Here is a 115,343-nt window from a genome sequence, read left to right as displayed (position 1 = left end):
GACCATGAACGGTGCCGTACTTCCTGTTATGGCGTTCTACATCAACGCAGGTCTGGAACAAGGTGCCAAACTGGAAGAAATGGCAGGAACTATCCAGAACGATATTCTGAAAGAGTTCATGGTACGTAATACCTATATTTATCCACCTGCATTTTCTATGAAGATTATTTCGGACATTTTCGAATATACATCACAGAAAATGCCGAAATTCAACTCTATCTCCATTTCCGGATACCACATGCAGGAAGCGGGAGCAACAGCCGACATCGAATTGGCTTATACTCTTGCCGACGGTTTGGAATATCTTCGTGCCGGAGTAGCGGCAGGTATCGACATCGACGCATTTGCTCCTCGTTTATCGTTCTTCTGGGCTATCGGTATGAACCACTTTATGGAAATTGCCAAGATGCGTGCTGCACGTATGTTGTGGGCAAAGATTGTAAAACAGTTCAACCCGAAGAATCCGAAATCACTTGCCTTGCGTACTCACTCTCAGACTTCAGGATGGTCACTGACCGAACAGGATCCGTTCAACAACGTAGGACGAACTTGTATTGAAGCAATGGCTGCCGCATTGGGGCATACTCAGTCTCTTCACACCAACGCTCTTGATGAAGCAATTGCCCTGCCAACCGACTTCTCTGCACGTATTGCACGTAATACTCAGATTTACATTCAGGAAGAAACACAAATCTGTAAGAATGTCGACCCGTGGGGAGGTTCTTATTATGTAGAATCTCTGACCAACGAACTGGCTCATCGTGCCTGGGAACATATTCAGGAAATCGAAAAGTTGGGCGGTATGGCCAAAGCAATCGAAACCGGTATTCCTAAGATGCGTATCGAAGAAGCAGCGGCACGTACACAGGCACGTATCGACTCGGGTGAACAGACTATCGTAGGTACCAATAAATACAGACTGGAAAAAGAAGACCCGATTGATATTCTTGAAGTCGACAACACAGCCGTACGTCAGGAACAGATTGAGAACTTACGCCGTCTGAAAGAAGGACGTAATCAGGAAGAAGTAGACAAAGCTCTGGCTGCTATCACCGAATGTGTCAAGACCGGAAAGGGTAATCTGCTGGAACTGGCAGTAGAAGCAGCAAGAGTACGTGCTACATTGGGAGAAATATCCGATGCCTGCGAAGTGGTAGTAGGACGTTATAAAGCAGTAATCAGAACTATATCAGGCGTGTATTCATCAGAAAGTAAAAAAGATGCAGATTTCGCACGAGCATGCGAACTGACCGAAGAATTTGCAAAGAAAGAAGGTCGACGCCCACGTGTCATGATTGCCAAAATGGGACAAGACGGACACGACCGAGGTGCCAAAGTAGTAGCAACAGGATTTGCAGACTGCGGATTCGACGTAGACATGGGACCGTTGTTCCAGACTCCGGAAGAAGCAGCACGCGAAGCAGTGGAAAACGATGTCAACGCAGTAGGAGTTTCTTCTCTTGCAGCAGGACACAAGACACTGATTCCGCAAATCATTGCCGAACTGAAAAAATTGGGACGCGAAGATATCCTCGTCTTTGCCGGAGGAGTTATTCCAGCACAGGATTATGACTTCCTGTACAAAGCCGGAGTCATGGCAATCTTTGGTCCGGGTACATCTGTAGCCAAATCAGCTTGTCAGGTAATGGAGCTGTTACTCGATACTGAAGAATAATTTTACCCTCTTTAATAAGGAATCTCCTGAGTATCTTATGGATATTCAGGAGATTTTTATTTTATAAAATGTAACAGACGCATAAGTTCCCCAAGAAATACATCCGTTTTTTAATAATAAACTTTCCAAATATCATTTACAATCCATAAAAAACGTATCTTTACCAATAAAACATACATTTAATCGCTATGAAACTCTATTTTTCTTATTTGAAAATGATGCTTTGCATTGCAGTAACCGCTCTTTTTTCCGTTGGTTGCAACGAAAATACAAATGACTTTCCACCACTCGAAGGAAATATCATGATTACCCAAGCTACCGAGCAAATACAGACCGTTCCTCAAACAGCTTCCGAGTGTACCATACATTTTACAACCTTGCAGGACTGGAATACCACGCTTTACATGGAAAAAGAAGAAGTAACCGATGAAGACTGGATAAGCATTACCCCTACATCGGGTAAGAAAGGAGAACATGTTATTAAAGCGGTCTTACTCGCCAACGACAAGGATTACGACAGACTAGCTACCATAACCATTCATTGCGGAGGGGAGTCGATAGAATGCCGCATTACCCAAACAAAATCCGATTCTCCTTCTGAGGATAAAGAGGATGAATAAGATATATCAAGATATCTATAAGATAACCTCCCAGACTTCTCCATTATGTACAGCAGTCTGTGGAGGTTTTCTGATTTCTGTTATTGCCTTTTTATCCCCATTCGATACTTACCTTTAGGGTATATCCCCAATTATTTGTATCTTCAAATTCCATTTAAACAAATTATGATTAACACAAAAAATAGGATTATGCAAAAAGTCATTATCTTTTCATTGTTTTTATTTCTATCCTTTTCAACACTCCTCGCACAAAATGAAGAAAAGACTCCACAGTCTAGAACCATTTCTCTGACAGATTACGGAATTAAGCCAGGCAACAGCAAGTCTTTGGGATACAAGTTGTTTAAGGCCATTGAGAAAATAAATGGGAATAGAGACAAAAACGAGAATATTACCATTGAATTTGCTCCGGGAGTTTACCATTTTTATCCCTCCCCAAAGATACAAAGGGAATATTACATCTCAAACCACGACCAAGACAATCCTAAGTTTGTGGGAATAGCTTTAGAGAACACTCAAAATATTACAATAGACGGTAAAGGTTCCCAATTCGTATTTCACGGTGTAATGCTTCCATTATCTATATTGAATACTCAAAACTGCACAATAAAGAATTTAAGTATAGATTTCAAAAATCCTCATATATTCCAGATTGAGATTGTAGAAAACAATGGTACTGCAGGAATGGCTTTTCGTCCGGCCGAATGGGTAAGATATCGTATTACCCAGGATTCTATCTTCGAGGCTTACGGTGAAGGATGGACCGCACGCCCCAATTCTGGAATTGCTTTCGAAAAAGATACCAGACATATTGTGTATAATTCCAGCGACCTGTCCTATTCCACAAAAGGGATATATAAACTCAAGAAAGATAAATATGCAGATAAAGGAGAAATCCTTTATGCACCCAACTGGAGAGACGAAAAGAAAACTCTTTTGCCGGGCACTATAGTAGCAATGAGAACATGGGAACGGCCTACTCCAGGCGTGTTTGTCTCAAATTCAAAAGACATTATCCTCAACAATATAAAAGTACATTATGCCCGCGGAATGGGACTTTTGGCTCAGCTTACGGAGAATATCACTCTTGACGGATTCTCGGTATGTCTGAAAGGAGATGACGACAAGCGATTTTTTACTACACAAGCCGATGCAACACACTTCTCGGGTTGCAAAGGTAAGATTGTATCTGTAAACGGATTATACGAAGGCATGATGGACGATGCTATAAATGTACATGGCACTTATCTTAAAGTGGTGAAACGTATTGATGACCATACTCTGGTAGGCAGATATATGCATCATCAGACATGGGGATTCGACTGGGGATTTGCAGGGGATGAGATTCAGTTCATTGCCTCACAGACTATGGAAGTGCTTGATGGAAGCAATAGAATCAAATCCATCACTCCCTACGATAAAGAATCAGTCAGCGGAGCCAAAGAATTCAAGATAATCTTTGAGAAGCCGGTTCATAAATCCATTTCCGAAAAAGGAGACTTCGGAATAGAAAATCTTACATGGACTCCCGAAGTTTACTTTGCAGGTAATACGATACGCAACAACCGTGCAAGAGGCAGCTTGTTCAGCACTCCGAAAAAGACTATTGTGGAGAATAATATTTTTGACCATACTTCAGGTACTGCCATTTTATTATGCGGAGATTGCAATGGATGGTTTGAAACAGGAGCATGCCGCGAGGTGATTATCAGAAACAACAAATTCATCAACTCTCTTACAAGTATGTTTCAGTTTACCAATGCAGTGATATCAATTTACCCTGAAATCCCCGACCTTAAAAAACAAATAAAATATTTCCATGGTGGAAAAAAAGGTGCCATCCAGATAACTGATAATGAATTTGATGTATTCGATGCTCCAATTCTCTATGCCAAGTCGGTAGACGGGCTTATGTTCAAGAATAATATTATCAGAACAAATACCGAATATCAGCCTTTCCATTGGAACAAAAGCAAATTCCTGCTTGAAAGAGTCAACAACGCAGAATTGGAATAAGTAATAAAAGGCGCCGGTAAACGTCGGAGACTTCAACCGACGTCGCCGGTTGTAAAGTCGCCGTTGTTGGCCGTACAGCCGGCGATGCCGAATGTGCAGCCGACGACGTCGGCTAAAGCAAGCAAATAAAAACATGAATCTATGTTCATGGCAAAGAAGGCTTTCTTAATCTGAAACAAAAAAGAATGAGACCGTTTCAAAATGATTTTGAAACGGTCTCATTCGCATATAATGATATCGACAAACACTACATAAAAAACTTAAAGACAAATATCACAGCCAAAATATACATAGCCGGTGACAGTTTCTTAAAGTTTCCGCAGCATAAGTTCAGTAATACATAGCTTATCATACCTAATACAATACCATCTGAGATACTATATGCCAGCGGCATAAAGATGATACAGATAAATGCAGGTATGGCTTCTGAATAATCCAGCAAATCGATTTTCTTGATAGAAGACATCATCATCAGTCCTACCAGAATCAAGACCGGAGCAGTAGCAGCTCCCGGAACAGCCAGAAAGAATGGGGCAAGAAACAGAGCCAGCAGGAAACATACGGCTGTCACAAAAGCGGTCAGTCCGCTACGTCCTCCTTCGCCTACTCCCGAAGCACTTTCCACAAATGTAGTAATGGTACTTGTTCCCAATATTGCACCGGCAGTTGTTCCAATGGCATCTACCAGAAAAGCCTGTTTCAGATGAGGTATTTTTCCATTCTTATCGATCATACCTGCTTTTGTAGTTACTCCTACCAGAGTACCGATGGTATCAAACATATCCACAAACAGAAAAGTAAAGACTACCACAACCATTTCCTTGGTAAAAATATGGTCCCACTGGAACTGACAGAAGATAGGACTGATAGAAGGAGGAGCACTGATTACCCCATCCAAATGAGTAAGTCCCATCGGGATACCAATTACAGTAGTAAGCAAAATACCAAAAAGCAAAGCTCCGCGTACACGTTTAATCAGCAGAATAGAAGTAATGGCCAATCCAATCATTCCCAGCAAAGGAGAGCCGGAAGTAATATTTCCCAAGCTGATTAAAGTAGCATCGTTATTCACAATGATACCGGCATTTTGCAGACCGATGAATGCAATAAACAAACCGATACCCGCTCCAATGGCATTTTTCAATGTAGCCGGAAGCGCATCTACTATTTTCTCACGCAGGTTGGTAACGGTCAACAAAATAAAAATAATACCTTCTATCAATACAGCTGTCAGGGCAAACTGCCAGGAATATCCCATAGTAAGACAAACCGTATATGCAAAAAAGGCATTCAATCCCATACCGGGAGCCAATCCAAAAGGAAGCTTTGCATAAAAAGCCATCAACAAAGTAGCAAGAGCCGATGCCAAAACTGTAGTAGTAAACAAGGCTCCTTTGTCCATACCCGCAGCACTAAGTATATTCGGGTTCACTGCCAGAATATAGGCCATGGTCAGAAAAGTGGTAATACCAGCCAGAATTTCTGTACGTACACGGGTGACTTTAGAATCAAAACCAAATAATTTTTCAAGCATGATAATTATTCCTTACCGAAAAACAAATTAGAAACTCCATTTCATTGCCAAAGTAGGGATGTAGTAAAAACCGTTGCGTGTAGCAAAGTTTGTACTCAACTCCCATTCTGTACCTACACTCAAGTTCAAGTCATCATTTACATGCTTAAACTTGTTCAAGTTCACCCAGAACTGTGGCTCACTTATAAAGATAAAATCATGATTGTTTCCGTGTACATCGGTATGTTTCTCACGCCAGAAATCTACGAAACCACTGAATGTATACTTTTGGTCGCAGAAATGCATTGTCCATGTACCTGTAAGCTGGAAGTTATGAGGTTTTGCATTTTTCTGAATATACTTATACAATACCTGAACTCCAAACACACGCGAGAAGTCGGCATTGTTCCAGTTGTATGCCGGACCAGCCAGAAAAGCATTATTAATATAGTTCAGTCCTCCATTGTATTCTACATGTGCAGAAACCGGTGCTTTCCAAAACTTCAACTCACGGCTGATTTCCCAATACGCTGAAGATACCCCCTTATCGGTATAGTCCATATCCACAAAGAAAAAAGTACTACCCCATTTATCTGCTTTAAACATTTCTACAGTGGTAGTAACCCATGGGCGACCTTCCAAAGAATTGTACATGGCACGTCCCAGATCATAGTGCAACTGAATGTTCTGTGCTTTTACCACTCCGGCAAAGCAAATCATCACGACTAATAAGAATAACTTTTTCATTAAACAACTGATTTTATTTTAAAATTGAGCTGCAAAGGTACGATTTTTCTGTTATATAACATAATATATCCTATCTATTACCTCAAAACCCGGAATTCAATAAGCAGACAATTATTCTTTCGTTGTTACAAAAAAATTACAATATGTAGTATATCTGGCGAAACAATTGACTTGAATCAATAAAACAGGATATAATGCAAACTTTATAAAAGAAAGTGTACCAAGCCTGCTAAAAAGAAGTATCTTTGTAGTGTCAAAATTAAAGATAATAAAAAGGTAAAAATTATTGTTTTAGGGTATTAGAATAAAAAGGTTAGACCAAAGGTAAACCGTGAGGCACACCTGAGGTGTTTTTAAGATTTTCAGGTATTTGTTTTATTAAAAAAGAAAGGATAACATTATGAAAAAGGTAAAAAGTATTTTTCAGAAAATAGCCAATGCAGATCCTATGATTTGGGGCTATGTAATGCTGAACGAAAGTTCACGCAAGTAATTAAAAACAGCTGACTCTGTCAGCTTTATGAAAGGAAATCCCAAGCCGAAAGGCTTACTATAAATCAAAGTGGTTGTACACATACAACCACTTTTTTTATTTCCTTTTTGTACTTATCTTTGCACGAAAAGGATGAATCCGGTTATGGCACACCAAACTATAGATACCAATAATGCAGAGTTTCAGGATGCACTGAAACTGATACAATATACCCACCAGTCTGTTTTTCTTACCGGAAAGGCGGGTACAGGAAAATCTACTTTCTTGAAATATGTGTGCCAGCATACCAAAAAGAAACACATCGTACTGGCTCCTACCGGTATTGCCGCTATCAATGCAGGAGGTAGTACCCTGCACAGTTTCTTCAAACTTCCGTTTTATCCATTGTTGCCAGACGACCCGAACTTCAGTCTGAAAGGAGGAAAACTGCATAGTTTCCTGAAATATCCGGCGGAACACCGCAAACTGATTAAAAACATCGAACTGGTTATTATCGACGAGATTTCCATGGTCCGTGCCGATATCATCGATTTTATTGATAAAGTACTACGGGTGTATTCGCAGAACATGCGCGAACCTTTTGGAGGGAAACAGCTTCTGCTGGTAGGCGACGTATATCAGCTGGAGCCTGTCGTAAAAAATGATGAAAGGGAAATCATCAACCGCTTCTATCCCAATCCTTATTTCTTTTCGGCTCGTATCTTCCAGGAAATGGAACTGGTGTCTATCGAACTGACAAAAGTATACCGGCAGACGGACAAAATATTTGTCAACGTACTCGACCACATCCGTACCAATACAGCCGGAGCTGCCGACCTGCAACTTCTGAACACGCGCTATAATGTGCCTTTGAAGCAGAAAGAAAACGACTTGTACATCACTCTGGCTACACGGCGCGACACGGTAGACTATATCAACGAACAGAAACTTGCCGGACTTCCGGGTGAATCTACAGTTCTGAAAGGAGAAATTCATGGAGAGTTTCCCGAAAACAGTCTTCCTACTCTGATGGAACTGGAAGTAAAGCCTGGTGCACAGATTATCTTCATCAAAAACGACCAGGAAAAACGATGGGTCAACGGAACAATCGGAACGATATCCGGCATTTCGGACGACGGTATTCTCTATGTCATTACAGAAGAGGGCAAGGAATTTGATGTAAGAAGAGAAAGCTGGAGTAACATCCGCTACCGTTACAACGAGGAAGAGAAAAAGATTGAAGAAGAAGAGTTGGGTACATTTACCCAGTATCCTGTCCGACTGGCATGGGCCATTACCGTACACAAGAGTCAGGGACTTACATTCAGTAACATAATCATAGACTTTAGCGGAGGAGTGTTTGCCGGAGGACAAACGTATGTGGCTCTGAGCCGCTGTACTTCACTGGAAGGAATCTGTCTGAAAAGAGAGATTACACGGGGAGACATCTTCGTACGTCCCGAAATCGTATCCTTTGCCAAACAGTTCAACAACAAACAGGCCATAGACCGTGCCATGAAGCAGGCACAGGCCGATATACAATATACTTCAGCCGTAAAATCTTTCGACAAGGGAGATTTCCCCGAGTTTCTGAATCAGTTTTTCAAGGCTATCCATTCGCGTTACGACATAGAAAAGCCACTTATCCAACGGTTCATCCGCAAGAAACTGAATATTATCAACAAGCTGAAAGAGGAAAACAGACTTCTGAAGGAACAGATGAACCAACAGAAGAAAAATCTGGAAAAATATGCCCACGAATATTACCTGATGGGAAACGAATGCATTACCAAAGCACATGATGTACGGGCTGCCCTTGCCAATTACGACAAAGCCATCGAACTTTATCCCGAGTATACAGATGCATGGGTACGGAAAGGTGTAACTTATTTCGACGACAACCGGATGGCTGAAGCGGAAGAATGTTTGAATCAGGCAGTCAAACTACGCCCCATGGACTTTAAGGCTGTATACAACAGAGGAAAGCTTCGCCTGCATACCGGCGATACGGAAGGAGCACTGACCGACCTCGACAAAGCAACAACACTCAAGCCTCAGCATGCAGGAGCACACGACTGCTTTGCCGATGCACTCGACAAAGCGGGAAAAGAGAGTGAAGCAGCCTTACACTACCGAATTGCAGAGGAATTGAGAAAGCGCAAGGCTTCCCGTTCCGACAATCCTGCATAAAAACAGTTCTTTGATATACATACAAAAAGAAATGCCATCCGGAAGCTAAAAGTTCCCAATGGCATTTCTTTGTTTATCATATACTCGTTAATTGTTAAGGTCTGGGTTGGCAGCAATGGCTTCTTCCGGAATACGAAGAGTATAGCGTGAATCATCCTGTTCGAGTACATAACTTTTTTCCTGTAATACTTTTTCTATCCGTGGACGAGTAGTACGGCGCAAGTCAAACCAGCGCTGACCTTCAAAAGCCAGTTCACGTGCACGCTCGTTCAAGATTTCTTTCACCAAATCGGCTTTTCCCATCGCCTCTACCGCAGCCTTTTTCTTTGCATACGCTTCGGCTGTATATCGCTTTTCCATCAGTTCCAATACACGCTTGCGGGCTTCCGGCAATTTGTCGGATTGAGCAGCGGCTTCTGCACTGTTCAGATACAACTCTGCTACACGGATGGTATTTCTGAAGTTATGGTCGCCTCCTTTCAGACATTTGCGGTTTCCCTTATCATCGGGCTGAGCAAAATAAGCTGCAGGACGCAAGTCACCCTCACCATACAAGGAAAGGAAAGAAGGCAATACCGATACCGCATTCTTATAGTTGGCATTCATGGTAAATTCAAGTGGGTTGATGGCCTCTACCGACTGGAAATGATTCGGCAGTTTGAAACCTTCTGCCCGAAAATCTTCCAAAGTCGGCTTTTTAGCCAATGCTTCTTCTGCATACTTATAAGCATTGGCCCAATCGCCCATATAGAGATACACACGCGAACGTAATGCCGGCACACACAGTGTGGTAAAACGGTAAGACAAAGTTATATCATCCCATTTTTCTACATTGAGCAAACTTTCTGCCGTCTGTATATCACTCAGTACCGAAGTATAAATTTCTCCTACCGTATTACGCTGAGCCCGTTCTTCCAAATCGGTAGAAAACTTCAATGGGACAGCTTTAGTATCGGTTGCTCCTGGCTTAGTATACGGTTGCCCAAAAAGATTGGCCAATACAAAGTGTATATATCCACGCATCAGATATGCCTCTCCCACCAACTGCTTTATCTCAGCCTCATGGCCATCAATGATATTTCCCTGATTTTCAATAATAAAATTGGCATAAAACAATACCTGATAATATCCGGCCCAGTTGAAAGCAACAGTAGAAGAAGAAGTCGAAGTTCCGACTTCCCAACGTTCGATGGCAGAATACTTTCCCATGTCCGGTTCGTTCGAAACAAACATCTCGTCTGCCCCCATATTGGCCAGTCCTCTATCCGATGGTACCGTATTGTAAGCCGTAGCCCACAATGCACGATACTCTGCCAGCGTAGTAGGAATTACACTTCCCGTAGGCTTAATATCCAAATAGTTGTCGCACCCCGTGGCAAGCACCATCAGGCAGATGCAGATTACATTTATATAGAATTTCTTCATAACAGTTCAAGAATTAAAAGTTAAGATTCAAACTGAAGGTAAACGATTTTGGAATAGGCTGTGCATACGGATTTCCCATTGTTTCCGGATCGAGGAAATTATCATAGTTCGAACCAAAAACAAACAGGTTACGTGCTTCCAGCGCTACGCTCGCTTGAGTAATACCTACTTTCTTAATCAAGTCGAAAGGCAGTTCATACCCTAAACGGATACTTTGTACGCGCATGTAGTTCTGTTTCTTCACCCACATGTCCAGATTCTGATATACACCCAGTCCACCCAGCACGATATAAGAATCCGGATCCATGTTTCCGTCAATCAGTGCCGGCATGGTTCCATGAGGATTGTCGGAAGTCCAGCGATTCAAAATATCGCGGTTCGTATTCTGTCCTCTGTCGTATCCCATAATATCATAAGTAGGCTGCGTACGTACATAACCTCCTGCATTGAAAATACAGTTCACACTCAGTTCGAATGCCTTATAGGTGAATGTATTTCCGAAACCTCCGGTATAAGGTGATTCACTTGTACCGATATACTCATAACGGTTACGCACTTCCTGCGGTGTCAGATCGTATTGTCCGAATGTCCATTCCTTTATTTTGAAAAACTCTTTAGCGGTTTCTACCTTGCCGTTTTCCTTATTATAGAATGTCATTTGTCCGTTTTCATCGACTCCGGCATAAGGGAAAGCAAAGATAGCTCCTACCGGATAACCTTCACGGCTTGGATAAATCGCATCCTCACGAATCGCTTCTTTTAAAACCTTATTCTGGTTGTAAGCAAAGTTGAAGGTAGTAGTCCACATAAACGACTTGGTATGAATATTACGGGTAGACAGACTCACTTCCACACCCTTGTTCTCCATACTTGCCCAGTTGATGGTAGTCGATGCGAAGCCTGTTTCAAGAGGCAACATTTGCATACCAATCAAGTCAACTCCTTTACGATAGTAATAATCCACACTCAGATTGATACCCTGATTCAATACTGCAAAGTCCATACCGGCATTCACCGAATAAGTTTTCTCCCAACGCAATTTATCATTAGGAGCAGAATTTACTGTAATCATATCTTCTGTACCTCCGGGAAGAATAGGAGTCGCATTATTCTGATATTTTCCCAACAAGAAAGGTGAAGTATTCTTATCGATATTACCCTGCAAACCATACGATGCACGGAATACCCAGTTGTCTACCCAGCGCACAGACTGCATAAACGGTTCTTGCGACACACGCCACAACCCACTCACCGAATACAACGGTAAGTAACGGTATTTCTTGTCTACCCCAAACAGGTCGGAGCCATCGAATCGGATACTTCCACCCAATGTATAACGGTTCAGCAACGAATAAGAAGCAGTAGAGAAGCCTGATACATAAGCATTTTCGACATTCGTCTTCGAATGTAACGGGAAAGCAAGGTCTTCACTCGGGAAAATCACCGGACGGTTGGTCATGGTACGACGGTCGTAACCATAGCCCACCGAGTAAAGAGTAGTAGCCCATGTACGGCGCAGCTCCGAGCCCAGCATAATTTCAAATTCATGAATGTCTGCATAAGTATCGCGATATGTGCCCATAGTCTTCCAGGTTACCTGAGAGTTTGAATTCTCATAAGCCTTATGGAAACCTCCTTTTTGAGGAAGGAACGAGGTCTGGTTACTCTGATGACTCTGATGTTCATGGCGCATGGCAAACGACTGCTCGTCTGCAATTTGCTCACGTGATGTTTTATCGAGCTGCAAACCCACCTGAGACGTAATCTTAAACCGGTCGTCAAAGCGCAACTCTACATCGAAAATCGAAGAAAAAGAGTTCGTTACCGATTCGTTGGACGTATTGTTTCTCTCTTCAAAAGTATTGAAGCCCAGTTCCGAATATCCGGTCTGCATATCCATATCATAGATATAATTGCCGTCTTTATCGAATGGCTGAAGATAAGGATTGGCAATACGGGCATAAAACATCGGATTGGTAAATCCGTCTGTAGCCAAATACGAACTGCTGTTACGACGATTCACAAAAACCGAAGCTCCTACCTTCAATATCTTATTCAATTTATAATTGGCTTTGGTCACCAGATTCAGTCGGTCGGCAGATACACTGGGAATATTTCCATTCTCTTTCGAATAGCCCAAAGAGGTATAAAAAGTTGTACGTTCGTTACCTCCCGAAATACTCAAGTTATACTCCTGACTGAATGCATTTCTCAACAGAATGTCATTCCAGTCGGTATTAATCAGACGCAAAGCATCGATTTCCTTCTGAGCATCGGCAGGCAAAGCACTCCATCCGTCTTTCTGGAACGCATCTACCGCACCATGACGCTTGATAATACGATAAACTTCTCCCTTATCCGAATTCAAACTATATCCACTTTTCAACAACTGAAGTTCCAAATCCACCTTCTCTGTCGCATTCATCAGATTCAGACGATCAATATCCTGCTTAGGAGAATAAGTCAGACGAGTATTAAAGTTTACTCTTGTTTTTCCGGCTTTTCCGTTTTTAGTCGTAATCACAATGACTCCATTTGCTGCACGGGCACCATAGATAGCAGTAGCTGCCGCATCCTTCAAGACAGTAATGTCAGCAATATCAGAAGGATTCAATCCAGCAATGGACGACTGTTGCACATCATCTACACTTTTCAAAGATTCCAAACTGGGCACATCTGTACCTTCCAAAGGAATACCATCGAGTACCCACAAAGGATCTTGTGTACCATTCAAAGAAGAAGTACCACGAATACGGATTTTTACCGGCGCACCCGGTGCACCGGAAGTAGATATCGCAGACAATCCGGCAATCTGTCCCGACAACGCCTGATCAATACTTTTCACTGTTCCGATAGTAGATTCCGAAATATCAATCTTCGATACGGCAGCCGTCAACTTGCGGCGTTCAATAGTCTGATAACCAGTCACAACCACATCTCCGAGCATTGTAGCAGAAGTTTCCATCACAACATTATAATTGTTTTTTCCCGACTTCAACACTATCGTAAAGGTAGTATATCCAATATAGCTACATTGCAGTTTTTTCACACCCTCCGGAATAGAGATAGAGAAGTTACCGTCGATATCGGTAATGACCCCCAGCGAAGTCTTGTTGCTTCCGGCTTTCTTCAAGTCGTCTGCAGAAACAAACACAGAAACCCCAATTAGTGGTTGCTTATCTTCGGCAGCAATTACATGACCTGTAATTACTCTGTCGGCTGCCATTGTCCAGGCAGCTTGTACAATAAGTAAGACTAAGAATAAGAGTTTTTTCATTCTAACTATATTAATGATAATTGATTATTTACAAACCCAAAGCTGTATTGATACGTAAAATCATATCGTCGTAATGATAACGTGTAGCAGTATCGGCTCCGTTACGTCTGGCTTCCAACAACTGTTTGATACGCAACAACTCACCACGTTTTACAGAGATTGCATCCGATATACGGTTTACCTGCCCTCCGTAGAAACTCAATTCACGTTTTGCTCCCATACGTTCTGCGTGTTCGAAAGTAAATTCGTCACAACTGCAACGAGGATGATCGTGCAACAGATAAGGGTTACCACTGGTCACCAGATGCTTATTGATTTTCACACCTTCACTCTCTGCCGCAGCAGTAATCAGTGCATCCAGAAATCCTTTCTGAAGATTTCTTTCCATTACATCCGGAGTACCACCCTTTATTGTAGTAGCAAAAATAGATTTATGCATCTTATCCATCAGTTCCACTACAGTGAATGCCTTCTTTCCGTTCTTCAATTCATTTTCCAACATTCGCATCAAACGGTCGTTCGATAATAAATCCCAGAAGATATATCCTTGTGTATTCTTCAATATCTGATTCGGAGCATACTCTATCACCCCATTAGGATTCTTGCGCAACAGGAAAGTATAGTCTGATATTTCCGTATCGAACAGCCAGCGTGGATAGCAAAGCACCTCGTCCAGCAGAAAATCGAGAGCAGCTTCCTGCTTTTCTTTCTCTACAAAAGTATAAGTCTTCACTCCATCCCCCACTGTAGTATTCTCTATATAAATACCTCCGATATTTGCCATCACATGATAGAGGTAATTATTCCATTGCATAATTACGGCATAATACAAACGCGAAGCCTCTTCGTAAGTCTGTCCCTTTTCTCCGGTAGTAGTCCACTGGATAATCTGTGGAACAATACGTTTCAGGTTGGCAATTCCCAACTGAGAAGAACGTACCGGGTCGTCTCCCAAATCTTCGTTCTGAGCACGCGGATCGACAGCAGCACGAGGGTCTTGTGCTTCACTGTATTTGTATAAACGGTCTGTATGGCGACTCAGGAAATCATAAAGTACATCTTTTTCCGCTTCAGGAGTAGGCAATCCATACCAACGGTATCCGTATTCGATAGCAAACATATCGTAAGGGCCGATATGTGGAGAAACTGCAGTAACTCCATCTCCCGGCTGAGCCACATAATTGTATCGGGCATAATCCATGATAGAAGATGCTGTAGAGTTCATCTTGTCCGTAAATGTCTTCGAACGCAACGAATCGGTAGGGAATGTCCACGATCCCATCATGTTATGACGCAACCCCAACGAGTGTCCCACTTCATGGCAAGCCACAAAACGAATGGCATCTCCCATCATATCATCCGGTAATTTGATTCCTCTTGCTTCGGGATTAATAGCCCCGGTCTGTACAGTAATCCATTCCTGCACCATCGAAATCACATTATGCCACCACATGATATCCGCCTCGAGTATTTCCCCCGAACGTGGGTCAAGAATGGAAGGACCCATGGCATTGGCTTTCGACGAAGCAGCATAAGTCAGCACCGAGTAATTGATATCATCCGTATCTGCCGCAATACTATCCGGCAAATCTTTTGCAATAATGGCATTTTTGAATCCGGCACGTTCGAAAGCTACCTGCCAGTCTTCGATACCTTGCTTGATGTATTTACGCCAACGGTAAGGAGTAGCATCCTCAATGTAAAAGACAATAGGCTTGGCCGGTTCTACCAGTTCACCTCTCAGGTATGCCTCACGGTCTTCCGGTTTCGGCTCCAGTCTCCAGCGGGTGATGTATTTCTTTTCTTCCGTTTTCTGCTGTGCATCACTGAAATAAAGCAAGTCTTTTGTAAAATATCCCACTTTAGGATTATCCAAACGCCCCATCATAGGTTGCTCCGGAAGCAATACTAACGACGAGCTGACCTCTACCGTCACATTCACCGAACTCATTCCTTCATGCACTTTTGTAGTCAGCTCCGATGTAGCAACCACATTATTTTGGAAAGCCTTGACAGAACGTATTCTCGACAAACCTTTCACAGCAGAAGTACCAAGGTTTATATTATCGAATACGTTGTTAATACTGGTTTCCGAACCGTCATAAATATCATTGACCTGTATCAAAACCGAAGTAGAATCGGGATGACAAGCTTCTATCTTAAAATCGGCTATTAATGGAGAGATGAAATTATTCTGCACCGACCGGGTAATTGCATCCTGCTTGGGTGATTCCGGCATCGGACGCATCTGACGCACCAAAATCTTCTTGGCTGCCTTATCCCATTCGAAACGCACCATCTGCGTTTCATAATTGGTTCCCCGGTTCACCCCTGCGTCATTCAATTCCAACGGAACTCTCTGTAGCTTATTGACAACCAGCATATCCCGTTCCAACAATGCAACAGGAATTTCAAAAAAATACTTTGAGTCTTGTTTATACACATTAAACATCCCCCTTCCCAGCAAATGAGATTCAGAAGCGATCTTTTCATAATCGCTTTTTACAGATGCCGTGTCTTTCTCGACCTTTTTTTTCTTAAACAGTCCCGGAGTTTCCAACACATGATATTCCTCATTATAATTTAAGGATGCATTTAATGGCATTGCCAACGTGGCTCCTACTAACACTGTAGTCCACAGAATTCGGTTTAGAGTCATATTGTTTAGTCTTTAAAATGGGGTGCAAAAATATAAAAAATAATGCATTAATTTTGCATTTATATAGAGAGTATCTCTTTAAAGAACAAAATAACACCCATTTAGTTCAAAGAATAAAATTTAATTTAATAACTTTGTGAAGTATAATTATAAATTTATCAACCACCTTAATCTGCAGTCATGAAGATTAGCTTATATTCAAAAGTAGGAAGTTTTTTGGTTGCAAGCCTGTTTGCAACATCGTGTGCCCAACAAGAAAATATGGTACAAACCCTTACTCCTGTTCCTGTATCCTATCAAACAGAACAAGGAAAATTCCAATGGGATGCACAGACACAATTGTTTGCCGAAGGAGAAAAAATCGATACTTCTATCATAGAAACGGCATTCCAGCATGCTCCTCAACCAATAAAATGGACAGAAGCACTCCCAAAATCGAATTTTATCCGTCTGACTCTTGTCCCCGAACTGAAAGGCATTACATCACCGGAAGGATATACATTGCAAATTACTTCAAACGGTATACAGATTGAAGCCACTACACATGCCGGTCTGTTCTATGGAGTACAAAGTATTTTGCAGCTGGCCGAACAGGGAAAAGGAGCCATACAGGCAGCTACCATTACAGACGAGCCACGTTTCGAGTATCGTGGAATCATGCTGGATGTATCCAGACATTTCCGTAGCAAAGAATTTGTAAAGAAACAGATTGATTTACTTGCATCATACAAAATAAACCGTCTTCACCTGCATCTTACCGACGCAGCCGGATGGCGTATAGAAATTGACAAATATCCCCGTCTGACAGAATTTGCCGCATGGCGTAAAGGAGAGACATGGAAAGAATGGGGCAAAGGAGGTAACCAATACTGTGAAGCAACCGATCCGGAAGCCAAAGGAGGATATTATACCAAAGAAGATATTAAAGAGATATTGGAATATGCACGCCAACATTGCGTCACAGTCATTCCGGAAATCGAGATGCCTTCTCACTCGGAAGAAGTGCTGACTGCCTATCCGGAGTTATCCTGCACACACAAACCCTACAAGCAGTCTGATTTTTGCGTAGGAAACGAAAAAACATTCGAATTCCTTGAAAACGTACTGACTGAAGTTATGGAACTGTTCCCTTCCCAATACATCCATATCGGAGGTGACGAAGCCGGTAAAGGAGCATGGAAAACTTGCCCACTCTGTCAGGCACGCATGAAAAAAGAAGGACTGAAGAATGTAGACGAATTGCAGAGCTATCTGATTCACCGCATCGAACGTTTCCTGAATGCAAACGGAAGAGATTTGCTGGGCTGGGACGAAATTCTGGAAGGAGGTCTGGCTCCTAATGCCACTGTAATGTCATGGAGAGGCGAAGCTGGTGGTATCAAGGCTGTTCGTGCAGGTCATCATGCCATTATGACTCCTGGAGAGTTCTGTTACTTTGACGGCTATCAGGATGCTCCGTATTCACAACCGGAAGCTATCGGTGGATACCTTCCATTGAGCAAAGTATACGGATACAATCCGGTACCCGACTCACTGACAACCGAAGAAGCTAAATTGATTCAAGGAGTACAAGGTAACGTATGGACAGAATACATTCCTACCGAAGAGCATCTGGAATACATGCTGTATCCGCGTGCCATCGCATTGGCCGAAGTAGCATGGACAAAACCGGAAAACAAATCGTGGGATTCTTTCCACGAACGTATCCTGAAAATCATCCCGCAATTGCAGGCTAAAGGATACAATCCGTTCGATGTAAGTAAAGAAATTGGAAACCGTAAGGAAGCAGCCCAGCCGATAGAACACCTGGCTGTAGGCAAGAAGGTAACCTTCAATATTCCTTATTGGCCTAACTATCCGGCTAACGGAGAAAAAACGCTGACAGACGGTTTGCGCGGTGGATGGAACTACAACGACAAGCGCTGGTTGGGATTTGCCGACAATCACCGTATGGATGTAGTAATCGACCTGGAGAAGGAAACCGACATTCACTCTGTTGCGGCCGACTTCATGCAAATCTGTGGTCCGGATGTATATATGCCTGCCAAAGTTATCATCTCGGCCTCTACAGACGGAAAGAATTATACTACCCTTGCCGAAATAAATCATGAAGTAGTAAAAGATGATGCTGTATCATTCAAGAACTTCGGATGGCAGGGAGAAGCCAAAGCACGATATATCCGTTACCAGGCTATTGCCAATGCCGATCACGGTGGCATTCAGTTTGTCGACGAAATCGTTGTAAAATAAAAGCCGTACACAGTCTTAATATTTCATTCTCTTCCTCCGATTTTTCCTATAAAAAAGGAAAACGGAGGAAGAGTTTTTATTTCTTAATAGAAATGACAAAATGTAAGGTTTGACATTTTGATATTTTCGACCTCTAAAAACAGGGCTTTTTGAGGCCTCATCCGAGTCCGGTGATTTTTTCCTTGATTTTAAGGGATTTGCATAATAAAAAAAGAAAGGAAATACGCTCCATTTTATACATAAAATCTCATTTATACATATATTCTTATCACTCCTCGCATAATATCCTCTATTTTCTCACATAAAGTCACTTTACATCACATTCAATATCCGAAGGAGTTTCATGTAAAAAGACGGTGAAATAATCAATCCACTCCCTTTTCAGCAACAAAAAAACATACTTTTATAGATGCAAGCCTACGCGACTAGTCACGAAAGCGTACGTGATTAGTCGCATCAGCCCTCGTTACTTGTATCGTTGCCCCTCGATTCAAGTCCTTTTTCCTTATTTTTCAATCTGTAAAACATGCTCTACGACACTTATTTTACCCTTCTACAAGTCATTTTAAGCTCAATAAACCCAAATAAAGAGTGATTTTGATTAAAATAGCTGTTATCAAAAAATAGTATATTTAGATTTTTAGAAAGAATATCGAGTTTTTCCATAACAAACTGTAAATGTTTACTTATCGTTTTTTCATAGGAAAAATTAGCCTAATTATTGAAAATTTAGCCCAATTTGTAAAGAATACCAAAAATTTAAATACTTTTGTCTACAATTAATCTACAGTAAAAACACATTTTTACGATTATGAATAACAAGATTCTATTATTATTGGCGGGAATACTCCTTTGCCTACCTTTGTATGCACAGCACAATTTTTCATTTCACAAAGACGGGAAATTTAAAATTGCTCAATTTACCGACATCCATTGGACTCCCGGTTCTGACAAATGCAGCATCACAGCCTCTACAATAGAATCTGTATTACAAGCCGAACAGCCGGATATAGCCATTCTGACAGGAGATGTGGTAACAGATTCTCCCGCATTGGAAGGATGGAAATCTATCATACAAATCTTTGAAAAAGCCCAAATGCCATTTGCCGTACTGATGGGTAATCATGATGCAGAAAATATGTCAAAAGACAGCATCTATCTCCTTTTATCTGCATCTCCTTATTTTGTAGGAGACAGAGGACCTGTTGATATTAAAGGATATGGAAATTCCATCATCCCTATCTATGACTCCCAAAAACAAAGCACCATTTCATCGCTGTTGTATTGTTTCGACTCAAACGATTACCCGGAAAATAAGAATTACGGTCACTACGACTGGATACATTTTAACCAAATTGACTGGTATCGCAGAAAAAGTCAAGCCTATACAGCACAAAACAACGGCAAACCCTTGCCGGCTTTAGCATTCTTCCACATTGCCACTCCAGAATTCAATCACCTGATTGGCCGCAAAACCACTTGGGGAAGATGCAACGAAGGAGGAACCGGTGCACCTAAAATAAATAGTGGCATGTTTGCTTCTTTCATCGAATGTCAGGACATAATGGGAGTTTTTGTAGGACACGACCACGACAATGACTTTATCGGTCAGGAATACGGCATTGCCCTCGCATACGGACGAGTAACCGGAGACGACGCCTATGGAGATTTTAAACGGGGCGGGCGTATCATAGAATTACACGAAGGTAGCCATAGCTTCGATACATGGATTACAACTCCCGAAGGAAGAGAATTTACCTATTATTATCCATCAGGTATTACATCCATAGAGGAAGAAGAAGGAGACTATTTACCGGCACGTAAGGTTCAGTCTCCTAAACAAGGAGTAGCTTATACTTATTACGAGGGAGAATTTGAAAAAACAGCCGAAGTATTGAAAGGGAAAAAAGTAAAGACCGGTGTTATGAAAAACTTCGATATTACCCAAGCTCCCGCAGAAGACTATTTCGGTTATGAATTCCGCACACTGATACGTATTCCGGAAAAAGGAATCTACAACTTCTACACCTATTCGGACGATGGCACTAAACTGTATATCGACGGAAAAGAAATCGTAGATAATGACGGCTCTCACAATGCTCAAAGAGCAGAAGGTAAAGTCGCATTGGAAGAAGGCTTCCATGAATTGCGTTTAGTTTATCTGGAAAGCTACATGGGACAGGAACTTGAAGTCGGCATTTCGGGAAGAAATATACTTGAAACACCTATACCTGATGATATGCTGTATTTGGGGAAATAATCAGTTAGACCAATCGTGTCTTCTATGAAAAAAACGATTTTAATAAAGACACTAATTTAAATAAGAAATATAATACTAAGCAAGACAAGAGTATGAACAAAAAATTTCTATGTTTACTCGGAGCAGCATCAATAGGGATGTCTTTGTCTGCTTCATCAATGAGTAAACCCACACCTCCAAAAGAAGGATATGCTCCCCTAAGCACACTTCCTTCCGCAAATCAGAATGCTCAAACCATTAAGGGTACAGTAGTCGATGCAAATGGAGAAGCCATAATCGGCGCAAGTATACAAGTAAAGGGTACAACAATCGGTACAATTACAGATTTCGACGGAAACTTTACGCTGGATGTTCCGGAAAATGCTGTATTACGCATTTCATACATCGGTTTTATTACTCAGGACATTAGCGTAAAAAACAAGAGAGATTTCAAAATTACTCTGAAAGAAGACAACAAAACACTGGAAGAAGTAGTAGTAGTAGGTTATACTACTCAGCGTAAAGCCGATTTAAGTGGAGCCGTTTCTTCTGTAAAAGTAGATGAAATCAGCGATATGTCTGTTACAGGTATCAACCATGCTTTGCAAGGAAAGATGTCTGGTGTAACAGTATATGCCAACAGTGGTGCACCGGGTGCTTCTGCTTCCGTTCGTGTGCGCGGTTTGGGAACAATCGGTAACAACGACCCCCTCTACGTAATCGATGGAGTTCCGGCAGATAATATGAACGATATTAACCCGAGTGATATCGAGCGAATCGACGTATTGAAAGATGCGGCTTCTGCAGCTATCTACGGTTCACGTGCTGCCAATGGTGTGGTTATCATCCAAACTAAAAAAGGTGGAAAGTCGGAAAAGGTAAATGTAACTTTCAACATGCACCACGGCTTCAACTCCATCCCGAAAAAACTCGGATTGCTTAACGCAGAACAAAGAAATCTTATCCATACAGAAGCTTACGAAAATGACAACAAGCCTGTTCCGGAATATTATAGCTCTCCATATGCACAGGTTACACGTACAGACTGGCAAGATGAAGTCTTCACCAACGGATATACCGGTAACTACGATTTAGGCTTGTCCGGCGGTTCCGAAAAAGCACGTTACAACGTAGCAATGGGATATCTCAGCCAAAACGGAGTTATCAAAAATTCCGGTTACGACCGTGTAAACTTCCGTGTCAATACAGAATTGAATATCACCAAGAACTTGAAGTTTGGAGAAAACCTGATGGTTACTCACTCTGTACAAGACATGATGGATACACAAGGTTCTAACGGTGTTATTTCTTCGGCTTTGGTATTCGACCCATCTATTCCGGTATATACAGAAGACGGAGGATACAGTGGTAGTGGAGAATTGGGTACCGATATGCGTAACCCGGTTTCTATTATCGACCGTACTGATAAGAAACGTACACGCGACCGTATCTTTGGTAATGTATATGCAGAATGGGAAATCATTAAAGGATTGACAGCCAAAACAGACTTTGGTTACGACTGGTCTCAATGGCAGGAAAAAGAATATACTCCTGTTATCCCTGAAGCAGGTCGTCCGAATTCGGTGGCAGAACTCACCCAGCAAGACTGGCAAAGCACACGCTGGATTAATACTACAACTTTGAAATACGATGGCAAATGGGGACGTCATAAATTGATGGCTTTAGGAGGATGGTCTTTTGAAAACTACAGCATGAATTTCACCAACATGCGTGGTTCTAACTTTGCCTCTGACGATGAATCTCAGCGTTTCATGGACTGTGCAGGAACAATCAACTGGATTCTGACCGGACGCAAGGAATGGGCTTTGATGTCTGCCTTCACACGTTTCGACTATTCTTACGCAGACAGATACCTGTTCTCTGTAAACTTCCGTGCGGATGGTTCTTCTAAATTCTCGAAGAACAATCGTTGGGGATACTTCCCTTCAGTTTCTGGAGCATGGCGTATTTCAGAAGAAGCATTCTTTGAAGACATTAAAAATACAGTACAGAATTTCAAGTTCCGCGCAAGTTGGGGACAGCTTGGTAACCAGAATATATTCGACTATTATCCAACCTATACCAGTGTTGTCAACACACAGGATGACGACGGTTATTATGCAGTATTCGGAAAAGATGAAACTGCTGTAGGCGGACGTTACGAAGCTTCTATCGCAAACAAGGATATCAAGTGGGAAGTAACTACACAGACCAACGTCGGTATCGACTTAAGTTTATTTGACCATTTGGATATTACCGCCGATTACTTTGTCAAGACTACTTCCGATGTATTGCTGCAAGTTCCGGTCACTTCATTGGCTGGTGTAGACAGCGAACCGTGGATTAATGCCGGAAAAGTACGCAACAAGGGATTTGAATTCAGCGCAGCATGGAATGGAGAAAAGAACGGATTCACTTACAATGTATATGGTAACTTCAGTACAATCAAAAACGAAGTTCTTTCTTTAGGAAACGGTAGTGAAGCAATTTACGGAAGTACTTACCGTGGAAGTAACATTACCAGAACTGTGGTAGGAGAACCAATGGCACACTTCTATGGTTACAAGACAGACGGAATCTTTACTTCACAGGCTGACGTAGATGCATATAATCAGAAATACAATAAGAACGCTGTTTTGGGAGATGTTAAATTCGTAGACAATGATAATAATGGTATTATTGACGGAAACGACAAGACCAACATTGGAGACGGATTCCCAGACTTTACTTATGGATTCGGATTTGACGGTTCATACAAAAACTTCGATTTGTCTTTGTTCTTCCAGGGAGTAGCTGGCTACGATATCTTTAAAGCAGTGGATTATGAAGGAATGTATGTAAACAAACTGTATAATCAGTTCAGTGACATCATGGATCGTTATCATCCGGTTAATAATCCAAACGGAACATTACCACGTGCTACACTGGAAGACCCCAACAACAACAGAGAGTTCTCTGATTTGTATGTAGAAAATGGTAACTACCTGAAGTTGAAAAATATCACATTGGGCTATACACTTCCTAAAAAACTGACAACCAAATGGGGTATGCAGAAACTGAGAGTATATGTTACTGCTCAGAATGTATTTACTATTACCAAATACTCAGGATATGATCCGGAATTGGGAGAAACTTATGCAGATAACAACGACAACTACGGAGTTACAGAGTTGGCTGTAGACCGTGGACAGTTCCCGCAAACAAGATCATTCCTTATGGGTGTTAATATTAATTTCTAAAATAAACAGTATGAAACTGAATAAACTTATATATATATCTTTATTTTTACCGTTGTTCAGCTCTTGTTCACTTGACCGGGAACCTTATGGACTGAACAATCTGTGGAGTTCTGAAGAGAATGCCCAAAAAGCATTAGACGCAGCCTATGTTCCACTCTACGAAGAAGAAGGCTTTGGAGAAGGACACTGGTGGGCTGGCTTACTTAGCGATGACATGGTCATAAACCGCGAAGATGCAGCCATGGGACAGTTAAGCAACTTTACTGCTGTAACAAATACCTATTGGGCGATGTACGATAACTGGAAAGTAATGTACAAAGTCATCCGTCGTGCCAATGATGTATTGGCAAATGTCCCCAATATTGAAATGGCCGAAAGCAAGAAAAGAATTATGCTGGGAGAAGCCAATTATTTATGTGCATTCTCTTATTTCTTCCTTGCAAAACGTTATGGTGGTTTGCCTTTCTATGACTACAACAATCCTACCGAGTTCAACAAACCTCGTGAAACAAAAGAGCAGACTTACCAAAACATTGAAACCTATCTGCTGAATGCCATCGATTACTTTAAAGATATTGACGGACAGCCTCTGTGGGAACGTACCAGCGATGATTGGGGACGTCCTAATTTGGGAGCAGCATACGGTTTGCTGGCAAAAGTATATGCACACTGGGGAAAGATGGACAAGTGTAAGGAAATGGCATGGGAAGTTATCAACTCCGGCAAATATTCACTGGAAAAAGCAAACGGTAATGGATTTGATTATCTGTTCTCACCTGCAGGAGAAAAGAGCAATGAAGTATTGTTCAATCTGACTCAGCTTCCGGAACGCCACAAATGCTCTATCATTTCTGTAGTACCAATGTCTTCTTCACTGACTGGAGGAACTGGATGGTTCTATTTTGCTCCAACACAGAGCTTGAGAGATGCGTTCAAAGAAGGAGACTTAAGACGTAAAACTACAGTAGCTCAAGACGGTGATGAATATTCCTGGATTGGCAAAGACTTCATCTTAAAAACACACCCTACAGAACAAGACAAACAAGAAGCTGAAGCTGAAGGAAAGACTGTAGGAGATATTAGCGACATGACAACCGGATACATGTGTGTAAAATATGCAAATGCTTATTCTACTATGAGCGGTTGGGTATGGGAACCAGGAGCTGATGTGCCTTTGCTGCGTTACTCTGATGTATTGCTTTTGTATGTAGAAGCACTGATGAATGAAAAAGGATTGAACAGCAGCAACCGGGATGCGATGACTTCGGATGCAACAATTCTGAAATATTTCAACGAAGTACATGAACGTGCTTTCGCGGGTACACCGGGATATGACCACAAAGACCAGATTAACTTTATGGATTTGGTGAACGAACGTCGCTGTGAGTTAGCTTATGAAGACGAACGTCATTACGACTTGGTTCGCTGGGAAATGGCAAAAGAAGTATATGCTCAAAATGATAAAGATAAAGGTGCTCGTACTTTTGATCCAGCCAAACACAGACACATGCCTTTACCTCAGAGCGAAATAGAAAACAGCAACGGAGTATTGATTAACAATCCGGCACCTGGATATTCAGACTTCGGTAGCGCACAATAATCTCAAGACTTATTTAATGCCTTTATAAAGACTCACATTAAATATTTCTATTAACTTTGTCATTCTGACGGATACAGGCAATTCATTGCTATAACGTCAGAATGACATTGTTTATTATTAGGCACATTTAATTAATACACATGAAAAAAACATTATTCTTTTTAATGGGGGCATGTCTTTTAGGAGCATGTACAACCAATACAGAAGAAAATAAGACAGCTACAGAGTATGTAAATCCATTTATCGGCACAGGTTTTCACGGACACACTTACCCAGGAGCTACTGTTCCTTTCGGAGCAGTCCAACTCAGTCCGGATACACGTAGAGGAGACTGGGATGCCTGTTCCGGCTATCACTACTCAGATTCTACATTATTGGGATTTTCACACACCCATTTAAGTGGTACCGGATGTATTGACTTGGGCGATATTCTATTCCGTCCTACAGTAAACGATGTCACACTCCAAACACAAGGAGACATTTATCGTCCGGCTTCGTTCTCTCACCACACAGAAAAAGCTGTACCCGGATATTATAGCGTCACATTAGACAATGAACAAATCAAAGCAGAGCTGACTGCCACAACTTATGCCGGCATGCATCGGTATACATATCCAGAAGGAAAAGAAGCCCGTATTATTATAGATTTAGCTCATCTGCTGACAGAGGAATTTATCTACGAAGCAGAGCTGAAACAGACTGCCGACAATGAACTGGTGGGTATGCGAAATACAAGAGGATGGGTAGACAATCAGCATATCTATTTCGTAGCACAGTTCTCCAAGCCACTGAAATCGGTTCAATTCATCAGCGATGGAAAAGAAACAACTGATGCGAAAGAAGTGAAAGGAAATCGTATACAAGCTGTAGCCGGATTCGGTCAGGAAAAAGAAATCGTAGCAAAAGTAGGACTTTCTGTAGTAAGCATCGACAATGCACGGGAAAACCTTAGCCATGATATACCTCATTTTGAGTTCGACTCGATATGCAATCAGGCTACTATTTGCTGGAACCAAGCTATGGATAAAGTACAGGTTAAAGGAGGTACAGAAGCTCAACGTACCAATTTCTATACCGCATGGTATCACTCATTGGTAGTACCCAATACTGTAAGTGATGTAAATGGAGAGTATCGCCGGCATGACATGAGCATTGGCAAAGTAGCTCCAGGAAGAAAGATGTATTCTACTTTCTCTACATGGGATACCTTCCGTGCATGGAATCCACTTATGACACTGACCGATACAACACTGGTAAACGATATGGTCAACTCCATGCTTGCTATGTACGATGCATCCGGAGAACTGCCTCTGTGGCCTCTGTCTGCAGGAGAAACCGGTACCATGATTGGTTATCACTCTACTTCGATTATTGCAGATGCTTACCTGAAAGGAATCCGGGGATTCGATGCAGAGAAAGCATTACAAGCCATGATTGCATCTTCTGAAAAGAATAAGAAAGGCGCTGATTATTATATCAAATATGGCTTTATCCCTGCAAATATTAAGAAAGAATCAGTATCGTGTCTGCTTGAGTTTGCTTACGATGACTGGACGATTGCACAAATGGCAAAAGCCATGAACAAGCAGGATGTATACGATACTTACATTGCACGCTCTCAAAATTACATCAACGTATTCGATGGAAAGACAAAATTCTTCCGTGGCAAGAGAATGGATGGAAACTGGGTGAACGGATTCAATCCTTTCGAACCGGGACGTGACTATACTGAGGCAACTGCATGGCAGTATCGCTTCTTCGTGCCTCACGATGTAAACGGTTTGATACAACAGTTTGGTGGAATTGAAGCCTTTACAGCTTGTCTGGATTCATTGTTCTCTGTCAGTTCAGAATTGCATGGAGAATTGGTAGATATCACCGGATTGATTGGTCAGTATGCACACGGAAACGAACCGAGCCATCATATGGCATATCTGTACAACTACGTAGGCCAGCCTTGGAAGACTCAGGAAATGACTCGCCGTCTGCTGGATGAAATGTATGCTCCTACTCCGGAAGGTATCATCGGTAATGAAGACTGCGGGCAGATGTCGGCATGGTATATCCTGTCGTCTATGGGATTGTATCCGGTATGTCCGGGAAGCAATGAATTCTCGTTGACAACTCCTTTGTTCGAACAGACCACACTGAAACTGGCCAATGGCAAGACACTGACCATTACCGCCAACCATCCGGACAAGAATGTATACATCGATAAAGTTGAACTGAACGGACAGGTTATTGAAACCAATTACCTCACTTACGAACAGTTGATGCAAGGAGGTACACTGGCATTTACACTGACAAACAAGCCGAACCACACCCGTGGTAGCGAACCATCCGCTTATCCTCATTCACACACCGAAGGTGAAGTTGTATCTACTCCTTATGTCGATCAGGACTTGGATTTGTTTACCAATCATATTGATGTAGAACTGGCTTCTGCTACAGAAGGCTGTCAGATTCACTATACATTAGACGGTAGTGAACCTACTGCAGCATCTCCTGTATACTCTTCTGCGTTAAGCATAGACCAGACTACTACCATCAAAGCGAAAGGATTCAAGGAAGGCTATCAGGCCAGCCGTACACTGACTATACAGGCAACTAAGGCTGAATTCCGTCCTGCCTTGTCTGTTTCTGCCGGAAAGCAAGGTACTGCCTACACTTATGTAGAAGGATACTTCCAAAAAGTAGCCGACCTGAAAAACGGTAAAGTAATAGAAAAAGGAGTCATGCCGGAACCTTCTATCAAGAACGCCAAACAGCCCGACCACTTCGGTTATACATTCGAAGGACTGATTAATGTACCCGAAGAAGGTGTCTATACCTTCTATACCCGTTCGGACGACGGTAGTGTGTTGTACATCGATGGTGAAAAGATTGTAGACAATGATGCCTCACATGCAGCCATCAGTGCCACAGGCCGCATTGCTCTGCAAAAAGGTCTCCATTCTTATAAACTGCTCTACTTCGAAGACTATGAAGGAGAAGAATTGGGTTGGGGCTGGAAACGTCCCTCTGGAAACAAGATGGAAAACATCCCTGCAAATTTGTTGTATGTGAAATAAATATTTAAACCTGATAATAAAAAACAAGTATTCATGAAAGCACCTCATTCTTTTATTGCCTGTCTCGTAACCGGACTGAGCTTTCTTTCTTTGAATGGAAATGCACAAAGTTGCGGCAATGACAGTATTTATAACCTGCCGTATAAAGATACTTACGTAAAAGAGCCATTGGTGGCAGAAAATACATTTCGTATAGCAAGACCACAATACACTTCATTACCAAAAGACTTTGCACAAGCCAAGAAAATTCTGCCCAACCCTATATGGAGCGGACATGAAGAAGAACTGGAAATGTACTGGCGTGCATGGGAAATAGCTATCGGCAACATCCGTAATCCAGAACCCGGTTCGGGATTTATCATGCCTTATATCGATACGGCTTACAATGGTAATATCTTTATGTGGGACAGCGCCTTCATCCTCATGTTTACCCGTTACGGAGCCCGTTTCTTTCCGTTCCAGAATACGCTGGATAACTTCTATGCCAAGCAGCATCCGGACGGTTTTATCTGCCGTGAAATAAAGGGTAATGGAGCCGACTGTTTCGAACGCTACGACCCTGTAAGCACCGGACCGAATCTGATTCCCTGGTGCGAAATGGTTTACTACCATCAGTTTGGCGATACAGAACGTCTGCACAAAGTATTCCCAGCTTTATGCGCTTACTACAAATGGCTGAAGCTGAACCGTACCTGGCGTAACGGTACCTACTGGTCGAGCGGATGGGGTACAGGTATGGACAATATGCCTCGCGTAAAACAGGGATACAGTATGATATTCAGCCACGGACATATGATTTGGTTGGATACTAACCTGCAACAGCTGTTTACAGCCAATCTTCTGCTGGAAATGGGATTCTATCTCGAACGCTGGCAAGAGATAGAAGAACTGGAAGACGAAGCAACCATGCTGAAAAAATACATCCGTGAAAATATGTGGGATGAAAAGACCGGATTCCTGTACGACCAGTATGCCGACGGTTCTTTGAGTACTACTAAGGGGATTGGCGCATATTGGGCACTTTATTCTGATGTGCTGAACGATACACAGCTGAAACGTATGGTCGACGAACTGAATAATCCGGCTACCTTCAAACGGAAATTCCGTGTTCCTTCTTTGTCGGCAGACAATCCCCGTTACAAAGCAAACGGACGTTACTGGCAGGGAGGAATCTGGCCCAGCACCAACTATATGGTTATGAACGGGCTGACAGAAAAAGGATTCCGTAAAGAAGCCCGCGAAATAGCATTAAGCCATTACGACCAAGTGTTCCAGGTGTATAAAAAGACCGGAACATTCTGGGAATATTATGCTCCCGAATCGGCAGATCCCGGATTTATGGCTCGTGATGAGTTTGTGGGATGGGGAGGACTTGCTCCAATCGGTGAACTGATTGAGTTTATTATCGGTATCAGAGGAGATTATACAGAAAAGCAAATTGTATGGGATATGAATCTGACCGAAGCCAACGGTATCGAACGATATCCTTTCGGACCGGATGGAAGCATTACCATGAAAGCTGCAGCACGCCGTTCTGCATCCGATAAGCCCAAAATTGAAGTAGAATCCAATATTCCATTCGAATTGGTTGTACTCTATGGCGACAAGAAAGAAGTATTCAAAGTAACACCAGGAAAAAATAATTTTTAATAATTGAAAACCATGAAAAAATACCAATGGATTGTAGGAGCGATGTTAGCTTTAAGTCTCTCCTCCCCCACTCAGTCTTTTGCTCAGACTAAAACACAATATCAGTCGAACCGTCCTGCTGTAGATGACAGACATTTTACGTCGGAAGCCATCGAAAAGATTATAGCAGAAGTAAAAGAAGCTATCAAAGATCCTAAACTTCGCTGGATATTCGAAAACTGTTATCCTAATACCCTGGATACAACCGTAAAATTCCAGATGAAAGGCAAAAAGCCCGATACTTTTGTAATAACCGGAGACATTCATGCCATGTGGTTGCGCGACTCTTCTGCCCAACTGTGGCCTTATCTGCAACTGATGCAGCATGACAAAAAACTGCAACAGCTCATTGCAGGCCTCATCAACAGACAGGCAGAATGTATTCTGTTCGACCCTTATGCCAATGCGTTCAACGATGGTCCTACAGGAAGTTACTGGGAATCGGACAATACTCAGAATATGCGTAAAGAATTGCACGAACGTAAATGGGAATTGGATTCTTTGTGCTATCCTATCCGTATAGCTTATTTCTACTACATCCTCACCGGAGATACTTCTGTATTCGATCAGGTATGGAAAGACGCCATGAAACTGGCTGTAAAGACCATGAAAGAACAGCAGCGTAAAGAAGGCAACGGACCGTACAGTTTCACACGTAACTGCGAAAAACCGACAGACTCTCAGATTAACGGGGGATTCGGTGCACCGGTAAAACCGAATGGAATGATTGTCTCTGCATTCCGTCCGTCAGACGATGCAACCCAATACGGATTCCTTATCCCATCCAATATGTTTGCCGTAGTATCTCTCCGTCAATTGGCAGAAATACAGCAGAAGGTGTACAAAGACGAAGCATTTGCCAACGAATGTCTGGCTTTGGCACAGGAAGTAGACGATGCCATCCAGAAACATGCCATCGTAAATCACCCCGTTTGTGGAAAAGTATATGCATTCGAAGTAGACGGTTTCGGCAACAGCCTGTGTATGGACGATGCCAACATTCCAAGCCTTTTGGCTGCTCCTTACTTGGGATACTGCAAACAGGATGACCCGTTGTATCAGAATACACGCAAACTGATATGGAGCGACAACAATCCTTATTTCTTCTCGGGAAAAGACGGTGAAGGAGTAGGCGGACCGCACGTAGGACTGAATTACGCATGGCCTATGAGTATCATCATGAAAGCAATGACCAGCAACAATCCGGAAGAAATCAAAGAATGTCTTAAGATGCTGCGCGATACAGATGCCGGTACCGGATTTATGCATGAATCTTTCAATGTAAACAATGCAGCCGACTTTACCCGTTCGTGGTTTGCATGGGTTAATACCCTCTTCGGAGAACTCATTGTAAAAGTATACCACGAATATCCCGAAATATTGAAGGGAGATTTATAAACTTCATTTCATAACTTATTCATCCATCAGCTATGAAAGAATATGTAATAGCACTCGATTTAGGCGGTACGAATTCGGTTTTAGGACTGGTCGACAAAGAGGGAAAGATTCTGAACCGTTCGTCCTTCAAAACCGGAGATTGCCCAACCATAGAAAGTTACGTGACCCAGTGCGCAGAAAGCGCACGGGCACTTATCTCTCAGGCAGGAGGAAAAGAGACAATCAAAGCATTCGGCATCGGAGCACCCGATGTAAACTATTGGGACCAGACCATAGAAAATGCGACCAACCTGCCTTGGAAAGGAATTGTCCCACTGGCTGTCTTGCTGGAAAAAGAGCTGGATATTCCCGTATACATGACCAACGATGCCAAAGCAGCTGCCTTGGGAGAAATGTTGTACGGAACAGCACAGGGAATGAAAGATTTTATCATGATTACGCTGGGCACAGGAGTAGGCAGCGGTATTGTTGTCAACGGCGAACTGGTATACGGGAAACGCAGTTTTGCCGGAGAACTGGGACATACTTCTGTACGTCCGGAAACCGGCAGAGAATGCCCTTGCGGACGCAGAGGATGTGTAGAAGCATACTGTTCGGCTACCGGAGTCGTGCGTACTGCTCACGAACTGTTGGAGCAAAACAATGAGGAAAGTCTGCTGCGTAAACTTCCGAAAGAAACACTTACTTCCAAAGATATTTACGATGCGGCAATACAGGGAGACAAGTTGGCCAACCGGATATTCGAACTGACAGGAAGTCTGTTGGGAGAAGCCTGTGCCAATTTTGCCACATTCTCCGATCCGGAAGCATTCATATTCTTTGGAGGACTGACCAAAGCCGGTGATTTGCTGATGAAACCTCTGACACAGACCTACGAACAGACTGTATTCGACAATTATAAAGGTACAGCCCGCTTCCTGATTTCTCAATTGGACGATGCCGATGCAGCCCTGCTGGGAGCTGCTGCATTAGCCTGGACCAGATAAGAAGAAAGTTTCAAGTACAAAAAAATACCGCAGTCTTTCGAATGCGGTATTTTTTTATTTCATATTTTCTGTTCACGAACTTAATCTTTTGCCTGATGAACAGTAAGCTGTGGGAACGGGAATCCGATACCTTCTTTATTAAAGGTTTCATACACCACCTTATTCAAGTCGAAATAAACGTTCCAGTATTCTTCTGTAGAAGTCCATACACGCAATTTAATATCGACACTGCTGGCTGAAAGTGCCCCCAAACCAATGAACGGTGCAGGATCCTGCAGGATACGGCTATCTTCCTTGATAATACGTTCCAGTACCTCTCTCACCCGGTTATAGTCTTCACCATATTCCACGCCAATCACCAGTTCTACACGGCGTTTATCCTGCTTACTGTAATTTACAATCGCATTACTGCTCAAGGAGCCGTTGGGTACATAAATCACCTTATTTTCCGGAGTAGTAAGAATCGTATGGAAAATCTGTATCTCACGTACAGTACCTCCCACCTTCTGGGCATCCGATTCAATATAGTCACCTACCTTAAAAGGCTTAAATACCAATATAATCAGCCCTCCGGCAAAGTTGGACAGATTTCCGGACAAAGCCATACCGATAGCCACACCGGCAGAAGCCAGCAAGGCTGCCAAACTGGTAGTTTCAACCCCTAACTTACTGATAATGGCAAAAGCCAATACCAAATTCAGTGTCAGGTTAAGAAAACTTCTCAAAAAAGTCTGAACGCTGATTTCCAGCTTCCGCTTTTCAAGAATCTTCACTACAATACGACTAATCTGTTTTATCAGGAAACGGCCCACAATATAAATAATCACTGCGGACAAAATACTCTTCCCAACCTCTATTCCCCAATCTGCCAGTTTACCCAGAAAATCGTCCAATGTCATTTTCTGAGTGACACTAAGTAATGTTAACAACATAATTCTACGATTTATTTATTCATTCAATATTCCTTTTCCCTGACGGATAATCTCCGGTTCGTCATTACAACAATAAATCACGGTAGAAGGTTCAGTCCCTCCCATTCCTCCGTCGATAACCAGATCGACTTCATCTCCCCATTTTTCATCAATCAGTTCGGGATCCATCACATATTCCACATCTTCCTTCTCGCCTAAGGGCACGGTAGTAGTCAGAATAGGTGCATCGAGCAACCGGCAGATTTCACGGATAATCGGATTGTCGGGCACACGTATTCCCACTTCCTTTCTGTTGCGGAAAATCTTGGGCAAACGGCTGTCTGCATTCAGGATAAAAGTAAACGGACCCGGAAGGTTCCGCTTCATCAGCTTAAACGTGGCATTCTCCACCCGCGCATACTCGCTGATGTTACTCAAGTCATAACAAATGATAGACAGATTATGTTTACGCGGATCCAATCCTTTCAGCTTGCAGATACGTTCTATCGGTCGTTCTTTCAACGCATGACAACCGATGGCATACATCGTATCGGTGGGATAGATAATGATTCCCCCTTCGTTTAATACATCAATCACCCTTTGCAGGATATTCGGATTGTTGTTTTTATCATACAGTTTCAGTCTCATATTTCAATCCTCCTTTCCTACAAAGATAACACTTTCATGCAGAGGAACAAAGAATCCCACCGAACATATCTTTTTTTATTACAGACCGGAAAAATAACTTTTCAGTGCCTCTACATATTCTGCCATTGCTTCCCTTCCTTTCGGAGTCATACGGCAAACGGTACGTGGCTTCTTTCCTGCAAAGCTTTTTTCAATCTCTATGTATCCGGCTTCACTCAATTTGTCGAGCTGGATACTGAGATTTCCGGCTGTAGCCTGTGTCTTCTCTTTCAGATAAACAAACTCAGCCTCTTCTGCCGAAAGCAGGATAGACATTACAGCCAGACGAAGCTGAGAATGAAGTAAAGGGTTCAGTTCTTTGAGCATATCTGTTTTGCCTTTCTGTTAATAATATGACCCGGAACAATCATCATGAACACAAACGAAAGTCCGAAATAAAGATACCAGTGTAACACATGCGCTTCGCCTATGGCATACGATGCCAGCATATAAATGGCAAACACAAAGGCAACCAGCGGAGAGTAAGTTGCCCATGTCTCTTTAATTACTATACCGGTAATGGAAGTCCCTATTCCGCAATAAAGCAGTGCCAAAGGCAACATAAGGGAGAAATCTCCCCGACCGTATACAAAAGTCAGAGCAACGATTACCAATACCGTCAGTATAAACAAAGCACCAATCACCTGCCATACTTGTATCACTACCCGGTCTGTATACGTAACCAGCGGAGTCTTACGCCCACGCTGCACGAATTTCAATATACCCCAAAAAACAAACATGGCAAACCACCCTAAAGCCCATACATTGTTTCCGGTAGAGGTGACTAATACAAACAGCAGCACCGACAGTAGGGCTGAGAAATATCCCCAGGCCAGAAACTGATTGCCACTGCCTACTTCCATATTCTCGCGTGTAGAACGAATCATCTGAGAGATTAGTTCCAGACTTTCCCTTTCAGTCAATTTCTTTTCTTCCATAGTTACTTTATTTTCGTTCGTTATTTTCTTCTGTATAATACAGGGATATCAGTTCCATGACCAGACTCAATCCCCAGCCGGCTATTACCCATAATACCCACCAGTAAGAAGGGGTAAATACATAGTTCATGACGGATAGAAAAATACACATCACGATATAGTGCGCTACCTTCAACTTCATTTTCACAGACCATACTTTCGTATTGCCGGTATTACTGTTCATTGCATCCATAAGTTACGCTTTTTAATATTACAAAATGGTTTATTTTATAAACTACATGCAGTTAAATAAAAGCAAGGAGGCGCGCATCTCACTTGCTTTCATCGCAAATATAAATAAGTTTATTTTATAAACCAAATGAAAATAAAGTTTTTACAACTATTTTTTCAATTTACATATCAAAAAAGCAGCTATTGTACATTTACAGACATTCAACCTCTTCAGACAAGTCATCGTACTGTATTTATTCAGTTGTATAGCCGACGACGTCGAATATACAATCGACGACGCCGGCTATACATCCAGCGTCGCCAATTACATATTCAGCGACGCTGATTACATCCTACAACTACAGTCCGTTACAAATCCAAACAGACTAATAACAATCTATTTCTTCAATGGAATAACCATGTTCCATGTCTTCTCAAAATCCCATTGTGCACGACCTACACCTACCGCAGCGAATAAATAAGCAGGTTTTCCATCTTCAAACAAAATAAACGGGCGCTCAAAATTAACAGGAGTAGAAACCGTATTATCATTCCAGCGAATTGTTCTGGAATAGGCTTTTACAGGAGAAGACAAAGTCCAATCTATTCCATTCTCCGATACGGCATGTACACCACCTCCCACTTCGCCACAGATGTGTCCGAAACGGTCTTTCATGACCAGTTCATAATGGTCTTTTTCCCACCATACAAAAGGATCTTCCACATCACTTTCTTTATTTTTTTCTGTGGCAAACTGAAAAATAGGATTTTCTGATATTCTATGATATTCTCCCTGAGGATGATCTGCTTCTGCCACTCCCAACAAAAGAGGTGGTTCCGAGCTCTTTTCCGATGATTTATACATAAGAAATATTTTTCCTGTTTTCGGATTCACAACCGGAGAGGGATTACTGGTAATTGTAGCATCCCAATGTCCCGGGCGAGGTTCTATCACTGGCTTATCCATTCTCTCCCACGGACCATAAAGCGATTTTGCAGATGCCACTCCGATACGTTTATTCACCCATGCTTTTTCAAACCAGTCGTCTACCAACTTTGATCCTGGCTGAGGACGAGGATAGTCGTATGTGGTTCCTACATAAAATAGATAATATTTTCCTTCATAATAGATCACACGTGGATTCATGGCACACTTTCCATCAAAATAAGTAGAGTCCCTCGGTCCTATCGCTATATCAGAAAACACATACGGTCCTTCCGGAGTATCCGATACGGCATGAGCAATCTCCGTATTGGTCACCCAATTCCCGAATTCCAAACTTTGGGGCCACATATCAGCAAACATATGATATTTTCCATCCTCTCCTTTTATCACAGAGGATCCCCATATCCAATACCCGTCTCTCATAAAACCGGCCTCCTTGGGAGCAGGCATCAGCTTGTCAATAAAAGCTTCTTTCTTTTCGACAGTACATGAAACAAACAGTACAACGAACAAAGACAAATACCACCAATTTTTCATAGCATTTACAAATAACAACAAATCGTTAAACTTTTAATAGATATATTCTTTTCAATAACTTATATTACTAAGTTCCGTATTGAATATTTTTCAGTAGCTTGCAGACGATATAAAGACAGTCGGGAAAATATTAAAAAGAATGGGTATCGTACCTCGACAAGTTACAAAGGTGAAAATAAAAGAGTGTGCTTCATAGCGTCCATCCAAGTCTCTTTTCACAGCAGAAAAGGTCTGAAGAGAAAAACTCTTCAGACCTTTTTGTGTATTAAAATTCACTTGTAAAGTGGAACTTAATATGCTTGAAATCCATCTGAGCCATCTGGAGTACATAACCGCTGTCGGCCAGGAATACATCGCGTCCTTCGCGGTCTTTGGCCATATACTGGTACTTACGTTTCTTGAACGCTTCCAACTCTGCAGGATCATCACTTTCTATCCAGCAGGCTTTATACAGGCTAATCGGTTCCCAGCGGCATTTTGCGTTGTATTCGTTTTCGAGACGATACTGGATTACCTCAAACTGCAGCTGTCCTACGGTACCGATAATCTTACGGCCGTTGAACTGATTGACAAACAACTGAGCCACACCTTCGTCCATCAACTGATCGATACCCTTATTCAACTGTTTGGTTTTCATCGGGTCTGCATTCTCAATATACTTGAACATTTCAGGAGAGAAACTTGGCAATCCCTTGAAGTGCAAGTTCTCGCCTTCGGTCAGCGTATCTCCGATTTTAAAGGTACCATTATCCGGCAAACCGATGATATCGCCAGCCCAAGCCTCATCTACAGTAGTCTTACGCTGTGCCATGAACTGAGTCGGCGATGAAAAACGCATTGTCTTGTTATGACGTACATGCAGATAAGGAGTGTTACGGGTAAACTTACCGGAACATACCTTACAGAATGCTACACACGAACGGTGATTCGGGTCGATATTGGCTGTAATCTTGAATACAAATCCGGTAAACTTAGGTTCATCGGGATTTACGGTACGCTCTTCGGCCATTACCGGACGCGGACTCGGCGCAATCTCCACAAAACAGTCGAGCAATTCCTGTACACCGAAGTTATTCAATGCCGAACCAAAGAAAACCGGCGCCAGTTCGCCTTTCAGATAATCTTCAATCTGGAATTCCGGATAAACACCATCAATCAACTCCAGTTCGCTACGGAGTTTCTCTGCCAAAGGAGTTCCGATATGATTGTCCAGATCTTCGGTATGAATATCAACTTCCACCTTCTCTGTTACCACCTGCTTGGACGGTTGGAACAAATTCAGCTTCTGTTCATAAATATTGTATACGCCTTTGAAACGGGGACCACTTTCGATAGGCCAGGTAAGCGGACGTACATGAATAGACAATTCCTCTTCCAGTTCGTCGAGCAAATCGAACGGATCTTTTGCTTCACGGTCCATCTTGTTGACGAAGATAATAACCGGCGTATTTCGCATACGGCATACCTCCATCAGCTTACGAGTCTGACTTTCCACACCCTTCGCACCATCCACCACGATGATAACACTGTCTACTGCAGTCAGTGTACGGTAAGTATCTTCTGCAAAGTCCTGGTGACCCGGAGTATCCAAAATATTAATCTTGTAGTCGTGATAATCGAACTCCATTACCGAAGTGGTGACAGAGATACCACGCTGCTTTTCAATATCCATCCAGTCGGATGTAGCCGTTTTCTTGATTTTGTTCGATTTTACGGCTCCCGCCACCTGAATCTGTCCTCCGAACAGCAACAGTTTTTCGGTCAACGATGTCTTACCGGCATCCGGATGCGCAATAATCGCAAAGGTTCGTCTTCTTTCTATTTCCGCGTTCATTATATTGATCTATCTAATTATTTTTCAAATCTATCTATATACATTTAACTATAAAAAGCACACTACAGTGTGCTCGTACAAAGAGATCTCTCTTACTCGAAATCCAGTTCTCCCTGTTTGTCCTTTATGTAATATCCTGCAAGAATAGCCAGCAAATCTCCCACTACTTTGAGCGCCTTCTGTGTTTCTTCACTGATGGTCTTTTTCTGCAGCTTCAGCATCAAGACCCCATACATGGCATCAAAGCAGGTTTCCAGTTCAGGAGCATCCTTATCCGCTCCCTTAGCACGAAGTTCCACAATAAAAGGCAGAGCCTTATAATAGGCAGCACTGTAATAAGGAAATTTAGGCGAATGAAGCAAACGCAAATGCAGGTCTGTAAGCCACACAATTACATTCTTATTGATTTGAATATGCCCTTTTTTCATGACTCCCTCGTCATGCATCATATTTATCAAATCCTGATACCATTGCTCCAGGGCTTTTTTCTGTTCTTCGGTTATGGGATACGGATCGATAATATTCTTCCGTATTTTTTCCATATCGAAACCATTGGCACGAATCAAGTCCTCAATCTGCCACATATACAGCAGATACTCTGCAATATTCTGTTGTTTTAACTGTTGAGAAATATACATATCTTGTTACGAGAAAGATTTTCCAGTAATTGCCATCACAATACCTACTACAGATGCAATCATAACGACTACTCCGATAATGCGGTTCAGTATCCAAATACCCCGCACATTAAAACGGGTACGGACTTTGTTTACAAAATACGTAATACCAAACCACCAGGCCAATGCCCCTATCACAATAGCCAGATATCCTACCAGCTGCAATTCCAGAGGACTTCCCGGCATGACAAAAGAAAAACGGGCAAAAAGACCGATAAATAAGAATATAATCAAAGGATTGGAGAATGTAACGAAGAAAGCCGTAACAAAATTGTGCAAATAAGTACCGCGACTGGCAGAAGTAGGCCGGAGCGATTTCACCGGATTGCTGCGAAAAGTATAAATACCAAAAGCCAACAGCATAATGCTACCTACTACCTGCAGAAAAATCTGATGTTTCAGAATCAGCTCGTCCATAAAACTCATGCCATAGCCAGTTATCAGGGCATAGCAGATATCACTTAAGGCAGCTCCCAAACCTGTTACAAAACCAAACCAGCGTCCCTTGTTCAATGTTCGTTGAATGCAAAGTACGCCGACAGGACCCAGCGGGGCAGACACAACCACTCCCACAATAATCCCTTTTATTAAAATATCCAGTATGGTAACCTGCTCTATCCAATTCATAATGCAAAGATGATACTTTTTTACGAAAGTACCTATTTTTTATAAATAATAATACATCGAATCCAAAGGCTAAAGAAGAAGATAAACAGATTATTTTCCAAAAAGAAATGCCCATGAAAGCCTTTCCTGCAAGACTTTCATGGGCATTTCCTCCTTGAAGAGATTTTATAGCCAAGAATAACTATTTTTTCTTTTTAACAGAATGAAGCACTTCGCCTTTCTTATTGATCATATGTAAAGTCAGCTCCTTCTTGTCGGCAGTAATGAGAGAGAACCCGGTCTGATCACTGCAAAAAACAGTACCTTCTGTAGGGTTCACTTTACGGCTTAACGAGCCCGATGAATTTACTACATAATCGATATTACTGCCCTTCATGCGGATATGCTGGAAATTATGGATATGTCCGCATAAATACATGGATACATTATTGTGCTTACGCAACAAGGTATCTACACGTTTCTGAAGGTCGGTACGTTCTGATACGCTTTTTTTAGTATCTGCATAGATAGGATGATGGCCTACTACCAAAATCCAGTCTTCTTTTGCAGAAGCCAGTACAGAGTCTATCCATGCCAGCTGCTTGTCTATATCCTGCAATACTGCATCCGGATATTTTTCTGTATCTTCCCGATATTTGTCAATCAGAGGAGCTGTATCAATCATAACCAGACGGATAGTAACTCCATCATTTTCCAACACCTTTGTATAGTAACGGTCGGGCATACGCCAGCGGGCACTTACGTTAGTATAATCGATTACCGCCTGTGAATTACTTCTATATTCATGATTTCCTAAAACCGGATACCAAGGCAGCATCAATTCCGGATGACTGTAAATCAATTCATAGTTAGTCATCCACAGAGGATCGTTTACACTACGTACTCCTTCAAAGTGATGTACGTCGCCGGCAGCTACTACACATTCTATATCTACGTTTTCAGCCATTACTCCCATCAGTTCGGCAATAGGCTTCTGATCATAATAGCCATTTCGTCCCAAATCATTTGCCAAAAAGAAATTCAGAGGTTTTTCCAAAGTTTTCCAAGCCTGCGGGTTTTGTGCAAATGATGCTAACGAAATCAAAGTAATCCAACATAAAGCAATTATCTTCTTCATAAAAATCTATTGTTTATTTATTATAAATCGTATGCTCTCTCCACAAAACTCATCCGAAAACAAGTTTTGCAGAGAGATTACCATATTCTACAAATGTCTCAAATCCCAATTAAAAACTTACTTTAATACCTGCATTAGCTTTTACACCATAATATTCTGCCTGCATGGTACGTTCTTCTGTTCCCTGATAGTAACGTAAAGGCTGGTTCAAAAGGTTGGTAGCTTCTGCATACACAGTACATTTCACTTTCTTTCCAAAAGTATAGCCTGCATTCAAATCCATATAATTTACAGCATCGTAGTAACGATCCAATTCTGCATGTTCGCCCATTTCATCAATAAAGGCAGAAGCATAATTATAAGACAGACGTAAGTTAAATCCTTTTTTCTCGAAATACAGTGAAAGGTTTGCTGTATGTTCCGGTGAACCCGGCAAGCTAAGTCCGGTTTCGTTTTCACGACCTTCGAAATTGAAGTTCTTCACATTGGTATAAGTATAAGTATAGTTACCATAGAAACCTACACATTTCAATGCCGGAGCAATGAATCCGAAGTCACGCTGATAAGCCAATTCTACACCAAACAAGTCAGCATCACCACCGTTTACAGCCTGAGTAATTTTAAAGTTCACATCTTCGTATCCAGGATAACCGCCACGAGTACGCTGATCTACGATAAAGTCATCGATACGTTTGTAGAACAAACCGGCCGATACAAGACCAATACTCTTGAAGTAATAATCTGCACTCAAGTCGAAGTTATACGAAATAGTCGGAGTCAAATCCGGATTACCGATATTGATTTTTTCATCATCCAAATCCAATGCTACACTTGGAACCAATGCAGAATATTTCGGTCTTGCCAATGTTTCGGTGAACGAAGCACGCAACTTCAAGTCATCGTTTACATCAAACTTATACAACACACTTGGCAAGAAGTTGATATAGCTGTTCTTTCTTTCGCCAGTAGGCTCCAGTGATTCATCGCCATCCGCCGGTTTCAGCCAGTTCCATCCGCTATATTTCAAGTCTGTAGCTTCCATACGCAGACCCAATACCAACTGATGACGTTTTCCCAGATTCTGGTCAAAGCGAACATATGCAGAAGTTACACTTTCGGTTGCATCGTAGTTACCAGAAGATTCTTCCCACAAGCGTTCACCTTCCATAGAAGCAAAGTTCATATCTCCCAAGTATTCTTTTTTCACGAAATCAGTACCTTTATATTGTGCTCCCGGCATATATCCATCACGTACCTGATAAGCCAAATGATTCAAATAATCGGTATTGGTTTCTCCATACGCATCTTTGTAATCGTAAGCTTCTATATCTTTTGTTTTAGACTTACGCACATATTTTGCACCGAATTTCAATTTATTGCCATATAAACCGGAAGCCAAGGGAAGTTCGAAATTCAAATGGAACTTAGCATCATCTTCATGAATTTTCTGATTTGAATTTGTCAATGCATCTACCTCCCATTCACCTTCTCTTGTATTTATCAAGTTGGTGACATACGGGAAACGAGTGCCGGCATTTACCACATCCAGAGAAATGTCTTTCTGCTTCAAATTGAAATAACGTTCTTCCGGACGGTCTTCACTTGCACGGGCATATGAAGCTCCCCAGTCCATCTGCAGTTTTCCAAACAAATGTTCACCCTCCAATGAATAATCCATTGTCTGCTGCAATTCCAAACGAGCGTTGCGATTATCCGACGAACCACCTTTTGTTTCAACTTCTACTTTAGCTTCTCCATCGGCAGCAGCATCCAAATCTTTGTAAGAAATACGATAACGATTTTCCCAGTCGTGACGACGGTTATAAATACTCTTGAATGTCAGTTTATGATTGGGGTTGAAGTTATAATCCAATGCCAATGAATAACTCTGTCGCTGACGGGTTACGTAATACTGACGAGTTTCAGCATCTGTAATGAAAACTTCACCTGTTTCTTCGTCACGATCGTATTCAAATTCTACATCATCCGAACCAATAGGTGCATTCTGATAAGAAACAGCAGCCATCACACCCAGTTTATCGTTAAAGAAACGGTCACCGTAAGTAAATCCAAAGTTCATCTGTGCATCTTTACTTACAGGGTTATATCCTGTACCGGCTGTTGCATTCAACACTCTCTTATAAGGAGTACTCTTTGTAATCAAGTTGATAGAACCACCAATGGCATCTGCATCCATATCAGAAGTAACTACCTTATTTACTTCTATAGTCTGTACCATATCAGAAGGAATCAGGTCCAACTGAACATTACGCACATCTCCTTCTGCAGAAGGAAGACGGTTACCGTTGATTGTCACAGAACTCAAATCGGCAGATGTACCACGAACCTGACCGAAACGAGCTTCACCCTGGTCGTACTGTACATTGATACCACTGATACGTTTCAAAGCATCACCAATATTGGAATCAGGGAATTTACCTACCTGATCGGCAGATACAACATTTACAACTCCCATTTTATTTTTCTGTGCATTCAATGCTTTTCTCTGTCCGGTGAATACACCCTTCACGCTTACTTCCTGAAGTTCCAATCCCTCTTTCAGTATAATTGTTTTTTCCAAAGTCTTTCCTTCCGGAACTGTCACTGTCATTTCGGTGGGAGTATATCCTACATAAGTAACTTTAATTTTATAAGTGCCTGGTTTCAGATTGGGAAGTGTATAAAAACCATCCATATCACTGATTACTCCAGTTTTCAAGTTTTCTACATAAATAGATGCTCCCGGCAAAACATGCTTGCCAGCATCCACCACACGTCCACGTATTACTCCCAACTCTGGAGAAACCACATTATTTTCAGACCATGCTACATTTAAAGATGCCGCAGAAAGAAACAGCATCGCTGCTACCCTAAAAGTTTTTTTCATTGCTTTTATAATCTTTTAAATACTGCGACAAAGGTCGACTATTCCAGTTTCATAGTCTTTTCAGGTTATTTAAAAATTCATCACATTTGTTTTACAAAATTATTACACCCTACCTTTCAAAATCAGATTTATTATTAACCTATAAATGAGAAAAGCTCAAAAAGAAAGCCTTTATCGAATTGAAGCACAAGAAATTTCTTTCCAAGTGCAACCTCAGATAAAGGCTTTTATCATGGCGATTATAATTATTATATCAGTATTACAGACTCCATAGACATATTGATTTTTCCAAGTGTATGCTCACATCAAGAAAATATCATTGAAATAAAAACGAAAAGGTATCAATTTCATGGAAAAAGAAACCACCCTCTCCGATATTATTCCGAATCTCTTTCGCAAGCCGGAAGTGTTATGCTGTTTACTGTCCGCAGCCAGTAATCTTTTACATCCTTCCAATGATAGTAAGGAGCAGTATCTGTTTTTACCATTGGAAGTGTAACCTCACGCTCATTAAGCAACAACTTTACAATAACATCTTGCGGATTCTTCTTTTTCCGATAAAAAATCAACTGAACATTTCCACACATCGGAATAATACGGTAAGTACGGAAAGTATCTGCTATTTTCTGCCAGTCGGACGTGGATGCTGATAAATTACCAATACCCATCAGTACTGTCAATGGAGCCAAATTTGTATCGTGTCCATAACGCAATGTAGCAGCAGGATGTCCTGAAGCGATCACAGAATCGGCTGTCACCACAAAATTCTCAAGCAAGTTACGCTCCAGTTTATACATACAGGCATCACTCAACGGAGAAGCTCCTTTCTCATAATACCATTCGAAATTATTTCTTTGCCACATGTCATACTGTTCATCCAAAGTAAAGAGGAAAGACAAATCTTTCTGCCCATAACTACTCTGACTGATTCCATGTAACTCGAATAAATCTTTCATTAAGGTGACAGAATCGATTGAATCGGCATATTTCCGATTGTTGAATAAAGTCTTCATAAGATGAGACGGATGTATATAGACACTGTCTGCCAGACGGTAAACTTCATCCATTTCGGAAAGATGCATTTCTTCATATGCCGGATTCTTATACTTTATATAATAGGCATCATGCTCACTGGCATCCATTGTAATATCCAAAGCGGGATTTAACCCTTTCAGTTCCACACAAGCTGCAGCCATTGACAAAAATGCCCGCGTTTTATAAGTAGAACGAGCATCTACATGCACACCGTTTGTAAAGACAGAAGGATAACGATGAAACATTCTTGCTACCAAATCTCTATGCTGCTGCACTCCTTTAGGAGTAAGTTCCCCATAACGTCCTTCGGCCTCCTTTGCCAAACTCTCAATTATCTCTAAAGCCTTTTTCCCCTCTTTAGTCAATGCACCATAACGTTTCGCTTCTCTTAGTACAGTCAGAGGTCTATCATACTTTTTCTGTTTTGTCAGATAACGTGAACCATGACGTGCAAACATCGAAATATAAAAAGGCTCATAACCTTCTGGAGCTTCTGTCAATGTAACATCAGGTACCTGATAAGCATAATACTTTCCGGCAGACAAATCCTGATTTCTCTTAATCTCGTCCTTTGCACTTTGGGCCCATACCGTTCCGGAAAACAGACATAGGGCCATTATAATCCATATCTTTTTCATACATTTTTTTGACTTTAAAAGTACCATTTCTAATCTTATCAGTATTTTTTCATTACCGTATTTCCTTCAAGCAGCCCCTATTTTTCATAGAAATGAAACATTTATATCACACATTTTACATATTACCTTTTTCATACAAATTCAAGTTATGCATCTATACAAGCCCAACGTAAAGCAAATCACACACACTAATCTGCATTTCGGCGCGGTTATTCCACAGAATTTCCGTACCTTTGCAGCGTATTAATAGTTCGAACTATATATTAATAATCTATAAGTGCTATGATTCTATTTTTCAGAACACCCACTAACAGCGTAATTGCCACAGCATGCAATCAGGAACTTCATGCTGAGGACATCAACAAACTGTGTTGGCTTTATAGTGAAGCCACTCTCGAAACAGAAGATAATCTGAAAGGTTATTTCATCGGTCCACGCCGCGAAATGATAACTCCGTGGAGTACCAATGCGGTTGAAATCACCCAAAATATGGGCATCAACGGTATCCACCGAATTGAAGAGTATTTCCCTGTAAAGGATGAAAATGCCGATTACGACCCGATGTTGCAACGTATGTACAAAGGACTCGACCAAACAATCTTTGATGTAGACATCAAACCGCAGCCCATTGTATATATCGACAACCTGGAAGAATACAATGAAAAAGAAGGTCTGGCTCTTTCACGCGAAGAAATGGACTACCTGATGAAGGTAGAAAAAGACTTGGGACGTAAACTGACCGATTCCGAAGTTTTCGGTTTCGCACAGATTAACTCCGAACACTGTCGTCACAAAATCTTTGGGGGAACATTCATCATCGACGGACAGGAAATGGAGTCTTCACTGTTCCAAATGATCAAAAAAACGACTCAGGAAAACCCGAACAAAATTATTTCTGCATACAAAGACAACGTTGCTTTTGCAGAAGGACCGGTAGTAGAACAGTTCGCTCCGCAGGATCACTCTACTTCCGACTATTTCGTAATCAAAGATATCAAGACTGTAATTTCTCTTAAAGCCGAAACACACAACTTCCCGACTACTGTAGAACCGTTTAACGGAGCTTCTACCGGTACTGGTGGAGAAATCCGTGACCGTATGGGTGGTGGTAAAGGTTCATGGCCGATTGCCGGTACTGCAGTGTACATGACTTCTTACCCACGCTCAGAAGAAGGACGCGAATGGGAAAATGTTCTTCCGGTTCGCAAATGGCTGTACCAGACTCCGGAACAGATTCTGATTAAAGCATCAAACGGTGCATCAGACTTCGGTAACAAATTCGGTCAACCGCTGATTTGTGGTTCTGTGCTTACTTTCGAACACCAGGAAAACGGCGAAAAGTATGCATACGACAAAGTAATCATGCTGGCAGGAGGTGTAGGATACGGTACACAGCGCGACTGTCTGAAAGGCTCACCTGAAGCAGGTAACAAAGTAGTAGTAATGGGTGGAGACAACTACCGCATCGGTTTGGGTGGTGGTTCTGTATCTTCTGTAGAAACCGGACGCTACTCTTCAGGTATCGAGTTGAACGCTATCCAGCGTGCCAATGCAGAAATGCAGAAACGTGCTTACAACGTAGTACGTGCACTCTGCGAAGAAAATGAAAACCCAATCGTATCTATCCACGACCACGGTTCGGCAGGACACGTAAACTGTCTGTCTGAGTTGGTGGAAGACTGTGGTGGATTGATTCATATGGATAAGTTGCCTATCGGCGACGAAACTTTGTCGGCAAAAGAAATCATTGCCAACGAATCGCAGGAACGTATGGGCTTGCTTATCGACGAAAAAGCCATCGAACATGTACAGAAGATTGCAGAACGTGAACGCGCTCCGATGTACGTGGTAGGTGAAACAACCGGTGACCATCGTTTTGCTTTCGAACAGGCTGACGGTGTACGTCCGTTCGACCTGGCAGTAGACCAGATGTTCGGTTCGTCTCCTAAGACTTACATGGTAGACAAGACTGTAGAACGTCATTACGAAAATGTATCTTACGATACTGCAAAACTGAACGAATACGTAAGCCGCGTACTGCAGTTGGAAGCGGTAGCTTGTAAAGACTGGTTAACCAACAAGGTAGACCGCTCTGTAACAGGTAAGATTGCACGCCAGCAGTGTCAGGGTGAACTTCAGTTGCCGTTGAGCGACTGTGGTGTAGTAGCTCTCGACTACCGTGGTGAAAAAGGTATTGCTACTGCATTGGGACACGCTCCTCAGGCTGCATTGGCTAATCCGGCTGCCGGTTCTGTACTGGCTGTATCCGAAGCATTGACCAACCTGGTATGGGCTCCGCTTGCTGAAGGTTTGGACAGCGTATCACTTTCTGCCAACTGGATGTGGCCTTGCCGCGCTCAGGAAGGTGAAGATGCACGTCTGTATGCTGCAGTAAAAGCCTTGTCTGATTTCTGCTGCGAATTGCAGATTAACGTACCGACTGGTAAAGACTCTCTGTCTATGACTCAGAAATACCCGAACGGCGAGAAAATCATCAGCCCGGGAACTGTTATCGTTTCTGCAGGAGGCGAAGTTTCTGATGTCAAGAAGGTAGTTTCTCCGGTAATGGTAAACAAAGCAAAATCTACATTCTATCATATCGACTTCAGTTTCGACCAGCTCCGTCTGGGAGGTTCTGCTTTTGCACAGTCACTGAACAAAGTAGGCGACGACGTTCCTACTGTACAGAATCCGGAATACTTCCGCGATGCATTCCTTGCTGTTCAGGAACTGGTGAACAAGGGACTGATTCTGGCAGGTCACGATATTTCTGCCGGTGGTTTGATTACTACTTTACTGGAAATGTGCTTTGCAAACGTAGAAGGTGGTATGGAAATCAACCTCGACAAGCTGAAAGACCACGATATCGTAAAAGTATTGTTTGCAGAAAACCCGGGTATCGTTATTCAGGTAGCTGATAAGAACAAGGCAGAAGTGAAGAAGATTCTGGAAGACGCAGGTGTAGGTTATATCAAATTGGGTACTCCAAGCGAAGAACGCCACATTCTTGTATCGAAAGACGGTGCAACTTATCAGTTCGGTATCGACTATCTGCGTGATGTATGGTATTCTACTTCTTACCTGCTCGACCGCAAGCAGAGCATGAACGGCTGTGCCAAGAAACGTTTCGAAAACTACAAGCAGCAGCCAATCGAAGTAGTATTCGACAAATCATTTACCGGTAAGTTATCGCAGTTTGGTCTCGATCCAGACCGTCGCACTCCAAGTGGTATCAAGGCAGCTATCATCCGCGAAAAAGGTACCAACGGCGAACGCGAAATGGCATACATGCTGTATCTGGCAGGCTTCGATGTGAAAGACGTTACTATGACCGACTTGATTAGCGGACGTGAAACACTGGAAGATATCAACATGGTGGTATATTGCGGTGGTTTCTCTAACTCCGACGTATTGGGTTCTGCAAAAGGATGGGCAGGTAGCTTCCTGTTCAACCCGAAAGCAAAAGCAGCCCTCGACAACTTCTACGCACGTGAAGATACTTTGTCACTGGGTGTATGTAACGGTTGCCAGCTGATGATGGAACTGGGACTTATCACACCGGAAGACAAGAAAAAAGGCAAGATGCTGCACAACGATTCACACAAGTTCGAATCTAACTTCCTGGGTGTAACCGTACCAATGAACCGCAGTGTAATGTTCGGTTCGCTAAGCGGCTCGAAACTGGGTATCTGGGTAGCACACGGAGAAGGTAAATTCTCATTGCCTTATCCGGAAGAACACTACAACGTAGTATTGAAATATTCATACGATGAGTATCCGGGCAACCCGAACGGTTCAGACTACAGCGTAGCAGGTATTGCAAGTCAGGACGGACGCCATCTGGCAATGATGCCTCACTTGGAACGTGCTTGCTTCCCGTGGGAAAATGCATATTATCCACTCGACCGTGTACACGAAGACCAGATCACTCCGTGGATGGAAGCATTCGTAAACGCACGCAAGTGGGTTGAAGCACACAAGAAATAACAACTACTTTTCTTCATAAATCAGAACAAGGCTATCTCAATTAATTGATAGCCTTGTTTTTTTATACTCATATTTTCCAAAGAGTCTGTTTGCTTTTATAGCCAAAACTATTAGTTTTGCACTCACAAAGAACAGAAAACACACATTATGAAAAAACACATCATCCCTGCTATTCTGGCCGGAATTCTTGCTATGCAAGGCCATGCACAACAGCTCGACACTCACAACGAGAAACTGGATAAAGTATTCCAAATTGCCACACAAACCCTATACAACAATGTAAAAGACAGCATCATCAAGGCTGGAGGCTCTTATGGAGGAGAATGGACAAGAGATATTTCAATCAACACTTGGAATGCCGCCAATCTGCTACTACCCGAAGTTTCCGAATATTCTTTATGGCATGTAACTACCAACCAAAGAACACAAATCGGACATCAGTATTGGGATCAGATTATCTGGGTAGCAGGTGCCTACGACCACTATCTGGCTACTCAAGACAAGGCTTTTCTGAAACAGGCATATATTGCATCTAAAAATACAATGCAAAAGTTGGAAAACGAAGTCTTCGATTCTGAATATGGCCTGTTTACAGGTCCCTCTGTATTCAATGATGGAATAGCCGGATACGAAGAGCCGGTTTTCGACCCAAAGAACACCTCCAGCTATGTATTGGATTACCCCAATGCCAAGCCCATCAAATGCCTCAGCACAAACTGTATTTATTATCATGCCTACCAACTGATGGCGGAAATGGCTGACAGACTGAAATCTCCCCAAGAAGCTGAGACCTATCGCCGGCAAGCAGATACTCTGAAAGCTGCTATACGGAAACATCTGTTCAACACAGCTACCTGTCAGCTGAGTTATCTCATCGACGGACAAGGAAATACGCATCATTTTCAAGAAGGACTGGGTATGGCATTTGCCATCATGTTCGGGATTGTAGATTCCAATGAAGCTAAAGAAATAGTCGATAAAGCTTATGTAGGTCCATACGGATTGCCATCGGTTTATCCCGCATTCAAAAGATTCTCCAAACAAAGACCTGGAAGACACAATGTATTGGTGTGGCCGTTTGTCAACGCATTCTGGGCAGATGCAGCTCTACAAACCGGAAGAGCAGATAAGTTTGTATTCGAACTGGAGAACCTATGCAATCTGGTTTTAGACAGCAAGTCCTGCTTTTACGAAATTTATGATACGTATACAGGAAGAGTCTGCGGAGGATGGCAGACCGGACACGAAACCGGAAAAGACTACGAATGGGACTCCATACACGACCAGACCTGGTCGGCCACAGGTTTCCTGCGCATGGTATTCCGGGGAATCCTAGGATTGCAATTCACAGAAAACGGACTGCAACTGACTCCCAACCCTTATCTGATGAAGCATTTCGGATTCGAAACAATTTCCGACTTACGCTACCAGCAAGGAACACTCCGGATCAGACGCACCGGAAATGGAAATACAATCAAGGAAATCAGAATTAACGGTAGATATGCAGGACGACAAACAGCCTTAGTCCTTGCACCTCATCAGGGAAATACAGAAATAGAAATCATAACCGGAGAGTAAGGTTTATACCCTCTAAAAACGCGACTTGTATCGTGAGCTCACGTGACTTGTATCGAAGGCCAACGATACTTGTATCGTAAGCTCACGATACAAGTCACGTTTTTAGACATACTTTATTTATATTATCCTCAATAACCAATAAAACAAAATGGGAAAGGAGCACTCTCCTCACCCATTCTGAACCTTAACAATCTATGAAAAAAAGCAAGCCTTCGCAGGTTTGTTTCGTTATATTATAATCGTAATAACATATAAGTTTTTCCAACTTCTGTATTGATATCATATTCGTAATATGTGGGAGTTCTATACTCATTATCCCCTTTCCATTCTTTAGAAATAAGTGGAGAGACTATTTGTTGAGCTGCTAAAAAAGAATTGGGACAATTTCCTTTTGCTTCTTTCAGTCTACCATTTTTTAACTTCAAAGGCACCGAAGAACGAACACGCAACACACCACCTTTCTGAGAAATAATACGAGCTTCCTTCAACTTGCCATCCTCCCAGGCAAGTTTATCAAGAATAAAACCACCCCTGCAACGAAGTCCATTCACCTCACCTTCCGGTAAAGCATCCGGCAAAGCAGGCAATAAATGTACTGCACCCGCATGGCTTTGAACCAACATTTCGGCAATCCCGGCAGTCGCTCCAAAATTACCATCAATTTGGAAAGGAGGATGAGCATCAAACAAATTAGGATAAGTACCTCCATACGTTCCCTTTTGTGCTAATGTAGGAGTAAGCTGCTCCTTCAAAATCTGCCATACCTTATTTCCATCAAGGAATCTTGCCCACAAACAGACTTTCCATCCCATCGACCATCCGGTAGAATGATCTCCTCTGCCCCGAAGAGACTTCTTTGCTGCTTCAAAAAGTTCCGGTGTATCAAAGCCATTAATTTGACGGCCTGGATATACTCCCCACAGATGAGATACATGGCGATGGGTATCTGTCGGATCATCCCAATCATCCATCCATTCCTGTAATTGTCCCCAACGACCTATCTGCATAGGAGGAAGTTGAGACAATACATTCTTTACACTATCTTTAAAGTTTTCATGTTCATTGCATAAAGTTGCAGCTTGCAATGTATTACTAAACAAATCAAATATCATCTGATTATCCATCGTCACACCAGCAGCTATCGACACAGAAGAATGTTTACCGTTGATCATAGGACTGTTTTCTGGTGAATAAGATGGAGCTGCAACAAGCCATCCATGCGCAGGTTCTTTTACTAAAAAATCAAAATAAAAACGACATGCCTCTTTCATAAGTGGATAAATTTCTTTCAGATAAGAAACATCTCCTGAAAAAAGGAACCGTTCCCACAAATGACTGCAAAACCATGCATTACAAGTAGGCCATACTCCATAATACGGATGATCCACTGCTCCCGTCGCACACCAAATATCTGTTATATGATGCAAGGTCCAACCTCTGCAACCATACATCTGAGCCGTTTCCTTACCCTGTATGGCTGTATTTTTTACCAAATCGATGAATGGCAGGTGCATTTCTGACAGATTGGTAATTTCAGCAGGCCAATAATTCATTTCCACATTAATATCATTGGCAAACTTACCGTCCCAAGGAGCCAGTCTTTTTTCATTCCATATCCCTTGCAAATTGGCAGGCTGTCCACCCGGTTGCGAAGACGAAATCAGCAGATAACGTCCAAACTGAAAGAATAAAGCAACCAAATCAGGATCGTTTCCTTGTGCAAACTCCCTAATACGAACATCAGTTGGTTTATTACCTTGCAAAGTATGTCCCAAATCCAGTTTCACTCTATCGAATAAACTGGAATAGCGAGCGACATGACGTTGCTTTAATTCAGCAAACGACCTTTTCCCCTTCAAATAAAAAGCAGCTTTTTCTTCTGAATTACCTGATACATCCTTATAACTAAGAAAATTCGTACCGATAGAAAGGTAAAGAGTAGCCTCATCAGCCTCTTCTATATATAACAGTGAATCCCCCTGCTGTATTTGCTTTCCTCCCTGTATATCTACATCCAATAATGTAGTAAACCGTACCTTCCCCTCTATTCCTTCATGACTGTCCGCTTTCCCATCCAAGCGCAATAACCCATCGGAAGTAACAGATACATTTGTCCGATCGTAAGGAGTACGATAACGTGCAGAAAAGGTTATCTTACCTTTTTCTGACGCTTTTAGTCTGACTACTAATAGCTGATCTTCCAGCGAGACAAAAGATTCCCGTTCAAACTCCACACCTTCAGAAATGAATTTTACCTTTGCTACAGCTTTTTCTATATCCAGCTCCCGATAATACTCATCATACGATGCGATATCAGGAAAAGTCAGTTGTAAACTTCCTACTGTCTGATACGGCATACCATATGCCTTGTTGGGAGCAAGAATAGCCTTCTCACACAAATCTTGTGCTTCCTTATTCTTTCCCTCAAAAATCAGTTTTCTTATTTCAGGAAGATAAGCAGCTGCCTGAGAATTCGTATTATTATAAGGAGAACCTGCCCATACAGTCTCTTCATTAAGCTGAAAGCATTCTTCATGAGGGTTACCGAACATCATAGCACCTACTCGGCCGTTACCTAATGGTAGAGCCTCTACCCAAAGATTAGCTGGTTGTTCATACCATAGTTTTAAAGGAGTTGCATCCAAACCTAAAGACACAGCAAACAGCAAGAAAGACAAAAACTGTTTCTTCATAAAATAGTTATTCTTTTTAAAATTTCAAGTAAAATAAAGAGACTGTTCTCTTTCAGATAAGAAAACAGTCTCTTATCTCAAGGTAATTATTCTATTGCATACAATTCATTAAAACGAGGTCCTACATATGAACTAACAGCACGATTTACTGTTAATCTAAAATATCGACACTCCACAGGAATAAAGAAATTAATACCATATTCCTTATCTCTAATAGAATTAGTAAAGGAATAATTTCCTGTTTTACCTTGATTGATCCATTCCTCACCATCCTCACTTGTATATACGGTAAAAGACTGAGGAGCGTAAGAATATGAAGTATGCTTAAAATGGAATGAAAGTCCTTTCAAAATATGCATCGTACCCATATCCACCTCTATTGGATGAGTAGAACTACGCTGACCTTCCCACAATGTTTCAAGATTTCCATCAATCAAATTAATAACCTTTGAAGAGTTTACAGCACATGTAACAGTCCAGTTACTACGATCTAATTTAGTACCTGAAGCTATTTCCGTATTCTTACTATTTATATTATTTACAGTTACGGAAATAGGATAATATACAGTTCCGGCTGTAGAACTGGCCTGAACTCCTTTATCCTCAGAAGCGACTCCTTGTATAGACAAAGGAATTAAATAGCTACCACTTTCTATCTTAGAATAGTCAAGTTTTACAGAAACTGAATCTGCAGATTGAAGTAAACCTGCCTGAATCAATAAGCTACCTTCTACAGACAATGCTTCTGCCGGAAAGGATTTAAAGGATGTTCCATATTTTTGATTATAGGTTGCAACCTGAGTTTCGTCATACACCACACAAGCATGTACATCCACAGAAGTTTCCCGGGTCAGGTAAAGAGGAAATTTTATTTCATCAATTCCTTTTATTACCATACTACCATCATCTGCATAAGTCTTTTCAACTGATATATCAGATGACCAGTTTCTCATATAAACAAACAACTCTTTAGAATTCAAGTCATCATTACTACATGACAATCCCAAGGATGAAATAATCGTCAATAAGAGAAAACGTATAATTTTAATTTTATTCATAGCACTATTTATTTTATTCCTTTTGGGTATTCCATATTCCTCCCTTTATAAAGTAGGAATATGAAATACCTAATGACTGAAAATCTATTTTTTATTTCTCAGGAGGGAACTTTTGATCTTTCCAAATACAACTCTTAAGCAAATTCATATGTCGTCCATTCTTCGTATAATCATGAATTAAAGTTCCTTCTCCCTCATTCATTTTCCAGTAAGAAATCAAACCTTCTGATTCTGGATTTACAGCATACATATTATTAGCTATTTCAGCCTGTGTTCGAGCCACATTCCAGATTCTGGCCTCACTTAATGCCCCTGGGTTTCCAATAGCAAAGGCCAACTTTTTCCAAGAAATTTTAGTATTTGGTTCAGGATGACTAGCTATAACATCAAGTTCCCCATTTAAATATAATTTAACTGAAGCACCATCACAAGTAACCGCAACATGATACCATTTTTTCTTTTCACATAAAGTTACTGCATGGATAGGCAAATTCAACAGTGTTAACTGGAATTGATTTTCTGGAAAACTATGCTGTCCAAACCGAGCAAAAGTATTTGCTTTTCCATCTAATCCATCAAAACGCAAAATATGTTTATTCAAAGAAAAACTTTCATTATAAACCAAAAATTCTATTGTCCAACTCAGTAAATCCTCAATAGGTTTCTCTCCATCCTGAATTTCATAAGACATTGTTGGTGAAGCTCCTGTCGCTCCTCCTTGAGATGAATAAATAACCTTTGTCACAATCATTTTATCACATAAAAGAATTATAGATGAAGAAGGTTGTAAAATATCCACATCTGACGCTTCCTGCAATTTTAAAGGAATAGCATATTTTTCTGCCATCTCTAAATTATCATCAAATGCTTTTATATCAATATCAATCATAGAAGAAGACAATTCTCCTGCTTTTACAATACACTGATTGCTTTTTAAGGAATAATAGCTGTCCGGAAGTAATTTATAATTCGTTCCATGCTTTTTATTATATTCATCCAAGACGGAAGAATTAACTCCAATCTCTGCCGTTACATCATAATCCATAGGAGAGGCCAAAGATACATAAACAGATGTTTGTGCTCCGTTTTCTTCAATCGTAACCTTTTTCAGGTTCTCATTTACAGCTTCACCAAAATAAATACCGTTTGCCAGAGGTTCATATACCTGTTTACAGGACAACATCAGCACGGACAATAAACCATAATATATAAAATTTCTAATACTCATAACTTTTTTATTTTACAGCAGGATTCATAATTTGAATAGATTCACGCATGTATTTATAATTAGGGAAATTATTATAGTCCAACTCCATATGAAAAGCTCCACACCCCCCAGCTTTTTTATCGGCAGCCCAATTAGCCATGCCAATCAACGACGGAACCACCTCACCGGAGGGCATTGTAAATGGCACTCCCCCTGTACTAAAATACTGCTGAAATTCTTCGCATACCAAAAATTGTTCCGGTTTCCAACCAAAATTGACAGCACTATTAAAACGATCATTCAAAGAAGAATAGCTATTAGCCCTATAGGCTTGCGAAATTGCATAATTAAAATAAGGCAATATTTCCGGTAAAATAAAAGTTACTTCTCCATCCAAAATCAACAATTTATCGGTTCCAGACATCGGTCCAAGTTCTTTACCCAATTCTTTTACAAACAAAGCAACCTGTTCCTTATCACTAAAATACCCTGCTCCACCATAATTCGGTTCATAATCCAAGTCTATTCCATCGTATCCATATTTCTGAACCGAATCACAAAGGGCATGTGCATATTGAATCACCCCTTCGGGACTCTGAGGAAATCCAAGCCCTACATTCTGCATCAAAAATGTAAAAACTACTCTCTGCCCCTTTACATTTTGCACATAACGTAAATCTTCTATTTGTTTAGGGGTCAAATTATAATAATACTTTCCAAAAACAGAAAAGATATCCACACTATCCGGTGCATTTGCCAAAGCACCGCGCATACTGGAACCATTTGATCCATCCCAATAACCAAACCAACCGAACGACAGCCGATGATCTGACCGTCTGTACGCTCTCAGATTTTCCCAATATTCTTCTGTTTTAGAGAAATTGTTGGAATTATTCTCTAAATCAACTCCTGTTTGAGGTTCAGGCAATGTCCAGTCATCACATGAATAAAAAGCTAATACAAGAGAGACAGACATTAAGAATTTCAATATTTTATTTTTCATAATTATTATTTTAAGTATTCACTAAAAATTAATGTTCTCTGACATCCCACCACAGGCGAGTTCCTCCACCATCGTATGGAGTACTTAATAATAAAACTGCTTTAGTTACGTTTTCCTTGTTCAATAAATATTCAGAAGGAGGGAAAGGAACTCTTCGTGGTCCGATATTACTGTTTACATCCTGACTGAAATTATCAATCATCGGGAACTGCTTAGGGTAACCGGTACGTCGGTATTCCGACCATGCTTCTGCCCCATTAGGATACAATGCAATCCACTTTTGGGTGATTATGCGCTCCAACTTCCTTTCTTGAGTATCACCCTCATTCCATTTAATTGTTATATCCGACAACTTATTGGCATTATGGGCCGGGAACACCAAGTTCTGATAATCAACTGGAGTAGATAAATCATCAGCCAAATAACCTTCTACACCGGAAGTTCCTTTTTCTTCAAAAGAAAGTTTTACTCCGGCTTCATATGCCTCGGCTGCTGTAATTCCCATATTCCATCCACGCAGTGCACCCTCAGCCTTCAGGAAAGCACATTCTGCAGCGGACATCCACACCATAGGATCTGTAAAGTAAGACTTTGGCGTTGAAAAATCTTTCCATTTAGTTTTTGAAGTAATTGCAACTCCCGTACGTCCTCCCCAATATCCGGATTGACCATTAATCGTAGTCTGTACAAAATAACTGGCCAAACGAGGGTCGTTGTATCCCACCATATACGACTGAATAACCGAGCCCATTCGGCAGTCACTATAGGTATCCCATAAAGTCTGTAAAGGATTCTTTACCACCAATCCATGTCCCGATTTCAATGCTGCATTTCCATCATTTCCTGAGATAACTCCATATTCATGATTTACTGCTGCTTCCGCATTAGTACGAGCCAGTTCAGGGTCTACATAACTGCAACGCATAGCAATACGAAGTTTTAAAGAATTGGCAAATTTTACCCACTTCACATAATCTCCATCATAAACCAAATCATAGTCAGCTAAAGGAGTAGCTCCCGGATTTTTCTTGGTAAAGTCAGTCAAGGTATTGATAGCGGCAGTCAGCTCACTTAAAAATGATTTATAAAGTGTTTCTTCCGAATCATACTCAATTTCCAAGGACCCACCTTGTGCTATTTTAGAATAAGGTAACGGACCAAATAAATCTGCCAAACGATGTATGGCAGCCACCTTCAAAATAGTAGAAAAAGCCACTACCGGATTGTTAATATCATTTCCCTCGTTTTTCTTTACACTCAAGTCAGCTCCAATCACACTTACCAAAATTTTCTCATAAGGTAAATCAGTCCAATCGTCAATGACAAAATCACAAGTGGTACCATTATGACCTCCGTTCCATTCTCCAATACCGCACATATATCCAGCATAAATGTCACCAGTCAGATTCTGAGAAACCTGGTAAGCATGGTCATTTACCGGCATAACTGCCATCTGCATCTGAGGGAAAAATGCCCCAACACGAAAATTATCTCCATCCAGCATATCGTCCGTCACTTCATCCGGATTGGTATTATACTCCAGAAAATTTGCAGTACATGATGAGAAAGTGAAAGGAAGCAAGGCTGACAAACCTATTACCGCCAAACAGTTTTTGAATTTATAATTTATGTTTTTCATCATTTCAAAGTATTTGTCAATTAATATTCCACTCTAATACTAAATCCAAGACTACGAGTACTTGGTAACATAAAGTAATCGAATCCCTGATAATAAGTGCTGGTAGATGAAGCTATTTCCGGATCGAAAGGAGCCTTATTATAAATCATCCACAAATTCCGTCCTACCAACGAAAGTTTTACATCCAACAGATTATTAAACCATTTTTTAGGAAAACGATAGCCAAAAGTCAATTCCTGCAAACGGACATTCGTGGCACTGTATACATATTGAGAAGCCATACCTGTTTCACCACCTCCAATATACTGATAAAAGTACTGCGCATCCAATTTACCGTTATTCACCGGAACACCTCCATTATCTCGGGCAATGGCCGAACGCTCAGAAACACCATAATTGTCGAGCGCTGCTTCGGTAGCTGATACTACTTCTCCCCCTACACGGGCAGTAATAAGAAAGCCCAAATCGAACCCTTTATAGGTAAACGAATTTCTAAAACCTAAATTATAATCCGGATTGGCATTACCTATCTTGTGTACATCTTCTACTGGAGTGCCTAATCTTCCAGATTCATCCACATAGATATCGCCCTGATTATCCAAATACAAACGGTTAGTAGCATAGATATCACCGATAGAACCACCTTTTACCAGTTTCATCAGATAAGTACCTGTTTTTGAAAACTGCAATTCAGGCATTACGATAGGCTCACCGGTAATCGGATCTGGAAATCCGTCTACCAGACTCATAATTTTATTTCTATTCAAAGAAAATGTCACCTGACTGTCCCAGTTAAAACCATCAAACAGTTCATCGCTATATCCGGCAGAAACCTCGAAACCATAGTTGCGTACATTACCTGTCTGAACAATGATACTTGAAAAGCCTGTGGAAGAAGACAACGGAGCATTGAATGTCTGATCTTTTGTATTCGAATGGTAATAAGTAAATTCCAAATTGAACCGGTTCTCAAACAATCTCAAATCGAATCCCAACTCGTAGGAAGTTGTCATTTCCGGATAAAGTTTATCAATAGGATAACGAGTAATAGTCTGAATCACTCCATTTTTATCGTACGGATAGGTAGGAACAGAAATAAACCGCTGAATAGGTGAACCAACCTGACTATAAGACCCTCTAAGTTTAAGAAAAGTCAGCCAATCCGGCATCTTGAACATTTCAGAAACCAAAGCAGACAAGCCTACAGACGGATAGAAAAAACAAGGTTGTTCAGTATTTGCCAACTGTGAAGCCCAATCATTACGAGCAGTAGCAGTCAAATATACCATACCTTTATATCCCAACTCTGCACTGGCAAATACAGACTGTGTCTGCTCTCTCCATCGTTCTTGTCTAACACCGGATGAAGCAGCATTCAAATCTATATTAGAAACGGAAAAGAAATTAGGAATCTGTTTCAGATGACCATGATAATCTGATACATTATACTGTAAATCAGAAATACTTGCACCCACATTGGCTGTTAAGTCGAAATTTCCAAATGCTCTATTTAAATTGGCAATAATATCAGCATAAGTCTGTCTGCTCTGGTTTTTCTCGTTCATGTAAAAACCATATTTTTGAGCAAATTTTCCACTCGTTCCTGCATACAATTTCTTTTCACGGATGCCATATTCATTATCTATTCGGGCACGTCCCACTATATTCAATCCCTCAATAATATCCCATTTTATACTTGCATTCAGCATATAACGATCTTTATCGCTAGTAAACATATTTCGGTTGATAATCCAGTAAGGATTCTGCATACTAGTACCTCCATCCCCATAAGGCCAATACTGAACCGGAATATTTCTGGATTCATCGTAACGCTCGTACAAGCGCAATTTATCAAAATTTTCTCCACGAGGAAAAAGATACAACGGAATCAACGGATTGAAATACTGTCCCTGTGTACCTGGATTCTGATCATTCTGCACAACATAAGTAGCACCTACATCTACCGTAACCTTATCATTAAACATTTTTGCCGTATTGCGGAAAGTAAAATTATATCGGTTGTAATCATTACTCGGCATGATACCTCCCGCATTGTTAGTCGAAGCAGAAATAAATGTCTGATTTTTTTCAGTACCCGTAGAAACAGATAATGTTGTGGTTGTATTAAAACCTGTCCGGAAAAAATCCAGCGGATCATAATCTGTAGGCTGCTCTAACTTAGCCCCCCAACTCATGTATTCCCCTGGTACATTACCATATGTATTTTGAAAACGTGGAGTCACAAATGGTTTCATAAAATCTGTACTATGTGCCAGTGTCACCTTTGCCTTTCCTACCTGTCCTTTTTTAGTGGTAATCAAAATCGCACCATTGGCTGCATTGCTACCATACAAAGCTGCAGCAGAAGGACCTGTCAGTACAGACATACTTTCAATATCTTCTGGATTGATATCCGCAATACTTTCCGTTCCCGGACGTTTAAACATATCATCAGCAGCTTCTGTTTTAGTATTATACAAAGGTACACCATCAATCACATACAATACATTATTGTCTTTTGTAATAGATTTTGCACCACGCATCACCACTTTAGTAGCTCCACCTACACCACCTGAAGAAGCATTAATTTGCAAACCGGCTACTTTACCTGTCAGTGAGTTTACGAAGTTAGCATCCTTTGCAGCTGTCAATTCTTCTGACTTTACTTCTTTTAAATTATATCCTAACACTTTCGATTTACGTTTGATACCCAATGCAGTCACTACTACTTCATCCAACACTTCGGTATCTTCCTTCAGTGTTACATTCAGTATTCCATTCGCATCGGCTCTCAGCTGCTGACTCTTATAGCCTACATAAGAAACTTCCAACAACGAATTAGCAAATACATCCAATGAAAAGTTACCATCGAAATCGGTGATTGTACCGTTTGAGGTTCCGTCTTCCCTAATTGTTGCTCCGATAACAGGTTCCCCTTTTGCATCTACAACCTTACCGGTAACCTTGGTTCGCTTACCAGTCTGTTTTTGAACGGACTGTATTTTTTTAATTATAATTTTCTTCCCCTGAATTTCATAACCGACCCCTTGTTGTCCGGACAGTATCTGTTTCACTACTTCATCCAATGTAGCATTGTCTGCCGAAATCGAAATACGCTGTTTGGTATCCACATCGTTCGAAGAAAATACGAACGAATAACCGGATGTTTTTTTCAACTGCTCCATTGCTTCTTTCACCGTCACATCATTGACTTTCAACGATATATCTTGAGAGAAGGCCGATAAATGAAAGCAAAAGGCTGTTGAGGCTATTAGCATAGCCTTACTAATAGATCTCATAATTCTTCTGATTTAAGTTTAAAAAAGATAATTTCTAATTGATAAGAATTAAGGATTTACTATATTTGTAAAGTCCTAAATTTAAGTTGTTTCGTCCCAAAAACAACTTCTATTCAATCGGAGGATGTGTCCGCATGCTCCGATTTGTTTTTTATCCCGTTTTTTTACAATGTTTCATACGCAATAGGCTTTTAAGGTTTAACATTCATGCAAATCAATTAATATAATATGTATTTTCCATTTTCGTAACGATAACACATCTGATTGGTAGAAGCAATGGTAGATAAAATCTCTTCGATGGTATTCCCCATTACCGTAAAGCTACCATAAAAACGACGATTACGCAAAGAATCGGCCACTTCTATCTGCACATCATAACTCCGCATCAGACGCTTGGCTATATCTTCCAGTAAATCTTCATCAAAAAATAATTCATCGTTTATCCACAAATTGGAACGAGAAGCATCGGTACGTGTTTTTATCATTTCTCCTGTCAACTTGTTCATCACCATTTTTTCATTGGGTGCCAGATAAAGTTCAGGCATTGATTTTACTTCATTGTGCAGAGATACCTTTCCTTCCATCAAATTTACAGTCACTTCTTCATCATCCGAATAGTTACGGAAGTTAAACTTGGTTCCTAACACCTTCAAACCGACTTCACGAGTCTGTATTTCGAATGGGAGCGCTTCATTACGAGAAACTTCAAAATAACCTTCTCCCTCCATATTCAACCGTCTGTCGTCTACCCCAAAGCCTTGTGAATAGGCTAACCGAGAACCTGCATTCAGCCACACCAATGTACCGTCAGGCAAATACAATTTTGTACGGGCTCCCATAGGGGCTTCTACCACAATATCCGAAAAAGAATGTCTGACTGCTTCTTTGCCTTGCCAGTAACCTACAAACGGAAGCAACAAAATCAGTATCACAGCTGCCACCCGAAGGTAAGTTTTCCAAGAGCCGAAATATACTCTCTCCTTTCTCTTTTCAAACACATGTATATCTGCAACAGGAATTTCATTTTCCTTAGCCACGGCAGTCCGCTCAAGAAAACGTTGAAATGCTTTTTCTTTATCAAAAGAGATATTTTTAGCTGCTTCTTCCGAAGCGAACCACAATTCCAAATGCTGACGGATATACCGACGGTTTTCTTCTGTCTCCGAAGCCCATTGTGTCAAACGGTCGAAGACATTCCGATCTAATGTACCATTCAGGTAATCTACAATCCATTCATCTATCTGTGTATGCTTATCGTGCTGCATAATTCAAGTGCTTTTATAGGTAAGACAAAAAAAATGAATAAGCGGGTAGTGAAAATATTATTTTTTTCCGTTTTTCTCTAAAAACCTTGTTTTCTCCCTCGTTTTTCTTGATAGACAAAATATCAAATTTCCATAAACAAATACACCAACAACAGCTTCAGATAGTTTCCAAGACGCTTCTGAAGAAAAGCCAGTGCCTGCTTGATATGATATTTCACGGTATTGACCGATATTCCCAATTCCAATGCTATTTCCTCATATTTTTTCTGCTCAAACCGACTTTTTTTGAACACGGTACGACATTCTGCCGGAAGTTCTTCAATGCTCCGGTATAATTCATCCTCCAGTTCCTGCTCCAACAACATTCCCAACGGATGTTCGGTTTCAGTAAATAAGGTATCGAGAAAATCCATATTCTCAGGAAGTAAAAAAGAGGAAAAAAGCAGTTCTTCACGACGAGCCCTCGAATTCAGCTCATTCAGGCAACGGTTCCGTACAGCTTTCATCAGATAAGCACGTATAGAATACGTGATTTCTACCTCTTTCCGATGTTCCCACAGGTAAAAAATCACATCATCTACAATCTCCTCCGAGAGTGCTGCATCATTCAATATCTGGTTGGCAAAACGACAGAGAAGTACATAATGACGGTCGTATATTTCACGAAAGACTTTTTCATCTCCCGCCCTCAATTGCTTCAAAATCAATGGATCCATCATATTCCCCGAAAAAAGCTTTGTTTGATAAAAATATCTGCCAAAATTACAAAAATCAAACAAACCTCCAAAAGAAGTACTAGTTCTTTCCTAATAGTTTTAAGATAAGATGCGAATTTTCACTCAGCACTCATCATATACCCTCTAAAAACGCGACTTGTATCGTGAGCTCACGTGACTTGTATCGAAGGCCAACGTGACTTGTATCGTAAGCTCACGATACAAGTCACGTTTTTGCAAGGAAACAGAAGCAGAAAATTCCTTTCAATTCCGAGAGATATATACACAAAAAAAACGCCACAAACGGAGACTACCGTTCGTGGCGTTTTCTATTTTTATCTAGATAGAGATTATACCAAGTGTGCAATCAGTTCTTCACGATCGCCAGCCAAAAGGTCGATTACCGGAATTTCAATCATGGTGTAGCATCCCGGTTTCTGGCGCATAGAAGCACGAGCAACGCAAACCAAAACCTGAGCTGTCAATGCAGGGTTGTTGATCTTCATATCGAACTCGAACAACTGGTTGTGAGTCTTACCTGATACACCTTTACGAACCAAGTTCACACCGTGACCTACGTCGTTCAAATCGTCTACACAAGGTACCTGGATTACGTGTGTTTCGTCGTTTACAAAGTAAGGGTCAGCTTTGATAGCAGCTTCTACAGTCTTGAAGTCAGCACCTTCTTCCAATTCTACATATACCATACGGCGGTGGATTCCGGTACCAACAGGAATTGTCATAGACAATGCATCTTTTACACCTTCGATAGCACGGACAGCCACAGAGTGTCCCATACTACGGCCCGGACCAAAGTTAGTATAAGTGATACCCTTCGGAGCAATTGCTTCCAGCAATGTACGTACTACAGAGTCGCTTCCCGGATCCCATCCAGCAGAGATAACAGCTACTGCATTACCAGCCTTAGCCGATTCGTCCAAAGAACGGCGCAAAGAAGTAATCTGTGTATGGATGTCGAAACTGTCTACAGTATTGATACCCATAGCCAAAATCTGTTTTGCATATTCTTCTACGCTACGAGTCGGAGTAGCAAGGATAGCTACATCTACATCCTGCAATTCCTTAATATCTTTTACCACCGGATAGTTGGCCAATTCTGCCGGCTTGTTTTCTGCTCCATGACGACGAACCACACCTGCAATTTCGAAATCGGGTGCAGCTTCCAGTGCTTCAATTGTAAACTTACCGATATTACCGTAACCTACTACGGCTGCTCTAATTTTTTTCATATTTCTTCTTTTATTTAGTGAATACTCTTAATTTGTTTTTCCTCTTATCTATATAACAAAAGAGGGATGAATTTTGATATTGCAAAAATACAGAATTAGAATCATTCTAAACTAATAGATAGGCCACGTTTTTGAAAATATTCTGCTCCAACTTACAATTTATAACTTTCTTATGGTTATTTTTGTATTGAATTTATAATTTATCAGTAAAATATGATTGAATATATCAAAGGAGAACTTGCCGAAATTACTCCGGCGGTAGCAGTAGTAGAATGTAACGGAGTAGGTTATGCCATCAATGTATCGCTCAACACCTTTTCTGCCATTCAGGGAAAAAAGGAAGTAAAGCTTTATATTTACGAAGCGATACGCGAAGATGCCTACGTATTATATGGTTTTGCTACCAAGCAGGAGCGAGAGCTCTTCCTTTTACTCATCACCGTTTCGGGTATCGGAGGGAACACTGCCCGCATGATTCTTTCGGCACTGAGTCCGTCGGAACTGTGTAATGTCATCAGCAGCGGAAACGATAAACTGCTGAAAACGGTAAAGGGTATCGGACTGAAAACAGCGCAACGCATCATTGTCGACCTGAAAGACAAAATCGCCTCAACCGGCATCCAGCCTGCAGAAACCGGAACAGCAGCAAATACCATGCTTCACTCCGAAATATACGAAGAGGCTGTAGCCGCACTCACCATGTTGGGATTCCCGCAAGCTCCGTCGCAAAAGGTAACTGCCGCCATTCTGAAAGAAACTCCGGAAGCTACCGTAGAGCAAGTCATCAAACTGGCCTTGAAAAGATTATAGAGACTTTTCCGGTGGCAGGTAAAACTTTTACTGCTGCCGGCTTGTTCTATATATATTACTAATCATTTAAATACAAAACACTATGACACACACAATGCCCGAACTTCCTTATCCGATGGAAGCACTTGCTCCACACATGAGCAAAGAAACATTAGAGTATCACTACGGCAAACACCTGCAGACTTATGTAGACAACCTGAACAAACTGATTCCGGGTACACCTTATGAAAACAGTACTTTGGAAGAAATGGTATGCAAGGCAGAAGGACCTGTATTCAACAATGCAGCTCAGACATGGAATCATACTTTCTTCTTCCAAAGCCTGACTCCGGCACAGACCGATATACCGGCCTCACTGGCCGATTTACTGACACGCGATTTCGGTTCGGTAGAAGCCTTTAAGGAAGCATTTGCCAAAGCAGCTGTAGGATTGTTCGGTTCCGGATGGGTATGGCTGGTTGCCGATGCAGAAGGTAAATTGTCAATAAAAGCAGAAAGCAATGCAGGAAATCCACTGCGTCAGGGACTGAAACCTGTACTGGTTATCGACGTATGGGAACATGCCTATTACATAGATTATAGAAACCGTCGCGCCGCATTCGTTGAAGCGTTCTGGCATTTGGTAGACTGGAGAAAAGTAGCAGCACGCTGCTAAGCTAAATATCCAAAAAACAAAAAGATTTCCTTCTTTCCGAAGGAAATCTTTTTTATATCATACTCTTAAGAGACATCAGATATATATCAAAAACTTAATCCACAAGCAAAATAAGCTCCCTCTGTAGCCGGATTCCAGCCAACCCGTGCAAACAAAGGAAGAGAAAAACGGTCAGTCACAAGAATCTCTTTTTCCACTTCCAGCCCTACATCGGAGATAGCAAAGCCATTCACTCCATCATAGTAATAATCGGTAGCATAAGGCACAGCACCCAATTTAGCTACACACTCTAATCCAGCCAAAGTAAAAGGAACCTCTAATGAAACATACGAAGAATAGGCGCGATTTCCCTTTGCATTCACACCATCGTATCCGGCAATATTAGTAAACCAATTCAAGGCAAGCATACCAAAATCATATCCTACCTGTGCTTCAAATGTATGCAATGTATTCGTGGCTCCATAATGAAAATATCCGATATCACCGGCTGTCCAGTAATCGGCTACCGAAACAGAGAACCCTCCCGTTTCATATCCTAATGTCAAATCTATTTCTTTAGGCTCTTCCGAATTGAAACCGGTACTCCCCCATGCAGACAGATAGAATCCTTTGTATGACACGGTCACTTCCGGCTGTACACAAGCTGTACCAACCTGCTCTCCACGCCACACATACGCACTGGCAAAATCAATACTCAAGTCTATTTTCGGTTTCTCTTGTGCCATCACTCCCAATGGCCACAACGCCAACAGGCTTGTTATCAAAGTCTTCATTCTTCTTTACCAGCCTCAGCTTCTTCTATTTTACGGGTAACAAACTGAATCTTCAGATTGGCCTCTTTCTGTTCTTTCTTTATCTCTTCAATACCAGTCAGAATACGGGCCAGTTCGCTTAGTTCAGCAATAGCCTTTACATCATTAGGTTGCATTACAGTCTTGTAATTACGGTCGCCGATAAATTCCAGACGGATATTCTTCTTATCACGGTTGGCAACCAGAAAAGCTATTACCCCTCCGTCATTACCCAATTTATAATCAGCTTTCTCAATAGCCTTTCCCAAATCGGTGGTTTCATAACTATCCGGCGAAGCAGGTGTTTCGGCAAACAAATCCCCGGCTGTCACTTTCACTGCCGTATGATGAATATTTCCTCCTGCACAATAGATGGAAGTCAGCGACATTTCTCCCAATTCATTGACCTGTCCGCGTAAGAAAGAACGTCCGATGTTTTTCTCTACAACCTGAGTTGGATAGAAATAATTGCCTACCTCCTGATAAGCCGTATCTTTCTCCAGCACAAAACGTCCCTTTATTGAATCCAGCTCTGCCTGCTTCACCGCCATTACACTATCCAGATAAACCAGGGTTTTCTGCTGTTCTTTCAAATCGACCTGCTGCATAAGACGCACAGCTGATTTTCGGACATCAAATGCTTTGGGATATAAAGTACGTATACTGTCAATCTGCAATTTAGCCAGACTATAGTCTCCATCAGCAAACGAAAGTTCTGCACGCTGAAACAATTCACCCGCTTTCTTGTCGTCGCTGCCACACGCTGTCAGCAACGCTGCCAATACCAAGGTTGTCAATCCTGCCTTCTTCATATTACTATACTTATTTTTCATGGGGCAAAATTACAATTATTTCGCCTATCTACCTTAAATTCATGACTTTTTTCATGTTCATACCACTCAGCGGATAGAAAGAAAAGCAGAATCATCTTCACTGGAATACATACAACTTTCAAACATTAGGAAGGAATGGTGTTTTTTTTGTAATTTTGCATTCCAATTATAACAAACGAGAATGGAACTGAAAGAACACTTTACTGGCAAAATATTCAACCTGATTTCCGAAACAGCCGACGAATTGGGATTGGAATGTTATGTGGTAGGTGGATATGTACGCGACATATTCCTGAACCGCCCTTCGAAAGACATTGACATTGTAGTAGTAGGAAGCGGCATAGAGATAGCCGAAGCGTTCGGAAAGAAACTGGGACGTGGAGCTCATATATCCGTATTCAAGAATTTTGGTACTGCACAAGTAAAATACAGAGATACAGAAGTGGAATTTGTAGGGGCACGCAGAGAGTCTTACAGCCACGACAGCCGGAAGCCTATCGTTGAAGACGGTACGCTGGAAGATGACCAGAACCGACGCGACTTTACCATTAACGCCATGGCGGTCTGCCTCAACCAGACACGTTTCGGAGAGCTGGTCGACCCGTTCGGTGGTTTGGACGATTTGAAAGAGCGTACCATACGTACCCCACTCGATCCGGACATCACTTTCAGCGATGATCCGCTCCGCATGATGCGCTGCATTCGCTTTGCCACTCAGCTCAACTTCTATATAGACGATGATACTTTCCAGGCCTTGGAGCGCAACAAGGAACGTATCAAGATTATATCACGCGAACGTATTGCCGACGAACTGAACAAAATTCTGTTGTCGCCCGTTCCTTCAAAGGGGTTTGTCGATCTGGACCGCTGCGGACTTCTTGAATTGATTTTCCCTGAACTTGTAGCTTTGCAAGGTGTAGAGGTGAGAAACGGGAAAGGACATAAAGATAATTTCTACCATACACTGGAAGTAGTAGACAACATCTCTAAAGTGACCGACAATCTTTGGCTGCGCTGGGCAACCTTGCTGCACGACATTGGTAAACCACGTACCAAACGTTGGGAACCTCGCACAGGATGGACATTCCGCAACCACAACTACATCGGCGAGAAAATGATACCGGATATCTTCCGCAAGATGAAACTGCCGATGAACGAAAAGATGAAGTATGTACAGAAGCTGGTGGGACTGCACATGCGCCCTATCGTGATTGCCGACGAAGAAGTGACCGACTCGGCTGTACGTCGTCTGTTGTTCGAAGCCGGCGATGATATTGACGACCTGATGATGCTCTGTGAAGCCGACATCACTTCGAAGAACGAAGCACGCAAACAGCGTTTCCTCGACAACTTCAAACTGGTACGACAGAAGCTGAAGGATCTGGAAGAGAAAGACCGCATCCGTAATTTCCAGCCACCGGTAGACGGAGCAGAAATCATGAAAGTATTCAATCTGCAGCCTTGCCGCGAAATAGGAAGCCTGAAGAGTTCTATCAAAGATGCAATTCTGGATGGAATTATTCCCAACGAGCACGATGCTGCTTTCGAATACATGCTGAAAAAAGCAGAACAGATGGGGTTGAAACCGGTCAATCTTGCATAATACTGAAATTTTATCTGTATGACACAGCCACATATCTCATGTTTATTTCATGGATATGTGGCTGTGCGCTTATAAACATCTGCATGTTAGTTACATTTTTTCATTCCATAGTCTTCCATTTCATCCCAATAGTACTTTTCTCCTTTTTCTGCTTTTTCATATTTTTTCTTACAACCATAACTTTGTGTCACCTAAATAGACAAAAAGTAAAAAACAAGCTAATTATGAAGAAAATGTTTAAGTGGAACATAATACTAAGCATCTTATTATGTTCTTATCTGTCAAGCTGTTCCTCCAATGATGACCAGGGAGGAAATTTCGACATGGCTCAGCTAATTGGCAGTCAATGGGAACGCAACTATTCGTGGATAGGAGATGATGCTGCCTGGGAAGAAGGAAAAGGAACACTGACCTTTACCAGTTCACGGGAAGCACAGGAAATCGTAAACTATCACGGAGAGGATTGGCGATACAACTACGATGAAGATGTAAATGAACTGAAGCCATACTCCGGAACAAGTACTATTTTTTACAGTTACACCGTGGAAAGAAATCAAATCACCTTGACCGACCAGGACGGAGGATACAGCATCACTACTACACTGTCTGGAAATATGCTTGTAGGTTCTGATGATTACCTATGGACACTTATCAAAGCGGGAGAAGGAGGTGAATCAGGCTCTGGTGAAACTACATCATATAGCTGGGAACAAATGCAAGGTGTATGGATGGGAAGCAAATACGTAGATTGTGCATCTATCATTAAATTGTACAAACAACAGCAACAACCGAGTAGTGCGTATTACAATGGCGATTTCGGAGTATACGGTCTACAGTTCAATAGTAACGGACAATCCAGAGAAGTGGATGCACAAATGAAAGCATTTCATAATACCGGTGCAATTGTACTGGAAACCATTTATGCCAGTGACGGAAAAACAGTATACTGGACTGATATAAGTAAAAGCAGCTATAGAAAGCAATACTTCATACATGGAGACAAAATATACTACAATGGCAAAGAGTATTTCCAAATTTTCGATGCCACCCACATCCATGATTTGATTGGTGGAGAAGATTATGTAAAAGTACAATAAATAAATCCCATATCAAAGAGAGAGGGAAACTCCGTGATTGCTCATCGGGTTTCCCTCTCTTTTATCTTCTTTTCTTGAAAAAATCCTTCATCAAGGTAGCACACTCATCGGCCATCAAACCTTTCACCACTTCCGTTTTGGGATGCAGGGCCTGAGGGGCAAAACGTTGGTATCCCCGTTTTTCGTCTTCTGCCCCGAACACCAGCCGGCCGGTCTGTGCCCATGCAATGGCCCCGGCACACATCACACACGGTTCCACTGTGACATACAGCGTACAGTCGATCAGATATTTTCCTCCCAACGCATTGGCTGCAGCCGTAATAGCCTGCATCTCGGCATGAGCAGTCACATCATTCAACGTTTCCGTCAGATTATGTGTACGTGCAATGATACGGTCACGACAAACCACCACCGCTCCTACGGGTACTTCTCCGCGTGCGGCTGCCTTTTCGGCCTCCATCAAGGCCTGTTTCATGTAAAAATTATCATCTGCCATACGTATAGAGGGGATTATCTGCGCATATCATGCTCTTTAAACAAAGTGGGATAATCTTCTTCCATGTTCTGATGAATAAACGACAAAATCGTCTCCCGAAGCCAGCGTGCCTTGTTCGTAATCTGATATTTCTCCAGATAGCGGTCTACAATCTGTACTTCTTCTTCGCTCATCAGGCACACCATACGCTGCTTGCGAGGCTGAACCGTCGAGGGTACCTTTTTCCGTCTTTTTCCATTATTCACCATAAACGAGTTTATTTGTTTGCAAATTCATAAGTTTTTAAGTCGAAGTATAACAAGAACTTATAAACTTACCAACTCAAAAACGAAATCACTGAATACTCAATTAGTGCAAAATTAAAGTTACTTCCCCTAAAATCAAAGTATAAAATCCGTATTTTTGCAAAAAATGGGAAAAATGGCAGTACACAACAAACTGGGTAAGGAAGGGGAAGAAGAAGCCTCAGCCTACCTCAGAGACAAAGGATATACAATTTTACACCGCAACTGGCATGCCGGCAGGAAGGAGCTGGATATTGTGGCCGAAAAAGACGGGACACTGGTTGTCGTAGAAGTCAAGACACGACGCAACGATGTGTTCGGTAATCCGGAAGATGCCATTACCCCACGCAAAATACGAAACATCGTAGCCTCAGCCGATGCATACATCAAGCTGTTTGCCATCGACTTGCCGGTACGGTTCGATGTCATTACCATAGTGGGTACCTGCCCGCCATTCGAAATTGAACACATCGAGGAAGCTTTTCTTCCTCCTATCTGGTAATAGTAAGAATATGGATATAGAAACAATCCGAACTTATTGTCTGAAAAAGAAAGCTGCGAGCGAAGGATTTCCCTTCGACGAAACGACACTGGTCTTTAGAGTGATGGACCGCATGTTTGCCGTAATCGATTTAGATCATCCGGACAAGCTGACTGTAAAGTGTAACCCTGATTATGCCATAGAACTGCGCGACCGGTACAACGGCATAGAGGGTGCGTGGCATTTCAACAAGAAATACTGGAACCAGATACACCTGATGAGTGATGTACCGGAATCTCTGATTCTGGAACTGATAGACCACTCGTACGAAGAAGTAATCAAAAAATTCACCCGTAAACAAAAGGAGGCTTATCATGAACTACCCTGAACCTATCCATCTGCAAGAAACCGTATCGACCAACAGTTATCTGAGCGAGCTGTGTCGGGATACACAACCTGCCGACCTGACTAACGTATGGAGCGATTTTCAAACGGCCGGACGGGGACAAAGGGGCAATAGCTGGGAATCGGAACAGGGGGCCAACCTGTTGTTCAGTTTTGTGGTGTTTCCCGATTTTCTGGAAGTACGCCGACAGTTCCTTCTGTCGCAAGTCACTGCTTTGGGACTACAGGAAGTCTTGTCACGCTACACGGACTCCATCACCATCAAATGGCCGAACGACATTTACTGGAAAGATAAAAAGATTTGCGGCACTTTGATAGAAAACGATCTGACCGGTATGCACATCAGCCGTTCCATTTCCGGAACGGGAGTAAACCTTAACCAGCAGACGTTTATGAGTGATGCCCCCAATCCGGTTTCGCTGTTTCAGATCACAGGGAAGCATTACGACCGGGAAGAGATACTTCATCAGATGATGGAACGTATTGCCTATTATTACGACCTGCTCCGGAAAGGAGAATACGAAACAATTGCCAGCCGTTACTTCGAAGTCTTATACCGCCGGGACGGTTTCTATATGTACCAGGATGCAACAGGTACATTCAAGGCACGCATACACGCTATCGACCCTATCGGGAAACTGATTTTGCAGGACGAACAAGGAAAGTTACGCGAATACATGTTTAAAGAAGTATCCTACGTTTTATGAGCCCAATCAACAGACAGATTTTACACATAGCCATCCCGTCTATCATTTCAAACATCACCGTTCCACTGTTAGGACTGGTCGATGTCACCATTGTCGGTCACTTAGGTTCTGCTTCCTATATTGGTGCCATTGCCGTAGGAGGTATGCTGTTTAACATGATTTACTGGATATTCGGTTTTCTCCGTATGGGTACCGGAGGACTTACGGCACAAGCCTACGGACAGCACAACACACAGGAGAGTACCCGTATTCTGCTGCGCTCACTCAGCGTCAGCCTGCTGTTGGCACTGGCCCTCCTCGTACTCCAGTATCCCATCCGCCTCATCGCCTTTATGCTGATAGATGCCAGTCCCGAAGTACAGGAACTGGCTACCCGCTATTTTCATATCTGCATCTGGGGAGCTCCTGCTACACTGGGACTGTATAGTTTTACCGGCTGGTTTATCGGTATGCAGAATTCCCGCTACCCCATGTACATTGCCATTACCCAAAACATTGTAAACATTGCGGCCAGCCTGTTTTTTGTATTCGTACTGCACATGAAAGTAGAAGGAGTAGCTTTGGGTACACTCATTGCACAATATGCCGGAGTAATCATGGCTTATCTGCTCTGTATTTCACACTACCATCCGTTCCGGCAACAGGTGCAGCGCATGCAACTGTTTGAACAGAATGCCATGAAACGTTTTTTCCTGGTGAACCGCGATATCTTTCTGCGTACACTCTGCCTGGTAGCGGTTACAGTATTTTTTACTTCTACCGGTGCCACTTATGGTGATGTAGTACTGGCTGTCAACACGCTGCTGATGCAGTTGTTTACACTCTTTTCCTACATCATGGACGGATTTGCATATGCTGGAGAAGCATTGAGTGGAAAATATACGGGTAGTAACGATAAAATCCGCCTGCATCAGACGGTGCGGAATTTGTTTGGATGGGGAAGCGCAATGGCACTGCTTTTTACCCTGACCTACCTGTGGGGAGGACAGAATTTTCTGCAACTGCTTACCAACAATACAGAGGTCATTGCAGCCTCCGGGACTTATTTATTGTGGACTGTAGCCATTCCTTTCTGTGGATTCTCCGCCTTTATTCTCGACGGAGTCTGTATCGGTACCACCTCTACACACATCATGCTGAAGTCGATGGCTACTGCCTCCGCCCTGTTTTTCGGAGTTTACTTTCTATGCTCCGGTTCGTGGGGCAATCATGCGTTGTGGATGGCCTTCCTTGTGTATCTGGCAGTAAGAGGACTGATGCAGGGCTATCTGCTACGGAATAAGATTTAAGTCACCAGGAAAAGATATTCCGAAAAATCCACCACAGTACAATCAGTCCGGCCAAGGAAAGGATAAACCCAGGCTTATGAAGTGTGAAATACAGACGAGGATTCTTTTTGCGAAGCAGTTCGGCATAAAGCAACAACAAGACAAGAGGAACCGACACTACCAGCAGCGCATTATAAGAAAAGGCTCCGGAAACATCTCCGTGGAGTAAAGCATGAAGGGCACGCTGCGAACCACATCCCGGACATTTCAGTGAGGTAAGCACATAAAAAGGACATTTGGGGAATAATGCCGACCGAGCCGGATCTAAAAGAGCATACACAGCAAGCATTCCAATCAGCACAATTCCCCCAATGTATTTTACCGTACGGCTCATTTCAGTGAATCGAGGTAGATTAAAACATAAGATATATTGATAATCAGATAGATTACCCCTACTACAAGTCCTACAATAAAACCTATTTTAGTCCATTTACCGGCATCATTACTTGCCTGAAGAGCTGCTTCATAATTGCCTGCAGCAAACAAAGAACTTACCTTACTGGCATACACAATACCTGCAATACCGAAAGGCAGGCAGCAAAACAATGTAACAAGGATAGATTCTACCATCCAAGTTTTAGGGCAAACTTGTTCATTCATACGCTTATCATTAAAGAGTTATCGAAACTTGATTTTCCCAAAAGAATCATCATAAAAATAAAAATCACATACAGCACAGCTATCAGCAAAGCACTTCCCGCTGCTGCCAGCGTCCAGTTGCGTGCCAGTTTGGAGTACTGCAAAGCCTGTTCGTAGTTTCCCTGCAAATAAGCAGAATCAACCTTTGCAGCATAGACAATGGCTACAATTCCCAAAGGAAGACAGCATAAACACGTGGATATAATGGATTCGGGAAGCCAGGTTTTGGGACATTCCGGCTGTTTCACATTTTCTTCTGGTTGAGAGGATGAAGGCGGACAAGGTGGAATACTAGCCAAAACCTCCGACAGTTCTTCCAGTTCGGAAGCTTTTACCCATTCCGTCAATCCTTCTCTCCAAACCAAGGTTTCTGCACTTAGTCCGTTTTCTTTTAATTCTTCCAACGGTATAGGCCCTTTCTTCAGACCTTCTACCAATAAATAGTAATGCATATAGCAAGTGTTTTTAACATAGTTTTCACAAAAGTAGCAAATAGACGACAGAAATTCAACAATTTAACAGATTTAACAGTTTTCAGCCCTTATAAAATGGCTTGCTTTGTAACATTCCATTGTCCCAATCCGGAAAGAATCCCTCAATAACGAATTTTATTTTACACAGTACCCCGAAAAGACTGCTAAATTTCTTACCTTTGCCTGCAAGTAAGAAGCGCTCCGAATGGAAACCTCTACTTACAAACTCAATAACTAAAACTTAATTCTTATGGCAAGATTTAAACGCATTCTGTTAAAACTCAGCGGCGAAAGCCTTATGGGTGAGAAAAAATACGGTATCGACGAAAAGCGTCTGGGAGAATATGCCCAGCAGATTAAAGAGATACACGAAATGGGAGTACAGATTGGTATCGTAATCGGTGGAGGAAACATTTTCCGCGGACTGAGTGGAGCCGGCAAAGGCTTCGACCGTGTGAAAGGAGACCAGATGGGTATGCTGGCTACAGTAATCAACAGTTTGGGACTGAGCTCTGCACTGGTAGCTGCCGGTGTAAAAGCACGTGTGCTGACTGCCATCCGTATGGAACCTATCGGAGAATTCTATACCAAATGGAAAGCCATCGAAGCCATGGAAAACGGTGAAGTAGTCGTCATGTCTGCCGGTACAGGAAATCCGTTCTTTACCACCGATACAGGCTCTTCTTTGCGCGGCATCGAAATCGAAGCCGACGTTATGCTGAAAGGTACACGTGTAGACGGTATCTATACTGCCGACCCTGAAAAAGATCCGACTGCTACCAAATTCGACGAAATCACTTACGATGAAGTGCTGGCTCGCGGCTTGAAAGTAATGGACCTGACTGCAACTTGCATGTGTAAGGAAAACAACCTGCCGATTATCGTATTCGATATGGATACAGTAGGAAACCTGAAGAAAGTAATGTCTGGCGAAAACATCGGTACGCTGGTACATAACTGATTCTTTCTTCCGAAAAAAGAAAAGAAAGACGGTCTGTCTTAAAATATACAAGATAGGAGTTAAAGCGGATACTTTGTTACAGTGAGGCTTCAACTCCTACTTTTCTCTTATTGCTTTACCCTCATTCTAAACTTGCTTAATTACATCAGAACCCGTACATGATAGTTTGCATAGCCGAAAAGCCCAGTGTGGCACGCGATATCGCCGAAGTGCTCGGCGCCAGAAACCGGAAAGAAGGATACATAGAAGGAAACGGATACCAGGTGACCTGGACATTCGGCCATCTGTGTACACTGAAAGAGCCCCACGAATATACCCCTTCATGGAAGTCGTGGAGCCTGGGAAGTCTGCCTATGATTCCGCCACGTTTCGGCATCAAACTGATTAATGATCCGGGTATCGAAAAACAGTTCCGCATCATCGAAGGACTGATGCAGCATGCAGATGAAATCATCAACTGCGGGGATGCCGGACAAGAGGGAGAGCTGATACAACGCTGGGTGATGCAGAAAGCGGGAGCCAAGTGCCCCGTCAAGCGCCTGTGGATTTCTTCGCTGACGGAAGAGGCAATCCGGGAAGGGTTTGCCAACCTGAAGGATCAGGCTGAATTTCAGCCGCTGTACGAAGCCGGACTGAGCCGTGCCATCGGCGACTGGACGCTGGGAATGAACGCCACCCGCCTGTATACACTGAAATACGGACAGAACAAGCAGGTTCTGTCTATCGGACGTGTGCAGACTCCTACACTGGCACTGATTGTGAAACGTCAGCAGGAAATAGAAAATTTCAAACCCGAACCTTACTGGGAACTGAAAACAGTATATCGTGAAACCACGTTCAGTGCGACCAAAGGTAAGTTTACCTCGAAAGAAGAGGGAGAAAAGTTTCTGGAAACCGTACGCCACTCCGACTTTACCGTAACGGATGTATCGGCAAAGAAAGGTACGGAAGCACCTCCGCGTCTGTTCGACCTGACTTCGCTTCAGGTAGAATGCAACAAGAAATTCAGTTATTCGGCCGACATGACGCTGCAACTTATCCAGTCGCTCTACGAGAAGAAAGTGGCTACCTACCCGCGCGTAGATACTACCTTCCTCAGCGACGACATCTATCCCAAGTGTCCGAATATTCTGGCAGGTCTGAAGGATTATGCAGCATATACCGTACCGCTTGCAGGGAAAAAGCTGTTGAAATCGAAGAAGGTATTCGACAATTCGAAGGTAACCGACCACCATGCCATCATTCCTACCGGTGTGCAGCCTCAAGGGTTGACCGATATGGAAAAACGGGTGTTCGACCTCATTGCACGCCGTTTTATTGCGGTGTTTTATCCCGACTGTAAATTTTCTACGACCACCGTACTGGGAGAAGTGGAAAAGGTGGAGTTTAAGGTGACGGGAAAGCAGATTGTAGAACCGGGATGGCGCGTGATTTTCAACAAGGAACAGCAGGAAGAGCCGAAAGAAGGAGACGAAGAACGCGTATTGCCGCTGTTTACAGTAGGCGAAAGTGGTCCGCACGTCCCCGATTTGAACGAAAAATGGACTCAGCCACCCAAACCTTATACCGAAGCCACTCTGCTGAGAGCCATGGAAACAGCCGGAAAACTGGTAGACAATGACGAACTGCGTGATGCACTGAAGGAAAACGGTATCGGACGTCCTTCTACACGTGCAGCCATCATCGAAACCTTGTTCAAGCGGCACTACATACGGAAGGAACGGAAGAATCTGGTAGCCACACCTACCGGAGTAGAACTGATTCAGCTGATTCACGAAGAGTTGCTGAAATCGGCAGAGCTGACCGGTCTTTGGGAAAAGAAACTGCGCGAAATAGAACGACGCAGCTACGATGCCGGTACATTCCTGGCCGAACTGAAACAGATGGTGACGGAGATAGTAAACAGTGTATTGAGCGACAATACCAACCGACGGATTACAGTGATGCCGGAGGAACCGAAAGAGGCTCCCAAAAAGACAAGCAGCCGGAAAAAGGAAAGCAGCGGCGAAGAGCCTAAACCGAAACGTACTCGCTCTACTACCAAAAAGACAAAAGCCGAAACAGCTCCTACCCTCCCCGAAGGCGATGCCATTGTAGGTACAGTGTGTCCGCTGTGTGGAAAAGGTACGATACTGAAAGGAAAAACGGCTTATGGCTGCTCGGAGTGGAAAAACGGATGCACATTCCGAAAAAGCTTCGATGCGTAATCAACACAAATCAATCCTGAAATGTGGATTTACGCTATTAGTATCGAAGGCCAACGGTATTAATAGCGTGAGCCCACGATACTAATACCGTGAGCTCACACCATCAGTCGTGTCAATCCGAGGTTATTTTACCTTAAAGGTACTTCTCATCGAAGTCAGTGCTTCGGGGTTCGGATTCACTTCTTTTCGGGTACAATAATCAAATTCAGCAGATTTTTCTCCGGAGAAAGAATTCCATTTCAATTTCAGTTTCACGGTTTCTCCGTTCGTATCGGGCAGTCCGTCCAGTTTGAAGGCAACCAGCGCATCACCTATCATCCCATAAGTATCTCCGTAGGCATTGTGTCTGAACTCAACTTCATACTGATTGTCCGGATTATTGGTACGGAGCAGGTTGACATAATGCGGCTGGGAAGAATTTCCCCAACGTGTACGGAAGCGCAAGGTCAGATAACCGTCTTCTGCTATCGTTACCCAGTCGTTTACTATTTCTACCGGGTCGTTACCATAAACCTCGTCGTTCTCCTCACCCAAGTCGGCAGCAATCGGTTTGGTCAGAATACTGTCTATCCAGTTTATCTGCACCGCCTTGGTATATTTCCCGCTTGCCTGGTCTACCTCCTCATAATTTACCAGCGCACGTACTTCCTTTCCGTCGTAAGGAGAGGAAGCCATGTTTACAGGCAACAAGGTAGTTTCCTCGTCCAACTGCAGGAAAAAAGTCTCATCGGCATCTGTTTTTGCCGTTACAAGTGCATTGGGCACTCTGACGTAATATCTATTGTCGTCATCGTCCTGACACGACTGTATTCCCATAGCTCCGGCCACCACCAGCACGGCCATCAATCCTTTCTGCAATAGCGAATATACTTTCATCACATTATTCTTTTAAGAGTTAAACTTATCTTCTGTTCTTCACTCCTAAAATGAAAGTATACAGAAATGTCTGCATCTTTAAATGTTAAATATCAATAAGATATACATCCATCAGGAAAGTGCCATACAATCTTCTGCCGGATAAAAAACATTAATTAACAATATTGCCAAGCAGTCACATGCAAAACCTTGCATTTTATAAATAAAACAGACAATGGGACAAAAGCAAGTAATTCACCTTTAACACCCGAAAGAAAGAACAACACGAAAACTATGTAACATAATTTGTTTAAATACTTTTTCCATCGTATCTAATGTAGAAAAGTTTGAGAGAGAATATCTATCTTTGGATATTCTTTCTTAAACTTTTTAAATTTAACCGATTATGAAAAATTACTTATTTCTTCTTTCCGCACTCTTATTATTACCTGCCTGCAGCGAACAGGTATCTATTGAAGGTTCATGGGTAGAATCGGTACCGGGTATGCCCGATATGCAGCAAGGATTTACACTCGAAGCCAATGGAAAAGCGTCTTCTATCAAGATGGCAACCCTGCAATATGAATCATGGAAAAAAGAAGGAAACCAACTGATTCTTTCGGGAAAAAGTATCGGGAATCATCTTACAATTGATTTCTCCGACACGCTGACTATCGAAAAGCTGACTGCCGACAGCCTGATTCTGAAACGGGGAGAAGTTGTCTGTACCTATACACGTGCTCAAGGAATACAAACCAAAGAAAGTATACCGGCCGCTACACTTACTCCAGCCAAACAGATACGCACAGTCAAAGGAGAATTGGTCATTGCACACGAAGTACGGGCTTTTACGGCTACAGGTGACTCACTGACTTACTGGGTGATTGACAAGACAGGAGAACTTGCACACCAATACGACGAACTGACCGGAGGAGTGAAAAACGGAACTCCCGTATACGCAGAACTGGAAGTGATGGACATGGGAAAATCGGACGAAGGTTTTGCTGCAGAATACGACGGAGTATATCAGGTAGAAAAAATTCAGAAACTGGCAGTTAAGTAAACAACTGTAAATATCCTGCTCCTGTCTTGAAAAGAAAGAAGTTGGCAGATTTTTTTTGACAAAAAAACAATTTTCATTGTATATTTGTTTGTTTTCTGATTGAATACAAACTAAATATACAAGAAATGAAAAAAAGAATGTTATTAAAAAGTTTCTGTATCGCATTGCTTTTATGCTGTATCTCAGGCAAAACTTATGCACAGGATTGGAAATCGATCCTTACCGGAGTAGCTAAAGAGGTAGTGGGAGACAAAATTACAACAGCTTCTTCTATCGTAGGAACATGGAATTATGTAGCACCGGAATGTAAGTTTGAGAGTGAAGACTTGCTGGCAAAGGCAGGAGGCGAAGCGGCTTCGAAAAAAGTAGAAGACCAGATGCAGACTGTGTACGACAAGATAGGTCTGAGTGGATGCCAGTTTACATTCAACGAAGACGGCAGCTACTCTTATAAGTTGAAGAACCGTACCGTAAGCGGCACTTATACGTTCAATGATACCGATAAAACCATTACCATGTCTGCCAAACTGGGTATCAAACTGACTGCCCAAGTCACTGTAGCAGGAAACAACATGAGTCTGGTTTTCAATACAGACAAACTGATGTCTGCCTTGCAGACCATCACCGGAGCAGTATCGAAAGTAAACGACACGGCATCCAGCATCAATTCGCTTATCAGTACATACGACGGACTGAGACTGGGATTTGAACTGGAAAAATAATCTTTTATACCGGAAGAATTCTTTTCGGATACATACGTAAAAACGCGACTTGTATCGATGGCTTACGTGACTTGTATCGATAGCATACGATACAAGTATCGAAGGGTGATGATACAAGTCGCGTTTTTTATGTGTTTTTATTGCTTCTTTCCGTTCAGTATGACAAGTGCTCCAATTACTCCGGGTACCCAACCGCAAAGGGTAAGAAGCAGAATAATCAAGACGGAACCACATCCCTTGTCTATAATGGCAAGAGGTGGGAAAATAATAGCAAGAATAACTCTTATCAGTGACATTGTTTTTATTTTTTAGTAATTACAAAGGGAAAACAAGATTCTCCGGCAAATATCCGCTTCGTATACGCCATTCCTGCGGATAGAGATTGTTGGCACGGTTGCCTATATTCTTGGCAAATCCCAAAGGAATTCCGCGGTAAGTCAGAAGCACATAGCCTCGTGGAACTTCGGGCGAAAGAGTCACGGCTTCCTTACGCAAATAAGCCACTGCCTGTTCATAACTCAGTTCAGCTTCGGGAAAGAGTCCTTCTTTCCGTACGGTACTCATAGCCAGCGAATGTTCGGGAAGGAAATCCTTTCCTTTCAAACTGCAGATTGCCACACCGGCATGCAGAATCTTCAACGCATTTTTCAAACGTCCGTACAGTTCTGTATAGGTCTTCGGGAAAGCTCTTACCAGACTATCTTCTACCAGCCATTCGTATTCGTCCGAATCGTTTATCCAGTCTTTCACTTCTTTCGGGCATACAGCTTCCTTCTGCCTCTTATCGCCTTTTTTGTTCTTTTTCGGTTTCTGAGAAAGATTTTCTTCCGAAGAAGCTTCTCCGTGCTTGCGCAAGACAGCAAGGAAAAGTCCCTCACCTACGGTTTTATGCGGCAGGAAACGATATACCGGGAAATCAGCTCCGGTGAGATTTCCGGTAATGCCCCAGTCTTCTTTCACCTCAACCGGCAGAATTTCAGCACCCAACTCTTCGGCAATCCACTGTACATTGTCTTCGTTTTCTTCCCTATTGAAAGTACAGGTACTGTAAATCAAAATTCCACCGGGTTTCAAGCATCCCCAGATATCACGCAGAATACGCTGCTGACGTTGCCAGCAAAGCGTAACATTGTCTACACTCCATTCGTCTACAGCCACCTGGTCTTTGCGGAACATACCTTCTCCCGAGCAAGGCACATCAGTCAGAACCACATCGAATACCTGCTCCAGTTCTGCAAAATCGGCCGGATCGTTGTTTGTCACCACCACTCCGGGATATCCCCATTTTATCAAATTCTCTGCCAATACCTGAGAACGGTTTCGCATCACCTCGTTGGCTACCAGCAAACTTCCTTCGGGCAATACGCTGCGGGCCAGTGTAGATTTACCACCGGGGGCTGCACAAAGATCGAGCATCACCGAAGGAGCATGTACATACTGCCGCAAAGCCTGCTCTACAAACATAGACGAGGCCTCCTGCACGTAATAGCATCCGGCATGAAAGAGAGGGTCGAAAGTAAAGGTAGGACGGACAGAAAGATAATATCCGGCCGAACTCCAGGCTACCGGACGAGCGTCTTGAGGTATCTGTGAAAATTTCCGCTCGTTCATACGGATACTGACAGGAGTTTCCCGCTGCAAGGCTTCGCAAAACAAGGTGAACTGTTCTTCTCCCATCAGTTGGGAGGTACGGCGAATAAAATCGGATGGTAGATTCATACAAACAACTACATTTATTGTCTGCAAAAATAAGATATTTCACAATGACCGCCAACAACTGATGAATTTTAGCTACCTTTGTTCACTATAATAAAAAGTATATATCCCGAAATGAAACAATATTTAGATCTGCTCAGACACATCCGTACGGAAGGTGTGAAAAAAGAAGACCGTACAGGTACCGGAACAATCAGTACCTTCGGTTATCAGATGAGATTTAATCTGGAAGACGGCTTTCCGCTGGTCACTACCAAGAAGCTTCACCTCAAATCCATTATCCATGAACTGCTTTGGTTCCTTCAGGGAGACACCAATGTGAAGTATCTGCAGGAAAACGGAGTACGAATCTGGAACGAGTGGGCAGATGAAAACGGTGATTTGGGACATATCTACGGCTATCAGTGGCGCTCGTGGCCGACTTACGACGGAGGTTTCATCGATCAGATTTCGGAAGCAGTGGAAACCATCAAGCATAATCCGGACTCACGCCGCATCATTGTAAATGCATGGAACGTGGCCGACCTGAAAAACATGAATCTTCCGCCTTGCCACATGTTTTTCCAATTTTATGTAGCCAACGGACGCCTGAGCCTGCAAATGTATCAGCGTAGTGCCGACTCTTTCCTGGGAGTTCCGTTCAATATCGCTTCGTATGCCTTGCTGCTGCAGATGATGGCACAGGTTACCGGACTGAAAGCGGGAGACTTTATCCATACGCTGGGCGATGCTCATATATATCTGAATCATCTGGAACAGGTCGACTTGCAACTTACCCGCGAACCTCGCCCGTTGCCACGCATGATACTGAATCCGGATGTAAAGGATATCTTCAGCTTCAAATACGAAGACTTCACTTTGGAAGGATACGACCCTCATCCGCATATTGCCGGAAAAGTATCTGTATGATAATCTTGAGTTTTTAAGTTGGTGAGTTTTTAAGTTGGTTCACTCCAAAATACCCAATCCATCTCCTTTCTAACTCATAAACTTAAAAACTCAAGAACTCACAAACTCAAGAACTCACAAACTCAAGAACTCACAAACTCAAAAACTTAAAAACTAAAAAACTTAAAATACATGCTTTCCATTATTGTAGCAGTCAACAAAAACCGTGGTATCGGATTCGAAAATAAGTTATTATACTGGTTGCCAAACGACTTGAAACGCTTCAAGGCACTGACTACCGGACATACTATCATTATGGGACGTAAAACCTTTGAATCACTTCCCAAAGGTGCTCTGCCCAACCGCCGCAACATCGTATTAAGCCGGAACCAGTCTGCTGTATTCGAAGGAGCAGAGCATTTTTCATCGCTGGAAGAAGCGCTGAAACACTGTACAAAGGAAGAAGAAGTATTCATTATTGGTGGTGCGAGTCTGTATGCCGAGGCACTTCCTCTGGCCGACACACTCTATCTGACAGAAATAAACGACAGTGAAAAACCGGCCGACGCATTCTTTCCTGTTATCGACCCGACTCTCTGGAAAGAAAAAAGTAGAGAATGCCATCCGGAAGACGAAAAGCATCTCTACTCCTATACCTTTATCGATTACGAACGGATTGGTAACCGTTAATCCTCATCAGCCAAATCTATAATCGGCATCTGACGTTTGATGGCTTCACGGAAAGAAATGATAGTTTCCGAACGTGAAAGCCCTAACGGCTGTAACTTGTCATGAATAATTTCAAGCAAGTGATGGTTGTTTTTTGCGTAAATCTTGATAAACATATCGTACTGACCGGTTGTGAAATGACATTCTACCACTTCCGGAATATGCTTCAAGGCTTCCGTTACGGTATCAAACTGCTCAGGATCTTTCAGATACAGTCCGATATAGGCACATGTTTCATACCCTATTTTTTCAGGATCTATCACAAATTCAGAACCCTTCAGGATTCCTAAATTAGTCAGCTTCTGAATACGCTGATGGATTGCAGCTCCCGATACATTGCAGGCACGTGCAACTTCCAGAAAAGGAATACGTGCGTTATCGGCTATCAGCCGCAAAATTTGTTCGTCTAAACGATCTAACTGATGATGTCCCATTTACTCATTTTTAAATTCATACAAAGATAAGAGTTTTCTTTCATATCTTTTACAAGGGACAGAAGTTTTGTAACAAATTATCCTCTTTTTTGGCAGATAATTCTATCTTTGTAAAAGAAATATAAAACCGTAATTCATGAAGAAAACACTTTTCTCGCTTATTTTAAGCAGCCTGCTCCTGCCGGGACAGGCACAGGATTTCGATACTTATTTTACAGACCGCACATTGCGCGTCGATTATCTTTTTACAGGAGATGCACAAAAACAAGAAGTTTATTTAGATGAACTGTGTGCCCTTCCTCACTGGGCCGGACGACGTCAGCATCTGAGCGAACTGCCTTTGGAAGGCAACGGAAACATTACCATGAAAGACAAGGCTACCGGAGAAGTTATTTACCGTACTTCATTCTCCAGTCTGTTTCAGGAATGGATCAGCGAAAAGGAGGCACAGAGTGTAAAACGCGGATTCGAAAATACGTTTCTACTGCCTTATCCTAAACAGGCCGCCATTGTCACCATTGAGCTGAAAGATGTACGTCATCGCACTTCTGCATCGTTCACTCATGAGGTAAATCCTAACGATATCCTCATTCACCAGCGCGGAAGTACGCATGTCACTCCACACCGTTACCTGCTGAAAAATGGAGAGGCCAAAGATTGCATCGACATTGCCATTCTGGCCGAAGGATATACTGCAGAAGAAATGGAACTCTTCTACCGCGATGCACAGGCTGCCTGTGATGCGATTTTCGCTCACGAACCTTTTGCACGACTGAAAGACCGTTTCAATGTGGTAGCCGTAGCCAGCGAATCGGAAGACAGTGGGGTAAGTATTCCCCGTAAGAACGAATGGAAAGCTACAGCAGTCAGCTCTCATTTCGATACATTCTATTCCGACCGATATCTCACCAGCCGTAGCGTAAAAGCCATGCACAACTGGCTGGCTGGGATTCCTTACGAACATGTAGTGATTCTGGCCAATACCGACACGTATGGAGGAGGAGGCATTTATAACTCGTACCTGCTGACCACGGCTCATCACCCGATGTTCAGACCGGTTGTAGTACACGAGTTCGGTCACAGCTTTGGAGGACTGGGCGACGAATATGCCTATACTTCTGAGCCAAGTCCGATGTATCCGTACGACATAGAGCCGTGGGAACCTAATATCACCACGTTAGTGGACTTTGAAAGCAAATGGAAGGATATGGTACCAGAAGGAACTCCTATCCCTACCACACCGGAAAAAGACAGAAAGCTTCTGTATAGTAAAGTAGGTGTGTACGAAGGTGGAGGATATACCTTAAAAGGTATCTACCGTCCAACTACAGAATGCCGCATGAAAATCAATGAAGCACCGCGCTTCTGTCCGGTATGTGAACGGGCACTTGAAAAGATGATTCATTTTTATACGTATTAAGCATAACCTTATCACTTAATGACATTATCATGCTGACACTTACTAAAATTCAGACACACGAGAAAGAGTATCCGTTCATCGAACAACTGCTACACGAATCATTCCCACTTGCAGAACGCAGAGACGATGACTTGCAGCGAGATTATACCGATCATAATCCGAAGTTTACCTGCTACCTGATTACAGACGAAGAAGAAGGCAAGAGAATCCTGGTCGGGTTAATGACTGTATGGGATTTGGACGGCTTTCACTATGGAGAACATCTTGCGACCTCTCCCAATCTACGCAACAAAGGCTACGGCAAGCAGATTATGCAACGGCTTCGTGAGCTTTATCCGGATACTTTTATCCTCGAAGTGGAACGTCCTACCGATGAAATGGCTATCCGCCGTATCGGATTTTACAAACGCTGCGGATTCTCTCTTTGCGAAAAAGACTATATGCAACCCTCATACCGTAAAGGAGGAGAAGAAGTTCCACTCTATCTGATGTACGCCGGAACAGACAGCATCGACAATCAGTTTGAAAGTATACGCGATACCATCTACCGCGAAGTATATGGGGTAAAGTAATCCAAGTCCTCTTTTCCCTAAAAGCGCGAAGAACATTCTGAATCAATCAGAATGCCGATTTTCCGATAACACAAAAGCATCCCCAATGACCTTGACAGGCTATTGGGGATGCTTTTGTATTGAATACTTAGAACGATACAATTGCTTCATTCTATATAGCAATAAATCAGTACACAACAAAAAAAGAGAGAATCCACTTTTCAGCAGATTCTCTCTAATTCGCTTTATCTTACACTATTACTGACGCTGAGTAGCCGAATAGTTGATTTTCAAAGCATAAGCCTGACGAAGAGCCTGTTTTACTTCTGTTACGATACCCATCTTAGTTTTAGCATCAACTTTCAGGGAAACAGTCATAAATGGTTTATCTTCTTCTTTCATGTTTTCACGTTCCTGATAAATGTAATCCTGAACTTCTGAAGATTCTGCGAACTTATCGTTCAACTGGATACGGTCTGTAGTACCCATCTTCTTCTGGAACTCAGGCATCGGTTTACCAATGTAAATGAAAGACACCAAAGATTTCTTTTCAAGCTTTTCCAATTCTGTAGCCTGAGGCACTTTAAACTGAACCTTCAATGTAACTTCACGCATTGTTGTTACGATCATGAAAAAGAACAACATGGTAAAGATAAGGTCAGGCAAAGAAGAAGTATTCAACTCCGGCATGCCACGCTTACCTGTCTTATTAAATTTTCCCATGATTATCTTCCTCCATATTTTTTAGGTTCTGCCTCAGAAATCTTCTGCGGATAGTACTGAGTGATTGCATCCTTTTCAGCTTCCGAACAATCAGCTAAACTCTTTCCGAATTTAGACTGCGCCAATTCGTTACGCAACTCGTTGTAAGCGGCAACCAATTCGTTCTGAACTTGCAAGTAAGCCTCATAGCTAGTACCCACGTCATTCTGTACAGAAATTACATGCTTTTCAGTAATCATTACACTACCAAACAACGGCAAGTTCTTCATATGCTTTTCAGGCAAATTCGCATCGTCGTTCGGATTGGCAATGAATTCTTTTGCTTTATCTCTTAATTGCTTAATATCAGCCCATTCTCCAGCAACCATCAACTGGTCGTCCTTGTTCAGTTTTACCTGGAGAACGTTTCGTTCCTTTACAATGATATCATTGTTCTGCTGCTCCTTGTTTTCTGGTGGAGGCGGTAAACGTCTTGCCAGACCTCGGTCAGTATCCATTGATGTTGTAATAAGGAAGAAAATAAGCAACATGAAAGCAATGTCAGCTGTAGAGGTCGCATTAATTTGCGGCACATCTCTTTTACCTTTTGCCATTCTACTTATTTGTTTTATCTATTAAACGTCAATGAATAATCTTATCTTTGTTTAAGGATACCTGAAAGATTCAACAATGTACCTACAGACGCAATGATTAACAGTGCATAAGTTGAATAAATCAGCATATCAGTAACTTTCAACATTGTTATGTTTGAATAAACTGTACCGTCACCCATCAAAACAGATTCAGTAGAACCCATATTGTATGTAACCACCAACAGCACAACCAGCAAAATCAAGCCAAAGAGAGATTTGACAGCCCCTTTCGGATTATCCTTCAAAGCACCTCCAAATTGTGCGATAGCACCAATTATAGTAACGATAACTGTAACGGCGAACATTCCGTACATCAAGTACATCAAAGCTTCAGTATTCTTAGGATCGTTGTATTCGCCCACCGGATTATTGTATCCTACAAAGTAGAACATGCCCAATACTACCAAAATCAAGGCAACACAGACATAGAATACATAGTAAGATACTTTGTATGATAATTTAGCCATTGTTTATATTATTTTTTGTATTTCAAGTTGTATTTCATGATCATATCAAGCAATGTGATAGAAGAATCTTCCATCTGGCTTGTAATAGCTTCAATCTTAGAAAGGATGTAGTTATAGAATACCTGAAGAATCAATGCTACAACCAAACCGAAGATAGTAGTGATCAACGCAACTTTCATACCACCTGCAACGACTGTCGGAGAGATATCACCAGCCTGCTGGATTTTATCGAACGCCATAACCATACCGATTACAGTACCCAAGAATCCCAAAGACGGAGCCATCGCGATAAACAATGTGATCCAAGAACATCCTTTTTCAAGGTAACCTGCCTGAACACCACCGTAAGAAACTACTGAACGTTCTACTACGTCCAAACCTTCGTCGATTCTCATCAGACCCTGATAGCAGATAGAAGCAACAGGACCGCGAGTGTTACGGCATACAGTTTTAGCACCTTCTACGTCACCTTTTTCCAAAGCAGCTTCAATTTTAGCCATCAATTTCTTTACGTCTACTTCAGCCAAGCTCAAGTAAATGATACGTTCGATACAGAAAGCCAAACCAAGAACCAATGCAATAGCTACCAATGACATGAAGCTTGCATCACCTTCAATAAATTTAGTTTTTAACTCTTTGTGCATACCACCTTCTTCAACAACTGCAGGAGCTGCTGCTTCGTCCGCTGCTGCAACCTGTTCTGTCTGTGCCGGAGCTGCTGTAGCTGTAGAATCCTGAGCCATAGCTGTCTGAGTCATTCCAAATGAGAGGACTCCCATCACTGCAAGAATTGCAAATAACTTTTTCATTGTGTGTCTAATTTTTAAGATTAATTAATTAATAGTTATAAATTGTTTTTATTGTTCACTAAAATCTTTTTGCGGAGAGAACGGGATTCGAACCCGTGATACGCTTTTGGCGTATACACGCTTTCCAGGCGTGCCTCTTCAACCACTCGAGCACCTCTCCTTTATGGCCTCGCCAAGGGGTTTCCCTTAAAAACGAACGCAAATTACAAATAAAAATGCGAACGGCAAGCGATTTCAGCCACAAATGTATTCTTTTTTTTCGTCTTACATAACAATCGGAAGACAAAAGTTCACAGATTCACCTAAAATTAATAAACTTTAAAAACTTCCTTCGGCTTTTTTGAAGACTTTGAGTGCATTTTCGGAAGTCGTAAGCCCGATTTCGGACAAAGGTCTCTCATAGATTTCAGACAACTTCTCTGCCACCTTTACCAGATAGGCACTCTCGTTTCTTTTACCTCTATAAGGCACCGGTGCCAGATAAGGAGAATCCGTTTCCAGCACAATACGCTCAAGAGGAATTTCCTTCAAGACTTCGGGCAATGTACTTTTCTTAAAAGTCACCACACCGTTTACTCCCAACATGAATCCTTCGTAAGCCAGCAACTGCGCTGCATCTTCTGCCGTACCAGTAAAACTATGGAAAATACCGGTGAGTGAAGTTCCGGCATAAGGTTTCAAGACTTCCAACAATTCCGGATAGGCTTCTCTACAGTGTACGATCAACGGCAAATCATATTCCAAAGCCCATTGTATCTGCTCGTCGAGTACCAGCATCTGTTCGCTCCGGTAAGTTTTATCCCAATACAGGTCCATTCCCACTTCTCCAATACCATAAAATGTCTGCTCCGAGCGCAACCATTGTTCAACGACAGCCAGTCTGCGTTTCCAGTCGGCATCTACAGAAGTAGGATGAAAACCAATCATCGGATAGCAACCGTCGTGAGTATTGCAAAGCGCCAGCATAGCTTCTACCGAAGTGTCATCGATATTAGGCATAAACAAACGGAGTACGCCAGCTTCTGTTGCACGAATCAGTGCCAATTCACGATCTTCATCAAATTCTTCAGCGAAGAGGTGAGTATGTGTATCAATCAGGTTTACCATAGTCTTACAATTTACGGTTCATCAATTTCAATACAAAATCCATCAGATTCTGCTTCAAGGCATCTTCTACCGATACTTTTTCCAAAAGAGCTTTTGCCTCTTCGTAATACTGATCGATTTTCTGCTGGCAAATTTCTCCGATACCCACCTTATTATATATAGCCGTCACAGCTTCAATCTTAGAAGAAGGCACATAATTTGATGCCGCAATCCAATCAAGCAATTCTCTTCGGGTTTGTGCATCGGCTTTCTCAAGAGCTGTAATCAGCATATAAGTTTTCTTGTTACACAGAATATCTCCTCCTATTTTCTTACCGAATACAGCCGGATCTCCATACACATCCAAATAATCATCCTGCAACTGAAAAGCCAGTCCCATACGCACTCCGAAATCATAAAGCAACTGAGCATCTTCTTCCGAAGCTCCACCCAATATAGCTCCTATCTTCAATGCACCGGCCAACAATACTGAAGTTTTCAAGCGAATCATTTCGATGTATTCTTCTACCGACACATCAGTACGTGTTTCAAACTCCATATCCCACTGTTGCCCTTCGCATACTTCCAGTGCTGTTTGTCCGAAAACCTCCATCACACTTTTTACATACTCAGCCGGACAGTCCTGCATCATGAACTGATAGGAAAGAATCAGCATGGCATCTCCGGAAAGGATAGCCGCATTCGGATTCCATTTTTTATGCACAACCGGTTTTCCCCGGCGCATTTCTGCATTATCCATCAAATCATCATGCAAAAGCGTAAAGTTATGGTAAGTTTCAATTGCTGCAGCCTGCGGAAAAATGCGTTCTACATCTTCCTTATATAAATTATAGGCAAGCAACATCAATACAGGGCGTAAGCGTTTTCCGCCCAAAGACAAGACATATTCTATCGGGTCATACAATCCTTTCGGATTACGGGAATAAGGAAGCGATTCGATATAGGCATGAATCTGCTTCATCAGGTGTTCACTGCTTAACTGCTTCATAAAAGAAAGATTTAGAGAGTTGGTACAAAAAAGGCTGCTCTTTGCAAAAGCAGCCTTTTAAAGAGTTATCTAACCAAATAGATTACTGCAATTTAAATGTTACAGGTACGGTATATTTTACACGTACAGCTTTACCACGCTGCTTACCTGGTTTCCACTTCGGCATGGTTTTGATGACACGAAGTGCTTCTTTATCCAAGTAAGGGTCTACACTACGAACAACAACCGGGTCAACGATAGAACCGTCCTGATTTACGACGAACTGAACGATTACACGTCCCTGAACACCGTTTTCCTGTGCAATAGTCGGATATTTGATGTTCTTACCCAAGAATTTCAAACATTCTGCCATACCACCTGGGAATTCAGGCATTTCTTCTACAACCATGAAGATTTCAGCTTCTTCCGGTTCTTCTTCTTCAACAACAGGAGCTACATACTTGATTTCAACAGCCTGATTGTTTTCTTCGCTTGACTGGATGGTTGTTTCTTCCACATCCGCGTCATTTTCTGCAATCTGCAACACTTCTTCCACCTTCGGAGCTTCGGGAGGAGGAGGTGCCTGTTTCGGTTCTTCCTGTTCTGTAATAGGAATCATTTCTTCTTCAAAGATCGGCATTTCGACGCCACTATCGGTAACTACCTGTTTGTCACGTTCTGTCCATTCGAACGCCACGAACATCACTGCCAATATCAGCACGAGTCCAATCAGCAGCCATGTGGTCTTTTTACCTTCCAAGTCTGCTTTCGGTGATTTTTTAATTTCCATAAAAAACTTTTATTGGGTTAATAATCTCTGTTCGGCAAATGTAACATAAATCTTTTAATCTGCCACATCCGAAAGCAAAAAAAATGAGATTTTGTTTCATCTTCCATTCCAAAGTATTAAAAGTAGTATTCATCGCATACCGTTCTCTTTTCCAGAAAAGGGTTCCTTAGCGTATTTTAACCATCCAAGACATAAAAAGCAACCCTTTCTATCGCAAAAAAGAGTATCTTTGAAGCCTGAATTCAAACATATTAATATAAGGTATGAAGAAAATCATTATCGCAATCGATGGCTTTTCCTCTTGCGGAAAAAGCACCATGGCAAAAGATCTGGCAAAAGAGATTGGTTACATCTATATAGATAGCGGAGCCATGTACCGTGCCGTAACACTTTATTGCCTCGAGCACCAGCTGTTCGATGAAAAAGATCAGGTGAAAGAAGAAGAGTTGAAAGCCTGCATGAACGACATACATATCTCTTTCCGACTGAACCCGGAAACCCAGCGTCCGATGACCTACCTTAACGGAAGCAATGTAGAAGACCGTATCCGTACAATGGAAGTTTCTTCTCACGTCAGCCCGGTAGCCGCACTGGGATTCGTACGCGAAGCACTGGTTCGCCTGCAACAGGAAATGGGAAAGGAAAAGGGTATTGTAATGGACGGACGCGATATCGGTACAGCCGTCTTTCCACAGGCTGAACTGAAAATCTTTGTAACAGCTTCTCCCGAGATCCGTGCACAGCGCCGGTACGATGAGCTGAAGGCAAAAGGTCAGGAAGCCTCTTTCGAGGATATATTATATAATGTAAAAGAACGCGACCGTATCGACCAGACCCGTGCAATCAGTCCACTCCGTCAGGCAGAGGATGCGATTCTTCTCGACAACAGCCAGCTGACTATCCAGGAACAGAAAGAATGGTTAAAAACTCAATTTCTTAAAGCCACCCATGCGTAAAGTAGAAATAGATCAGGGTTCCGGATTCTGCTTCGGGGTAACAGCCGCCATCCAGAAAGCGGAAGAAGAATTGGCCAAAGGAGAAAAACTCTATTGCCTGGGCGACATCGTACACAACGGCCAGGAGTGCGAACGCCTGAAACAGATGGGACTCATCACCATCAATCACGAAGAGTTTGCACTTCTGAAAAATGCCAAGGTCTTGCTCCGCGCTCATGGAGAGCCTCCACGTACTTACGAAATAGCCCGCGAAAACCATATCGAAATTATCGATGCAACCTGCCCTGTAGTACTGCGTCTGCAAAAACGCATCAAGCAGGAATACGACACAACCCCTTCCGACCGGGAAAAACAGATTGTTATCTATGGTAAAAACGGACATGCCGAAGTCTTGGGACTGGTAGGGCAGACTTGTGGGAAAGCCATTGTCATCGAGAAACTGGATGAAGTCAAATCGCTCGACTTCTCCAAAGACATCCGTCTTTATTCGCAAACCACAAAATCGCTGGATGAATTCCGCCAGATTGTAGCCTATATCAAGGAGCATATCTCCCCGTCTGCCACATTCGAATATTACGATACAATCTGCCGTCAGGTAGCCAACCGCATGCCTAATATCCAGAAGTTCGCGTCTGCACACGACCTGGTATTCTTTGTCTGCGGGCATAAAAGTTCAAATGGGAAGATTCTTTTTCAGGAATGCAAAAAAGTCAACCCCAACAGTTACCAGATCGACCAGCCGGAAGAGATAAATAAAGACTTATTAAAAGACACACAATCCATCGGTATCTGCGGGGCAACCTCTACCCCAAAATGGCTGATGGAAGCGTGCAAAAACGTGATAATGAAAGAGTAAAACAAAATATTCTTTTTTGTTTTATTCTTTTATATTTTTAGTAAATTTGCGTCATAGAATTAAACTTATAGTTAACTTATGGGAACAATTAAATGTATTGGTATCCTTACATCGGGAGGTGATGCTCCCGGTATGAATGCAGCGATACGTGCCGTGACACGTTCTGCAATCTACAACGGATTAAAGGTAAAAGGTATTTATCGAGGTTACAAAGGTTTGATTACAGGAGAAATTCAAGAGTTTCAAACACAAAATGTAAGTAACATTATACAGTTGGGAGGTACCATCCTGAAAACAGCACGTTGTCAGGAATTCAAAACTCCCGAAGGACGTAAGGTCGCTTACGAAACCATGCAGCGCGAAGGAATCGATGCGCTGGTAGTAATCGGTGGTGACGGATCACTCACCGGAGCGCGCCTTTTGGCACAGGAATTCGATGTACCGTGTATCGGACTTCCGGGTACCATCGACAACGACTTGTATGGTACAGATACTACCATCGGTTACGATACCGCTTTGAATACAATCCTTGATGCAGTCGACAAGATTCGTGATACAGCCACTTCTCACGAGCGTCTGTTCTTCGTTGAAGTAATGGGACGCGATGCCGGCTTCCTGGCCTTGAACGGTGCCATTGCATCAGGAGCAGAAGCAGCCATTATCCCGGAATTCAACACAGAAGTCGACCAGTTGGAAGAATTCATCAAGAACGGTTTCCGCAAATCGAAGAGCAGTTCTATCGTATTGGTAGCAGAAAGTGAAATCACCGGTGGTGCCATGCACTACGCAGAACGTGTAAAGAACGAATATCCACAATACGATGTACGTGTAACCATTCTCGGACACTTGCAGCGCGGCGGACGTCCTACTGCACACGACCGTATCATTGCCAGCCGTATGGGTGTAGCAAGTATTGAAGCTTTGATGGAAGGACAGCGTAACGTAATGATCGGTATTGAAAACGACCAGATCGTATATGTTCCGTTTACCAAGGCTATCAAGAACGACAAGCCTATCGACCGCGAACTGGTTAATGTATTGCGCGAATTGTCAATCTAAAAATTCAATTTTAATCCCTATAAACTGCTATTGTGTATTCTGCACAATAGCAGTTTTTGTTCCTATATCTTCAAGTAAATCTTATCTCCATTTCGTGAAATACACATTTCCATCCAAGTATTCTCATATTTTACATTAATTAAATTTATATCTCTTACTATCACTCTTTTTGTCAGCATAATCTACTTTTGATAAAAAAAATGCAGGAATAAGTTCCAAATTCCAAAAAAAAATAATAAATTCGAAATATTCATACATGAAGAATATAAGTTTTTAATAAAAATTTCCCCTATGACAACACTTAAAAGCATTCTAACTATCTGTTTATTAGTCTATTCTTGTAGCATTATGGCACAAAGAACTACAGAAATTGTAGAGCCCCTCTCACAAGACCAGGAAGAAGGCATGACACTGAAAAGAAAAGTAGCCATCGGGCGCTTCTCCAACGAAACACAATACGCCAAAGGAATTTTCTACGACAGAGAAAATGATCCTATGGGAAAGCAGGCTCTCGATATCCTGTCATCTAAACTAGCCGCTTCGGGAAAATTTCTACTGTTGGAAAGAAGTGATTTGGAAACACTTCTGGAAGAAAGCAACAAAAGTGACAATGCGGTTGCGACTTTAGGAGCAGACTATATGATTATCGGTTCAATCACTGAATACGGCCGGAAAAATACCGGTAAAAACAGAGTGTTCTCTTCGGAAAAAACTCAGACTGTAGAAGCTGCAGTAGCAATTCGTCTAGTAGATGTTTCTACAGGATTAATCATCTACTCCGATGAAGCCAAAGGGGCAGCGGAACTTACAACCAAAACGACCATGGGACTGGGTGGACAAGCATCTTTCGATGCTACACTGAGCGACAAAGCCATCTCAGAAGCTATCGGACAATTGGTAGAAAACATTATTAATAAATGTACTAATGCACCGTGGAAGACCTACTTCCTGGCTTACGAACCGGATGCCATACTGATAGCTGGAGGACACAGTCAAGGTATTAAAGAAGGAATGACATTCGCTATCAAGACTAAAGGGAAGAAAGTAAAAAATCCTCAAACCGGTATTATCATTACACTTCCCGGAAAGAAAATAGGAGAAGTGAAGGTTATTTCCACCGGAGGAGATACTCCGGAAACCGAGTACTCTTTTGTAGAAGTGAGTGGCACCACAGAAATCAATGCCAACAATATGGGAAACTATATTATTGAAGAATCAAAATAAACAATATCCCCATTTCTAAACCCAATATAAACATCTATGAAGAAGTTTTTAAAAATCATAGCTTTTGCAGCCATTTTCCCTGCTTTTTTTGCAGGATGTAAAGCTCCGGTAGCCCAACAGAGTGGTAAAGAAGATATTGCTTATCTTTTGTTTGTCAGCCCTAATACCTATGCAGGAAAAAAAGTGACTGTCAGTTTAGACAATCAGAAACCATTCTCGGTACAAGTCGTCAAAGAAAAGAAATCAAAACGAAAAGGAACTCAATATGGAGTAAAAACAGGAGCACGCCACATTAAAGTCTCTTATGAAGGCAAAACCCTATACAATAAGAAAATTTTTATTTCTACTCAGGAAGTAAAACAGATTATCTTACCATAAAACTACTGTGATTATGAAAATCAACACTTTATTGCCTTCTTCAGTAGCTATTGCTTCTCTCCTTTTTCTCATCTCGTCTTGTACGACTACTCAAAACCTATATTCCTGGCATGACTATGAAGATATAACTTATCAATACAATAAAAAGCATACCGAAGAGCTGAAAGTCAAAGTATTGGAAGAGTATCAGAATATGATTCAAAAACAAAACGGCATCCGGGCTACAGTACCTCCAGGTATGTATGCAGAATACGGATATATGCTATATAAAACAGGAAAAAAAGAAGAGGGAATCCGCTTTCTGAAAGAAGAGATAAAACTTTATCCAGAATCGGAGGTATATATTTCTAGAATCATTAAACAATTGGAAAAATGAAAAAAACAATTCAACATATCCTTCGCCAATTATTACTCCGACGGATGCTCCCCATCTATTTGCTGGCAACGATGGCTGCTCTATTTACATCATGTACTACCCCCACTACACTCAGTCAGCAATATCCCAAAATGTACGAAGAGAAACCGCTTACCATAGCCATCATGCCACCTATCAACCAGACTACGCATGCAGAAGCGAAAGATTTCTTCTATACTACCCTGTACATGCCTCTGAGTGAAAAAGGATACTATGTGTACTCTCCCTATCTGACAATGGAGATGTTTCAGCAGGAAAGCGCATACGATGCAGAACTGTTTCTGGAAAAAGATCTTACAGCATTCAGAAATGTATTAGGAGCCGACGCTGTTATGTTCACAGTTGTAAAAAACTGGGAAAGAGTAAATATAGGGGGAATGCTTAAGGTAAAAATCGAATACATCCTCCGTTCAACTAAAACCGGAGAAACCTTATACAATAGAGAAGGAGATATTACGGTCGATACCAGCATAAGTAGCGGAGCTGGTGGACTAGGTCTCCTCGTCGACCTGGTGGCTACAGCAATTAATACAGCAGCCACAGACAAGGTTATAGCCGGACGCAAATGCAATGCTTTTGTTCTTTCTGATATGCCGGCCGGAAAATATTCTCCGCTCTACGAAAAAGACCAAAACAACCCTGCGGGAAAGAAAAACGTAAAAGCGACTGTAAAATAGAGCTATCTCTGTTTTCATATCACAGAATTGAAGCCGTCTCAAGAAACTATTTATCTTGAGACGGCTTCAATTTCTTTTCAAATCCAGCTCCCTTGAACCCGGAAAATTCGTAATACCTCAAATATGGTGCATTAATTGTACTTTATCCTAAATCCGGACAAACCACAACAGCAGAACTCTTCGTTCCTGAAAACAGGAAATAATATAATAGAAAGGTAACAACAAATGCCAAAAGCTTTAATCGACATCATTGGCCGTACAGTTATCGCTGTTGGCTGTAGAGCCGACGTAGATGATTGTACAGCCGACAGCGTCGTTTTAATTCAGCAAATAGAATCATAAAACTCACATCCAGAAAGCCTCACGCCTTCATCCGTCTTCTGCGCTTACGGCGTTGCAGATTTTTACGTTTGTAGCTAATCCAGCGGCGACGGATTTGCCATCCGCATAATCCTACGACTACAGCCAGAATCAGAATCACAATGCCTCCGCTCAGATTATCCCCTTTCACACGCGACCATATTTCCAGTACATTCACCGTCTTGTCACCAAAATCGCGAATCATTGAACAGCGGGCTATTACCGAACGGTCCGGATACTGTGTATTGCGCAGGCGTACCTTTTGCGCTTCAGCACCGAAGAAATAACTGGCATCAACTTCTTCCAGTGTAGAGTCAATGCAGGCTTCCATGATTTCGGGAGCAGCAATCGAACTCACATACCCGTTTTCCTCCATATTACGCAAGGCAATGTCCGGACGACATAAAAAATTGATGAAGTAACTTGCCGCTTTCGTATTGCGGGCATATTTAGGAATCACCCATCCGTCGTACCACACATTACTGCCTTCCTCCGGAATAGTATAGTCCAAATCCACACCTACTGTAGCCGCTTCCTCCATGGCCCACTGAGCATCCCCGCTCCATGTCACGTTTATCCAAGCCTTTTCTTTGGTCATCATCTCTTTACCAAAGTCAGCTTCCCATCCAGCCACATTCGGTTTCAGTAATTTAAGATACTTTTCCACTGTATCCATGGCCGCAGGTGAATAATCGTTCATCAGTTCCGGAACAGTTTTCAGTCCTTCTTTCAGTTCTTTGCGGTGTGCATACAGCATAGCTGTACCGTAAGCATCACGGTAGGCATCCTTCATCAGCAGTTTACCGGCAAAATGTTTATTCCACAGACAGTCCCACGATTTCAGTTCCTCCGGTTTTACATATTTCTTATTATAGAGAATACCTGCAGTACCCCACATGTAACACACTGCATAACGGCTGGCTGGATCATCCGGACGGGTACTCAACTTATCAATCTGTTCCTTGATATACGGAGCTACTCCTTTCATATAATTAGGCGAATGAGCAAATACCGTATCAATAGGCAGCAACAGATTCTTGCGCAACATTCGTTCGATGATGTATTCCGACGGACACACCACATCAAAGTCCTCATGCCCTTTTTCAATCTTGGTCAGCATGATTTCGTTGATATCAAACGTCTGATACACAATACTGATATCCTCTCCGGTCTGCTCTTTATAATACTCCTGAAAATCCTCCAGTACTCCTTCTCCGATGTAGTCGGCCCAGTTGTATATTTTCAGTACTTTCTGCCGCGAACCGGTATCGTTATAGCATGCAGAACACAGAGCACACAGCCCCATTATCAGTACAAGTAAATTCAGTTTCTTCATGTTGTTTTTTTAGGTTACGAAACTTTTTTCAATTGAAAATTGAGAATTGACAATTGGCAATTACCATAGTTCTCTTGCCAACTCAAGAGCTCGTATTAAGTTTGTAAGTTTTTTAGTTTGTAAGTTTGTTAGTATTCTCAAGCTCAGAAACTTAAAAACTCAAGAACTTAAAAACTCATATTAAGTTTGTTGATATTCTCATACGCAAACTCAAAAACTCAAAAACTCAAAAACTCAAGAACTCAAAAACTTAAAAACTTAAAAACTTAAAAACTCAAAAACCAGTTTTCTCATCTTTTTTTATCTGCCCTTCTGTTCAGAATAATCAGCAATACCAGAATCACCACAAAAATGATGGCCGAAAGCGGACGCAATTCAGGGGTAAGTCCTCCCTTGCGTGCATCAGCATAAATATAAGTCGACAGCGTTTCCAGCCCCTGATTACCGATGGTAAACACCGTAACGGCAAAGTCATCAATAGAGATGGTCAGTGCCAGCAGAAACCCTGTAATCATTCCCGGACGAATCTCCGGAATAATCACCTTGCGAAGTGCCTGCATCGGAGTTGCCCCCAAGTCCAAAGCAGCCTCATAAAGATTCGGGTTCATCTGTTTCAGTCGCGGAAGCACACTCAACACCACATAAGGCGTACAAAACGTAATATGTGCCAGTACCACAGTAGTAAATCCCTGAGTAATACCCAACGATACAAAAAGCAGGAAAAGTGAAATACCCGTGATAATATCACCGTTCAGAATAGGAATTGTATTGATAAATCCCATCGCCTGCCGTCCGCGAGCCTTCAGATTATAAATACCGATAGCAGCCAGACTACCCAATATAGTAGATGCCGTTGCTGCAATCAGTGCAATGGCAATGGTATTGACAAAGGCATTCACCAGCGAATGATGCGCTCCCGTATCAAACAGCGAAGCATACAGTTTCATCGAAAACCCCGTCCAGTTACCCAGTACCTTGGCTTCGGTAAACGAGTAAACCACAATAATGGCAATCGGTGCATACAATGCCAGCAACAACACCCACAGGTATGTCTGTGCAAGAATCTTCTTTACCATACGCCACTTCCTCCTTTATCCGATTCACGTTCTTCACTGCTGAAAAGTGAAGTTGCCGCAATCAGGAACAGCATAATCAGCGACAAAGCTGCCCCGTAATTCCACAAACTGTTGTTTATATTCTCCTGCATGGTTGTACCAAACAACTTGATGTTGTTCATCGTCAGCAGTTCGGCGATGGCAAAAGTCGAGATAGTAGGCATGAATACCATCATGATACCACTCACCACCCCCGGCATAGAAAGCGGGAATACCACCTTCCAGAACACCTGAAACGAGTTGGCCCCCAAATCCTGTGCTGCTTCAATATAACTTTTGTCCATCTTCTGCAGCGTATTGTAAATAGGGTAAATCATAAACGGAATAAAATTGTATATCATACCGAATATCAGTGCCCCCTCTCCCAATGGCAAACGGAGGAAATCAAACAGAGCCACCGTAGCCAGCGTACGGATCAGGATATTCACCCACATGGGCAGGATAAACAGCATAATCACCGTCTTGGCATACCCCGAATTGCTCCGGCTCAGAATCCATGCCACCGGATAGCCCAACACAATACACCCTATCGTAGTGAGAATGGCAATACCAATCGAATACACAAAAGTATTCACGTCTTCCGGATGTGCCAGAAACTTGCTGAAATTGGCAAGTGTCAGACGACCTGCATCATCCGTAAAGGCATAGACCACAATCAGCACCATCGGAATAATCACGAAAAAGAGGGAAAACAGCAGATAAGGCACTGTCCAGCTCTTACGTGAAGAAAAGAAAAATCGTAACTTATTCATTTCCGTATGTCGAGAAAAAGAAAATCAGATAATCACACGAATCGCTTCTTTCGGGATAGTAATACCTACACGGTCTCCGTCGTCCCATACATCATTGGTATCGACGAACACATTTTCATCCCAATCGGAGAATACCGTCAGATGATAATGATTTCCCTTGTACAGAATAAACTTCACTTCTCCAGTCAGCATACCGTCCTCTTCGTTGTCCTGCAACACCACCTGATCGAAGTCCACTTCCACTTTTACGGCTCCGTTCTCTTGTACCCGACTCATATCCACCGTCGGACATTCGAACTCACATCCCAGAAACTCCACATGCGTATCGTCTATCATGCGCGCTTCAAATGTATTGCAGATACGCTCTTTCTTCATAATATGAATATCGAAAGGTTTTATCAGCAAACCGACTTCCGTACCCACTTCAAAAGCATGATAGTCCTGCACCACCATTTCATAGTCACCACACAGCACCACCATTTCATAGTGTACCCCCTTGAAGATGCACGACTGCACTACACCACGCAACTGCGCCATGTCTGATACCGGGAAAATATACAAGTCTTCGGGACGAATCACCACATCCACCGGCATATTTTCTCCAAATCCCTTGTCTACGCACTCAAACTCATGGTTGCAGAAACGTACGCGGCAATCCTTCACCATCGTTCCGTTCAAGATGTTGCTCTCTCCAATAAAGTCGGCTACAAACGAGTTGATCGGTTCATTATAGATATCTGTCGGTGTACCAATCTGCTGAATCTTACCCTCGCTCATTACCACGATGGTATCACTCAGTGTCAGTGCCTCTTCCTGATCGTGTGTCACATAAATAAAGGTAATTCCCAGACGGCGGTGCATTTCCTTCAACTCCATCTGCATATCCTTACGCATCTTCAAGTCCAGTGCAGCCAGCGGTTCATCCAGCAACAACACTTCCGGTTCGTTCACAATAGCCCGGGCTATTGCTACACGCTGCTGCTGTCCTCCCGACAGAGAGTTCACATCACGATATTCGTAATCCGTCATTCCCACCATCTTCAGCGCAGCCTTCACTTTCTTCTCCATTTCAGCCTTCGGCATCTTCTTCAGTTTCAGTCCGAAAGCAATGTTATCATACACATTCAGATGCGGAAACAGCGCATATTTCTGAAACACGGTATTCACCGGTCGCTTGTGCGGCGGTGTCTGCGTAATTTCCTTTCCGGAAATACGTATTTCTCCTTCCGAAGCAGTCTGAAAACCAGCTATCAGTCGCAACAGCGTAGTCTTTCCACATCCGGATGGTCCCAGAATTGTTACAAATTCACCCTTTTTAACCGAGAGGTTAATATGATCCAACGCCGTCTTTTCTCCAAAAAACTTGGATACATCCTTTACCTCAATAATAGACATGTTCTCGTTTTGCATTAATCCAGTTCAATATTTATGGGGGCAAAGTTACATATATTATTCACCAAAAGCACCATAATCAGCTTATTTTCGATAAAATATTCTAATCATGATGCTTTTTGCGTATAATTATGCGATAAATGAATCTCTTCTTTTTCCTTTTTATTTCATTTCCTCAAAATAAGTATCAAGCAGTCGCTTGGCAGCAGCAAACGAAGTAGCCCGTCCGTTCAGTACCTCCTGCTCCTGTCCGGCCAGCATAGCCGCTATTTTCTCATTCTGATAGAAACTGTCGCGCAGATGTTCGTTGATGGTTTCATACATCCAGTACTTGGCCTGTTCGTTACGGCGGTATTCAAAATATCCGTTGGCCTTCACAAAGTCGAAATACTTGTACACCATATCCCAGATTTCCTCTACACCGATGTTGTAGAATCCGGAATACGTCATCACCTGCGGTGTCCATCCCGACTCGGGTGCCGGAAACAGATGCAGTGCGTTACGGAAATGAGCCGCAGCCAACTTAGCCTTTTCAATGTTATTCCCGTCAGCCTTGTTGATGACAATTCCGTCTGCCATCTCCATAATACCACGCTTTATTCCCTGCAGTTCATCTCCAGTACCTGCCAGCTGAATCAGCAGAAAGAAGTCCACCATCGAGTGTACAGCCGTCTCGCTCTGTCCCACCCCTACAGTTTCCACAAAAATCTTGTCGTAACCGGCAGCTTCACAAAGAATAATCGTTTCGCGGGTTTTTCTCGCCACACCTCCCAGCGATCCGGCCGAAGGACTGGGGCGGATAAACGCATCCGGATGAACCGACAACTTTTCCATACGGGTCTTGTCACCCAGAATACTACCTTTCGAACGTTCACTACTGGGGTCGATAGCCAGCACAGCCAGTTTCCCGCCTTTTTTCAGCACATGCAGTCCGAATACATCAATCGATGTACTTTTTCCGGCTCCCGGCACTCCACTGATTCCCACTCGTACCGAATTTCCTGAATACGGGAGACATTTCTCAATCACCTCCTGCGCCAGTGCCTGGTGCTCGGGACGCAAGCTTTCCACCAGCGTAACGGCCTGACTCAATATAGTGACATTCCCTTTCAGAATACCTTCTACATATTCTCCTGCAGAAAACTGCCGTCTTTGCGGACGCTTTCTGTTCTTCAGATAAGGATTTACCGTTGCAGGCTGTTCTATGCCTTTATTCACGGTCAACCCTTTGTATTCTTCACTGTTTTCCGGATGGTCCATAGCTTTTTGTTTTTATTTTTAGTTAACAAGGGGCAATTTAAGTTTTTAAGTTTTTGAGTTCGTAAGTTAGTAGGTTTTTAAGTTGGTGAGTTTACAAAACGCTTCCAATTGACAGTTTATAACAAACTTAAAACTCAAAAACTTAAAAACTCAAACCAACTATCTCAAACTCGCCTTCACCCTCAGGGTTATCTTCGGATGCTGCGGGTCATTTGTAATCATCAGAATACGCTGTGTACCTCTCACACGTGACAGGTTCTTGGCTAATACAGTCACTTTCATCTTGGTCGACTCACCCGGTTTCAGCACACGCTTCTTCAAATTCACCGACAAAGCTATACTGAACACCTGCATATCCTTGATTACCAGATCAGTCTTTCCAGTATTTGTAATCACAACCGTCTGCGACTTCTTCTGAGTCGGCTTCAGATTCAGATATTCCAGTTTTTGTGTAGAAAGTGAAATAACCGGTGGATTCTGTTTTTCGTACTCGCTCATTGAAGAGAAGTCGGGCAACAATACAACCGATACCGGAATCTCATTTTCACTACCTACTTTGTCACCCAGGAAGCGCGACAAGTACACCGATGCACGGGTAATACCCAATGCCGGCAGTTTTTCCGTATCCAGCGTCACCTGTATCTTTCCACTCTTGTTGCGCCCTATCACCTCCGGAGTCGACTTCACACTCAGGTACGGAGGCAAATGCATCAGTACCGGAATATACGGTTTGTTCGATGTATTGGCCACCAGAATTTCAAACACCGGCTTGTCACCCCGGTTCACATCATCAAACTCTATCTCTTCCTTATCCAGACGGATGGCTCCGAAAGCAATCGGATGAGTAAAGGTAAAGTTCTTCGGATCGGCAGTTACTTCTCCGTTGAATTCCAGATACAAAGGCATCGGCGAAGCATTGCAGTACACTCCCACTTCCTTATAGAAACGTCCTATCGCCTCTGCATCAAACACAGCCGTTACCGTACCTTTTCCTCCTGCCGGAATCGGCTCTTCCGTCCATGTAGCCTTTGTACATCCGCACGAAGTTGTCACATTCGATATTACCAGCGGTTTGTCTCCCGTATTGGTAAAAGCATAGGTCACCGTTACCGGATTTCGCCACAATACGTAGCCCAAATCCTGCTGTTCACGGTCGAAAGTTATCTTAGGTTGTGCCTTCCCTGCCAGGGCCACAGCACTCCATATCATCAATAAGAATAAAATACGTTTCATCAATTTCGTTTTCTATTATTTTCGCCAAAGATAATATAAAAATATAAGATATAATCAAAGTCCGACAGAATGATGACATATTCAGTTTTTTTAAAACACCACTACTTCACCACCAACAAGAAAAACAAAAAACCGGCATATACCCAATAAAAATATTGGAATATATGCCGGTCCCCTCTATAGGTTTCTAATATTTAGCTTAGAAGACTCCTTCTGTAAAAATGGGTCAGTTAGCTGCAAATATCATATATCCTTTATAAACGTTTCCATCTATTTCAGTATAATATATAGCCCATACTTTTCCATTCTGTTTCTGAATTACCTTGAAGGTACATGTCGTTGTATTCTCGTCAAACTGATATGCAAAGTTTCTTCTGACATGCAGATATCCGGTAGTTTCCTGACCTACCACGAAATCGTTTTTCGTTTCAAAACCGATGGTAAGAGCAGTTTTGGTACTTCCTCTGAAATAAACACCTGTATGTACTACACCCGCTTTTCCATAATACATAATCTCAGAGTTACAAGCATGCATTACACTCGAACTCGGCTTGATTAATTCTATAAAGTTTTCTTCAGCCGATCCCGGTTGCGAGAATATATATTTTATATCTGTCTGAGCCTTAATTGCTTCCAGTTCCTCATCCGTATACGGAGAATCGCTGATTGTAACCACCACTGTTACCTTTACAGACAAGCCATGCGAGTCTGTAATTGTTATCTCAGCCTCTCCTTCTGCCACGGCGTTCACAACGACAGTATTCGGAGATGCTTCATCTATTTTTACCATAATGATACTCTCATTAGACGAAACAGCAGTATATCCTCCATTTCCTTCTGTTATATTCAAAGACATAGAAGACGGTTTACCAAACGGAAGAGAAATATTCAGTTCACTCTTTTCGGGAACAAGGTTATCTGTAAGATATACGTCAATCTTCACATTCTTGTATCCTCCGTCTTTATCGGAAATCAATATTTCAGTTTCTCCCTGTGCCACTCCGGTTACGGTTATCACATTACCTTCCAAAGAAGCTTCGGCAATATCCGAATCCAGTACAGAGATACGATAATCTCCTGCTCCTTCAGTAATTTCAATAGTCTTTGCCTGCTCTTTAATTATTTCCAGTTTTTCCGTATTGACACTAATTTCAGCTTTGCCTCCCGGAACTTCTACCAATTCATCGTTCTCTTCAGGATAAGTAGGAGTTTCATCCTCACTACAAGCGTACAAAGCACACGATGCAAAAAGCATCAGGCCCATATATAAATGTACTATTTTCATAATTCGTATATTAATTATCAACTGATTCCAAAAATAAGATTCCCTCTATTAAAAGTCTTTCGGATAAGGTTTTCCGTCATACACCACCTCCTCACCATAAAGGATCTGTCCGACTTTCTGCAGCGCATCTTGTTGAGTCTGATAGATATTGCTTCCTATAGGTGTATTAAATGAGCTTCTAAAAGGATCCATTGCAAAAATAAAGTGCGCATATTGCTCGTCTTTAATTTCCTGCAGATACTCATCTTTAGCCCAGAATCCACGGTTGAATTCCTGTGAATACATACCCCATCTTGTATTGTCTATACCCGGATAAATCGGAGCAATCTCAATATTACGGTCATTATAGTCACACATCACATAATCCACATAGTCTTTCACGGCGTTGCCATCGATTACACAACCTTCAGAAGACATATCTCTCAGATTTCCCAATATATAAGCGATATTGATTTTATCGGGCATCAGTCTCTTCATCTCATACATAAGACGGGCAACATGTTCTGGCGATTTAGTAGCCCAGAATCCCGGAGGAGTAGGAACCTGCGCCTTATCGTATTCGTCATCGTAGAAGAATCCATCCAGTCCATAAGTATCACACACTGTTTTCATGTAGCGAGCAAAAGCCTGAGCAGTTTCAGGTTTAAGGTTAGCCACACTTGCATGTGTATGGTCGGCCATAATACCAAGAATAATCTTCATACCACGATCTTGCAGAGGTTTCAGATATTTATCCTTGTTATTCAATATCTTCACGATATTGTCATTATGCAAAGCATGCACAGTTCCGGTTTCCTGGTCAAGTACGATATTATCGCAGAATAATACCACATAGTCAAAAAGATACTTCTTAGAATCTTTCAGTGTAAAACACAGGTGATTCAGCGGGTTTGTTTCGTTTGTTTCAATCACACTGAAAAGTTTTACTGCATCTTCACCCTTGAAATTGTCTCCCAGATTCTCCAGAATTTTAACAAAAATCAGGAATGAGCTGCTTTTAGCAGAAAACTTCAGCGAGCCTTTTGTAACCTTAGCCTGCAAAGGAATCACATAAGTCTTACCAGCTTCCATTTCCTCGGTAGTAGTAAAGCTCACTTTCACCCCTTCAGACACTTGAGTATTTTCAGGCAATGTCATGGCACCTCCGGCACTTAAAAGAACATTGCCTGAAGGGAATGCAACAAAGTCGTTTCCTGTTTCCTCATTATAGCGTTTCAGTACTTCTTGGTCATACGCCAAAGTAACTTCCGAAACAGAAGAAGAAGGTTTTGTTGCCTTCAGCAACAAAGTTACGTCCTTGCTATAACCTGTCTGTATTTCCAACGATGAAAACTCTGTTCTACCATCGATATCAGCCAAATACCCCATCTGGTCAGTCGATACTTCAAACTGACTTTCATCAATATATTTTGCATCAAATTCCGTTTCACTGCACGCTGTAAACAAACCTCCGTATAGAGCAAACAGGATGGCAGCCAAACCGGTTTTATATAAATTATGTTTTTTCATATAGTCATATTTTTAAGAGTCATTACACTAATTATTCCGGAAGTTCTACATAGTTCCATACCAGGCTTTCCGAAGCTGTTGCATTATTGCCATTGGTTGTATAATCCTTCACAGTATCTCCCATTCCGTCATTAAATTTCCAATAAGCTATCAATCCTTCAGAATCCGGAGAAATACGATAGAAGTGGTTCTTAGCTCCAATCTCCTCTTCTGTCAACACCCGGTTCCAGATACGGCATTCAGCTATCGAACCGTCCAGATAACGCTGGTCGTTATAAGAGTAACCAATCCAGAAACAGCGAGGTTTTCCATCCGATTCATCCGAATGAGGCACTCCCCAGTTTACCGGTCCGGCAAACTCAGCAAACACCTGCTCACTCTTTTTACGTCCATTGATGTATACCTGTACAGTCTTGGTTTCAGCATTAAAAGTCACTGCAAGATGATTCCATACACCGGCTCTTACAGTCCAGTCCGAAGCAGTAACATTGTCTCTGCCATCTGCTGCAATCTGCAACTGGTTGCTTGGTATCGAGTTGTCTCCAAGTCGGATCAGGAAATGGTCTTCAATACCCATAATAGTCGTAATCTTAGAGTCTCTGTCGTTTGCAAAAGCATCCACCTTAATCAATGCTTCCGCAGTAAGTGTACGCATGTTTTGAACCACCGAAGGATTTTTCCAGTCTACATACACATTATTATTGCGCAGGTTGGCAGCCCAGTTTACAAGTGCAGCCTTTTTAATCACATAATAAACCGCACGCTGGCTATCCAAAATATTCACATCCGATGAAACGATGGCAAGAGGAAGAACATAAGTCTTTGTAAAGTCAAGTTCATCCAGTTTTATGAAATCAACCGTAAGTCCCGAAGCTGTCACCTCACCGGCTTTGATTCTTACCGTCAGGTCATCAAACTTATAGAATCCGGCAGGCAGCAATTCTGCATTATCGTTGTTCAGTGAGTTATATCGGTTTACCAGACTTGCATCCACTCCGTATGTTACACACACATCAGTAGAATGAGGTTTGGTAAGATAAGTCTTTACCTCTCCTTCCTTTTCAGCTTCACCTGCTTCCACATCGACCAGCACCATTTCTACTTTATCTGTTTCGCCCAAATAGACACAGTTGTCGTAATTTTCTATATCATCCTGGCAACCAGCCAAAAGGCCTGTTCCCAATAAAGCTGTACACAATACAGCAGTATGTATAAATTTCATATTCATTATTTTTTAGACTTTATTTAACAGATGGATTTAAAATAGAAATCATTTCTCTCACGTTTTTGTAATTATATCCGGAAGAATAATAATCCGATGCTACGTTATAGACCCCCACCGCATCAAGCTGGTTTTCGAAGTGCTGCTGTACAGCCCATTGTCCAAACGCCTGCATAGTCAGATTTGTATTCTTCACATCCGCTACCGCTCCATATTTTTGTCCATATTCCAACAGATAACTTTGAGCCAGGATATACGACAACTCACTTCCGCTTGTAGCTGTCTCTCCGGAAACGAATATTGTATTACACTTGTCAAGGATGAAAACACCTTCATACAGATTTTCCGGATTTCCCAGGAAAAGCAACATCTTTTCCGGATTACGCTCTTTCCAGTCGTTTACCATATTGATAAAGTTGTTCTCATTTTCCTTATACTCTTTCTTCTCTTCTTCGGTCATATAAATAGGCAATCTTCCTTTATACTTGATGCAAATACCATCATACTGATATTTGTTTGCCAGAGAAAGAGAATACGCCAGCGTATCTGTCAGGAACTGTCGGAATTCCATCGCTACCGGTTCGTTTTCGGGAGCTTCGTTTACCATGTTGTTGTATATGGTCTTCAGCTGGTCAAAATCAATATCGTAAATCACCTTCATGCCTTTATCTTCACGAATCTGATTGATTTCCTGCATTTCCGACTTCACCAGTTTGTCCGGATACATCAATGATACCACATCGATGCTGTCTGGAATATCAGTCAGATGATGAGCTCTTGAATAAGGCTTTTTCTCACTGTTGTCAAACCAGGCATACACCCACTTATGACTGGTAGTTCTATATTCACGCAAATTAGCCAGATAGCGCGCATACAAATCCGGATTCTGCTCTTGTATATTTGTTTCGTTTACAGTAAATGCTTCAGTATCTGTCCAGTCGCTACAAGCAGTGCACAAAGCTCCAACAGCCCACACAGCACCTACCATCAGTTTTGAAATAGAGTTCATATCAAAATCTTTTTTATTCATATAATATTAAATTCCAGGTTTACAATCCCACCACACACAAGTGCTCATATCGTCGGTTCCAGACAGATATTTAGAGACAGCCTCCTGCACATTGTTCTTATTGCTCACATATTCGTCAGACGGATAAGGCATACGGCGTGCACCACGTTCAGAGTCTACCCGACCTCCACTCTTGTTTCCGGCAGAAGTAGCAGGAATCAGTTTCGGGTAACCGGTACGGCGGTAGTCAGCCCATGCTTCATTTCCAAGTGTCCAGTTCGCAATCCATTTCTGTACAATGATACGTTCCTGTTTTTCATCCAGAGAAACTCCGTCGTTCCATCTTACCGTGATATTGGAAAGAGTACCCGAGTATGAGTTTGCACCTTCAGGGTCATTGTATTTTTCCGGCTGCATATCACATTCCAGATAACTTCCAATTTCAGCGTTCCATTGTTCAAACGACTTGGTAATACCTGTTTCATAAAGAGATTTTGCAGTAGATTTCTCATACGGATTGGTGAATCCCTGCACAGCCAGTGCCTCCGCTCTCAGGAAATAAACCTCAGAAGCATTCATCCAGATTACAGGATCAGTTTCCGCTACGTTTATACCCGAATACTTGCGGGCATTTTTTCCAAGTGTGCTCAATTCTATTCCTCTGCGGATACCCACATATTCAGGCCATCCGAATTCCGATTTCACGAAATACTTTTCACGGCGGTTATCCTGATATCCGTTCATATAGCATATAATATCCGCTGCAGCATGGCTGTCACCCCCTGTCATACTACCCTCTGCCGAGTTATAGCGGGAAGCCACATAAATAGGATTCGAGCCACTCATAAAGTAGTTCCACTGTGCATTGTGATCATTTTCTTCCATATATCCGCCGTTTTCCGGATTCATCGCTTCCACAAACATTGCCTCAGCTTTCGCTTTATCTGCATATACAATACGCATTGCAAGTCTCATTTTCAATGAGTTTGCAAAACGGATCCATTTTTTGACATCTCCCTTGAATACATAATCCGCAGAAGACGGCAACTGATATTCCGGATTATCCACCAGCTTGGCATTCAGCATGTTCACAGCCTGAGTCAGTTCCTCAAAAAACTTATCGTATACTTTTTCTTGCGAATCATAAGGTGTTTCTACCTTTCCGTCCTTACCAATCTGAGAGTAAGGGATAGGACCATACGTATCGGTCACACGGCTCATGGCAGCCACCTTGATGATATTGGCAATCATCAGAGGAATATTGTCACCCGATTCTTCACACAATTTCTCCACCACTGTCAGATTTGTATACAGCACAGGAATAATTCTGTCCGATTTCATAAAAACATTCGTCCAGTTATCGGTAGGATTATAATTGGAAATGGTATTATCCCATCCGCTTGCTTTCGAATCTGCATAATATCCTCCCATAGGTCCACCGAGCAGACAGTCTGTAAACTGAGCCGTATTCACATCAGGAGAAATCACACAACCGGCTATATTACTCATCGCAGAACTCAGTCCGTATCCATCCGGTGTCAAATCACCAGGCTGGCAAGGATTAGAATTGATTTCAAGATAGTTGCCTGTACAAGAGACACAAGCCACAGCCAGAGTTCCTACTAATATTTTATTCATTATACGTTTCATGAGTTTTTAAAATTTTAAGGTTACACTACATCCCACATTACGAGTAGAAGGCATCATAAAATAATCGATTCCCTGATAGAAATTATCAGTAGACGCAACGCTTTCCGGGTCAAATGGAGCCTTGCAGTAAATCATCCACAAGTTACGTCCCACCAGAGACACAGTCAGGTCGCATACATCTCCCAGCATCTTGCGAGGGAATGTATAGCCGATAGAAGCTTCCTGCAGGCGTACATTGGTTGCCGAATAAGTATAATACTGTGCCACAGCATCTCCACTACCGATTGTACGATACCAGTTTTCCGGAGTAACACGGTCGTTTCCATTTACCAGGACGTACCCCAAATCACGTGCTTCAGCAGTACTTTCAGATACTCCGAAGTCGTCCAGAATAGCCTGAGTACGAGAGAATACGACACCTCCCAGACGAGCCGAAACCATAAATCCGAAATTAAAGTTCTTCCATGAGAAGCTGTTGCGCCATGCCATATTTGCTTTCGGCAACACACTACCCAATTTTATGTAATCATCCGAGCTGGCAATTTTCTCAGTCACCGGACGTCCGTTTTCTCCGATATAGATGTTACCCTTGTCGTCGCGGCGCAAGTCCATATTCGAATATACATCTCCCATCGATCCGCCTTCTTTCAGCAGGAAGCGTGTAGAAGCCAGACCACCCATGTTCAATGTGCTGATAGAGAAAGATTCACCTGTAGCCGGATTTATTACATTATCGGCCAGTGTCAGGATTTTGTTCTGGTTAGCAGAGAATGTATAGTTGCTGTTCCAGGTAAAGTCTTTCCATGTTTTCTCATAACCCAAGGCCAATTCCACACCCTGGTTACGTACGGCACCTGTCTGGATATACAGTTTCGAATAGCCGGAAACACCAAGCTCCGGATTAAAAGTCTGGTTTTTTGTCACCGTATGATAGTAAGTCAAATCCAGGTTAAAGTCTTTCAGGAAACGCATGCTGAGTCCCACTTCCCAAGACTCTGTACGTTCAGGCTTCAGGTTATACAACGGATACTGTGTAGTGTTACTCCACTGTCCGGTACTTTCGTTCCATTCATAACGAGGGTTTGCAATGTATCTCTCAAAAGCAGTACCTACCGAAGCAAACGAAGCTCTCACTTTCATGTACGACAGATAATCCTTGTTTACATTAGGCATCAGTTCCGACAGTACGACAGAAGCACCCACCGAAGGATAGAAGAACGATTTGCTTTTAGAGTTAGGCCCGGCCAGCTGAGAAGGCCAGTCGTTACGTCCGGTCAGTGTCAGATAATAAGTACTCTTATATCCAAGTTCGGCCGAAGCAAACAAAGACTGAGTCTGCTCTCTCCATCCATCTTCAATTTTCATTGTTTTTCTGACACTCAGGTTCTGCACGTAGAATCCGTTGGACAGTCCCGGTTTTTCTCCTTCAAAGTTTTCGTCGGCAATAGGACCTCTGTTTTTCAGGAATTCATATCTCATGTCAGTAAACGATCCACCAAGGTTGGCCTGGAAAGACCATTTTTCACCAAAATTCTTATTGATGTTTACCAGGAAGTCTGCATACAGCTGGCGGTCTGCACTCTTTTCTATAGCATACAGACCACGGGTAGACAATTCAGTCATCTGCGTATTTGTACCCGCATAGAATTTCTCTGTATACTTGTTGTTCGAATTATCCAGACGAACACGTCCGCTCACGCTCAACCAGTCCAGAATCTTATAGTTCAGGCTGGCATTAAACATATATCTGTCTTTCCGGTTATTACGAAGCTGACGGTAGTTTACCCAGTAAGGGTTCTGCATCACCATACCCGCATCACCTACCGGCCAGTATTGTGTGTTCAGCTTACGCACCGCATCATAGCGTTCATACATTTTGATGTCTTCCCAGTCATTTCCGCGAGGAAACAGATAAGCTCCTACAATCGGGTTATTATAGACACCCTGGTTTACCATGTTCTGGTCTCCCTGCATGATATAGCTTGCAGACACATCCAAGGTCATCTTGTCATCCAGGAAAGAAGTCGTATTACGGAAAGTAAAATTGTATCGGTTGTATTTGTTATTGGGAACAATACCCTTAGAGTTTACAGCCGATGCCGAAGCATAAGTCTGGTTCTTATCCGTACCGGTAGAAAGAGAAATACTTTCCGTACCGGTTATACCTGTCTGGAAATAATCACTTACAGGGTCATAACCATAGTAAT

The 115,343-nt window shown here is 42.2% G+C and carries 93 protein-coding genes and 1 tRNA gene (1 of these 94 running past the window's edge); 37 read left to right on the top strand and 57 right to left on the bottom strand.

Annotated elements, in window-relative coordinates; all coding sequences use genetic code 11:
• From scpA to WKU26_RS02220, 3 genes are all read left to right on the top strand, one after another.
• Positions 1-1,675, top strand: the 3' portion of a protein-coding gene (scpA, locus tag WKU26_RS02230; RefSeq protein ID WP_178265939.1) for a methylmalonyl-CoA mutase. The gene continues 476 nt to the left of window position 1, outside the view; the window shows 1,675 of its 2,151 coding nt (coding positions 477-2,151); the start codon falls outside the window, past its left edge; it ends in the stop codon at positions 1,673-1,675.
• A 188-nt stretch (positions 1,676-1,863) separates the two neighbouring features.
• Positions 1,864-2,295: a BACON domain-containing protein gene (locus WKU26_RS02225; protein ID WP_340320755.1), complete on the top strand. Its 432-nt coding sequence runs from the start codon at positions 1,864-1,866 to the stop codon at positions 2,293-2,295.
• 189 nt (positions 2,296-2,484) lie between these two features.
• Positions 2,485-4,311 carry an alpha-1,3-galactosidase-related protein gene (locus tag WKU26_RS02220; protein WP_340320754.1) on the top strand — a complete coding sequence of 609 codons (1,827 nt, stop codon included), beginning with the start codon at positions 2,485-2,487 and terminating at the stop codon, positions 4,309-4,311.
• 247 nt (positions 4,312-4,558) lie between these two features.
• On the opposite strand, the gene WKU26_RS02215 is transcribed toward WKU26_RS02220, so the two are convergent.
• Positions 4,559-5,845 (bottom strand): NCS2 family permease, encoded by a 1,287-nt coding sequence (locus tag WKU26_RS02215; RefSeq protein ID WP_340320753.1) that lies wholly within the window; start codon positions 5,843-5,845, stop codon positions 4,559-4,561.
• Positions 5,846-5,872: 27 nt separating this feature from the next.
• Positions 5,873-6,571: a nucleoside-specific channel-forming Tsx family protein gene (locus WKU26_RS02210; RefSeq protein ID WP_340320752.1), complete on the bottom strand. Its 699-nt coding sequence runs from the start codon at positions 6,569-6,571 to the stop codon at positions 5,873-5,875.
• Positions 6,572-7,208: 637 nt separating this feature from the next.
• On the opposite strand from WKU26_RS02210, the gene WKU26_RS02205 reads away from it, so the two are divergent.
• A complete protein-coding gene (locus WKU26_RS02205; RefSeq protein WP_340320751.1) occupies positions 7,209-9,233 on the top strand; it encodes an AAA family ATPase in 2,025 nt (674 codons plus the stop codon).
• An 87-nt stretch (positions 9,234-9,320) separates the two neighbouring features.
• Here the strand turns inward: WKU26_RS02205 and WKU26_RS02200 are convergent, their stop codons facing one another.
• Genes WKU26_RS02200 through WKU26_RS02190 form a run of 3 tightly spaced genes read right to left on the bottom strand, consistent with a single transcriptional unit; the run spans position 9,321 to position 16,540 of the window.
• On the bottom strand, positions 9,321-10,658 hold the full coding sequence (locus tag WKU26_RS02200; RefSeq protein WP_340320750.1) for a RagB/SusD family nutrient uptake outer membrane protein: 1,338 nt from the start codon (positions 10,656-10,658) through the stop codon (positions 9,321-9,323).
• A 13-nt stretch (positions 10,659-10,671) separates the two neighbouring features.
• The gene (locus tag WKU26_RS02195) at positions 10,672-13,935 is read right to left on the bottom strand and encodes a SusC/RagA family TonB-linked outer membrane protein (protein WP_340320749.1); all 3,264 of its coding nucleotides are present in this window, start codon (positions 13,933-13,935) and stop codon (positions 10,672-10,674) included.
• Between the two features lie 28 nt (positions 13,936-13,963).
• A complete protein-coding gene (locus WKU26_RS02190) occupies positions 13,964-16,540 on the bottom strand; it encodes a zinc-dependent metalloprotease (RefSeq protein WP_445323205.1) in 2,577 nt (858 codons plus the stop codon).
• A 315-nt stretch (positions 16,541-16,855) separates the two neighbouring features.
• Between WKU26_RS02190 and WKU26_RS02185 the strand changes: the two genes are divergently transcribed.
• From WKU26_RS02185 to WKU26_RS02150, 8 genes are all read left to right on the top strand, one after another.
• Positions 16,856-18,844, top strand: coding sequence for a glycoside hydrolase family 20 protein (locus WKU26_RS02185; RefSeq protein ID WP_445323204.1), 1,989 nt, complete (start codon positions 16,856-16,858; stop codon positions 18,842-18,844).
• Between the two features lie 811 nt (positions 18,845-19,655).
• The gene (locus WKU26_RS02180) at positions 19,656-21,104 is read left to right on the top strand and encodes a PA14 domain-containing protein (RefSeq protein ID WP_340320746.1); all 1,449 of its coding nucleotides are present in this window, start codon (positions 19,656-19,658) and stop codon (positions 21,102-21,104) included.
• A gap of 92 nt (positions 21,105-21,196) precedes the next feature.
• Positions 21,197-24,322 (top strand): SusC/RagA family TonB-linked outer membrane protein, encoded by a 3,126-nt coding sequence (locus WKU26_RS02175; RefSeq protein ID WP_340320745.1) that lies wholly within the window; start codon positions 21,197-21,199, stop codon positions 24,320-24,322.
• A 10-nt stretch (positions 24,323-24,332) separates the two neighbouring features.
• Complete coding sequence (locus WKU26_RS02170; protein WP_340320744.1) at positions 24,333-25,922, top strand: RagB/SusD family nutrient uptake outer membrane protein; 1,590 nt, start codon at positions 24,333-24,335, stop codon at positions 25,920-25,922.
• A 140-nt stretch (positions 25,923-26,062) separates the two neighbouring features.
• Positions 26,063-28,993, top strand: coding sequence for a GH92 family glycosyl hydrolase (locus WKU26_RS02165; RefSeq protein WP_340320743.1), 2,931 nt, complete (start codon positions 26,063-26,065; stop codon positions 28,991-28,993).
• A gap of 33 nt (positions 28,994-29,026) precedes the next feature.
• Complete coding sequence (locus tag WKU26_RS02160) at positions 29,027-30,643, top strand: MGH1-like glycoside hydrolase domain-containing protein (protein WP_340320742.1); 1,617 nt, start codon at positions 29,027-29,029, stop codon at positions 30,641-30,643.
• A 12-nt stretch (positions 30,644-30,655) separates the two neighbouring features.
• Complete coding sequence (locus WKU26_RS02155) at positions 30,656-32,080, top strand: glycoside hydrolase family 125 protein (RefSeq protein ID WP_445323202.1); 1,425 nt, start codon at positions 30,656-30,658, stop codon at positions 32,078-32,080.
• Positions 32,081-32,112: 32 nt separating this feature from the next.
• Positions 32,113-33,066, top strand: coding sequence for an ROK family protein (locus WKU26_RS02150; protein ID WP_340320741.1), 954 nt, complete (start codon positions 32,113-32,115; stop codon positions 33,064-33,066).
• Between the two features lie 80 nt (positions 33,067-33,146).
• Here WKU26_RS02150 and WKU26_RS02145 read toward each other — a convergent pair whose 3' ends face one another.
• The 12 genes from WKU26_RS02145 to WKU26_RS02090 all read right to left on the bottom strand — a co-directional run bounded on the left by WKU26_RS02145 (position 33,147) and on the right by WKU26_RS02090 (position 46,110).
• Positions 33,147-33,998, bottom strand: a complete 852-nt coding sequence (locus WKU26_RS02145; RefSeq protein ID WP_269878306.1) for a mechanosensitive ion channel family protein — start codon at positions 33,996-33,998, stop codon at positions 33,147-33,149.
• Positions 33,999-34,013: 15 nt separating this feature from the next.
• Entirely contained in the window at positions 34,014-34,625 is a 612-nt protein-coding gene (locus tag WKU26_RS02140; RefSeq protein WP_178265958.1) for an L-threonylcarbamoyladenylate synthase, read from the bottom strand.
• 78 nt (positions 34,626-34,703) lie between these two features.
• Positions 34,704-34,991, bottom strand: coding sequence for a winged helix-turn-helix domain-containing protein (locus WKU26_RS02135; protein ID WP_269878308.1), 288 nt, complete (start codon positions 34,989-34,991; stop codon positions 34,704-34,706).
• Positions 34,976-35,602: a hypothetical protein gene (locus tag WKU26_RS02130; RefSeq protein WP_340320740.1), complete on the bottom strand. Its 627-nt coding sequence runs from the start codon at positions 35,600-35,602 to the stop codon at positions 34,976-34,978. The genes WKU26_RS02135 and WKU26_RS02130 overlap by 16 nt, the downstream gene beginning before the upstream one ends.
• 7 nt (positions 35,603-35,609) lie before the next feature.
• Positions 35,610-35,834 carry a 2TM domain-containing protein gene (locus tag WKU26_RS02125; RefSeq protein ID WP_178265961.1) on the bottom strand — a complete coding sequence of 75 codons (225 nt, stop codon included), beginning with the start codon at positions 35,832-35,834 and terminating at the stop codon, positions 35,610-35,612.
• A gap of 375 nt (positions 35,835-36,209) precedes the next feature.
• Complete coding sequence (locus WKU26_RS02120) at positions 36,210-37,295, bottom strand: glycoside hydrolase family protein (RefSeq protein ID WP_269878311.1); 1,086 nt, start codon at positions 37,293-37,295, stop codon at positions 36,210-36,212.
• A 265-nt stretch (positions 37,296-37,560) separates the two neighbouring features.
• Positions 37,561-39,129: a peptide chain release factor 3 gene (locus WKU26_RS02115; RefSeq protein WP_178265963.1), complete on the bottom strand. Its 1,569-nt coding sequence runs from the start codon at positions 39,127-39,129 to the stop codon at positions 37,561-37,563.
• A 92-nt stretch (positions 39,130-39,221) separates the two neighbouring features.
• Complete coding sequence (locus WKU26_RS02110) at positions 39,222-39,767, bottom strand: DUF4924 family protein (RefSeq protein WP_340320739.1); 546 nt, start codon at positions 39,765-39,767, stop codon at positions 39,222-39,224.
• A gap of 6 nt (positions 39,768-39,773) precedes the next feature.
• Complete coding sequence (locus tag WKU26_RS02105) at positions 39,774-40,433, bottom strand: LysE family translocator (RefSeq protein WP_178265965.1); 660 nt, start codon at positions 40,431-40,433, stop codon at positions 39,774-39,776.
• Positions 40,434-40,614: 181 nt separating this feature from the next.
• Positions 40,615-41,550, bottom strand: coding sequence for a metallophosphoesterase (locus WKU26_RS02100; RefSeq protein ID WP_340320738.1), 936 nt, complete (start codon positions 41,548-41,550; stop codon positions 40,615-40,617).
• Between the two features lie 109 nt (positions 41,551-41,659).
• A complete protein-coding gene (locus tag WKU26_RS02095; protein WP_340320737.1) occupies positions 41,660-44,437 on the bottom strand; it encodes a TonB-dependent receptor in 2,778 nt (925 codons plus the stop codon).
• A 377-nt stretch (positions 44,438-44,814) separates the two neighbouring features.
• Positions 44,815-46,110, bottom strand: coding sequence for a histidine-type phosphatase (locus WKU26_RS02090; protein ID WP_340320736.1), 1,296 nt, complete (start codon positions 46,108-46,110; stop codon positions 44,815-44,817).
• 282 nt (positions 46,111-46,392) lie between these two features.
• Between WKU26_RS02090 and purL the strand changes: the two genes are divergently transcribed.
• Together purL and WKU26_RS02080 are read left to right on the top strand one after the other, a co-directional pair.
• Complete coding sequence (gene purL, locus WKU26_RS02085; protein WP_340320735.1) at positions 46,393-50,097, top strand: phosphoribosylformylglycinamidine synthase; 3,705 nt, start codon at positions 46,393-46,395, stop codon at positions 50,095-50,097.
• Positions 50,098-50,244: 147 nt separating this feature from the next.
• Positions 50,245-51,675, top strand: coding sequence for an MGH1-like glycoside hydrolase domain-containing protein (locus WKU26_RS02080; protein ID WP_340320734.1), 1,431 nt, complete (start codon positions 50,245-50,247; stop codon positions 51,673-51,675).
• Between the two features lie 233 nt (positions 51,676-51,908).
• Here WKU26_RS02080 and WKU26_RS02075 read toward each other — a convergent pair whose 3' ends face one another.
• From WKU26_RS02075 to WKU26_RS02035, 9 genes are all read right to left on the bottom strand, one after another.
• Positions 51,909-54,368 carry a glycoside hydrolase family 95 protein gene (locus WKU26_RS02075; RefSeq protein WP_340320733.1) on the bottom strand — a complete coding sequence of 820 codons (2,460 nt, stop codon included), beginning with the start codon at positions 54,366-54,368 and terminating at the stop codon, positions 51,909-51,911.
• A gap of 86 nt (positions 54,369-54,454) precedes the next feature.
• Entirely contained in the window at positions 54,455-55,426 is a 972-nt protein-coding gene (locus tag WKU26_RS02070; protein ID WP_340320732.1) for a BT_3987 domain-containing protein, read from the bottom strand.
• 91 nt (positions 55,427-55,517) lie between these two features.
• Positions 55,518-56,654, bottom strand: a complete 1,137-nt coding sequence (locus WKU26_RS02065; RefSeq protein ID WP_340320731.1) for a DUF1735 and LamG domain-containing protein — start codon at positions 56,652-56,654, stop codon at positions 55,518-55,520.
• Positions 56,655-56,661: 7 nt separating this feature from the next.
• Positions 56,662-57,636, bottom strand: a complete 975-nt coding sequence (locus WKU26_RS02060) for a glycoside hydrolase family 18 (RefSeq protein ID WP_340320730.1) — start codon at positions 57,634-57,636, stop codon at positions 56,662-56,664.
• A 28-nt stretch (positions 57,637-57,664) separates the two neighbouring features.
• Complete coding sequence (locus tag WKU26_RS02055) at positions 57,665-59,278, bottom strand: RagB/SusD family nutrient uptake outer membrane protein (protein ID WP_340320729.1); 1,614 nt, start codon at positions 59,276-59,278, stop codon at positions 57,665-57,667.
• A gap of 17 nt (positions 59,279-59,295) precedes the next feature.
• Positions 59,296-62,574: a TonB-dependent receptor gene (locus WKU26_RS02050; protein ID WP_340320728.1), complete on the bottom strand. Its 3,279-nt coding sequence runs from the start codon at positions 62,572-62,574 to the stop codon at positions 59,296-59,298.
• A gap of 218 nt (positions 62,575-62,792) precedes the next feature.
• On the bottom strand, positions 62,793-63,839 hold the full coding sequence (locus tag WKU26_RS02045; RefSeq protein WP_340320727.1) for a FecR family protein: 1,047 nt from the start codon (positions 63,837-63,839) through the stop codon (positions 62,793-62,795).
• Positions 63,840-63,961: 122 nt separating this feature from the next.
• Positions 63,962-64,558, bottom strand: a complete 597-nt coding sequence (locus tag WKU26_RS02040) for an RNA polymerase sigma-70 factor (RefSeq protein WP_408636060.1) — start codon at positions 64,556-64,558, stop codon at positions 63,962-63,964.
• Between the two features lie 347 nt (positions 64,559-64,905).
• Positions 64,906-65,805 carry a diaminopimelate dehydrogenase gene (locus WKU26_RS02035; RefSeq protein WP_178265971.1) on the bottom strand — a complete coding sequence of 300 codons (900 nt, stop codon included), beginning with the start codon at positions 65,803-65,805 and terminating at the stop codon, positions 64,906-64,908.
• 213 nt (positions 65,806-66,018) lie between these two features.
• Here WKU26_RS02035 and ruvA point away from each other — a divergent pair, with 213 nt between their 5' ends.
• Entirely contained in the window at positions 66,019-66,615 is a 597-nt protein-coding gene (gene ruvA, locus WKU26_RS02030) for a Holliday junction branch migration protein RuvA (protein ID WP_338158140.1), read from the top strand.
• Positions 66,616-66,697: 82 nt separating this feature from the next.
• Positions 66,698-67,270: a superoxide dismutase gene (locus tag WKU26_RS02025; RefSeq protein ID WP_340320726.1), complete on the top strand. Its 573-nt coding sequence runs from the start codon at positions 66,698-66,700 to the stop codon at positions 67,268-67,270.
• Between the two features lie 86 nt (positions 67,271-67,356).
• Here the strand turns inward: WKU26_RS02025 and WKU26_RS02020 are convergent, their stop codons facing one another.
• Both WKU26_RS02020 and WKU26_RS02015 read right to left on the bottom strand, forming a co-directional pair.
• Positions 67,357-68,043, bottom strand: coding sequence for a hypothetical protein (locus WKU26_RS02020; protein ID WP_445323201.1), 687 nt, complete (start codon positions 68,041-68,043; stop codon positions 67,357-67,359).
• Positions 68,040-68,873, bottom strand: coding sequence for a hypothetical protein (locus tag WKU26_RS02015; RefSeq protein ID WP_340320725.1), 834 nt, complete (start codon positions 68,871-68,873; stop codon positions 68,040-68,042). The genes WKU26_RS02020 and WKU26_RS02015 overlap by 4 nt, the downstream gene beginning before the upstream one ends.
• A 202-nt stretch (positions 68,874-69,075) precedes the next feature.
• Here WKU26_RS02015 and WKU26_RS02010 point away from each other — a divergent pair, with 202 nt between their 5' ends.
• Positions 69,076-70,497, top strand: a complete 1,422-nt coding sequence (locus WKU26_RS02010) for a CCA tRNA nucleotidyltransferase (protein WP_340320724.1) — start codon at positions 69,076-69,078, stop codon at positions 70,495-70,497.
• Between the two features lie 224 nt (positions 70,498-70,721).
• Positions 70,722-71,594, top strand: a complete 873-nt coding sequence (locus WKU26_RS02005) for a hypothetical protein (RefSeq protein WP_340320723.1) — start codon at positions 70,722-70,724, stop codon at positions 71,592-71,594.
• Between the two features lie 61 nt (positions 71,595-71,655).
• Here WKU26_RS02005 and WKU26_RS02000 read toward each other — a convergent pair whose 3' ends face one another.
• On the bottom strand, positions 71,656-72,090 hold the full coding sequence (locus WKU26_RS02000; protein WP_340320722.1) for a nucleoside deaminase: 435 nt from the start codon (positions 72,088-72,090) through the stop codon (positions 71,656-71,658).
• Positions 72,091-72,104: 14 nt separating this feature from the next.
• Positions 72,105-72,338, bottom strand: coding sequence for a hypothetical protein (locus WKU26_RS01995; protein WP_178265979.1), 234 nt, complete (start codon positions 72,336-72,338; stop codon positions 72,105-72,107).
• Between the two features lie 172 nt (positions 72,339-72,510).
• On the opposite strand from WKU26_RS01995, the gene WKU26_RS01990 reads away from it, so the two are divergent.
• Genes WKU26_RS01990 through WKU26_RS01975 form a run of 4 tightly spaced genes read left to right on the top strand, consistent with a single transcriptional unit; the run spans position 72,511 to position 75,256 of the window.
• Positions 72,511-72,876 (top strand): YraN family protein, encoded by a 366-nt coding sequence (locus WKU26_RS01990; protein ID WP_340320721.1) that lies wholly within the window; start codon positions 72,511-72,513, stop codon positions 72,874-72,876.
• A gap of 10 nt (positions 72,877-72,886) precedes the next feature.
• Complete coding sequence (locus WKU26_RS01985; RefSeq protein ID WP_340320720.1) at positions 72,887-73,243, top strand: MmcQ/YjbR family DNA-binding protein; 357 nt, start codon at positions 72,887-72,889, stop codon at positions 73,241-73,243.
• Positions 73,230-73,967 carry a biotin--[acetyl-CoA-carboxylase] ligase gene (locus tag WKU26_RS01980; protein ID WP_269878332.1) on the top strand — a complete coding sequence of 246 codons (738 nt, stop codon included), beginning with the start codon at positions 73,230-73,232 and terminating at the stop codon, positions 73,965-73,967. The genes WKU26_RS01985 and WKU26_RS01980 overlap by 14 nt, the downstream gene beginning before the upstream one ends.
• A complete protein-coding gene (locus WKU26_RS01975; RefSeq protein ID WP_340320719.1) occupies positions 73,964-75,256 on the top strand; it encodes an MATE family efflux transporter in 1,293 nt (430 codons plus the stop codon). Before WKU26_RS01980 ends, WKU26_RS01975 begins: the two co-directional genes overlap by 4 nt.
• Before the next feature lies 1 nt (position 75,257).
• Here the strand turns inward: WKU26_RS01975 and WKU26_RS01970 are convergent, their stop codons facing one another.
• Genes WKU26_RS01970 through WKU26_RS01960 form a run of 3 tightly spaced genes read right to left on the bottom strand, consistent with a single transcriptional unit; the run spans position 75,258 to position 76,386 of the window.
• Positions 75,258-75,629, bottom strand: coding sequence for a DUF2752 domain-containing protein (locus WKU26_RS01970; RefSeq protein WP_178265984.1), 372 nt, complete (start codon positions 75,627-75,629; stop codon positions 75,258-75,260).
• Entirely contained in the window at positions 75,626-75,895 is a 270-nt protein-coding gene (locus WKU26_RS01965) for a CD225/dispanin family protein (RefSeq protein ID WP_338158149.1), read from the bottom strand. Before WKU26_RS01965 ends, WKU26_RS01970 begins: the two co-directional genes overlap by 4 nt.
• Positions 75,892-76,386: a CD225/dispanin family protein gene (locus WKU26_RS01960; protein WP_178265986.1), complete on the bottom strand. Its 495-nt coding sequence runs from the start codon at positions 76,384-76,386 to the stop codon at positions 75,892-75,894. Before WKU26_RS01960 ends, WKU26_RS01965 begins: the two co-directional genes overlap by 4 nt.
• Positions 76,387-76,657: 271 nt before the next feature.
• Here WKU26_RS01960 and pyrH point away from each other — a divergent pair, with 271 nt between their 5' ends.
• Positions 76,658-77,368, top strand: a complete 711-nt coding sequence (pyrH, locus tag WKU26_RS01955; protein ID WP_340320718.1) for a UMP kinase — start codon at positions 76,658-76,660, stop codon at positions 77,366-77,368.
• Between the two features lie 158 nt (positions 77,369-77,526).
• Entirely contained in the window at positions 77,527-79,575 is a 2,049-nt protein-coding gene (locus WKU26_RS01950) for a DNA topoisomerase 3 (protein ID WP_340320717.1), read from the top strand.
• Positions 79,576-79,698: 123 nt separating this feature from the next.
• Here WKU26_RS01950 and WKU26_RS01945 read toward each other — a convergent pair whose 3' ends face one another.
• Entirely contained in the window at positions 79,699-80,451 is a 753-nt protein-coding gene (locus tag WKU26_RS01945) for a NigD1/NigD2 family lipoprotein (protein ID WP_340320716.1), read from the bottom strand.
• 385 nt (positions 80,452-80,836) lie between these two features.
• On the opposite strand from WKU26_RS01945, the gene WKU26_RS01940 reads away from it, so the two are divergent.
• Complete coding sequence (locus WKU26_RS01940) at positions 80,837-81,493, top strand: lipocalin-like domain-containing protein (protein WP_340320715.1); 657 nt, start codon at positions 80,837-80,839, stop codon at positions 81,491-81,493.
• Between the two features lie 125 nt (positions 81,494-81,618).
• Positions 81,619-82,215 carry a DUF4923 family protein gene (locus WKU26_RS01935; protein WP_340320714.1) on the top strand — a complete coding sequence of 199 codons (597 nt, stop codon included), beginning with the start codon at positions 81,619-81,621 and terminating at the stop codon, positions 82,213-82,215.
• Between the two features lie 137 nt (positions 82,216-82,352).
• On the opposite strand, the gene WKU26_RS01930 is transcribed toward WKU26_RS01935, so the two are convergent.
• Positions 82,353-82,511, bottom strand: coding sequence for a YqaE/Pmp3 family membrane protein (locus WKU26_RS01930; protein ID WP_178265996.1), 159 nt, complete (start codon positions 82,509-82,511; stop codon positions 82,353-82,355).
• Positions 82,512-82,530: 19 nt separating this feature from the next.
• Positions 82,531-83,934, bottom strand: a complete 1,404-nt coding sequence (locus WKU26_RS01925) for a methyltransferase RsmF C-terminal domain-like protein (RefSeq protein ID WP_340320713.1) — start codon at positions 83,932-83,934, stop codon at positions 82,531-82,533.
• A 111-nt stretch (positions 83,935-84,045) separates the two neighbouring features.
• On the opposite strand from WKU26_RS01925, the gene WKU26_RS01920 reads away from it, so the two are divergent.
• Positions 84,046-84,840 carry a thymidylate synthase gene (locus WKU26_RS01920; protein WP_178265998.1) on the top strand — a complete coding sequence of 265 codons (795 nt, stop codon included), beginning with the start codon at positions 84,046-84,048 and terminating at the stop codon, positions 84,838-84,840.
• Between the two features lie 171 nt (positions 84,841-85,011).
• Positions 85,012-85,509: a dihydrofolate reductase gene (locus WKU26_RS01915; RefSeq protein ID WP_178265999.1), complete on the top strand. Its 498-nt coding sequence runs from the start codon at positions 85,012-85,014 to the stop codon at positions 85,507-85,509.
• On the opposite strand, the gene WKU26_RS01910 is transcribed toward WKU26_RS01915, so the two are convergent.
• Complete coding sequence (locus WKU26_RS01910) at positions 85,506-85,982, bottom strand: Lrp/AsnC family transcriptional regulator (RefSeq protein ID WP_178266000.1); 477 nt, start codon at positions 85,980-85,982, stop codon at positions 85,506-85,508. The genes WKU26_RS01915 and WKU26_RS01910 overlap by 4 nt on opposite strands.
• 136 nt (positions 85,983-86,118) lie before the next feature.
• Between WKU26_RS01910 and WKU26_RS01905 the strand changes: the two genes are divergently transcribed.
• Both WKU26_RS01905 and WKU26_RS01900 read left to right on the top strand, forming a co-directional pair.
• Positions 86,119-87,402, top strand: coding sequence for a M64 family metallopeptidase (locus tag WKU26_RS01905; protein WP_340320712.1), 1,284 nt, complete (start codon positions 86,119-86,121; stop codon positions 87,400-87,402).
• Between the two features lie 29 nt (positions 87,403-87,431).
• Positions 87,432-87,974, top strand: coding sequence for a GNAT family N-acetyltransferase (locus WKU26_RS01900; RefSeq protein WP_269878350.1), 543 nt, complete (start codon positions 87,432-87,434; stop codon positions 87,972-87,974).
• Positions 87,975-88,211: 237 nt separating this feature from the next.
• Here the strand turns inward: WKU26_RS01900 and WKU26_RS01895 are convergent, their stop codons facing one another.
• The 8 genes from WKU26_RS01895 to WKU26_RS01860 form a co-directional block, all read right to left on the bottom strand.
• Positions 88,212-88,676, bottom strand: coding sequence for an ExbD/TolR family protein (locus WKU26_RS01895; protein ID WP_007563361.1), 465 nt, complete (start codon positions 88,674-88,676; stop codon positions 88,212-88,214).
• Positions 88,677-88,678: 2 nt separating this feature from the next.
• Positions 88,679-89,269 carry an ExbD/TolR family protein gene (locus WKU26_RS01890; RefSeq protein WP_340320711.1) on the bottom strand — a complete coding sequence of 197 codons (591 nt, stop codon included), beginning with the start codon at positions 89,267-89,269 and terminating at the stop codon, positions 88,679-88,681.
• Positions 89,270-89,310: 41 nt separating this feature from the next.
• Positions 89,311-89,775 (bottom strand): hypothetical protein, encoded by a 465-nt coding sequence (locus WKU26_RS01885; protein ID WP_340320710.1) that lies wholly within the window; start codon positions 89,773-89,775, stop codon positions 89,311-89,313.
• A gap of 8 nt (positions 89,776-89,783) precedes the next feature.
• The gene (locus WKU26_RS01880; protein WP_178266006.1) at positions 89,784-90,584 is read right to left on the bottom strand and encodes a MotA/TolQ/ExbB proton channel family protein; all 801 of its coding nucleotides are present in this window, start codon (positions 90,582-90,584) and stop codon (positions 89,784-89,786) included.
• Positions 90,585-90,656: 72 nt separating this feature from the next.
• Positions 90,657-90,744, bottom strand: a tRNA-Ser gene (locus WKU26_RS01875).
• Between the two features lie 158 nt (positions 90,745-90,902).
• Positions 90,903-91,691, bottom strand: coding sequence for a TatD family hydrolase (locus WKU26_RS01870; RefSeq protein WP_340320709.1), 789 nt, complete (start codon positions 91,689-91,691; stop codon positions 90,903-90,905).
• Between the two features lie 4 nt (positions 91,692-91,695).
• On the bottom strand, positions 91,696-92,652 hold the full coding sequence (locus WKU26_RS01865; RefSeq protein ID WP_445323203.1) for a polyprenyl synthetase family protein: 957 nt from the start codon (positions 92,650-92,652) through the stop codon (positions 91,696-91,698).
• 109 nt (positions 92,653-92,761) lie between these two features.
• Positions 92,762-93,448, bottom strand: a complete 687-nt coding sequence (locus tag WKU26_RS01860; RefSeq protein WP_340320707.1) for an energy transducer TonB — start codon at positions 93,446-93,448, stop codon at positions 92,762-92,764.
• A gap of 263 nt (positions 93,449-93,711) precedes the next feature.
• Here WKU26_RS01860 and cmk point away from each other — a divergent pair, with 263 nt between their 5' ends.
• The 7 genes from cmk (at position 93,712) to WKU26_RS01825 (ending at position 99,013) form a co-directional block, all read left to right on the top strand.
• Complete coding sequence (gene cmk / locus WKU26_RS01855; protein ID WP_340320706.1) at positions 93,712-94,404, top strand: (d)CMP kinase; 693 nt, start codon at positions 93,712-93,714, stop codon at positions 94,402-94,404.
• Positions 94,397-95,260 carry a 4-hydroxy-3-methylbut-2-enyl diphosphate reductase gene (locus tag WKU26_RS01850; protein WP_340320705.1) on the top strand — a complete coding sequence of 288 codons (864 nt, stop codon included), beginning with the start codon at positions 94,397-94,399 and terminating at the stop codon, positions 95,258-95,260. The genes cmk and WKU26_RS01850 overlap by 8 nt, the downstream gene beginning before the upstream one ends.
• A 78-nt stretch (positions 95,261-95,338) precedes the next feature.
• Positions 95,339-96,319 (top strand): 6-phosphofructokinase, encoded by a 981-nt coding sequence (gene pfkA, locus WKU26_RS01845; RefSeq protein WP_340320704.1) that lies wholly within the window; start codon positions 95,339-95,341, stop codon positions 96,317-96,319.
• A 348-nt stretch (positions 96,320-96,667) separates the two neighbouring features.
• Positions 96,668-97,543, top strand: coding sequence for a CsgG/HfaB family protein (locus WKU26_RS01840; protein ID WP_340320703.1), 876 nt, complete (start codon positions 96,668-96,670; stop codon positions 97,541-97,543).
• A 36-nt stretch (positions 97,544-97,579) separates the two neighbouring features.
• Positions 97,580-97,921, top strand: a complete 342-nt coding sequence (locus WKU26_RS01835) for a hypothetical protein (RefSeq protein ID WP_340320702.1) — start codon at positions 97,580-97,582, stop codon at positions 97,919-97,921.
• Between the two features lie 13 nt (positions 97,922-97,934).
• Positions 97,935-98,297: a DUF4810 domain-containing protein gene (locus WKU26_RS01830; RefSeq protein WP_340320701.1), complete on the top strand. Its 363-nt coding sequence runs from the start codon at positions 97,935-97,937 to the stop codon at positions 98,295-98,297.
• Positions 98,294-99,013: a GNA1162 family protein gene (locus tag WKU26_RS01825; RefSeq protein WP_340320700.1), complete on the top strand. Its 720-nt coding sequence runs from the start codon at positions 98,294-98,296 to the stop codon at positions 99,011-99,013. The genes WKU26_RS01830 and WKU26_RS01825 overlap by 4 nt, the downstream gene beginning before the upstream one ends.
• A 361-nt stretch (positions 99,014-99,374) precedes the next feature.
• On the opposite strand, the gene WKU26_RS01820 is transcribed toward WKU26_RS01825, so the two are convergent.
• The 12 genes from WKU26_RS01820 to WKU26_RS01765 all read right to left on the bottom strand — a co-directional run.
• Positions 99,375-100,709: an ABC transporter substrate-binding protein gene (locus WKU26_RS01820; RefSeq protein WP_340320699.1), complete on the bottom strand. Its 1,335-nt coding sequence runs from the start codon at positions 100,707-100,709 to the stop codon at positions 99,375-99,377.
• A gap of 290 nt (positions 100,710-100,999) precedes the next feature.
• Positions 101,000-101,785 carry an ABC transporter permease gene (locus WKU26_RS01815; protein WP_340320698.1) on the bottom strand — a complete coding sequence of 262 codons (786 nt, stop codon included), beginning with the start codon at positions 101,783-101,785 and terminating at the stop codon, positions 101,000-101,002.
• Positions 101,779-102,576 (bottom strand): ABC transporter permease, encoded by a 798-nt coding sequence (locus WKU26_RS01810; protein WP_340320697.1) that lies wholly within the window; start codon positions 102,574-102,576, stop codon positions 101,779-101,781. The genes WKU26_RS01815 and WKU26_RS01810 overlap by 7 nt, the downstream gene beginning before the upstream one ends.
• 24 nt (positions 102,577-102,600) lie before the next feature.
• Positions 102,601-103,986 carry an ABC transporter ATP-binding protein gene (locus tag WKU26_RS01805; RefSeq protein ID WP_340320696.1) on the bottom strand — a complete coding sequence of 462 codons (1,386 nt, stop codon included), beginning with the start codon at positions 103,984-103,986 and terminating at the stop codon, positions 102,601-102,603.
• Positions 103,987-104,130: 144 nt separating this feature from the next.
• Positions 104,131-105,228 (bottom strand): methylmalonyl Co-A mutase-associated GTPase MeaB, encoded by a 1,098-nt coding sequence (gene meaB, locus WKU26_RS01800; RefSeq protein ID WP_340320695.1) that lies wholly within the window; start codon positions 105,226-105,228, stop codon positions 104,131-104,133.
• Positions 105,229-105,387: 159 nt separating this feature from the next.
• Entirely contained in the window at positions 105,388-106,461 is a 1,074-nt protein-coding gene (locus WKU26_RS01795) for a DUF1573 domain-containing protein (protein WP_340320694.1), read from the bottom strand.
• A gap of 226 nt (positions 106,462-106,687) precedes the next feature.
• Positions 106,688-107,746 (bottom strand): pilus assembly protein N-terminal domain-containing protein, encoded by a 1,059-nt coding sequence (locus tag WKU26_RS01790; RefSeq protein WP_340320693.1) that lies wholly within the window; start codon positions 107,744-107,746, stop codon positions 106,688-106,690.
• Between the two features lie 48 nt (positions 107,747-107,794).
• Complete coding sequence (locus WKU26_RS01785; RefSeq protein WP_340320692.1) at positions 107,795-109,255, bottom strand: BT_3987 domain-containing protein; 1,461 nt, start codon at positions 109,253-109,255, stop codon at positions 107,795-107,797.
• 31 nt (positions 109,256-109,286) lie between these two features.
• The gene (locus tag WKU26_RS01780) at positions 109,287-110,477 is read right to left on the bottom strand and encodes a DUF1735 and LamG domain-containing protein (RefSeq protein WP_340320691.1); all 1,191 of its coding nucleotides are present in this window, start codon (positions 110,475-110,477) and stop codon (positions 109,287-109,289) included.
• Between the two features lie 19 nt (positions 110,478-110,496).
• Entirely contained in the window at positions 110,497-111,486 is a 990-nt protein-coding gene (locus WKU26_RS01775) for a glycoside hydrolase family 18 (protein ID WP_340320690.1), read from the bottom strand.
• A 27-nt stretch (positions 111,487-111,513) separates the two neighbouring features.
• Positions 111,514-113,136: a SusD/RagB family nutrient-binding outer membrane lipoprotein gene (locus WKU26_RS01770; RefSeq protein WP_340320689.1), complete on the bottom strand. Its 1,623-nt coding sequence runs from the start codon at positions 113,134-113,136 to the stop codon at positions 111,514-111,516.
• A 6-nt stretch (positions 113,137-113,142) separates the two neighbouring features.
• Positions 113,143-115,343: SusC/RagA family TonB-linked outer membrane protein (locus tag WKU26_RS01765; RefSeq protein ID WP_340320688.1), on the bottom strand; the 2,201-nt coding region annotated here is incomplete at its 5' end.

Origin of the sequence: Phocaeicola sp. HCN-40430, from assembly GCF_037890285.1 — a bacterium.
Taxonomy (GTDB): Bacteria; Bacteroidota; Bacteroidia; order Bacteroidales; family Bacteroidaceae; genus Phocaeicola; species Phocaeicola acetigenes.
Note: the sequence above shows the minus strand (reverse complement) of the source record. Positions and strands in the feature narration are given on the sequence as shown.

Coding starts and splice junctions, on each gene's coding strand:
- WKU26_RS02225 (WP_340320755.1), top strand. CDS start 1,864: ATGAAACTCTATTTTTCTTATTTGAAAATGATGCTTTGCATTGCAGTA.
- WKU26_RS02220 (WP_340320754.1), top strand. CDS start 2,485: ATGCAAAAAGTCATTATCTTTTCATTGTTTTTATTTCTATCCTTTTCA.
- WKU26_RS02215 (WP_340320753.1), bottom strand. CDS start 5,845: ATGCTTGAAAAATTATTTGGTTTTGATTCTAAAGTCACCCGTGTACGT.
- WKU26_RS02210 (WP_340320752.1), bottom strand. CDS start 6,571: ATGAAAAAGTTATTCTTATTAGTCGTGATGATTTGCTTTGCCGGAGTG.
- WKU26_RS02205 (WP_340320751.1), top strand. CDS start 7,209: ATGGCACACCAAACTATAGATACCAATAATGCAGAGTTTCAGGATGCA.
- WKU26_RS02200 (WP_340320750.1), bottom strand. CDS start 10,658: ATGAAGAAATTCTATATAAATGTAATCTGCATCTGCCTGATGGTGCTT.
- WKU26_RS02195 (WP_340320749.1), bottom strand. CDS start 13,935: ATGAAAAAACTCTTATTCTTAGTCTTACTTATTGTACAAGCTGCCTGG.
- WKU26_RS02190 (WP_445323205.1), bottom strand. CDS start 16,540: ATGCCATTAAATGCATCCTTAAATTATAATGAGGAATATCATGTGTTG.
- WKU26_RS02185 (WP_445323204.1), top strand. CDS start 16,856: ATGGTACAAACCCTTACTCCTGTTCCTGTATCCTATCAAACAGAACAA.
- WKU26_RS02180 (WP_340320746.1), top strand. CDS start 19,656: ATGAATAACAAGATTCTATTATTATTGGCGGGAATACTCCTTTGCCTA.
- WKU26_RS02175 (WP_340320745.1), top strand. CDS start 21,197: ATGAACAAAAAATTTCTATGTTTACTCGGAGCAGCATCAATAGGGATG.
- WKU26_RS02170 (WP_340320744.1), top strand. CDS start 24,333: ATGAAACTGAATAAACTTATATATATATCTTTATTTTTACCGTTGTTC.
- WKU26_RS02165 (WP_340320743.1), top strand. CDS start 26,063: ATGAAAAAAACATTATTCTTTTTAATGGGGGCATGTCTTTTAGGAGCA.
- WKU26_RS02160 (WP_340320742.1), top strand. CDS start 29,027: ATGAAAGCACCTCATTCTTTTATTGCCTGTCTCGTAACCGGACTGAGC.
- WKU26_RS02155 (WP_445323202.1), top strand. CDS start 30,656: ATGAAAAAATACCAATGGATTGTAGGAGCGATGTTAGCTTTAAGTCTC.
- WKU26_RS02150 (WP_340320741.1), top strand. CDS start 32,113: ATGAAAGAATATGTAATAGCACTCGATTTAGGCGGTACGAATTCGGTT.
- WKU26_RS02145 (WP_269878306.1), bottom strand. CDS start 33,998: ATGTTGTTAACATTACTTAGTGTCACTCAGAAAATGACATTGGACGAT.
- WKU26_RS02140 (WP_178265958.1), bottom strand. CDS start 34,625: ATGAGACTGAAACTGTATGATAAAAACAACAATCCGAATATCCTGCAA.
- WKU26_RS02135 (WP_269878308.1), bottom strand. CDS start 34,991: ATGCTCAAAGAACTGAACCCTTTACTTCATTCTCAGCTTCGTCTGGCT.
- WKU26_RS02130 (WP_340320740.1), bottom strand. CDS start 35,602: ATGGAAGAAAAGAAATTGACTGAAAGGGAAAGTCTGGAACTAATCTCT.
- WKU26_RS02125 (WP_178265961.1), bottom strand. CDS start 35,834: ATGGATGCAATGAACAGTAATACCGGCAATACGAAAGTATGGTCTGTG.
- WKU26_RS02120 (WP_269878311.1), bottom strand. CDS start 37,295: ATGAAAAATTGGTGGTATTTGTCTTTGTTCGTTGTACTGTTTGTTTCA.
- WKU26_RS02115 (WP_178265963.1), bottom strand. CDS start 39,129: ATGAACGCGGAAATAGAAAGAAGACGAACCTTTGCGATTATTGCGCAT.
- WKU26_RS02110 (WP_340320739.1), bottom strand. CDS start 39,767: ATGTATATTTCTCAACAGTTAAAACAACAGAATATTGCAGAGTATCTG.
- WKU26_RS02105 (WP_178265965.1), bottom strand. CDS start 40,433: ATGAATTGGATAGAGCAGGTTACCATACTGGATATTTTAATAAAAGGG.
- WKU26_RS02100 (WP_340320738.1), bottom strand. CDS start 41,550: ATGAAGAAGATAATTGCTTTATGTTGGATTACTTTGATTTCGTTAGCA.
- WKU26_RS02095 (WP_340320737.1), bottom strand. CDS start 44,437: ATGAAAAAAACTTTTAGGGTAGCAGCGATGCTGTTTCTTTCTGCGGCA.
- WKU26_RS02090 (WP_340320736.1), bottom strand. CDS start 46,110: ATGAAAAAGATATGGATTATAATGGCCCTATGTCTGTTTTCCGGAACG.
- purL (WP_340320735.1), top strand. CDS start 46,393: ATGATTCTATTTTTCAGAACACCCACTAACAGCGTAATTGCCACAGCA.
- WKU26_RS02080 (WP_340320734.1), top strand. CDS start 50,245: ATGAAAAAACACATCATCCCTGCTATTCTGGCCGGAATTCTTGCTATG.
- WKU26_RS02075 (WP_340320733.1), bottom strand. CDS start 54,368: ATGAAGAAACAGTTTTTGTCTTTCTTGCTGTTTGCTGTGTCTTTAGGT.
- WKU26_RS02070 (WP_340320732.1), bottom strand. CDS start 55,426: ATGAATAAAATTAAAATTATACGTTTTCTCTTATTGACGATTATTTCA.
- WKU26_RS02065 (WP_340320731.1), bottom strand. CDS start 56,654: ATGAGTATTAGAAATTTTATATATTATGGTTTATTGTCCGTGCTGATG.
- WKU26_RS02060 (WP_340320730.1), bottom strand. CDS start 57,636: ATGAAAAATAAAATATTGAAATTCTTAATGTCTGTCTCTCTTGTATTA.
- WKU26_RS02055 (WP_340320729.1), bottom strand. CDS start 59,278: ATGATGAAAAACATAAATTATAAATTCAAAAACTGTTTGGCGGTAATA.
- WKU26_RS02050 (WP_340320728.1), bottom strand. CDS start 62,574: ATGAGATCTATTAGTAAGGCTATGCTAATAGCCTCAACAGCCTTTTGC.
- WKU26_RS02045 (WP_340320727.1), bottom strand. CDS start 63,839: ATGCAGCACGATAAGCATACACAGATAGATGAATGGATTGTAGATTAC.
- WKU26_RS02040 (WP_408636060.1), bottom strand. CDS start 64,558: ATGATGGATCCATTGATTTTGAAGCAATTGAGGGCGGGAGATGAAAAA.
- WKU26_RS02035 (WP_178265971.1), bottom strand. CDS start 65,805: ATGAAAAAAATTAGAGCAGCCGTAGTAGGTTACGGTAATATCGGTAAG.
- ruvA (WP_338158140.1), top strand. CDS start 66,019: ATGATTGAATATATCAAAGGAGAACTTGCCGAAATTACTCCGGCGGTA.
- WKU26_RS02025 (WP_340320726.1), top strand. CDS start 66,698: ATGACACACACAATGCCCGAACTTCCTTATCCGATGGAAGCACTTGCT.
- WKU26_RS02020 (WP_445323201.1), bottom strand. CDS start 68,043: ATGAAGACTTTGATAACAAGCCTGTTGGCGTTGTGGCCATTGGGAGTG.
- WKU26_RS02015 (WP_340320725.1), bottom strand. CDS start 68,873: ATGAAGAAGGCAGGATTGACAACCTTGGTATTGGCAGCGTTGCTGACA.
- WKU26_RS02010 (WP_340320724.1), top strand. CDS start 69,076: ATGGAACTGAAAGAACACTTTACTGGCAAAATATTCAACCTGATTTCC.
- WKU26_RS02005 (WP_340320723.1), top strand. CDS start 70,722: ATGAAGAAAATGTTTAAGTGGAACATAATACTAAGCATCTTATTATGT.
- WKU26_RS02000 (WP_340320722.1), bottom strand. CDS start 72,090: ATGGCAGATGATAATTTTTACATGAAACAGGCCTTGATGGAGGCCGAA.
- WKU26_RS01995 (WP_178265979.1), bottom strand. CDS start 72,338: ATGGTGAATAATGGAAAAAGACGGAAAAAGGTACCCTCGACGGTTCAG.
- WKU26_RS01990 (WP_340320721.1), top strand. CDS start 72,511: ATGGCAGTACACAACAAACTGGGTAAGGAAGGGGAAGAAGAAGCCTCA.
- WKU26_RS01985 (WP_340320720.1), top strand. CDS start 72,887: ATGGATATAGAAACAATCCGAACTTATTGTCTGAAAAAGAAAGCTGCG.
- WKU26_RS01980 (WP_269878332.1), top strand. CDS start 73,230: ATGAACTACCCTGAACCTATCCATCTGCAAGAAACCGTATCGACCAAC.
- WKU26_RS01975 (WP_340320719.1), top strand. CDS start 73,964: ATGAGCCCAATCAACAGACAGATTTTACACATAGCCATCCCGTCTATC.
- WKU26_RS01970 (WP_178265984.1), bottom strand. CDS start 75,629: ATGAGCCGTACGGTAAAATACATTGGGGGAATTGTGCTGATTGGAATG.
- WKU26_RS01965 (WP_338158149.1), bottom strand. CDS start 75,895: ATGAATGAACAAGTTTGCCCTAAAACTTGGATGGTAGAATCTATCCTT.
- WKU26_RS01960 (WP_178265986.1), bottom strand. CDS start 76,386: ATGCATTACTATTTATTGGTAGAAGGTCTGAAGAAAGGGCCTATACCG.
- pyrH (WP_340320718.1), top strand. CDS start 76,658: ATGGCAAGATTTAAACGCATTCTGTTAAAACTCAGCGGCGAAAGCCTT.
- WKU26_RS01950 (WP_340320717.1), top strand. CDS start 77,527: ATGATAGTTTGCATAGCCGAAAAGCCCAGTGTGGCACGCGATATCGCC.
- WKU26_RS01945 (WP_340320716.1), bottom strand. CDS start 80,451: ATGAAAGTATATTCGCTATTGCAGAAAGGATTGATGGCCGTGCTGGTG.
- WKU26_RS01940 (WP_340320715.1), top strand. CDS start 80,837: ATGAAAAATTACTTATTTCTTCTTTCCGCACTCTTATTATTACCTGCC.
- WKU26_RS01935 (WP_340320714.1), top strand. CDS start 81,619: ATGAAAAAAAGAATGTTATTAAAAAGTTTCTGTATCGCATTGCTTTTA.
- WKU26_RS01930 (WP_178265996.1), bottom strand. CDS start 82,511: ATGTCACTGATAAGAGTTATTCTTGCTATTATTTTCCCACCTCTTGCC.
- WKU26_RS01925 (WP_340320713.1), bottom strand. CDS start 83,934: ATGAATCTACCATCCGATTTTATTCGCCGTACCTCCCAACTGATGGGA.
- WKU26_RS01920 (WP_178265998.1), top strand. CDS start 84,046: ATGAAACAATATTTAGATCTGCTCAGACACATCCGTACGGAAGGTGTG.
- WKU26_RS01915 (WP_178265999.1), top strand. CDS start 85,012: ATGCTTTCCATTATTGTAGCAGTCAACAAAAACCGTGGTATCGGATTC.
- WKU26_RS01910 (WP_178266000.1), bottom strand. CDS start 85,982: ATGGGACATCATCAGTTAGATCGTTTAGACGAACAAATTTTGCGGCTG.
- WKU26_RS01905 (WP_340320712.1), top strand. CDS start 86,119: ATGAAGAAAACACTTTTCTCGCTTATTTTAAGCAGCCTGCTCCTGCCG.
- WKU26_RS01900 (WP_269878350.1), top strand. CDS start 87,432: ATGCTGACACTTACTAAAATTCAGACACACGAGAAAGAGTATCCGTTC.
- WKU26_RS01895 (WP_007563361.1), bottom strand. CDS start 88,676: ATGGGAAAATTTAATAAGACAGGTAAGCGTGGCATGCCGGAGTTGAAT.
- WKU26_RS01890 (WP_340320711.1), bottom strand. CDS start 89,269: ATGGCAAAAGGTAAAAGAGATGTGCCGCAAATTAATGCGACCTCTACA.
- WKU26_RS01885 (WP_340320710.1), bottom strand. CDS start 89,775: ATGGCTAAATTATCATACAAAGTATCTTACTATGTATTCTATGTCTGT.
- WKU26_RS01880 (WP_178266006.1), bottom strand. CDS start 90,584: ATGAAAAAGTTATTTGCAATTCTTGCAGTGATGGGAGTCCTCTCATTT.
- WKU26_RS01870 (WP_340320709.1), bottom strand. CDS start 91,691: ATGGTAAACCTGATTGATACACATACTCACCTCTTCGCTGAAGAATTT.
- WKU26_RS01865 (WP_445323203.1), bottom strand. CDS start 92,652: ATGAAGCAGATTCATGCCTATATCGAATCGCTTCCTTATTCCCGTAAT.
- WKU26_RS01860 (WP_340320707.1), bottom strand. CDS start 93,448: ATGGAAATTAAAAAATCACCGAAAGCAGACTTGGAAGGTAAAAAGACC.
- cmk (WP_340320706.1), top strand. CDS start 93,712: ATGAAGAAAATCATTATCGCAATCGATGGCTTTTCCTCTTGCGGAAAA.
- WKU26_RS01850 (WP_340320705.1), top strand. CDS start 94,397: ATGCGTAAAGTAGAAATAGATCAGGGTTCCGGATTCTGCTTCGGGGTA.
- pfkA (WP_340320704.1), top strand. CDS start 95,339: ATGGGAACAATTAAATGTATTGGTATCCTTACATCGGGAGGTGATGCT.
- WKU26_RS01840 (WP_340320703.1), top strand. CDS start 96,668: ATGGCACAAAGAACTACAGAAATTGTAGAGCCCCTCTCACAAGACCAG.
- WKU26_RS01835 (WP_340320702.1), top strand. CDS start 97,580: ATGAAGAAGTTTTTAAAAATCATAGCTTTTGCAGCCATTTTCCCTGCT.
- WKU26_RS01830 (WP_340320701.1), top strand. CDS start 97,935: ATGAAAATCAACACTTTATTGCCTTCTTCAGTAGCTATTGCTTCTCTC.
- WKU26_RS01825 (WP_340320700.1), top strand. CDS start 98,294: ATGAAAAAAACAATTCAACATATCCTTCGCCAATTATTACTCCGACGG.
- WKU26_RS01820 (WP_340320699.1), bottom strand. CDS start 100,709: ATGAAGAAACTGAATTTACTTGTACTGATAATGGGGCTGTGTGCTCTG.
- WKU26_RS01815 (WP_340320698.1), bottom strand. CDS start 101,785: ATGGTAAAGAAGATTCTTGCACAGACATACCTGTGGGTGTTGTTGCTG.
- WKU26_RS01810 (WP_340320697.1), bottom strand. CDS start 102,576: ATGAATAAGTTACGATTTTTCTTTTCTTCACGTAAGAGCTGGACAGTG.
- WKU26_RS01805 (WP_340320696.1), bottom strand. CDS start 103,986: ATGCAAAACGAGAACATGTCTATTATTGAGGTAAAGGATGTATCCAAG.
- meaB (WP_340320695.1), bottom strand. CDS start 105,228: ATGGACCATCCGGAAAACAGTGAAGAATACAAAGGGTTGACCGTGAAT.
- WKU26_RS01795 (WP_340320694.1), bottom strand. CDS start 106,461: ATGAAACGTATTTTATTCTTATTGATGATATGGAGTGCTGTGGCCCTG.
- WKU26_RS01790 (WP_340320693.1), bottom strand. CDS start 107,746: ATGAAAATAGTACATTTATATATGGGCCTGATGCTTTTTGCATCGTGT.
- WKU26_RS01785 (WP_340320692.1), bottom strand. CDS start 109,255: ATGAAAAAACATAATTTATATAAAACCGGTTTGGCTGCCATCCTGTTT.
- WKU26_RS01780 (WP_340320691.1), bottom strand. CDS start 110,477: ATGAAATTTATACATACTGCTGTATTGTGTACAGCTTTATTGGGAACA.
- WKU26_RS01775 (WP_340320690.1), bottom strand. CDS start 111,486: ATGAACTCTATTTCAAAACTGATGGTAGGTGCTGTGTGGGCTGTTGGA.
- WKU26_RS01770 (WP_340320689.1), bottom strand. CDS start 113,136: ATGAAACGTATAATGAATAAAATATTAGTAGGAACTCTGGCTGTGGCT.